General features: G+C 41.2%; 124 protein-coding genes (2 of these 124 cut by a window edge). 18 read left to right on the top strand and 106 right to left on the bottom strand.

The genetic code is table 11. The annotated features are described in order from the left end of the window. The 3 genes in view from MKY19_RS13670 to MKY19_RS13660 are tightly spaced (at most 30 nt apart) and all read right to left on the bottom strand, a layout consistent with a single transcriptional unit that may run on beyond the window. On the bottom strand, positions 1-970 hold the 5' portion of the coding sequence (locus MKY19_RS13670; protein WP_339803564.1) for a Gfo/Idh/MocA family oxidoreductase. 119 nt of this gene lie to the left of the window's left edge; 970 of the gene's 1,089 nt are visible here — the first part of the coding sequence; the start codon lies at positions 968-970; its stop codon lies beyond the left edge, outside the window. 30 nt (positions 971-1,000) lie between these two features. Then, entirely contained in the window at positions 1,001-1,762 is a 762-nt protein-coding gene (locus MKY19_RS13665; protein ID WP_339803562.1) for a sugar phosphate isomerase/epimerase, read from the bottom strand. 24 nt (positions 1,763-1,786) lie between these two features. Beyond that, positions 1,787-2,950, bottom strand: a complete 1,164-nt coding sequence (locus MKY19_RS13660; protein ID WP_339271052.1) for a Gfo/Idh/MocA family oxidoreductase — start codon at positions 2,948-2,950, stop codon at positions 1,787-1,789. Between the two features lie 155 nt (positions 2,951-3,105). Here MKY19_RS13660 and MKY19_RS13655 point away from each other — a divergent pair, with 155 nt between their 5' ends. From MKY19_RS13655 to MKY19_RS13640, 4 genes are all read left to right on the top strand, one after another. After that, positions 3,106-3,942 carry an AraC family transcriptional regulator gene (locus MKY19_RS13655; protein WP_339803559.1) on the top strand — a complete coding sequence of 279 codons (837 nt, stop codon included), beginning with the start codon at positions 3,106-3,108 and terminating at the stop codon, positions 3,940-3,942. Positions 3,943-4,020: 78 nt separating this feature from the next. Beyond that, a complete protein-coding gene (locus MKY19_RS13650; RefSeq protein ID WP_339247880.1) occupies positions 4,021-4,452 on the top strand; it encodes a GNAT family N-acetyltransferase in 432 nt (143 codons plus the stop codon). Between the two features lie 30 nt (positions 4,453-4,482). Beyond that, positions 4,483-5,373: a LysR family transcriptional regulator gene (locus MKY19_RS13645; RefSeq protein ID WP_076285838.1), complete on the top strand. Its 891-nt coding sequence runs from the start codon at positions 4,483-4,485 to the stop codon at positions 5,371-5,373. A 318-nt stretch (positions 5,374-5,691) separates the two neighbouring features. Further along, entirely contained in the window at positions 5,692-6,852 is a 1,161-nt protein-coding gene (locus MKY19_RS13640; RefSeq protein WP_076286350.1) for an asparaginase, read from the top strand. 73 nt (positions 6,853-6,925) lie between these two features. Here MKY19_RS13640 and MKY19_RS13635 read toward each other — a convergent pair whose 3' ends face one another. The 4 genes from MKY19_RS13635 to MKY19_RS13620 form a co-directional block, all read right to left on the bottom strand. Then, positions 6,926-7,618 (bottom strand): ABC transporter ATP-binding protein, encoded by a 693-nt coding sequence (locus MKY19_RS13635; protein ID WP_042187892.1) that lies wholly within the window; start codon positions 7,616-7,618, stop codon positions 6,926-6,928. Then, positions 7,615-8,712, bottom strand: coding sequence for an ABC transporter permease (locus tag MKY19_RS13630; protein WP_339803555.1), 1,098 nt, complete (start codon positions 8,710-8,712; stop codon positions 7,615-7,617). Before MKY19_RS13630 ends, MKY19_RS13635 begins: the two co-directional genes overlap by 4 nt. Positions 8,713-8,802: 90 nt before the next feature. Further along, positions 8,803-10,179 (bottom strand): HAMP domain-containing sensor histidine kinase, encoded by a 1,377-nt coding sequence (locus MKY19_RS13625; protein ID WP_339803552.1) that lies wholly within the window; start codon positions 10,177-10,179, stop codon positions 8,803-8,805. After that, a complete protein-coding gene (locus MKY19_RS13620; RefSeq protein ID WP_339803549.1) occupies positions 10,176-10,853 on the bottom strand; it encodes a response regulator transcription factor in 678 nt (225 codons plus the stop codon). The genes MKY19_RS13625 and MKY19_RS13620 overlap by 4 nt, the downstream gene beginning before the upstream one ends. 144 nt (positions 10,854-10,997) lie before the next feature. Between MKY19_RS13620 and MKY19_RS13615 the strand changes: the two genes are divergently transcribed. After that, on the top strand, positions 10,998-11,471 hold the full coding sequence (locus MKY19_RS13615; protein ID WP_076286353.1) for a ferritin-like domain-containing protein: 474 nt from the start codon (positions 10,998-11,000) through the stop codon (positions 11,469-11,471). 22 nt (positions 11,472-11,493) lie between these two features. Here the strand turns inward: MKY19_RS13615 and MKY19_RS13610 are convergent, their stop codons facing one another. The 5 genes from MKY19_RS13610 to MKY19_RS13590 all read right to left on the bottom strand — a co-directional run bounded on the left by MKY19_RS13610 (position 11,494) and on the right by MKY19_RS13590 (position 15,755). Continuing rightward, on the bottom strand, positions 11,494-12,330 hold the full coding sequence (locus MKY19_RS13610; RefSeq protein ID WP_339803545.1) for an SDR family oxidoreductase: 837 nt from the start codon (positions 12,328-12,330) through the stop codon (positions 11,494-11,496). Between the two features lie 28 nt (positions 12,331-12,358). Further along, on the bottom strand, positions 12,359-12,805 hold the full coding sequence (locus MKY19_RS13605) for a MarR family transcriptional regulator (protein WP_339803542.1): 447 nt from the start codon (positions 12,803-12,805) through the stop codon (positions 12,359-12,361). A 146-nt stretch (positions 12,806-12,951) separates the two neighbouring features. After that, positions 12,952-14,145, bottom strand: coding sequence for a metallophosphoesterase (locus MKY19_RS13600; protein ID WP_339247864.1), 1,194 nt, complete (start codon positions 14,143-14,145; stop codon positions 12,952-12,954). Positions 14,146-14,332: 187 nt separating this feature from the next. Further along, a complete protein-coding gene (locus MKY19_RS13595) occupies positions 14,333-14,743 on the bottom strand; it encodes a bacteriohemerythrin (RefSeq protein ID WP_081382799.1) in 411 nt (136 codons plus the stop codon). Positions 14,744-14,885: 142 nt separating this feature from the next. Continuing rightward, a complete protein-coding gene (locus tag MKY19_RS13590; protein WP_339803538.1) occupies positions 14,886-15,755 on the bottom strand; it encodes a cation diffusion facilitator family transporter in 870 nt (289 codons plus the stop codon). Between the two features lie 331 nt (positions 15,756-16,086). Here MKY19_RS13590 and MKY19_RS13585 point away from each other — a divergent pair, with 331 nt between their 5' ends. Then, positions 16,087-17,421, top strand: coding sequence for a PQQ-binding-like beta-propeller repeat protein (locus tag MKY19_RS13585; protein ID WP_339803534.1), 1,335 nt, complete (start codon positions 16,087-16,089; stop codon positions 17,419-17,421). A 43-nt stretch (positions 17,422-17,464) separates the two neighbouring features. On the opposite strand, the gene MKY19_RS13580 is transcribed toward MKY19_RS13585, so the two are convergent. Then, a complete protein-coding gene (locus MKY19_RS13580) occupies positions 17,465-17,968 on the bottom strand; it encodes a ferritin (RefSeq protein ID WP_042127399.1) in 504 nt (167 codons plus the stop codon). Positions 17,969-18,064: 96 nt separating this feature from the next. After that, on the bottom strand, positions 18,065-18,274 hold the full coding sequence (locus MKY19_RS13575; protein WP_339803530.1) for a hypothetical protein: 210 nt from the start codon (positions 18,272-18,274) through the stop codon (positions 18,065-18,067). Positions 18,275-18,323: 49 nt separating this feature from the next. Between MKY19_RS13575 and nagZ the strand changes: the two genes are divergently transcribed. Continuing rightward, a complete protein-coding gene (nagZ, locus tag MKY19_RS13570; protein WP_339803528.1) occupies positions 18,324-19,394 on the top strand; it encodes a beta-N-acetylhexosaminidase in 1,071 nt (356 codons plus the stop codon). 18 nt (positions 19,395-19,412) lie between these two features. On the opposite strand, the gene MKY19_RS13565 is transcribed toward nagZ, so the two are convergent. The 11 genes from MKY19_RS13565 to MKY19_RS13515 form a co-directional block, all read right to left on the bottom strand. Further along, positions 19,413-20,501 carry an efflux RND transporter periplasmic adaptor subunit gene (locus MKY19_RS13565; protein ID WP_042187874.1) on the bottom strand — a complete coding sequence of 363 codons (1,089 nt, stop codon included), beginning with the start codon at positions 20,499-20,501 and terminating at the stop codon, positions 19,413-19,415. Positions 20,502-20,531: 30 nt separating this feature from the next. After that, positions 20,532-21,911 carry an ABC transporter permease gene (locus MKY19_RS13560; protein ID WP_339803525.1) on the bottom strand — a complete coding sequence of 460 codons (1,380 nt, stop codon included), beginning with the start codon at positions 21,909-21,911 and terminating at the stop codon, positions 20,532-20,534. Further along, positions 21,901-22,620 carry an ABC transporter ATP-binding protein gene (locus MKY19_RS13555; RefSeq protein ID WP_283911819.1) on the bottom strand — a complete coding sequence of 240 codons (720 nt, stop codon included), beginning with the start codon at positions 22,618-22,620 and terminating at the stop codon, positions 21,901-21,903. The genes MKY19_RS13560 and MKY19_RS13555 overlap by 11 nt, the downstream gene beginning before the upstream one ends. A 39-nt stretch (positions 22,621-22,659) precedes the next feature. Further along, positions 22,660-25,245: a hypothetical protein gene (locus MKY19_RS13550; protein ID WP_339803522.1), complete on the bottom strand. Its 2,586-nt coding sequence runs from the start codon at positions 25,243-25,245 to the stop codon at positions 22,660-22,662. A 136-nt stretch (positions 25,246-25,381) separates the two neighbouring features. Next, on the bottom strand, positions 25,382-26,716 hold the full coding sequence (locus tag MKY19_RS13545; protein WP_339803519.1) for an OadG family protein: 1,335 nt from the start codon (positions 26,714-26,716) through the stop codon (positions 25,382-25,384). After that, a complete protein-coding gene (locus tag MKY19_RS13540; protein ID WP_339803516.1) occupies positions 26,713-27,801 on the bottom strand; it encodes a DUF58 domain-containing protein in 1,089 nt (362 codons plus the stop codon). The genes MKY19_RS13545 and MKY19_RS13540 overlap by 4 nt, the downstream gene beginning before the upstream one ends. 3 nt (positions 27,802-27,804) lie before the next feature. Beyond that, positions 27,805-28,782: a MoxR family ATPase gene (locus tag MKY19_RS13535; protein WP_042187864.1), complete on the bottom strand. Its 978-nt coding sequence runs from the start codon at positions 28,780-28,782 to the stop codon at positions 27,805-27,807. A 139-nt stretch (positions 28,783-28,921) separates the two neighbouring features. Then, on the bottom strand, positions 28,922-30,010 hold the full coding sequence (locus MKY19_RS13530) for a GerAB/ArcD/ProY family transporter (protein ID WP_339247842.1): 1,089 nt from the start codon (positions 30,008-30,010) through the stop codon (positions 28,922-28,924). Between the two features lie 20 nt (positions 30,011-30,030). Then, positions 30,031-31,185: a Ger(x)C family spore germination protein gene (locus MKY19_RS13525; protein ID WP_339803512.1), complete on the bottom strand. Its 1,155-nt coding sequence runs from the start codon at positions 31,183-31,185 to the stop codon at positions 30,031-30,033. Continuing rightward, the gene (locus tag MKY19_RS13520; RefSeq protein WP_339803509.1) at positions 31,182-32,624 is read right to left on the bottom strand and encodes a spore germination protein; all 1,443 of its coding nucleotides are present in this window, start codon (positions 32,622-32,624) and stop codon (positions 31,182-31,184) included. Before MKY19_RS13520 ends, MKY19_RS13525 begins: the two co-directional genes overlap by 4 nt. 157 nt (positions 32,625-32,781) lie before the next feature. After that, positions 32,782-33,642: a DUF421 domain-containing protein gene (locus tag MKY19_RS13515; RefSeq protein WP_042187856.1), complete on the bottom strand. Its 861-nt coding sequence runs from the start codon at positions 33,640-33,642 to the stop codon at positions 32,782-32,784. Positions 33,643-33,849: 207 nt separating this feature from the next. Between MKY19_RS13515 and MKY19_RS13510 the strand changes: the two genes are divergently transcribed. Then, positions 33,850-34,056 carry a DUF1657 domain-containing protein gene (locus tag MKY19_RS13510; protein ID WP_036678243.1) on the top strand — a complete coding sequence of 69 codons (207 nt, stop codon included), beginning with the start codon at positions 33,850-33,852 and terminating at the stop codon, positions 34,054-34,056. Positions 34,057-34,141: 85 nt separating this feature from the next. Here the strand turns inward: MKY19_RS13510 and MKY19_RS13505 are convergent, their stop codons facing one another. The 10 genes from MKY19_RS13505 to MKY19_RS13460 all read right to left on the bottom strand — a co-directional run bounded on the left by MKY19_RS13505 (position 34,142) and on the right by MKY19_RS13460 (position 44,444). Continuing rightward, entirely contained in the window at positions 34,142-35,890 is a 1,749-nt protein-coding gene (locus MKY19_RS13505; protein WP_339803505.1) for a sensor histidine kinase, read from the bottom strand. Between the two features lie 16 nt (positions 35,891-35,906). Next, complete coding sequence (locus MKY19_RS13500; protein ID WP_042187852.1) at positions 35,907-37,493, bottom strand: response regulator; 1,587 nt, start codon at positions 37,491-37,493, stop codon at positions 35,907-35,909. Positions 37,494-37,661: 168 nt separating this feature from the next. Continuing rightward, on the bottom strand, positions 37,662-39,347 hold the full coding sequence (locus MKY19_RS13495; protein WP_052404491.1) for an extracellular solute-binding protein: 1,686 nt from the start codon (positions 39,345-39,347) through the stop codon (positions 37,662-37,664). 72 nt (positions 39,348-39,419) lie between these two features. Continuing rightward, a complete protein-coding gene (locus tag MKY19_RS13490; RefSeq protein ID WP_042127373.1) occupies positions 39,420-40,316 on the bottom strand; it encodes a carbohydrate ABC transporter permease in 897 nt (298 codons plus the stop codon). A 29-nt stretch (positions 40,317-40,345) separates the two neighbouring features. Then, on the bottom strand, positions 40,346-41,314 hold the full coding sequence (locus tag MKY19_RS13485; protein ID WP_042127372.1) for an ABC transporter permease subunit: 969 nt from the start codon (positions 41,312-41,314) through the stop codon (positions 40,346-40,348). A 263-nt stretch (positions 41,315-41,577) separates the two neighbouring features. Beyond that, positions 41,578-42,798 (bottom strand): FAD-dependent oxidoreductase, encoded by a 1,221-nt coding sequence (locus MKY19_RS13480; RefSeq protein WP_339271012.1) that lies wholly within the window; start codon positions 42,796-42,798, stop codon positions 41,578-41,580. Positions 42,799-42,880: 82 nt separating this feature from the next. Further along, complete coding sequence (locus tag MKY19_RS13475; RefSeq protein WP_339803502.1) at positions 42,881-43,171, bottom strand: YeeE/YedE thiosulfate transporter family protein; 291 nt, start codon at positions 43,169-43,171, stop codon at positions 42,881-42,883. After that, complete coding sequence (locus MKY19_RS13470; RefSeq protein WP_339803499.1) at positions 43,164-43,427, bottom strand: hypothetical protein; 264 nt, start codon at positions 43,425-43,427, stop codon at positions 43,164-43,166. Before MKY19_RS13470 ends, MKY19_RS13475 begins: the two co-directional genes overlap by 8 nt. A 34-nt stretch (positions 43,428-43,461) precedes the next feature. Beyond that, the gene (locus MKY19_RS13465; RefSeq protein ID WP_036678256.1) at positions 43,462-43,689 is read right to left on the bottom strand and encodes a sulfurtransferase TusA family protein; all 228 of its coding nucleotides are present in this window, start codon (positions 43,687-43,689) and stop codon (positions 43,462-43,464) included. A gap of 65 nt (positions 43,690-43,754) precedes the next feature. Beyond that, entirely contained in the window at positions 43,755-44,444 is a 690-nt protein-coding gene (locus tag MKY19_RS13460) for a YeeE/YedE thiosulfate transporter family protein (protein WP_042187846.1), read from the bottom strand. A 174-nt stretch (positions 44,445-44,618) separates the two neighbouring features. Here MKY19_RS13460 and MKY19_RS13455 point away from each other — a divergent pair, with 174 nt between their 5' ends. Continuing rightward, the gene (locus tag MKY19_RS13455) at positions 44,619-45,503 is read left to right on the top strand and encodes a LysR family transcriptional regulator (RefSeq protein ID WP_339803495.1); all 885 of its coding nucleotides are present in this window, start codon (positions 44,619-44,621) and stop codon (positions 45,501-45,503) included. A 2-nt stretch (positions 45,504-45,505) separates the two neighbouring features. Here the strand turns inward: MKY19_RS13455 and MKY19_RS13450 are convergent, their stop codons facing one another. The 13 genes from MKY19_RS13450 to MKY19_RS13390 all read right to left on the bottom strand — a co-directional run bounded on the left by MKY19_RS13450 (position 45,506) and on the right by MKY19_RS13390 (position 54,086). Beyond that, complete coding sequence (locus MKY19_RS13450) at positions 45,506-45,721, bottom strand: sulfurtransferase TusA family protein (RefSeq protein ID WP_042187842.1); 216 nt, start codon at positions 45,719-45,721, stop codon at positions 45,506-45,508. Between the two features lie 33 nt (positions 45,722-45,754). Then, the gene (locus MKY19_RS13445; RefSeq protein WP_339803492.1) at positions 45,755-46,189 is read right to left on the bottom strand and encodes an NUDIX hydrolase; all 435 of its coding nucleotides are present in this window, start codon (positions 46,187-46,189) and stop codon (positions 45,755-45,757) included. Continuing rightward, positions 46,180-47,073: a PhzF family phenazine biosynthesis isomerase gene (locus MKY19_RS13440; RefSeq protein WP_339803489.1), complete on the bottom strand. Its 894-nt coding sequence runs from the start codon at positions 47,071-47,073 to the stop codon at positions 46,180-46,182. The genes MKY19_RS13445 and MKY19_RS13440 overlap by 10 nt, the downstream gene beginning before the upstream one ends. A gap of 43 nt (positions 47,074-47,116) precedes the next feature. Further along, positions 47,117-47,887 carry a DUF5071 domain-containing protein gene (locus MKY19_RS13435; protein WP_339803486.1) on the bottom strand — a complete coding sequence of 257 codons (771 nt, stop codon included), beginning with the start codon at positions 47,885-47,887 and terminating at the stop codon, positions 47,117-47,119. Then, positions 47,884-48,291, bottom strand: a complete 408-nt coding sequence (locus MKY19_RS13430) for a hypothetical protein (RefSeq protein WP_339803483.1) — start codon at positions 48,289-48,291, stop codon at positions 47,884-47,886. The genes MKY19_RS13435 and MKY19_RS13430 overlap by 4 nt, the downstream gene beginning before the upstream one ends. 108 nt (positions 48,292-48,399) lie before the next feature. Beyond that, positions 48,400-48,840 carry a hypothetical protein gene (locus tag MKY19_RS13425; protein WP_339803480.1) on the bottom strand — a complete coding sequence of 147 codons (441 nt, stop codon included), beginning with the start codon at positions 48,838-48,840 and terminating at the stop codon, positions 48,400-48,402. 9 nt (positions 48,841-48,849) lie between these two features. After that, a complete protein-coding gene (locus MKY19_RS13420) occupies positions 48,850-49,440 on the bottom strand; it encodes a hypothetical protein (protein WP_339803477.1) in 591 nt (196 codons plus the stop codon). A gap of 130 nt (positions 49,441-49,570) precedes the next feature. After that, positions 49,571-50,116 (bottom strand): TlpA disulfide reductase family protein, encoded by a 546-nt coding sequence (locus MKY19_RS13415; RefSeq protein ID WP_339803474.1) that lies wholly within the window; start codon positions 50,114-50,116, stop codon positions 49,571-49,573. Between the two features lie 104 nt (positions 50,117-50,220). After that, a complete protein-coding gene (locus tag MKY19_RS13410; RefSeq protein ID WP_339804293.1) occupies positions 50,221-50,748 on the bottom strand; it encodes a ClbS/DfsB family four-helix bundle protein in 528 nt (175 codons plus the stop codon). 69 nt (positions 50,749-50,817) lie between these two features. Continuing rightward, entirely contained in the window at positions 50,818-51,693 is an 876-nt protein-coding gene (locus MKY19_RS13405) for a S66 peptidase family protein (RefSeq protein WP_339803471.1), read from the bottom strand. A gap of 2 nt (positions 51,694-51,695) precedes the next feature. Continuing rightward, a complete protein-coding gene (locus MKY19_RS13400) occupies positions 51,696-52,331 on the bottom strand; it encodes a pyridoxamine 5'-phosphate oxidase family protein (RefSeq protein WP_042187839.1) in 636 nt (211 codons plus the stop codon). A gap of 10 nt (positions 52,332-52,341) precedes the next feature. Further along, positions 52,342-53,103, bottom strand: a complete 762-nt coding sequence (locus tag MKY19_RS13395) for a class I SAM-dependent methyltransferase (protein ID WP_339803469.1) — start codon at positions 53,101-53,103, stop codon at positions 52,342-52,344. Then, a complete protein-coding gene (locus MKY19_RS13390; protein WP_339803466.1) occupies positions 53,100-54,086 on the bottom strand; it encodes a phosphotransferase in 987 nt (328 codons plus the stop codon). Before MKY19_RS13390 ends, MKY19_RS13395 begins: the two co-directional genes overlap by 4 nt. A gap of 147 nt (positions 54,087-54,233) precedes the next feature. Between MKY19_RS13390 and MKY19_RS13385 the strand changes: the two genes are divergently transcribed. Further along, complete coding sequence (locus MKY19_RS13385) at positions 54,234-54,728, top strand: hypothetical protein (RefSeq protein WP_042187835.1); 495 nt, start codon at positions 54,234-54,236, stop codon at positions 54,726-54,728. Positions 54,729-54,825: 97 nt separating this feature from the next. Then, entirely contained in the window at positions 54,826-55,584 is a 759-nt protein-coding gene (locus MKY19_RS13380; RefSeq protein WP_339803463.1) for a hypothetical protein, read from the top strand. A 70-nt stretch (positions 55,585-55,654) separates the two neighbouring features. On the opposite strand, the gene MKY19_RS13375 is transcribed toward MKY19_RS13380, so the two are convergent. The 4 genes from MKY19_RS13375 to MKY19_RS13360 all read right to left on the bottom strand — a co-directional run bounded on the left by MKY19_RS13375 (position 55,655) and on the right by MKY19_RS13360 (position 58,879). Next, a complete protein-coding gene (locus MKY19_RS13375; protein WP_339803460.1) occupies positions 55,655-56,128 on the bottom strand; it encodes a GNAT family N-acetyltransferase in 474 nt (157 codons plus the stop codon). Between the two features lie 24 nt (positions 56,129-56,152). Beyond that, a complete protein-coding gene (locus MKY19_RS13370) occupies positions 56,153-56,848 on the bottom strand; it encodes an HAD-IA family hydrolase (protein ID WP_339803457.1) in 696 nt (231 codons plus the stop codon). 78 nt (positions 56,849-56,926) lie between these two features. After that, complete coding sequence (locus MKY19_RS13365; RefSeq protein WP_042187827.1) at positions 56,927-57,973, bottom strand: Gfo/Idh/MocA family oxidoreductase; 1,047 nt, start codon at positions 57,971-57,973, stop codon at positions 56,927-56,929. An 18-nt stretch (positions 57,974-57,991) separates the two neighbouring features. Further along, the gene (locus MKY19_RS13360; protein ID WP_339270987.1) at positions 57,992-58,879 is read right to left on the bottom strand and encodes a sugar phosphate isomerase/epimerase; all 888 of its coding nucleotides are present in this window, start codon (positions 58,877-58,879) and stop codon (positions 57,992-57,994) included. Positions 58,880-59,002: 123 nt separating this feature from the next. Between MKY19_RS13360 and MKY19_RS13355 the strand changes: the two genes are divergently transcribed. Then, on the top strand, positions 59,003-59,887 hold the full coding sequence (locus MKY19_RS13355; RefSeq protein ID WP_339803453.1) for an AraC family transcriptional regulator: 885 nt from the start codon (positions 59,003-59,005) through the stop codon (positions 59,885-59,887). A gap of 66 nt (positions 59,888-59,953) precedes the next feature. Here the strand turns inward: MKY19_RS13355 and MKY19_RS13350 are convergent, their stop codons facing one another. From MKY19_RS13350 to MKY19_RS13325, 6 genes are all read right to left on the bottom strand, one after another. Beyond that, complete coding sequence (locus tag MKY19_RS13350) at positions 59,954-60,781, bottom strand: hypothetical protein (protein ID WP_339803450.1); 828 nt, start codon at positions 60,779-60,781, stop codon at positions 59,954-59,956. Between the two features lie 75 nt (positions 60,782-60,856). Next, positions 60,857-61,960, bottom strand: a complete 1,104-nt coding sequence (locus tag MKY19_RS13345) for a Gfo/Idh/MocA family oxidoreductase (RefSeq protein ID WP_339803447.1) — start codon at positions 61,958-61,960, stop codon at positions 60,857-60,859. Between the two features lie 20 nt (positions 61,961-61,980). Beyond that, entirely contained in the window at positions 61,981-62,703 is a 723-nt protein-coding gene (locus tag MKY19_RS13340) for a ThuA domain-containing protein (RefSeq protein WP_339803444.1), read from the bottom strand. Positions 62,704-62,752: 49 nt separating this feature from the next. After that, a complete protein-coding gene (locus MKY19_RS13335) occupies positions 62,753-63,913 on the bottom strand; it encodes a Gfo/Idh/MocA family oxidoreductase (RefSeq protein WP_339803441.1) in 1,161 nt (386 codons plus the stop codon). 1 nt (position 63,914) lies between these two features. Further along, positions 63,915-65,015, bottom strand: a complete 1,101-nt coding sequence (locus MKY19_RS13330) for a LacI family DNA-binding transcriptional regulator (protein WP_339803438.1) — start codon at positions 65,013-65,015, stop codon at positions 63,915-63,917. 109 nt (positions 65,016-65,124) lie between these two features. Beyond that, positions 65,125-66,000 carry a LysR substrate-binding domain-containing protein gene (locus tag MKY19_RS13325; protein WP_060624019.1) on the bottom strand — a complete coding sequence of 292 codons (876 nt, stop codon included), beginning with the start codon at positions 65,998-66,000 and terminating at the stop codon, positions 65,125-65,127. A 129-nt stretch (positions 66,001-66,129) separates the two neighbouring features. Here MKY19_RS13325 and MKY19_RS13320 point away from each other — a divergent pair, with 129 nt between their 5' ends. Then, a complete protein-coding gene (locus tag MKY19_RS13320; RefSeq protein WP_042187811.1) occupies positions 66,130-67,023 on the top strand; it encodes a DMT family transporter in 894 nt (297 codons plus the stop codon). Positions 67,024-67,107: 84 nt separating this feature from the next. Here the strand turns inward: MKY19_RS13320 and MKY19_RS13315 are convergent, their stop codons facing one another. The 4 genes from MKY19_RS13315 to MKY19_RS13300 form a co-directional block, all read right to left on the bottom strand. After that, entirely contained in the window at positions 67,108-68,607 is a 1,500-nt protein-coding gene (locus MKY19_RS13315) for a DHA2 family efflux MFS transporter permease subunit (RefSeq protein WP_042187809.1), read from the bottom strand. 253 nt (positions 68,608-68,860) lie between these two features. Further along, positions 68,861-69,610 carry a DUF3887 domain-containing protein gene (locus MKY19_RS13310; protein ID WP_339803435.1) on the bottom strand — a complete coding sequence of 250 codons (750 nt, stop codon included), beginning with the start codon at positions 69,608-69,610 and terminating at the stop codon, positions 68,861-68,863. Between the two features lie 126 nt (positions 69,611-69,736). Further along, positions 69,737-70,501, bottom strand: a complete 765-nt coding sequence (locus MKY19_RS13305; protein ID WP_339803432.1) for a M15 family metallopeptidase — start codon at positions 70,499-70,501, stop codon at positions 69,737-69,739. A 45-nt stretch (positions 70,502-70,546) separates the two neighbouring features. Further along, complete coding sequence (locus tag MKY19_RS13300) at positions 70,547-71,452, bottom strand: hypothetical protein (RefSeq protein WP_339803429.1); 906 nt, start codon at positions 71,450-71,452, stop codon at positions 70,547-70,549. 235 nt (positions 71,453-71,687) lie between these two features. Here MKY19_RS13300 and MKY19_RS13295 point away from each other — a divergent pair, with 235 nt between their 5' ends. Beyond that, positions 71,688-72,221: a PadR family transcriptional regulator gene (locus MKY19_RS13295; RefSeq protein WP_052404270.1), complete on the top strand. Its 534-nt coding sequence runs from the start codon at positions 71,688-71,690 to the stop codon at positions 72,219-72,221. 58 nt (positions 72,222-72,279) lie between these two features. Further along, a complete protein-coding gene (locus tag MKY19_RS13290) occupies positions 72,280-73,098 on the top strand; it encodes an SDR family oxidoreductase (RefSeq protein WP_339803425.1) in 819 nt (272 codons plus the stop codon). Between the two features lie 158 nt (positions 73,099-73,256). Here MKY19_RS13290 and MKY19_RS13285 read toward each other — a convergent pair whose 3' ends face one another. Together MKY19_RS13285 and MKY19_RS13280 are read right to left on the bottom strand one after the other, a co-directional pair. Next, entirely contained in the window at positions 73,257-74,711 is a 1,455-nt protein-coding gene (locus MKY19_RS13285) for a DHA2 family efflux MFS transporter permease subunit (RefSeq protein ID WP_042193817.1), read from the bottom strand. 49 nt (positions 74,712-74,760) lie between these two features. Beyond that, entirely contained in the window at positions 74,761-75,330 is a 570-nt protein-coding gene (locus tag MKY19_RS13280; RefSeq protein WP_042187803.1) for a TetR/AcrR family transcriptional regulator, read from the bottom strand. 162 nt (positions 75,331-75,492) lie between these two features. Here MKY19_RS13280 and MKY19_RS13275 point away from each other — a divergent pair, with 162 nt between their 5' ends. Further along, positions 75,493-75,927: a DUF4395 domain-containing protein gene (locus MKY19_RS13275; protein ID WP_076298904.1), complete on the top strand. Its 435-nt coding sequence runs from the start codon at positions 75,493-75,495 to the stop codon at positions 75,925-75,927. A gap of 3 nt (positions 75,928-75,930) precedes the next feature. Here MKY19_RS13275 and MKY19_RS13270 read toward each other — a convergent pair whose 3' ends face one another. The 18 genes from MKY19_RS13270 to MKY19_RS13185 form a co-directional block, all read right to left on the bottom strand. Beyond that, on the bottom strand, positions 75,931-76,464 hold the full coding sequence (locus MKY19_RS13270; RefSeq protein ID WP_339803422.1) for a hypothetical protein: 534 nt from the start codon (positions 76,462-76,464) through the stop codon (positions 75,931-75,933). A 103-nt stretch (positions 76,465-76,567) separates the two neighbouring features. After that, a complete protein-coding gene (locus MKY19_RS13265; RefSeq protein ID WP_339803420.1) occupies positions 76,568-77,443 on the bottom strand; it encodes a serine/threonine protein kinase in 876 nt (291 codons plus the stop codon). A 369-nt stretch (positions 77,444-77,812) separates the two neighbouring features. Continuing rightward, the gene (locus MKY19_RS13260) at positions 77,813-78,082 is read right to left on the bottom strand and encodes a PQ-loop domain-containing transporter (protein WP_076286400.1); all 270 of its coding nucleotides are present in this window, start codon (positions 78,080-78,082) and stop codon (positions 77,813-77,815) included. A gap of 87 nt (positions 78,083-78,169) precedes the next feature. After that, on the bottom strand, positions 78,170-79,144 hold the full coding sequence (locus tag MKY19_RS13255; RefSeq protein WP_339803417.1) for an ROK family protein: 975 nt from the start codon (positions 79,142-79,144) through the stop codon (positions 78,170-78,172). A gap of 106 nt (positions 79,145-79,250) precedes the next feature. Then, positions 79,251-80,759: a PLP-dependent aminotransferase family protein gene (locus tag MKY19_RS13250; RefSeq protein WP_339803414.1), complete on the bottom strand. Its 1,509-nt coding sequence runs from the start codon at positions 80,757-80,759 to the stop codon at positions 79,251-79,253. 33 nt (positions 80,760-80,792) lie between these two features. Next, entirely contained in the window at positions 80,793-81,104 is a 312-nt protein-coding gene (locus tag MKY19_RS13245) for an AzlD domain-containing protein (protein ID WP_042187788.1), read from the bottom strand. Further along, positions 81,101-81,949: an AzlC family ABC transporter permease gene (locus MKY19_RS13240; RefSeq protein WP_339803411.1), complete on the bottom strand. Its 849-nt coding sequence runs from the start codon at positions 81,947-81,949 to the stop codon at positions 81,101-81,103. Before MKY19_RS13240 ends, MKY19_RS13245 begins: the two co-directional genes overlap by 4 nt. A 41-nt stretch (positions 81,950-81,990) precedes the next feature. Continuing rightward, the gene (locus tag MKY19_RS13235) at positions 81,991-83,094 is read right to left on the bottom strand and encodes a PRK06851 family protein (RefSeq protein WP_339803408.1); all 1,104 of its coding nucleotides are present in this window, start codon (positions 83,092-83,094) and stop codon (positions 81,991-81,993) included. Positions 83,095-83,185: 91 nt separating this feature from the next. After that, complete coding sequence (locus MKY19_RS13230) at positions 83,186-83,641, bottom strand: NUDIX hydrolase (RefSeq protein WP_339803405.1); 456 nt, start codon at positions 83,639-83,641, stop codon at positions 83,186-83,188. A 150-nt stretch (positions 83,642-83,791) separates the two neighbouring features. Beyond that, positions 83,792-84,412: a thermonuclease family protein gene (locus MKY19_RS13225; protein ID WP_339803402.1), complete on the bottom strand. Its 621-nt coding sequence runs from the start codon at positions 84,410-84,412 to the stop codon at positions 83,792-83,794. Positions 84,413-84,583: 171 nt separating this feature from the next. Next, a complete protein-coding gene (locus MKY19_RS13220) occupies positions 84,584-85,762 on the bottom strand; it encodes an MFS transporter (protein WP_339803398.1) in 1,179 nt (392 codons plus the stop codon). An 82-nt stretch (positions 85,763-85,844) separates the two neighbouring features. Then, positions 85,845-86,156: an ArsR family transcriptional regulator gene (locus tag MKY19_RS13215; protein ID WP_339271626.1), complete on the bottom strand. Its 312-nt coding sequence runs from the start codon at positions 86,154-86,156 to the stop codon at positions 85,845-85,847. 47 nt (positions 86,157-86,203) lie between these two features. Beyond that, positions 86,204-87,157, bottom strand: a complete 954-nt coding sequence (mraY, locus tag MKY19_RS13210; RefSeq protein WP_339803395.1) for a phospho-N-acetylmuramoyl-pentapeptide-transferase — start codon at positions 87,155-87,157, stop codon at positions 86,204-86,206. Between the two features lie 424 nt (positions 87,158-87,581). Beyond that, positions 87,582-88,109, bottom strand: a complete 528-nt coding sequence (locus MKY19_RS13205) for a hypothetical protein (protein WP_339803393.1) — start codon at positions 88,107-88,109, stop codon at positions 87,582-87,584. Positions 88,110-88,223: 114 nt separating this feature from the next. Continuing rightward, the gene (locus tag MKY19_RS13200; protein WP_179085851.1) at positions 88,224-88,967 is read right to left on the bottom strand and encodes an ABC-2 family transporter protein; all 744 of its coding nucleotides are present in this window, start codon (positions 88,965-88,967) and stop codon (positions 88,224-88,226) included. Positions 88,968-89,015: 48 nt separating this feature from the next. Continuing rightward, the gene (locus MKY19_RS13195; protein ID WP_042193809.1) at positions 89,016-89,765 is read right to left on the bottom strand and encodes an ABC-2 family transporter protein; all 750 of its coding nucleotides are present in this window, start codon (positions 89,763-89,765) and stop codon (positions 89,016-89,018) included. Between the two features lie 127 nt (positions 89,766-89,892). Continuing rightward, positions 89,893-90,948: an ABC transporter ATP-binding protein gene (locus tag MKY19_RS13190; protein ID WP_042187774.1), complete on the bottom strand. Its 1,056-nt coding sequence runs from the start codon at positions 90,946-90,948 to the stop codon at positions 89,893-89,895. A 78-nt stretch (positions 90,949-91,026) separates the two neighbouring features. Next, positions 91,027-91,806: a GTP cyclohydrolase II gene (locus MKY19_RS13185; protein WP_042187772.1), complete on the bottom strand. Its 780-nt coding sequence runs from the start codon at positions 91,804-91,806 to the stop codon at positions 91,027-91,029. Between the two features lie 193 nt (positions 91,807-91,999). Between MKY19_RS13185 and MKY19_RS13180 the strand changes: the two genes are divergently transcribed. Beyond that, on the top strand, positions 92,000-92,326 hold the full coding sequence (locus MKY19_RS13180) for a helix-turn-helix domain-containing protein (protein WP_042127276.1): 327 nt from the start codon (positions 92,000-92,002) through the stop codon (positions 92,324-92,326). A 91-nt stretch (positions 92,327-92,417) separates the two neighbouring features. Here MKY19_RS13180 and MKY19_RS13175 read toward each other — a convergent pair whose 3' ends face one another. From MKY19_RS13175 to MKY19_RS13090, 18 genes are all read right to left on the bottom strand, one after another. Then, the gene (locus tag MKY19_RS13175) at positions 92,418-93,302 is read right to left on the bottom strand and encodes an ABC transporter permease subunit (protein WP_042187770.1); all 885 of its coding nucleotides are present in this window, start codon (positions 93,300-93,302) and stop codon (positions 92,418-92,420) included. Next, positions 93,299-94,261, bottom strand: a complete 963-nt coding sequence (locus MKY19_RS13170; protein ID WP_042187768.1) for an ABC transporter ATP-binding protein — start codon at positions 94,259-94,261, stop codon at positions 93,299-93,301. Before MKY19_RS13170 ends, MKY19_RS13175 begins: the two co-directional genes overlap by 4 nt. Continuing rightward, positions 94,258-95,379 (bottom strand): hypothetical protein, encoded by a 1,122-nt coding sequence (locus tag MKY19_RS13165; RefSeq protein ID WP_339803389.1) that lies wholly within the window; start codon positions 95,377-95,379, stop codon positions 94,258-94,260. The genes MKY19_RS13170 and MKY19_RS13165 overlap by 4 nt, the downstream gene beginning before the upstream one ends. Positions 95,380-95,432: 53 nt before the next feature. Next, entirely contained in the window at positions 95,433-95,951 is a 519-nt protein-coding gene (locus MKY19_RS13160) for a sigma-70 family RNA polymerase sigma factor (RefSeq protein WP_076286416.1), read from the bottom strand. A 173-nt stretch (positions 95,952-96,124) separates the two neighbouring features. Further along, positions 96,125-96,442, bottom strand: a complete 318-nt coding sequence (locus tag MKY19_RS13155; protein WP_339247744.1) for a hypothetical protein — start codon at positions 96,440-96,442, stop codon at positions 96,125-96,127. Positions 96,443-96,589: 147 nt separating this feature from the next. Continuing rightward, on the bottom strand, positions 96,590-98,044 hold the full coding sequence (nagE, locus tag MKY19_RS13150; RefSeq protein ID WP_339803386.1) for an N-acetylglucosamine-specific PTS transporter subunit IIBC: 1,455 nt from the start codon (positions 98,042-98,044) through the stop codon (positions 96,590-96,592). A 47-nt stretch (positions 98,045-98,091) separates the two neighbouring features. Next, positions 98,092-98,598, bottom strand: coding sequence for a PTS glucose transporter subunit IIA (locus tag MKY19_RS13145; protein ID WP_339803383.1), 507 nt, complete (start codon positions 98,596-98,598; stop codon positions 98,092-98,094). Positions 98,599-98,620: 22 nt separating this feature from the next. After that, entirely contained in the window at positions 98,621-99,493 is an 873-nt protein-coding gene (locus MKY19_RS13140) for a PRD domain-containing protein (protein WP_042187757.1), read from the bottom strand. 215 nt (positions 99,494-99,708) lie between these two features. Next, complete coding sequence (locus MKY19_RS13135; protein WP_042187755.1) at positions 99,709-100,095, bottom strand: DivIVA domain-containing protein; 387 nt, start codon at positions 100,093-100,095, stop codon at positions 99,709-99,711. A gap of 93 nt (positions 100,096-100,188) precedes the next feature. Continuing rightward, complete coding sequence (locus MKY19_RS13130; RefSeq protein WP_042187753.1) at positions 100,189-100,548, bottom strand: helix-turn-helix transcriptional regulator; 360 nt, start codon at positions 100,546-100,548, stop codon at positions 100,189-100,191. A 308-nt stretch (positions 100,549-100,856) separates the two neighbouring features. Further along, positions 100,857-101,873, bottom strand: coding sequence for an extracellular solute-binding protein (locus MKY19_RS13125; RefSeq protein WP_042187750.1), 1,017 nt, complete (start codon positions 101,871-101,873; stop codon positions 100,857-100,859). Positions 101,874-101,982: 109 nt separating this feature from the next. Continuing rightward, a complete protein-coding gene (locus MKY19_RS13120) occupies positions 101,983-103,065 on the bottom strand; it encodes an ABC transporter ATP-binding protein (protein ID WP_042187748.1) in 1,083 nt (360 codons plus the stop codon). A gap of 23 nt (positions 103,066-103,088) precedes the next feature. Next, complete coding sequence (locus tag MKY19_RS13115) at positions 103,089-104,744, bottom strand: iron ABC transporter permease (protein WP_042187746.1); 1,656 nt, start codon at positions 104,742-104,744, stop codon at positions 103,089-103,091. Positions 104,745-104,835: 91 nt separating this feature from the next. Beyond that, complete coding sequence (locus MKY19_RS13110) at positions 104,836-105,873, bottom strand: ABC transporter substrate-binding protein (RefSeq protein ID WP_339247730.1); 1,038 nt, start codon at positions 105,871-105,873, stop codon at positions 104,836-104,838. Positions 105,874-105,895: 22 nt separating this feature from the next. Then, positions 105,896-106,684 carry a DUF3919 family protein gene (locus tag MKY19_RS13105; RefSeq protein WP_042187743.1) on the bottom strand — a complete coding sequence of 263 codons (789 nt, stop codon included), beginning with the start codon at positions 106,682-106,684 and terminating at the stop codon, positions 105,896-105,898. Between the two features lie 70 nt (positions 106,685-106,754). Continuing rightward, entirely contained in the window at positions 106,755-108,161 is a 1,407-nt protein-coding gene (locus MKY19_RS13100) for a HAMP domain-containing sensor histidine kinase (RefSeq protein WP_042187741.1), read from the bottom strand. 3 nt (positions 108,162-108,164) lie between these two features. After that, positions 108,165-108,830 (bottom strand): response regulator transcription factor, encoded by a 666-nt coding sequence (locus tag MKY19_RS13095; RefSeq protein ID WP_042187739.1) that lies wholly within the window; start codon positions 108,828-108,830, stop codon positions 108,165-108,167. Between the two features lie 276 nt (positions 108,831-109,106). Continuing rightward, positions 109,107-109,682 carry a GNAT family protein gene (locus MKY19_RS13090; protein ID WP_042187737.1) on the bottom strand — a complete coding sequence of 192 codons (576 nt, stop codon included), beginning with the start codon at positions 109,680-109,682 and terminating at the stop codon, positions 109,107-109,109. A 121-nt stretch (positions 109,683-109,803) separates the two neighbouring features. On the opposite strand from MKY19_RS13090, the gene MKY19_RS13085 reads away from it, so the two are divergent. Further along, positions 109,804-110,694: a GNAT family N-acetyltransferase gene (locus MKY19_RS13085; protein WP_339803375.1), complete on the top strand. Its 891-nt coding sequence runs from the start codon at positions 109,804-109,806 to the stop codon at positions 110,692-110,694. 112 nt (positions 110,695-110,806) lie between these two features. On the opposite strand, the gene MKY19_RS13080 is transcribed toward MKY19_RS13085, so the two are convergent. From MKY19_RS13080 to hrpB, 6 genes are all read right to left on the bottom strand, one after another. Beyond that, positions 110,807-111,751 carry a GNAT family N-acetyltransferase gene (locus tag MKY19_RS13080; RefSeq protein ID WP_339803372.1) on the bottom strand — a complete coding sequence of 315 codons (945 nt, stop codon included), beginning with the start codon at positions 111,749-111,751 and terminating at the stop codon, positions 110,807-110,809. 188 nt (positions 111,752-111,939) lie between these two features. Further along, positions 111,940-112,134, bottom strand: coding sequence for a hypothetical protein (locus tag MKY19_RS13075; RefSeq protein ID WP_076286428.1), 195 nt, complete (start codon positions 112,132-112,134; stop codon positions 111,940-111,942). A gap of 24 nt (positions 112,135-112,158) precedes the next feature. Further along, positions 112,159-112,287, bottom strand: coding sequence for a hypothetical protein (locus tag MKY19_RS13070; RefSeq protein WP_256716254.1), 129 nt, complete (start codon positions 112,285-112,287; stop codon positions 112,159-112,161). A 26-nt stretch (positions 112,288-112,313) separates the two neighbouring features. Continuing rightward, a complete protein-coding gene (locus tag MKY19_RS13065) occupies positions 112,314-113,180 on the bottom strand; it encodes an NAD(P)-dependent oxidoreductase (RefSeq protein WP_339803369.1) in 867 nt (288 codons plus the stop codon). Between the two features lie 185 nt (positions 113,181-113,365). Beyond that, positions 113,366-113,950: a general stress protein gene (locus tag MKY19_RS13060; protein WP_042187728.1), complete on the bottom strand. Its 585-nt coding sequence runs from the start codon at positions 113,948-113,950 to the stop codon at positions 113,366-113,368. A 96-nt stretch (positions 113,951-114,046) separates the two neighbouring features. Further along, positions 114,047-115,343: the 3' portion of an ATP-dependent helicase HrpB gene (hrpB, locus tag MKY19_RS13055; RefSeq protein ID WP_339803366.1), read on the bottom strand. The gene runs 1,196 nt beyond the window's last position; the window shows 1,297 of its 2,493 coding nt (coding positions 1,197-2,493); its start codon lies beyond the right edge, outside the window; its stop codon occupies positions 114,047-114,049.

Below are 115,343 nucleotides of genomic sequence, written 5' to 3'. Positions count from 1 at the left end.
GGATAAGTTCACCAAAGAACGGAAATCCAACCTTTCCAGCTACATGTTCGTAATGCTCCCCTTCCCCGTTCACCCAGTACACATGATCCGGTGTATTTGAACGCCCGATATCGCTGTATTTGCGCAGTTCAATGTACCCTTCAGTTCCCATGATCATTGTACGTCCATCTCCCCAGGTTCCGAGTCCGTCTGGCGTAAACCAATCTACACGAAAGTATTGGGTTGCCCCATTGTCCCCAACAAGCGTCGCATCACCGAAGTCCTCTAATTCAGGGTAAGACGAATGATTATAATTAGCTACCTTACTGTGAACAACTGAAGCATCCTGACAATCTGTATAATACAAAAATTGTTCAATTTGGTGGCTGCCAATATCGCATAGAATTCCGCCATATTTCTCCCGCTCAAAAAACCATTCTGGACGGCTAGATGCATTTAAACGATGCGGCCCTAATCCAATGACTTGAAGAACACGACCAATAGCCCCCTGACGGATCAACTGTCCCGCATAGATTGCGCTTTCAACATGAAGACGCTCACTATAGTAAACCATATACTTCTGATTGGTTGCTGCGACCATAGCTCTAGCATCATCCAGTTGTTCAAGTGTTGTAAAAGGGGTTTTATCCGTAAAATAATCCTTCCCGTGAGCCATAACCTTATTTCCTAAGGGGCCTCGTTCTGAAGGAATAGCTGCCGCTGCAACTAAGCGAACCTCTGGATCTTCCAATATTTCATCCATAGACTCAGCAGCCCTAACTCCAGGATATTTGGCTATGAATGCTCTAACTTTCTCTTCATCCGGATCATATACCCATTTCAGCTCTGCACCAGCCTCAACCAGCCCATTACACATCCCGTAAATATGACCGTGATCGAGTGCAATAGCTGCGATGATGAATTCACCTGGCTTCACTACAGGTTTAGCTTCATATGTGGGTGCATAGGTCATCCCATCTTTTCTATTCATCAGAATCCTCCTAATGGCTTCCAAGTGATATTATAAAAGATTAAGCAGATAGCGCAGACTAATCTCCAGACTCTCAAAAGGATCACGACGGCAAACATCTTGCTCTACTACATACCATTCAACACCTGTTCTACGGCAAGCTGTAATAATCTCACCGTAGTTCATATTTCCTTCACCGATCTCAGCAAAGACTTGCTGTCTGTCTATAATCGCCATATCCTTTAAATGGACAACCTGCATTCTGCCTTCAACTTTACGTATCCATTCTTCCGGACTCGCGCCACCTGCCTGCACCCAATATAAATCAAGTATGAAACCAACTGATGGATCAGTCTCATTGAGCAATACTTCCATTCCAGTAGTACCTTCAAAGCGTTCAAATTCAAAATCATGATTATGATAAACAAATTGCAGACCGTGTTGTTCTTTTAATGTTATTGCAATTTCAGATATCAATTTCGCAAAGTTCCGGTAGCTTTCAAGTCCCGTACGAAATTCTTCTGGTAAACTTCCAAGTCCAATATATTTGCAATTCCACAGCTTATGCTCTGCGGCAAGCGCATCCAGATCATTCACTAACCGATCCCAGGACACATGGGTCGCACATATAGCCAGCCCCGCTTCATCCGCATATTCTTTAACGAGCATCGGATTAATCGGTCCAATGGATGAAATCTGAATGCTCTCATAACCCATTGCCGATACCTTTTGAAAAGTTGATCTTAAATCCTCCGCAGTTTGAGTATAATCACGTAACGTGTACATTTGAGCCGCTATCGTCGAACGTTTCATAGGATTTAACCTCTCTCTTTCGATTTAATGAGTTCCTTTAACATTCAATGTTTTAGTTTCTGAGGTTTCCTTTTGGAAAGTCGAGTTTTTTACTTTTTCCATCAGCTTATCGTAGAATAAATCCGAATCCATCGGAAGCTCCACCCAATTGTCCGTCCAAGCCGATAAATACATGGCATTTGAAAGGGTTAGCCCCTTAATCCCTTCCTCCCCGGGAGCAAGTAATGCCTCATCATGCAAAATGGCATTCGTAAAGTTCCGTAGAATTCCTTTATGCTGCTCCCCTCCGCCATCTTGTACAGGTATCTCACATTTCCAACATTCCGGACTACCGAAACCTCCCGTAAACTCTGCGTTGAACTGCGGCTCCGGTGTACGCAAACGCCAAAAGGTTAGCTTCCCGTCTTCCACTACGATTTTTCCATTATCGCCATTGATTTCAAAACGATTAGTTCCCGGTGCCTCTCCAGTTGTAGTAATAAACAGACCTGTAGCGCCATTCTCGTATTCCACATAAGCGGTTACATCATCTTCAACCTCAATGTTGCGATATTTTCCAAAGTGGCAAAATGCTCTTATCCGCTTCGGCATCATGCCTGTCGTCCATTGCCATAAATCTAGCTGATGAGGATCTTGATTAAGCAATACCCCGCCACCTTCACCCGCCCATGTCGCCCGCCAGCCACCAGAATTATAGTAGTTCTGCGATCTATACCAGTCGGTAATAATCCAATTCGTCCGGCGGATCTCACCTAACTCACCAGACTGAATAAGATCTCTCAGCTTCTGATACAAAGGATTTGTACGCTGATTATACATGATTCCAAATTTGCGGTCAGACTGTGCTGCAGCATCATTCATCTGTTGAACAGCTTTCGTATAAACACCTGCCGGCTTCTCCACTAGTACATGATAACCATGCTGAAAAGCTTCGATTGCAAGTGTAGGGTGATCATAATGCGGAGTACAGATTAATACCGCATCCATGATACGTGACTCGAATAATTCCTTCGGCGTAGAATACTTCCTAACATTCTCAGGTAACTGCTCTTCAGCCCATTTCAAACGTTCTTCTCTTATATCACATACGGCTGTAAGTTCAGCCCCCTTAATCTCACTCAGCAGACTTTGCGCATGTGCGGTTCCCATATTTCCAATACCAATAATCCCATAACGAACTGTACCCATCTCTGATCACTTCCTTATTAATGGTTATGGTTAGAGGATATACTTTATTTAAGGACATGAACATGATCGAAATTAAGAACTATTTGTATTTGAGTAAGATGTTTTAGTTAAATGAAACCGTTATAATGAGGATACAAAAGATTTAAAGGAGTTAAATGATGAACAATTCAGGGAACTTATCAGGACGTCTCCTGCAGAATCTCAAGGTTACTGTGACCCATGCCCAACTTAGTAATAGATATCCCGGATGGAACCGCACGCTGGAAACCCCCGCTTTTAATCGGCTTTATTTTATTGATGGGGGTGAGGGGAAAGTAATTATAAACGGGATTACCTACTACCCGAAGCCAGGTCAGCTAATGATCATGCCTGCGGGGAGCACACAAACTACCGAAACTTCTATCGATGATCCATATATCCGTTATTACTGCCACTTTGATGCTGACATTGGAGAATGGCCCTTATTCCATGCGGAGAAAAAATTATACATCTGTGATTCGTCTAATCCAGATTCAATAAGGGCAACTTTCGTGGAGATGATCGAACAATTTCAAAAAGACGATGTCTTATCTATCCTTCGCACACAGGCTTGTTTGCTTAATCTCATTGCCACTTGTCTTGAATCGAGCGACAGTAGTCACACAGACTTTATGACGCAATTCATACACACCGGAGACCATGGTAAGCTGGCTCATGTGCTCCATTACATCGATAATTGTCTAAATAAGCCCATAGAGATTAATGAACTAGCAGAGCTTGTCCACCTGCACCCGAACTATTTTATACCTTATTTCAAAAGATTCATGGGGGTGACTCCAATGGCCTATGTTCAATTGAAACGTATGGAGCACGCTAAAAGACAGCTTTCTTACACAGATTACAGCATTTCAGATATTGCGGAACAAGTCGGGATGGAATTGGCTCATTTCTCTAAATATTTCAAAAAGACGATGGGTCTATCCCCATCCACTTATCGAAATAGTACGAAGTAATTCACATAGAGATGTTCCTCTGAATGAGATGAACTATAATAAAAAACAGCATGAAACAACATTTTTTTAAGGTGGCGGATGATCATACATATTAGGACAGCTTCATTTAGCGACACACAAGATATTGCAAAACTATCCAGTGAGCTCGGATATCCTTTAAATATCGAACAGCTAGCAGATAGACTTCAAGATATCAGAAATCGTAAAGATCATGTTATTTATGTAGCAGAGTCGGATAGGCAATTAATAGGATGGATTCATGCCAGTGTGCGAATGTTAATTGAATCTCCACCCTTTGTTGAGATTGGTGGTTTAGTGGTCGATCAGCAACATCGCGGAGTAGGAACCGGTAAACAACTTGTTGAAGCCTGTGAACGCTGGGCAGCACAAATTGGAGTGAACAAATTAAGAGTTCGTACAAACCAAACTAGAGAAGATGCCGTACGGTTCTACACACGAATTGGATTCTCACAGAAGAAGGCTCAGTTCGTACTTGATAAGATAATTTAATACATTCGGGACTTTCAGAGAGGGATTTTTATGATTGTTGATACATTACGGGTATTCGTTACTGTAGCTGAGCAAAGCCATTTCTCTAAAGCAGGAGAATTACTGAATCTATCTCAACCCGGTGTCAGTCTACATATCCGGAATCTTGAGAATGAACTAGGCGCAAAGCTTCTACACCGATCTCCGAAACAAGTAAAATTAACCGAAGCAGGTACAATACTTTATAACCACGCCAAACAAATATTGGCCCACTTCGAAGAAGCTCATCAGGAAATACAAATGCTACAGGATGAGGTTACTGGCAGTATACATATTGGTGCGAGCTTTACGATTGGAGAGTATATATTACCCTCAAGACTTGCGGAATTTGCAAATCAATACCCACAAGTCAAGCTTCAGGTGACGATCGGTAATACTGAAGAAATTATTGGTGGGGTAAGAGCCAATGAATTGGATATTGGGTTTATCGAAGGAGAAGCCCATGAGAATGATCTGATCGTTACACCTTACATGAAGGACGAGATGATTATCGTCTCCCCGGCCAACCACCCTTTGTCAAAAATAGTCTCTGTGGAGCAAGGGATGCTACAAAATCAGGTTTGGGTTCTGCGAGAGCTTGGCTCTGGAACGCGTGCTTTCAGTGATCATTTCATTCAAGCAGAAGAGATTTCTGTCAAAAGATCCTATGTCTTCAACAGTAGTCAAGGAGTTAAGGAAGCTGTTGCCTCCGGTTTGGGAATCGCGATGCTCTCCAGATGGATTGTGCGCAAAGAATTAGCAAGTGGTGAAATCTGTGAGCTTCCCATCAGACAACATCATCTTGAAAGACAATTCTCCATCATTCGCCATAAAGAAAGCTCCTCCTCCATGGCTACCCATGTCTTTATTCAAAAACTACTTGTCTCTAGAAAAGATAAGTAGTCAGGTATTTCTAATAACTATGCCGGTCAATCTCATAAAGATTGTCCGGCATTATGTTATTTATTCATCTCTATTATTATGTGATAAAATATAACATTAATATTATATTTCACTTTAAAAATAATATAATAAAATTCATAGCATACACAAGAAATCAATAGATATTCCTTATTAATAGTGTATTTAAGCGTTTTATTAATATGTTAGTAAACTTGTCATTATAATATATTCATAGATATAATCCAATCATGAATCACGTTTATGTAATATAAAATAACATGAATGTGAGAATACATAATCAAATGGGAGGTTACATCTATGAATGGATTACAATCAATGCTCGCCAAAACTACTGTTGCCGCAGGACTCTCTTTCACTCTACTCTTCTCTGCTACAACAATGCTTCCCGTTTCTACCACTTACGCCGCTGAGGTTACCCAAACGATTGAAGGAACGGTTAAGCTTCCAAAGGTCCAAGTCATAGCAACCGGTGGAACTATTGCCGGTAAATCTGTGGATGAGACCAGCTTCCAGAATTATAAAGCCGGGACTTTGTTAATGGAAGATATGGTTAAAGCACTGCCTAACCTTAAAAAGTTCGCCGATGTAACTAGCTATCAATTTGGGAATGCAGGCTCTGGCTCGTATACCATGCAACAACTATACGATCTCTCTTTAAAAGTAGATAAAGCACTAGAAACCCAAGATGGCATCGTTGTTACTACAGGTACGGATACGATGGAGGAAATTGCATATTTCCTTGATCTTACAGTGCGTAGCTCCAAACCTGTCGTAGTAACTGGCTCTATGCGTCCATGGACAGTTATCGGAAGTGACGCTCAGGCCAATCTATTTAACGCTATTAAACTAGCAGCTAGCGGAAAGACGAAATATTACGGTACTGTGCTCATGCTAAATGACGAGATTCATACGGCTAGAGAGGTTACCAAGACGAATGCCTATCGTACAGACACTTTTGAATCTCCACAACTAGGAATCCTCGGATATATCGATGAGAATAATATAAGAATTTATCGGGCGAATTCCAGAGCACTATTGACCGCTGACAAATGGGCAACGCCATTCGATCTAACGAAGATTAAGAGCAGTGATATGCCTAAGGTAGAAATTGCTTATGCTTATCAAGATGCCGGTTCTGGGGCAATTACAGGTTTTGTTCAAGATGGAGCAAAAGGTATTGTAACTTCAGGCACAGGGGCTGGCGGCGTATCTAAAGCTATGGGAGAAGCTCGTACGAAAGCTATTAAGGAAAATGGAGTTATCTTCGTGTCTACCACGCGTACGGGTTCCGGTTCCAACTATGCTTCAAGTGATGGCATAATTGCCGGAGATAATCTGAACGCAGCTCATGCCCGAATTCTATTAGAGCTGGCATTGTCATTCAGCAGTGATTTCAACACGATTAAAGGCTGGTTTGACACATATGGCTCAGGCCAAGTCACCATAGCTGACAAATAAGAACAAACCATTGTTCACACACCAAAAAAAAAAAAAACGATTCATGCCATAAATAGCATGAATCGTTTTTTTACTAAATTTTGCTTAACTCATGTTCAACTAAATGTCCATCTTCCAGATGCAACACTCGATCACACCATTCGAGCATCCGTTCATCATGAGTGACCATTACAGCAGCTTTACCCTCATTCTTTACTTCGTCAGCAATCATTTGCACAACTTCTCTGCCTCGTTTGAAATCTAAGCTTGCTGTTGGTTCATCTGCAAACAAGATTGCAGGTTTATTCATCCAAGCTCTTGCGATAGCTACACGTTGCTTCTCCCCGCCTGATAGTTGCTCAGGATAATGGTTTCGACGTTTCCAGATATCCAGACGCTTCATCAAATCAGCTGCCCGTTCCTTAGCTTCTTTAGAACTCATCTTCCCCTGTTTAGCTACAAAGAGAAGCTGCTCTTCTACCTTCAAGTAAGGCAATAGCTGTGCGCTTTGGAACATAAAGCCTATCTTCTCTAATCGCAGCTCAGTCAGCTCACTTTTACTTTTATCTGTAAGAGATTCTCCGTCTATAAAAATTTCACCACTGGTTGGCGTAAGAAGCGCACCCGCTGCTGATAGGAATGTACTCTTCCCTGTTCCAGAAGGTCCAAGGACAGCAACGAATTCCCCTTCATTGACTATAAGATTCAAATTGTTCAGAACAGATACCGTTGTATCGCCGTCTCCGTAGGTTTTGGTTACTTGCTTCATCAATAATTTCGCACTCATGCTCCAGCCCTCCCAATTGCTTCTAATGCATCTACTTTTGCCACTTTAGCGACAGAAATAAGTGATCCTAAAAGAGACATCCCCACGAACAAGCCGCTGGTTAATAGAATCGTAGAAGGTTCCAGTTGGAACGGCATAGTGTCTGGTAGTACCTGATTCATTCCAAAGGTTAGCAGCAAGCTAATGCTTAGACTTGCAATAGCCAATATCATGACCTGCCCTACAACGCTCCAAGCCAAGTAAGACATTTTTGTACCCATGGCTTTCAGAATGCCAAACTGGCTTGTTTTCTGAATTGTAATGACATAGAAGAATACAGCCAGAACAAAACCAGCGATTACGAACAGGAAGGCAATCATCATAAGCAGTGAACCTTGTTCTGATGAATAACCCGGAATATTAGAGATCGCTTCTTTTTGCTTAATAACTTCCACATTTTTCGTACTAGCAGAGATCTTATCCACTTGCCCTGCGTTTGCATTAAGCGCAATTACATTAAAAGGTGCTCCAGATGTAGCCCCACTACCTTGATTAACACCTTGTCTCATTTCCTGCCAATCTTTATTGTTAATATAGACTACTGGGGTATGGCTGTATGAGCTATTCTCAACATATCCTGTAACTTTAAATTCCTTCCCAGTTGCCTGATCTTGGATCGTGCTACCAATCTTAATGCCCGACTGTTCCAAGTCACGATCAACGATGACACTTCCCTGCGTATCATTCGTAATCTTGTCACCTTCAATCACTTTTGGAGCCAGTAAACCGTTCATATCAACTGCGAAAAAAGTTACGTCTGCTTTAGTATCCGTATCGTTCGTAGTCACTGTACTCATCTGTAGAGCGAGTGAAGAGGCATTATTATCTCCTACTACTGCTCGAACACTATTAAGCTCCGTATCCGTTAACTGAGAACGTCTAAACGTCTGATCCGCATCCTTCTGCACCACGTAATAGTTTGCCGGCATATTCTCTATTGCTGAGATATTAGCATACGCTAATCCTCTGGCCAGCCCCGTTACGAAAAGTACAAGAAAGGAAACCAATAACATGATTACCATTATTAACAGGTATCTGGCTTTAGAATGTCGCATTTCTCTTAAGGCTAGAAACATATTACCACTCCTTCTAATCTGTATAGTCACAGTTTAGAAGATGAAAATGAACGGAGTATGAATAACGAGTTACAAAAGCGGAAGAGTTACAGTAAAGGTCGTGCCTTTGCCAACTGTACTGGATACTTCTATGGTTCCGTTATGTGTCTCTACAATTTTTTGCGTAATCGCCAGCCCAAGACCGCTACTATGCGTTTCTCGTGTACGTGCCCGGTCGACTTTATAAAAACGGTCAAAGATGAGTGGTAATTCCTCAGCAGGAATACCATCCCCAGTATCCGAAAAGGTTACTACACAGTTCCCTTCGTCAAGCTTTGCGGAAATCATAATAGATCCCTCAGCGGGTGTATATTTGATAGCATTAGTAATGAGGTTCATCCACACCTGATACAATAGATTGGAATCGCCATGTACGCTAATATCCGCAAGACTTAAACGAACCGCTAATTGCTTCTCTGTTAATCTCCACTCCATGATTTGTACAACCTGTCGAAGCTGTGCACGCAAATCTATAGGTTTCTTCTGCAAGGAATTCGGATCATAATCGAGGGAAGATAACGTTAGCAGCTGTTTACTAAGCATCGATAGACGATGGCTTTCTTGATCAATAATATTGAGGTACTCTATCCGTTCATCCTCTGGTAATGTAGGATCTTTAAGGGTTTGGGCAAATCCTTGAATAGAAGTTAATGGCGATTCGATTTCATGAGACACATTCGCAACAAACTCTTGACGCGCACGATTGGTCCGTTCCAGCTCACGACTCATAATCATAAAGTGTGAGGCTAACTGGCCAATCTCATCCCGGCGCCAAGTATTTAATTTAATATCATATCTACCTTTTGAAATCCGTTTAGTTGCCGTTGTCAAACGTGTAATGGGTCTGACCACATGCAGTACGCTGATCATGACGAATCCTAGACTGAATAACACGGTAAAACCGATGATGACAGCAAAAAACACGCGCAGTTCACCGAACTGAACCTCTGCATCCGGCCGCATGAATAACGCAAAAGTCTCATTATTGACTTCAATAGGTACGCCTATCGTATTGCGTAATTGATTGTCAAAAAAACCTGTAATAAATGCGCTGTCAGGAAACTCAGCAACACCGTGATACACTTGTCCATTCAGGACCTTCTCTAATTGTTGCGGATCTAAGTCCTCTTTCCGAAATGGCTTGCCGTAAAATCGGGATTTGCCCTCTACATTGGTTAAATAGATCTTATATCCCAGTACAGCTACACTTCGCAGGTAATCCTCCATAGATTCCGGGTGAGATTCTGCAAACTGCTGGATATCAATGGCCATCCCCGTAAGCTTCGCATCGTTCTGCGATTTAATCTGAGCTTGATAATAAATATTAGATACCAAGAAGCCGAGAAGGCTGCTCACCACAATGGCCGAGCAAAAGAGAATGCACATTCTCACATACAAAGACTTCACGAGCTCACCATCTCCAATTTATATCCAATTCCCCGTACCGTCCGAATCACAAAATCATTCTGATAATCCAAAAACCGTTGACGCAATCGCTTGATATGTACATCCACCGTGCGTTCATCACCTTCATAATCCATTCCCCATACTAGTTCAATCAACTCACTGCGTGAATACAGTCTTCCTGGATATTGTGCCAGTTGCGCGAGCAGTTCAAATTCCTTTACCGGCAACAGTAGTACTTCATCACCATCAGTGATCTCATAATTTTTACGATCAATAACTAGTGAATTTAAACGAATCCGATCATCCGAAGCGATGGAATAACGCCGAAATAAAGCTTTGATCCGAAACAACAATTCTTCCGGCTCAAAAGGTTTCGTTACATAATCATCTGTCCCCCGCAAATAGCCTTGTTCTTTATCACTTAGCTGTTGCCGGGCTGTTAACAAAATGATCGGTATATCATACGTTTCTCTTATATGCTGGCATAGCTCTAACCCATCCACATGTGGCATCATCACATCCACAACGGCTAAGTCCGCAATGTTTTCTTTCAGTTTATGTATCGCGTCCCGGCCATCGCTTGCCTCCATTACTTGGTAACCTTCTCTGGTCAATACATGCTTTAATAATGTACGAATATTACTATCGTCATCTGCTACTAAAATCTTTTTCATCGTTTACACTCCCTGAATAACGGATGAACCCATAGTATCAACTTTAAAGGGTTAGAACAACTAAAGAACCGAAAGAGACCATTTTGGGCATTCGTACATATACTACTCTAATAATAACGAACGAATCAGGAGGTAATAAGAACTATGAATTGGACTCCTTTATCTCAGAATAGATCTGATTTCAAACCTATCTGGGCAACCTCTCTTCCTCAAGCATTAAATTTAATCAAAGAAGCTGTGCAAGGTGAACGAAATGATGAGCTTTTCTATGATGAACTTATCAAACTGGCCCCAAATTCCGAGCAAGCCTCCATCATCACCTCAATACGAGATGACGAACGGGGTCACAACTCCATGTTCCGCGGGATGTTCAAAGAAATTACGGGTCAAGATATCACTGGAATTAGTAGTGAACAATATCAACGGATCAGTTCCTATGAAGAAGGTTTAGAAAAAGCACTCCAAGGTGAACTGGCTGCAGTCGAAAAGTATCGCAAAATATGGTTTGGTCTGCCTGTTGGAGTATACCGCGATACTGTTTATGGGATTATATTAGATGAATTAAAACATGCCAGTAAATATAATTATTTACTTACTTTAGATCGAACCACTATATAGTTGAATTAGTCAGAGTCATTATTTAAACCTGAAGGAAAGTGATTATGCTTTCCTTCAAAGAGGTAACAGGCCGTCCCATTAGTCTCTCCATATCTTTTGAAGTAGAAGCTGTATCTATCTTCCCGAGGAATGAATAAATCCAGTGCTGAATGCTTGAATCCTGCCGATGAACGATTCTTTTTCCTGTCAGCTCGGATAATACCTCCGTTAGTTCGCTGAAGTCCCAAGAGCGCGGTGCGGTTAATTCATAAATCTGATTAATATGACCAGTAGTTGTAAGCAAGACCGCCGTAGCTAAAGCGAGATCCTTTCGTGTCACCGAATTAAATAGCCAGTTTCCCGGATAGGTGATTAACTCACCGCTTTGGATCGCCTCTTTCAGACCTAGTACATCCACAAAATCCATATATAAAGCGTTGCGTAGAAACGTATAGTCAATACCTGATTTAAGAATCATCTGCTCTGTAAGTAAGTGAACATGATTAGCTGGAATTTGTCCTTTAGGTGGAAATGCGAAGCTTGTATACAGCAAATGCTTCACCCCTGCCTTTGATGCTGCATGAATAACCTCAGAATGTTGAGTTAATCTGACGTTATCATCGGGATGTGAACTAGAGATGAATAATAGCTCTGCTACACCTGTAAAAGCTTGAATTAGAGTATCAGGCTGATCATAATCGCCAAAGCGAATCTCAACCCCTTTTTCCAAAAGATCATTTGCTTTCTCCGGATCACGAACACATGTGATAATCTTACCTGCCGGCACAAACTGAAGAAGATTGTCTATAATCAAACTTCCTAATTGACCAGTAGCCCCAGTAACCATAATTGACATTACACCCCAACCTTTCTGTTCCATGTTTTCAAGACCACAACATTATTTATATTTAGCCATTGCTAAGCTTTTCTAATAAAACGATGAGTTGCCGAAGCTCTCGTTCATCTAGACCCTGCATACGTTCAGCGACCGCTTGACGATTTCCGGGAAGATGCTCCAAAAGTAATCGTTGTCCTTCAACCGTAATTGTAATAACGCTTTTTCTACCATCCTGAGTATGGTTCGAGCGGGTAATCCAACCATCTTTCTCTAGGGGTATCAGCAACAGACTAATATTAGCTTTGGTAACCCCAATATTGTGAGCCAATGTAGAAGGTAAAATCGTTCCGCCCTGTTTAGATATTTCTACTAGGATACGAATTCTTGCGCCATTTAATCCTTTCGACTGCCAATATTTATCAGAGACAGAAACTAAGCTTGCAGTAGTGTCAACTAAAGTGAAAAATGCCTGAGTATGTAGGGGCTGATTCAATACCAACGGTTGTAAATGATCCATCTTAGATTTTTCAACTCCAATTTAGTTAAGTGCTTAACTTTTTTAAACCATACTACAAGCTCTACTAATTGTCAAAAAAAGAAGCTGCCTCAGCTCGCAGAAAAATTCTACGAATTCGGGCAGCCTCATATCATTAAAGATTTCTTTTAGATTAACACCGTCTTTGTAGACACGGCTTCTTCACTGTATTGTTTAGTCCCTTCTAACACCACTTCAAGCTTAATGATCTCCGAACGGCTGGCTAAACGGATTGGAGGTCCCCAGGTCCCATATCCAGAGGAAACAACGACATGCAATTTATCCTTGCGGAGGTAGCCCCAGTCCAGTTCGAACAACCGCTTGGTGATCCAGTGATTAGGAGCAATCTGTCCACGGTGCGTATGACCTGAGAGTAGAATATCTACGCCTTCTTGGGCAGCGACATCAAATCCGGTAGGCTGATGATCCATCATGATCACAGGACGCGTCAGATCGAGGCCATTCAATAAGGAGTTTACGCTTAATCTACCTCCGGCTTCCATCGTCTCGGCAGTCTTATCTTTTCGACCTACAATATAAGTTCCCGCAACTTCTTCAACCTCATCCTGTAGGACTTTAATGCCTATGCTACTCATTAAATCTGTATATTCCTTAATCGAACCACCGTAATATTCGTGATTGCCCAGTACCGCGTAGACCCCATGGCGTGCTTTTAGCTGCTTTAGCTGTTCACTCATACCATTGCGAATAAAAGGCTCAATACTATCGTCAAGTACATCCCCAGCCAGCAAAATCACATCAGGCTTCATAGCATTCATTTGAGCAACCATTTTTTTGAGATGCCGATTGCCGACGATATTTCCTAAATGCAGATCGGATGCAACCGCGATGGTAAGTGGCGTACTAGTTCCGATAGATTTATCAATGGGAATAGGATGGGTACGAACTACTGTACTCCAAGCGTTGATCGAACCCCAGACTAGAAAAACAACCAGTAATATTAGCAATGTACCACCCGCTTCTGAGACGTAGTGCGTTCGATCGACACCCATCCAGCCCAGCAGCACATATAACAGATCAGCTAATGGCAACATGATAATAGCGAATTCCATGCAAGCTAGATAATACGACCCAATCACCTTAAAGAATCTGGCTAACGGCTTCACTATTGTAGGCCACGGTATCATTCCAACGACATACGCAAAGGCAACAAGCAGGAATAATGTCCAGAACAGAACAGAGGAAGCACCTGAGAACCATTCATGGACAAGCAGCCAACCGTGATACCCAATGTAAAAATTAACAAGGCCCAGAATAAGCAGCATTGCAAACCCTGAAGCTAACATTCGTAATGTTTTCATCGTTCCACTCCCCTTTACCATACTAACTCTATACGTCTTATCTCAAATCATAACACAAACCGTTAACCCAGTATAAATTACGATGCTGTCTTCGGAAAATGGATCAAATAACGTACTATAATTCTTTATCACATTCCCCGTCAAAAAAAAGAAAATGCCCGTCGGCATCTTCGTTGGAGGTCTTCAATTATACTGCTCTATCCCGCGTGGCCATACATTCGCCAATTAGCTTATCGCATTTATTAATGTGATTCAGAAGCCAATCGGTTAACGTACGGTTAAGCTTAATCGTCGAGAGAACGGAGACTCCCTTGGTTTTAATCGTTTCTTCTAATTCAAGAACGGCTTTCACAAAATTAGCGTGCGTCTTACGATGTTCCGCCAATTCAGGAAAATCGATCTCTTCCATCAATTGCTCTTCATTGCTAAAATGCTCGATGGTATATTCCTTCAAGAATTTGAGCGTTTCTTCGATCTTCTCTTTCCCCTGCTGCTTACTGCAAGCATCAAAAAATTCATTCAATTTCGCCAGCAACTGTCTGTGCTGACAGTCTATTTTCTCAACACCGATATCATAAGAATCCTTCCATTCAATCACGAAATCACCATTCCATTTCCTGAAATTAACATATCGATAAATACAACTAATTCTCCACCTTTCCGCACAAAAGATCTATTAACAACATCACAGGAAAAATCCCATATCCATCCAAGGGAAAGTCACAATTCATTGTCCGTTTCTACTTCATTACAGGTTCTATGTGGACAAGCACATTTGAAACTTGGTGCCGATCTTTCAATTGTTCTTCGATTTCTTCCGTAATATCATGGCTCTGCACCACACTAAGCTCGGAATCTACTAATACAGTTGTATCTACTAGTACGTTATTTCCGTGGATGCGAGCTTTAATATCTTTAATGGATTGCACACCGTCAATTTCAGCAACGGTTTCTTTCATGAGTTCAAGCTCTTCCGCATCAAAACCATCCGTTAAATCATGTGTAGCTTTACTAAAGATATCCCATGCCGTCTTGCAGATAATCAGGCCGACAATAATCGCTGTAAGCGGATCAAGCCATGGAATTCCAAATCCAGAAGCCACAATTCCGACAAAAGCACCTATGCTAACTAAAGCATCTGATCGATTATCTAGTGCTACTGCTCGCATAGCGTTACTATTAATAGAGCGGGCCAGTCTAATGTTATACATATATACGCCCATCATTATCACAGCACAAAAAACTGCCGTCCAGGCTGCTATAAGATCTGGACTTTCCAGTTCGGGTTGAATAAATTTGTTCACGCCCTGGTACAGCACTTGAAGCCCTACAACGATCATAATAAATGAAGCAATTAAGGATGCCACGGTCTCTGCTCTGAAATGCCCGTAGCTATGATTGGAATCCGGCGGTCTCCTGGAGATCTTAAGACCGATTAGTATGGCGATAGAAGCGATAATATCAGTACTGTTGTTCAGGCCATCTGCAAGCAGCGCTTGAGATCCCGCGACCGTACCAATAAACAGTTTGATGGCGGACAGGAATATGTAGGCAACTATGCTTAGCCATGCTCCTTTTTCACCTTGTTTGATGTCGTTGTAATTTCCCAAAAAAAAGAACCCCCAAAGAATAGTATTGTTCTATACTACACTCCGAGATTCGGGTGGGTCTAGAGAAACAGTGTTGCTAAGAGGCGTAATAGTTCCCTCCGTCAAATAGAGTTGCTAGGTCATAACTGTTTTGCGGAGCGTAACATAGTTTGCCTTAGTTCAACTTTAAGTATTATATTTCTCGCTTAAACGCTTCCCGTCCTTAAAAAAAGCCGTAGGTGTTTATGCTTGTTCTACAGAAGTAGTAACTTTTTGCCATTTATAATGTCTAATTATAGTAATAACTATTTTTGAGGAGCGTGAAACGATGATTCAGTCTTTGCACAAGACAATGATTAAAGTTTTAGCTGTTACATGCATTGCATCCCCAATAGCTTACAACGGATCGTTATCCGACATTTCCGCGGAACAAGCAGTTATAAGTACAAGCAATCCCTATTACAATGAAGTCAAAGCACCTATTCTTGTACCTGTATGGTCATCACCGCTTGCCATCTTAAAAGAAGATAGAATCACTGGGCAGAACGTTACAGCGCTTGCCGAGAATGGGAAAGTCTTTGCCTTGCAGCGGAATGAAAAACTAGTCGCATTGAATGCTACAACAGGTAAAAAAATGTGGGAATTCGGAAGTGCATTAGCCCCGTTGTTCACGTACGGTAATGGATTTATCTATGGTTTGACTAAGAGTGGCTCTCTGTATGCCGTTAATGAAGCAGGTAAAAAAGCGTGGTCAGCTTCATTATCACTACCTAAAGCCACCAGTATACAACGGTTAGGCTCCACCATCTATGTAACACAAGATAGTCAACTGGCCGCTGTCGATGCGGTCAGCGGGAAGATCAAATGGAAGGCTACGGAGGAGAGCAATAACTTTACAGGCTTATCGGAACTTATGGAAACGGATGGGGTTGTTATTCGAAGTTATCTCTCACAGGGAGCATTAACAACTGGCGCACTTGCTGCTTATGACAGTCTGACAGGAAAAAAACTATGGGACCATACCCGTCAATGGTGGCCACTAGCAGTAAAGGACGGCCTCCTCTACTCCATTACCAATACGTTAATGATGGATGATGACGCTGTGAATCGTAATGTTAAAGTTTCTGTATTCAACGTAAAAACGGGTGAACTTAAAGGAGAACGTTTATATAAATGGACAGATACCGAGAATAAAGATGGAGCATTCACATTTGGTGGTGTAAATGGGACCGCATTCTTGGACGGAAATGACTTCTATATTTTTCAGGGCAAAAAGCTTGTGAAATATGATTTCTGGAATTACTCAGCGGAAGGTAAGCCAGTTCAAACCTGGACTTCTATGGCAAAAGAGAAAGATTATCCTCTAAACCAAATCCATCAGCAAAGAATGTTATATTCCAATAATGATACAGGTACGTTATCCGCACTCAAACTTGGAAATGGTCAAGCGGTAGTCCTCAATAATGGTGAGAATCCTGTAGTTCAGACGGATCTTTTTGGAAATGTGGTTTATAGCGGACAATCAGATGGCCTATTTCACGCTTATGACATGTTGACGTTGAAGCCTATTTTTACCGTGAAGACAGGATCTCGTAACTTTGCCCCTTCTCTTAAAACAGGAGGCATGCTGATCATCCGAACGGATAATAAGCTGCTGGCTATTAAACTGCCTTCATCAATTAAATAAAAAAAGCCTGATTTCTCAGGCTTCTGATCTTAAGTAACTTTACTTACTCAGCAGGAGCTGTAAAAGTACGTGCAGCAAATTCAGCATCCAGCATGTAGAAGGCGTTGCTATCTTTATCAATTCGTTTCAGTTTACTAATGATGTTGCTAAAGAGCGCTTCCTCTTCTACTTGCTCGTCAATAAACCATTTCAAGAAATAGATCGTTGCATGTTCACGCTCATCCAGCGCCAAGTCAGCTAAATGATAGAAGCGTTTCGTGTTTTGTTGCTCATGCGCGAATGCATGTTCAAAAGCATCCAGCATCGAAGAGTATTCGTTCTTTGGCTCTGGTAGAGCTTCAAGTGTCGCCCGATTATCGCGATCATTAAGGAACTTATAGATTTTCATGGCATGGAATCGTTCTTCTTCTGCTTGAATTAAGAAAAAGTTTGCGAATCCATCGAGACTTTCACCGGAACAATAGGCTGCCATAGCTAGATAAACATGAGCGGAATAAAACTCGAAATTCATCTGTTCATTAAGTGCGTTTACTAATCCATCTTTCATTTGACCGTCACCTCATAATTCAATTTTAATATGTAAAGATTTAAGTTCATCTTATCACCGTGTATCTAAGTCAGCAAGGACTCATCCTTCTGACATCTAAATAAGCAACGAAGGGACGACTATTCTAATGACCAGTTTTACACGCAACATCCTTAAACCTACATCCTCTGCTAGCTTTTTAATGGCTTCTGCTATGGTATCTATGCTTCTGTTAACTAGCTGCTCCAATAGCAGTAACAGCTCCCAAGCTGCCGCTACAAATCCGCCGACTGCCGAATCCACATCTTCACCTGTTGACAGTTCCACAGCAGCTCCCTCCTCAGAGAGTGATCCAATTGCTGTTCAGGTTTCCAGTATGAGCCTTGAAGAGAAAATTGGACAAATGCTCCTTGTTGGCATCGACGGAACCGTTCTGGATGATCAAGCAAAAAGGATGATTGCCGAAGACAAAGTCGGTGGAATCATCCTTTATAAGAACAATATTCAAGATCTGAAGAGTATGGTCAGTCTTGTTAATTCCATGAAAGAGAGCAACAGCGGCAACCCTGCCCCTTTATTTATGAGTATCGATCAGGAGGGCGGAAAAGTCAGCCGGATGCCTAAGGAGTATGCTTCCTTCCCCTCTAATGGAAAGGTCGGTACCCATAAGGATGCTAACGCTGCCGAAATGATGGGCAAGCTGCTCGCTAGAGAAGTATTGTCAGCAGGATTTAATATGAACTTCGCTCCCGTCCTTGATATCAATAGCAATCCAGATAATCCTGTAATTGGAGATCGTTCCTTCGGTAACTCCGCTGAACTAGTCAGTACGCTAGGGATTGCCGAAATGAAAGGAATTGAGAGCGAAGGTGTTGTTCCTGTCGTCAAACATTTCCCTGGTCACGGAGATACTTCCGTCGACTCCCACCTTGAGCTGCCGATTGTGAATAAGACTGCTGAAGAACTCGCTAAATTAGAATGGCTCCCGTTTCAAGCTGCAATAAAAGAAGGAACCGATGCTGTAATGGTCGCTCATATTTTGTTCCCGAAACTTGATCCTGATAAACCCGCATCTTTATCCAGTAAAATAATTGGTGATCTGCTTCGTGGAGACATGAAATATCAAGGACTTGTAATCACAGATGACCTGACTATGGGTGCTATCATGAAGAATTATGACCTTACCACAGCAGCGGTAGATACTATAAATGCAGGCAGTGATATCTTACTTATCGCTCACGGCTATGATAATGAGAAACGGGTATTAGAATCGCTTCTGGACCATGTAAAAAAAGGTAAGATACAGGAATCACGGATTGATGAGAGCGTCTATCGGATTTTAGCATTGAAAGCTAAATATAATCTATCCGACGAGCCAATTCCGGTTCCTGACCTTACCGAGCTAAATAAAGATATTAAATCTTGGCGACTCACGATTGAGAAATAGGCTTAGGTCTATTTCAATCTATTGAAGCACAACAACATCTCCAACCTTTAACCCTGAGACGGCCTCTGTTTTGTCAGCCGTCTCCATGCCCACTTTGATATCTCTTCGTTCATATTCCCCATTGCCTTTATCCACCATCACGTAGGAGAGATCTCCTTCATGCATTACTGCGATGCTGGATACAACGATGGCATTTTCCTTGCGAACCGTCTCGATTTCTCCGCTCAAGCTTAGTCCACCAATTAAGCGCTCATTAGGTTGCAGTGAGATTACCACTTCAAATTGTGGAACCGAAGTAGCAGTAGTATTTTGACCCGAAGCAGTCTTAGCAAATTTAGATACCTTAGTCACTTCTCCAGACAGCTTTAAATCTTTTAAAGCTGTCATTTTAACATCGACCTTCATTCCCGTCTTAATACGGAAGACATCTTGTTCACCTACAAGAGCTATGAATTCAAGCTTGTTCATATCTACAATTTTGCCGATGTATTGATTATCTGTTACCGTTTGCGGAATTTCACTCGCACTGTCAAATAGAAAAACACCTGTTGCAGGAGCATGGTAGAGGGCTGTATTTAGCTTAGCCTTCTTTTCTTTTAATTCACGAGCCTGTATTTCAGCATTTACTTGGTTAAGCTCATCCCCTATTCTTGCTGATTCTTGGGCTGTAAGTGCTTTTATACGTTCGGCTTCTGTTGCACCAAGGGCTGCGTTCTCCTGGTCCTGCTGACTAACAAATTCATTTAATTCCGCTTCTAGCTGTGCCTTTCGAATGGTTGCCTCTTGTGTAGCAATTTCATTCTTTAAGGCTTCCTGATCGAGGGTAAACAGTAAATCCCCCTTCTTAACTTGCCCACCATTCTCAACCTTCCACTTTGTTACCTTTGAAGCATATGGTGCATATACAAGCGTTTCCTGCTCATAATGTGAATTCCCTTTGACCTGAACAGAATTGGTGATGGTTTCCTGTGTCACTTCAAAAGTTATCGCCTGTGGTGGTTCAACAGGTTCTAGCTGTGCCTCGGGTTTATACATCTTGTTGTATACAAAATAACCCGCTGCAATAATAATCAATACCAATACAATCCACTTGATTCTCCTCTTCATCACTTCTGCTTCCTTTCAACTTAAAAATAGCTAATCCCGTTTTATCGCCGTGAGCGCATTCGTTCTGGACGCGCTTATCGCTGGATAAATTCCCGATAGTACGCCAGTCATTACCGCAAATGCGATCCCTATTGGAAGGGTCATCAGAGGAATAGTGATTACTAAGGGCTCACCCATCCCCATTCCTCCTGTGGAACCAATCAGCTTATTTATGCCAAACACAATCAAGTATGAAAAGCCTATACCGAGCAACCCACCAAGCATCCCGAGCAATGCCGCCTCTGTAATGAACATATTTCGGATTTGCCCCATATTGGCGCCTAGCACCTTCATAATACCGATCTGGCGACGACGCTGATGGGTGGACATGGTCATCGCAACGATGATCGAGATCGAAGCAATAATTAGAATAAATATACCAATACCAAGCGCTGCTTTCTTGAACATACTGAATGTAGAAGCCATCGCCTCTTTTTGATACAAATTCGTACTAGTATTTAGTGTAAGTTTCTGGATAAGCTTCTCCACTTGTACGATGTTGTCCGTACTGTCAACTTTTACAATGGCTGAGTTGTAAACATCCTTTTGCCCAGCAGTTCCATTCATTAGTTTCAGTTGTTCCACCAGACGCTCACCAGTCTCTAGCGAAACATAAATCTTCTTGTCGTACATCGCCATTTCAGGGTTCCCAGTACTATCCAATATCCCAACAATTTGAATGGGTGAGCTGATTAGAGACTGTCCAGTTTGAGAAGCAGGGTCATATGATTGTAATTGAACCTGTTGTTTGAACATATCTGACGGAAGCATGCTTAAACTGTTGTACTGTTCCATTATTTTATTATTGTAAGGATCAGTACTCAGTTGTTCAAAAAGACGCTGCCGAGTCTCGACATCAATCAATCCTACAGTTGCTCCATAGTTTAGTACTGCCATACCAACCGAATCAGAAGGACCACCCTGCTTAAATTTATGGTCATATTTCGTTAATAGTCGAAGATCCGTTCCGATTAACTGTACGTCCGTAATTTTATTATCGATAGTAGTCATTTGTATGTAGCCAAGCTCTTGAAAAGGTGCTGCTGCGGTAACATGCCGCAGGCCTTGAACAATTTTCAGCTTCTGGCCCGTTAGCCTGCCGGGGTCGAGCTTTGCATCAGAGGCAGAGGCTCCTTTTCCTTCTCCGCCCCCTTGTGAAGGGATGCCGCTGTTCGGAGTCACCGTAATTTCATCCATTTTGAAATTCCGGCTAATTTCCCGCTCCGTATAGCTTTGCGCGGAATCTCCTATACTTAAAGCAACAATAATAGCAGCACAGCCAATCGATATACCTGCCATACAAAGACCTGTGACAACTTTCCGTCGTTTGACTTGCTCCCAAGCCAAACGTGAAATATCACTAATCCTCAATGAGTTTACCCCCTTCGAGTTCTGTATCCGAAGAAGTTTGTTTCTCAGTAATCATATATCCGTCCTGAAGCGTGAAAATACGTTGCATTTGTTCTGCTACTTTGAGCTCGTGTGTTACAACGATGAAGGTGGTCTTCATCTTCTTGTTCAGGTTAAGCAGGATATTGATAATTTCCTCTTCTGTCTTCGAGTCCAGATTTCCGGTCGGTTCATCTGCGAAAATAACGGACGGTTCTGTGATCAAGGAACGTGCAATACTGACCCGCTGCTGCTGTCCGCCAGACAACTGTGAAGGGAACAGGTCGGCTTTATCCGGAATGCCGACCCCTTCCAGCAAGGCCAGAGCTTTTTGCTTACGTATTGATGGTGAAACGGATTGGAACACAAGCGGCAACTCAACATTTTCACGGACAGTCAAGCTAGTAATCAGTTCATAAGCTTGAAAGATAAACCCGATATGCTTCCTACGAAATTCAGATAGCTTGTTTTCGCTCATCTTCACAATATCTTGGTCAGCAATGTAAATGTGGCCTTCCGTAGGCTTCATCAGACCTGCCATCAGGTTGAGCATGGTTGACTTACCGGAACCCGAGCTCCCCAGTAATGCAACCATCTCCCCCTCTTTCACAGAAAAATCTATTTGATGAAGGACTGCCGTCGTTTCATTACCATTCTTAAAAGAATGCGTTACATTTTCCACTCGCAACATTGGAGCTGCTCCTTCTCGTACATTAATAGATATGAATTCCTACTTCTCAGTTACTGTTCTATCAATCTTTATGCTATATGCCTGGCTGGCCAGCTCGATCCGTTCTCCTTGGAACTCATCATACAGTGTGATTCTGTAGGCGCCACCTGACAAGTTTTTATACATATTATTGGTAAATGTTGCAGTATAGGAGTTGTAATTCCCTTCAAGTAGTTCAGTACCGATGTTCAAGCTTCGTTCCTGTGATAGACCATATGGATCTGTCATTTTGAGCACCAGCTTATGAGTGAAGGTTCCCATGTCATAGGTACTGTCACGAAGTAGGTTGTAATTCATTACGATATCTATAGTGGTACTACCTTGCATCGATCGCCCTTCCGAACTCAGAACAGACATCGTGTACGGATATAGCGCAACCTTCGTCAAGTTATTCTCCGGTGGAGTAGAAACTGGATTTAGACTCAATGAAGCAATGTTAATGAATCCTGTTGGTTCCTGACCTGGTTCAGACAGCTTATTCCCAGTAATTCCTGGACCTAGATACATACTTACATCTGATGGAATAACGGATTTAGGCAATTTTGCCCAGTACGTTATTAATTGCTTACCACCAGGTGTAGCTGAAGTATCTGGCTGATTCACTGTAGCTTCGAATAGCTGGCCATCTCCCGTTTTAAAGTAACCCTGAAGGCGAGCCATTTTGCTTTGTCTTTTTTCCTCACTGCTAAGCAGTAGCTCTGTATATACGATATTAGAATTGAGACCTTCATAAATAATTGTTTTGTTCTCTTGGACACTAGCGTTCTTGCCTTTACCGGTGATTGCATAACTTCCCCCACGTTCAATAGTCGCTACAGCATTCATCGTACTGTTCGTGCTAAGCGACAGGAACGAGCTCTTCTCTTCTTTTACCGTTGTAAAGAGGTTCACTTTTAATTTATCAAACTCTTGCGTGTAAGGGATTTTGGCAAATACATAGATTTCCGCATTTTTTCCTGGCGCAATCGTCGAGGTTTCCTTGTCCATAAACAGTTCTGTAGAAGAAGACACATCGTCATTGTCTACTTGCACAGATCCTTTTAATTCTGGAAGTGTTAATGCCACCGATTGCGAATTCTTAATATTTATTCTAGCAACAACGATGTCATCATCTTTCCAAGGAAAGCGCTGTAAAGACAGCAAGTTATAAGTGAAAGAACCATATTCATTGGATGCACTATACTCCACGCCTTTTTGAATCTCAGGTCGTAATGTATAGGAAATTGTGTAGTAAGCAATAGGTACTGTCAGCTTGGCTGTATTGCCCGTACTTACATTATTCCCTTCAGATCCTGTTCCCTCGCCTGTACTGCTCGTATCTGGATTAACTGGAGCTGAAACAGCCTCTATCATTTGCAATTGCAGCGAACTCTGCTCAACCTCAAGCGGAATTTGTGCGGTAAGTGGAATGATTTTTTCTTCCAAAGGTTTTATGGTTAGGCCGCTCAATCCCTTCGCATTGATCGGAAAGGTTGTCCCTGTTGAAGATTTGACGGCAAGCTCATACGTTGGCAACGTAACGGCCGTCTTCCCAACATTTTTCACTCGAAGCTGGAAGGTCCAAATCCCTTTATTATTCTCAGCGTATACGTTTGCGTTGTTTAACTGAGTTTCTATCGGATTATTATTAATGGTGATTTTCTTGGTCACACCTTTACCTACCACCAAATTAGGTGTTGTAGCTGCCGGTAGCTTGTACGAGGATTTAGCGATCTCAAGCTTCAGTGCTTCATCTTTTTGCGTAAATTGCAGCTTCATATTATCCGTCTTCATATAAGGAGGAATCTCGGCAAGATAATAGATAGTCTTCTTCTCCTGCGGCTGAATCTTGTAACTAATCTGAGAACGATCAAGTGCTAATTCATACGAACTGCCACCTGCAGAAAGTAAATAAGCCGCATAACCAGGATCACTGAGTACCTTACTGCCCTTATTGGTCAGGCTTATACCCACCTTGGCATAAACTTTCCCATTATATTTATAGAGCTCTAAGGACTCACTTTTGGCGATGACAGGAATGTCATTCATTGTGGTGCTAACATTTTTTCCATTTACAGCAGTTGGGGAATAATTAGCTGGCACAGTAAAACTTCCTGCATGCTTTAAGTAACCTTTGGTTTTGGAATCCCATACATACATGGGAATCTTAATCCCTTTTAACGAATTGGTCTTGCCTATGTTGACGTAATATGTAACCCGCAAGCTTTCTTTAGCACCAATCTTCTTCTTAGTCGCGTCAGCGCTCAGTGGGTTACCCGGAATAACAGAACCCCCTGGCGTCGTCACTCTCGAAAAATAATACATTAGGTTTGCGTTTTTACTGCTCCCATTTGAATAATTCAGGGTATAGGTTAAAATATTTCCACCAGGTTGTGACCAAATATTGACATCTTCTAATGTAGCTTTGATATTTGCTCCTAAAGAAACGGAACCCAGATTGCTGGGGGGTGTTACTGTCGCCGCAGCTACAGCTGGATTGGTACGAACAGCATTAGCGGATGCCGCTGAAGCGGTATGGCCAGTCAGTTGACTGATGACAAAGGTACTTAATAGTAAAACAACATATGTACTGCTATGCTTTCTCATTTACTTCCCTCCACGAGTATTTTGCTAGAATTATTATAGTGGTAAGTACAAAACCAATTGTATCCATGTTGTAACACTTTTGAAGCGTTTGTAACCTATTTGTTCCTATTTGCATGAATTTGAAGAATATTCTATTCTATAATTTCAATTCATCTTTCAATGCAGCCACATCTTTAGCAGAAGGATTTTCTTCTCCATATCTAACTTTTTCATATAATTCAATCAATGAATTCGACGTATTAACCGTATGTTCTTCGCCCTTATGTTTAACCTTGTTAAGAGCAGTCCATTTAATAATATCGTCTTCTGTTTCCTTCGGCGTAAGATAACTCTTAACTTCATAACCATGATCGTGCTTCAAATGAAGCCAACGCCGATATAACCAGCGAACACGCTCCGTTTCACTATTCATCTGCTCCCAGCGGTCTTTTCGATGTCTTGGCGTAAGGCGAGTACTCCAGAAATCCTTTAGACCTTGAAGCGTTTGTTCCCATGTAAATACACTTTTTTCCTCATCAAGATAAGTTGTATTGTCCTTTGGCGTATGTTCCCTGCGCAGCATGGATAGCAAGGCATCCATGGCTCTCTTTAATTTCCCACCGGCATTTCTATACAACCACCGAAGTCCATAATAAGCTGCAACGCCCAATAACACAGCTCCAGCAACATATAAAGCAACATCTAATATAGCAGCTAGTAGACCAGGCTCTTCATCTCCAACAAAAGGTAGTTCCGGACTCGCTTGAGGCTGTTCTACTGGCGGGGGTAGCGGCTCACTTGACCCAGAGAATAAATTACTAATCCATCCAAAGAACGAGCGTACCATATTCCATAGCAGTGTCCCTATAGCTTTTCCGACTCCTGCCGCTAATACGGCCGCAACAATTCCTATTCCAATGACATAAATACGGTTATTCCTTTGTAATCCTTTTGGCAAAGCTTTGCCCTCTTGAGAAAGCGAACTATACTGTAAATAGCTACTATTAGAAATAAATAGTGTGAGCAATAGACACAAACTACCGCACCAGGTCAGTAGTGTAACACTTCCCTCCAAATCGGGAATTCTACCAAATGCAATGGTCGCAACAAAATAGATTACAATACCTATCCAATACTTCTTACTGGACTGATCTCGAGAGTCAGCAGTCATTCCGAGAAAAGCGCATATAAAACCTGCGACACCTAAAGGCAGACTCTCGATAGACAGACTTCCTGCTGACAAAGCCCCAACCACCGTCCCAAGGATTAGAGCAGCCAGCAGTTGCTTCCATCTAACACTACACTGTTTTCGTAACAGAATACCTATTAATGATATTAGTGGTATGGCAGTCAGCCACATAGGTTCAACTTGCTTGGGCAGTACATAAACCTGAAACAGAATCCATACAGGTAAAACTAATAATAGTTCTAAGATAGAGTATATCCAGAGTTTGACCGTATTCCATACGTAACCAGATAACGGAAGTTTCATGCGCTCTCTCCTCCCTGTTCCGGAATATCCAGCCATTCTATACCATTGCCCAACACCAATAGGAGGTCAGCAGCCTCTTGTAATTCTGCTCCTCTATGACAGCTAATGATCAGAAAGTCTGTATCACTTATTCTGCTCTCGGCCTGCAGGGCTAGCAATCGACTCATAGGAAGCGTTCTGTCTAGCTCCAGCTTTGCTAACAGCTCTAGCAAGTCTTCCAGCTCAGCCATAGGTTTTGCTTCAACAGGATCTCTTTCGCCCCCGTTATCCAATCTGCCGTTACAGATAAATCCCGTCTCAATTCCATGGCGCATGGCGTATTCGGCGATAGTGGCTGCATATCTTATCCCTTGCTCGATACGCTCCACATCCGTTACCGCTCTCCACATGGAATCACTGTCCTCTATATTCAAGCAAATGACGAGTCTAGAATCCGCAGTGTAGTCTTTCTTATGTACCTGCATAGTCCCTGTGCGCGCTGTAGCCTTCCAGTTTATAAGTCCCATAGAATCTCCTGAGCTATACTCGCGAATACCTGCAGTCAGGAAAGGATCTTCTACGATCCATCTTTTCACTGGAAGTTCACCCAGCCAGCTATGTATCGGTAGCGGAAGATCGTCTAGATTCAGCAAATTAGGATAGACTAATAACTCTAATTGGAGAGGATACGTTTTATTTTTCCGGATCAATCCAAAGGGATCTCCAGTGGTCATGGTGACTGACTCCAAACGGTATATCCCACGCCGTTCGCAAGTTACTTGATGACGCCGTTTAATATGACGGTAAGGTTTAAGAAAGAACAAGCTGATATGATTTTGGTAGATTTCACCCGTGCTAATACCGAGATTATCTTGACTTCCAAATTCCAAGCCTCTTGCAATACTAGATTCCAGTCGAAGCCATGGTAATGGCAGAAGTTTCGCATTAACGATCTCCTCGATCATCTCAAGGTTATCCCCTTCATAAGCGACCTTCGTTGAAAAATACCGAGTATAACTAAGCGCTTTCAGACCATTCCGTTCATAGATAACGGCAAGAAGGAACAGGAGAGCTATTGTAATGAAAATGAACCAAGGCAAAGCCATAGCTCATTCCACCTTTCCGCCTCTTAAGGATGCAACGAGTTCTGTCGGCACCTCTACCTCACGAAGCACTTGTAACACAATTTCCGCGGCCTGTCCCTCTTTTGAACCCAATCCACGATGAAGAAGTAGACGATGAGCAAGCACCGGAACAGCTACGGCTTTAATATCATCTGGTGTAACGAAAGATCTGCCTTGGATTAGAGCATATCCTTGAGATGATCTGAGCAATGCTCCACTCGCACGTGGACTCGCCCCTAGTTTTACTGCCGCAGATTTGCGAGTAGCTTCCGTAATCCGAACGATATAGGCTAGCAAATCATCACTTATACTCACGGAAGCAGCCAAACGCTGCGCAGCTTGTATATCTTGAGCGGCAGCCACAGCAAAAGTCTCTTCAAGTGGATTATTCTCACGGAAACGCTGCAAAATATGAATCCCTTCGTCAAATGAAGGATACCCCGTAGTAATCCGCATTAGAAATCTATCTAATTGAGCTTCAGGCAACGGAAAAGTGCCTTGGTTATCAATCGGATTCTGAGTAGCAATAACGAGAAAAGGTGCTTCTAGGCCATGAGTCACACCATCGATCGTGATTTGCCGCTCCTCCATACATTCCAGCAGACTGGATTGAGTTCTTGGTGTTGCACGGTTAATTTCATCAGCCAACAAAATATTCGCAAATACTGGACCTGGTCTAAACTGAAATTCACCTGACTTTTGATTATAAAAATTAATGCCGCTTAAATCAGAAGGCAGCAAGTCTGGTGTAAATTGAATACGTTTAAATGTACAATCTAAAGACTTTGCAAGGACTTTGGCTAACAAGGTTTTACCTGTACCCGGAACATCCTCCAGTAGAACATGACCATTGGCAAGTAATGCGGTTAATAGCAGGTCTACTCCATCTTCTTTACCTACAATGACTTTAGCTAGATTGGTTCTAATAGATTTGATGAGTTCAGTAACTTCTTGAAGATTCATGTAAATACACCATCCAATCTGAGGAAATTATTGTAATAAGTCCTTTAATCATAACAGAAAGTGTACCCAATATATAATTCACAAGAAAAGGCCCTGCCTATTAAAAAGGCAGAACCTAAATTTCCCCTCCTGTTTTCATTTACTTCGCAGTTTTATACCGATATCGAAAGAAAGCCGTGATGGCATAATAGATCGGTATGCTTTCAACGATTAGCCAAATGACAACAATAGCATAACTATTATAGTGTTTATAATAACTGCCTATGTGTCGTGAATATAAAAAAGCTATCGTTATTGAAGCTATTGTTAAAAAGGGAATGTACATTTTTCTAGCTTTTGTATTAAACAAGCCGGATACACATCTAGAGGCTACATAGATAAGAAAAGAGCTGTGAATGAACATAGAAGACGACCATATTCCAATTAAGAGCGGATCCGAATTACCTAGCAGATTATCTTGTTTGGCGCTGCGCACCAATTCAAGGAAAGGATATTGCAGTTCCTGACCCAAATGTGGACCAAAACTCATCATCGTCAGTGACCAACCAATTAAGACAGTTACTAAGACAAATATCCCCGTAAGAACTAATCTTTTCAGCATCTTCGCTTCAAGCTTCAGATCGGGCACAACAAACAAGAGGACAATCCATTCCCCAAACCATGACATGACTACAATAGAGTCCTTCAGGGCAATCCCGGGATCATGATAATGAATGAAGGCTGGCAGCATATTGAAGTCCGCATTTGGGAGAAATAAATTAAATAAAATGATCATCGTGATGAAAAAAATAAGAAAAAGTCCATCCGCCATATACGCAATCGTTGTAAAGCCTAAACTTGCAGTATACATAATCACTAGCCCAATCACACATTGAATAAACAGAGGTGGAGTTCCCCTCAAATAATTAGAACCAAAGAATAGCACAAAGTTCTCAATATCAAAGGATGCATAATAAACACACCAGCATAAAAGCATAAGAAGCATGAACTTGTGTGGCCATTTACCTATGATATCTTTTCCAAAGCTAACCCACGCTTGATTTGGCCGCAGCATACCGACGTGAAAAGTAAACCACAATAATATTAACCCTAATAAAGATCCCACTATTAAACCAATCCAGCCTTGATAGGATGAAGTAGCAATTAGAGTCGGAATCAAAAAAATAGTGGTTTGGGAGCTGAAGAAAATAATAAAAAAACGGAACAGCTGCCATTTCGATGTTTGCATAACTTCTCCCTCTAAACGTCTTATTTTGCTGTTCCAAAATCCACAATGCTAAAATCTGTCTTCACTTTAATATCAGCCTCTTGAGCATAATAATTATCCCACCGCTCTCTAAGCTGCTTCCATTGCTTTGGATCGTTCCATTCCAGTAACAATCCGAGTTGCAGAACATCGGCACCTGCTTTTTGGGTATTACGAATAGCTTCGTTAAGATTATCAGAGACTTTCTCTTTAAGCTTCGCAATGATAATTTGGCCGAGTTCCTCTGCATCCCTATTCTTAGGATCCCTTAAATAAATTACACTAGCTTTCCCCTTTAAATTCACTGTGAACACAGGACCCTTATCCGTTTTATTTAACTTCTTTGATGATTTTGTGCTTACAAATACAACACTTGCGGCGCTTTTTCCCTCATCCCAATCGACGGAGTAAACTGCCAGCTTAAGACTGCCTGCCGCCCAAGCTAATGCCCTTCCCTCTTTAAGCTTAAGAACTCCTTTCATCTTATCTTTTTGAAACAGCATTGCCCCTTGGATTCCTGCCCAGAATTCCGGTTTTCCATCTTTAGATGTTTCTTCTTTTTTACCAAATGAAAGATTGTTTATAGCAAATCCAACACCGGATGCCTCTGCATACAGGCAATCCTTAATCGTAGTAGAAAACAAATATCTCTCTGATCCAAAGTTCCTTAGTACATCCGAGGGTATTTGCTCGTAAATAGGTGTTAAAGTATTCATCTCTTTTGCACTTCCCGAACTAGCCATAACAAAAGCACCCAGAGGAAGACTTGGTTCTCTTTCAATCCATAATAGTAGTTCGCTGATTCCTTGTTCAGCAAAGGTCTTCCCTAAGACAATTACTTTTAATTGAGCAAGACTAAGCTGACGTGTTAAGTCTTTTTGAATTAACAGCATGGCATCTGCAATCGTTTCTGCGGTCTTAGAGACGGTAGAATAAGTATTACCGTCTCCTCCACCGCCATTTGAAGGTTGTCCAGCTGCGTTAAGACGATTGGGCAAGGGTGAGTTAATCGTAATTTCAACAGTATTTGGTTCTTTGCCTTCATCGATAAACATTCCATATACAAATGTTAGTTCATCCAACTCAACCTTCGACGACCAACAACCTGTTATATTTAGGAGCAGGATTACAATAACTCCTATCTTCAGGATTCTCATTTCTCTTTCTGTCTCCTTTTATTCCTATCAGTATAGAGATTGCTGCGTTTCGTCATAAAGTTCGAGGGAAAACGAGCCAATGTATCCTTCCAGTCCCGTAACACAAGTGGGGCAACGGGTTGCAAATATGGAGCACCTAACGGTCTTAAATTAGCTAAATGACCGTAAATCAAAAAAGCTGTAATATATACCCCGAGCAGCCCCATTGTTCCACCCATAACGAGTAACGGGAAACGAAGTAGCCGGAAAGTCAGACCTAGCTCATAATGAGGAATGATGTAGGTGGCAATTCCAGTAATAGAAACAACAATAACCATTGGAGCAGATACAATTCCTGCTTGGACCGCAGCCTGACCAATAACGATACCCCCAATAATTGAAACCGTCTGTCCTACAGGTTTCGGAATTCTAGTCCCGGCTTCTCTAAGCGCTTCAAAGGTAAGCTCCATAATTAAAGCCTCGGTAAGCGCTGAGAAAGGAATGTTCTCTCTCGCAGAAGCAATTGTAATTAACAGGTTTGGTGGAATGATTTGAGGATGAAAGGTTGTAATCGCTACATAAAGTGATGGAAGAATCATGGATATGATTGAGAACAGAAATCTAACAACACGAATCCAGCTTGCTGCATAAAAGCTTTGGTAATAATCCTCAGAGGATTGCAGCATGGTGAAAAAAGATGTTGGAGCGAGCATTGCAGTAGGTGTGCCATCTTGTAAGATTCCGATTCGGCCTTCCATTAAAGAAGCAGCCACCGAATCAGGACGTTCTGTATATTGAAATAACGGAAATGGCGTGAGGTTACCATCCCTTAAATATTCTGATATATAACTAATCCCTAGTATCCCGTCGATATCTATTTCATTTAGTTTCTGTTTTATCTCTTCAAGAACTTCTTTTTTGTAAAGTCCTTCAATGTAGACCACATACACATCAGTTTTTGTATATTTACCAATCGAATAATGAATGGTTTTTAGATCCGGATGTTTAATTTTATGTCGAATCAAAGAGAGATTCGTTTCAATATCTTCAATGAAAGCCTCTTGGGGACCAATCACAACAAGTTCGTTTTGTGATTCGGTCACTGATCTTTTTTGATATTGGGTAATTTCAAAATAATAAACATAAGGAAGATCCTCTATATAAAGCACTACTTTTCCAGCAACGATCATATCTACGATCTTCTGTAAGTCAAATGCCTTGAGATATTGGATAGGAAAAACAATTCCTTGATCTAACCGTTCTAAAAAATTCGCCCATTCGAGCTTTGCTTCTGCTTCTGTTTTTAGCGGTAAAGCAATACTTTCATGAAGTGTCTTAGAATCGATGATGGAAGGGATATAGATCAAAAGACATGTGTGCCCATGAACAGAAATGGACTGATACACCGCATCACTGCATCCCTCCAGTTGATCTTTAATGGTTTCTAGAATTCCTGACATAGGCTGTATACCTCCTTGGTTGTGACTTGCGAATCTGGCTTAGTTTGCCAATTGTTTACGAGGTTTATACTTCGTACTCCATTCAGCTGTATACGAAAAAAAGAACCGATGGAAAAATCGGTTCTTTCTTGCTTTTGGGTATGAGCTTTGTAGAACATCAACTTTGGATTAAAGGCTTTAGTACTTTCAAAGATGCTTGCAATTGCTCTGAGCATTGTTCGTACATTTTTTTAGCTTTTTCATTTTCTGTCGACAAACTGAACATTTCCAGATCCGCTTCACATTTTTTTAGCAAAGCATATAATTGTGGTTTATCTTGTGGCTGTGGAACTTTAAAGTTGTCGGCATACAAATCGACTGTCAGCTCTCCATAAGAATCAACTTGAGCGAGAAATACATTCTCGACGGTTAGCCCCATTTTCTCTAGCGCTCCATCAAGCCAGCTGCGAGTCAGATTTAAGGTATCTAACGGTTTATCTAATACTTTCCCATCCATAATGACGGCTTGTGACTCTTTCTGTGGGGCAACCTTCACACCCAGGTCTTTTGCCGATAGAGGGAGATACTCCTTCTTAAGCAGAACATTAATCGCTCCATCAGACTCCATAATCGCAAATTCCACTTCAGATATATTGAATACATCCTTTTTACGTAGCTCTTCCAATAATTCATCTGTTGTTAAACGTTCCTTTTTCATATGATCTTCAAGTATTTTCCCGTCTTTTATAAGAACGGTGGACTTAAAGTCAATGAAGTCTCTTGCTTTTTTACTCTTCATCTGAAGCCATTCAATTCCTAAAGAACAAGCGACCCATACAATCAGTGCAATGAGTCCTAAATGCCAATACTTATCCGTATCCAAAGAAATATAGGCGGCTAAGCTGCCGACGGTTATCCCCGTAATATACTCGAAGAACGAAAGCTGCGATACTTGTCTCTTCCCCAGTAATTTAGTTAAAAAGAAAAGCACAACCACAGCAAAGAGTGTTCGTACTACAACCTCCAACCACTCCGGCATCACAATTTTCCTCCTTTTTAAATCAACACTTGTTTATTAACACTCATTATTTGTCAAAAAAGGTCCATTCAATCCTGAATTAGACTACTTATTTATGGAAATCGGTTAACGCGTAAAACTTCTATTTTTTTCCTGCATAACTAAAGTAACGGTTGAGGACAATAGGAAACGTCATGCTAGAAACTTAAAACAGAGGAGAGAAACCTAATGACAGTAGCCTCACAAGTTAAAACATGTTTATCTTCTTTAAAAGGTGCTCAAGCGAGCTTGGAGCAATTTGCACTTGAAACACAAAACGAAAGTGCAAAAACTTTATTCACAAATGCAGCTGAGCAAACGCAACAAATCGTTACACAGGTTGAAAATCGGGTAACCGAATTAGAGTCAGAAGAACCTCAATACAAAGGTTTCTAACGATCACTTGAACAATCAAAGGGGTCATTAAGCTAGCGATAACTAGCTTAATGACCCCTTCTCTACATCATCACTGCAATACCGCTTACTTTCTTTTTTTGGCAGGAATCAGGATCTGAACTGATGTTCCAATTCCCACACGACTAAAAATACTTACGCCATACTCAGGTCCATATTGCAGCTTAATCCGTTGATCCACATTACGGACGCCATAACCTGTATTTGTGTGTCCCTTCGAATCGAAAATTTGATCAATACGCTCTTGTCTGATGCCAATACCATCGTCAATAATACGGAAGAGAATATTATCGCCTTCCTTACGTCCTACAATCCGTAAATGAATGTGATCGCCGCACCAAGCATGCTTCAGGACGTTCTCGATAAAGGGTTGTAGAATCAGTTTAATGGTCTCATAAGGCCAGATCTCAGTATCAAAATCAAACAGAACCTCTAAGCGGTCACCGTATTTAATTTTCTGGATTTCTAAATAGGCGTTTGCTTGCTCAATTTCAGTTGGAACCGGGATCATCGTACGGCCCTCATTAAGCGTTAAGCGGTAAAACTTCGCTAATTCCATCACCATCTTCTGCAGCTTCTCATTTTGACCAAATTTGGCTAATTGAATAATAGACGACAAAGTATTGTACAGAAAATGTGGGTTGATTTGCGATTGTAGGATTTCAAGCTCCGCTTCCTTCTTCTGGAGCTGCGTCAGATATACCTCTTTAATCAACATATCAATATTCTCACCCATATCATTCAGTGCGGTTGCTATCTGAGAGAATTCATCCTTCCCTCGATATTTAATACGCTTGTGAAGATCACCTTCCCGATAGGCATTAAGCACATATACGAACTTATTAATACGAATCGAAAAATAACGGGATATAAATATACCTACAAAGCTAAAAACCACACAGCATATGAGACACATTAAAATAATAAACAAACGTACCTTCATTGCATCCTTTTCAAGGATTGTAATCGGAACAAGCGCGATTAATTGCCATGCTTGGTTAGCAACCATAATCGTTTCTTTAATCGTCAGGTAATCCTTATTTAGCTCGGCTTCATTAGTATAGTTCTCCGGTAGTTCACCCGATTGATACATCGTTCTTCCAAACTCATTCTTTATAATTAAATTACTTCCTTTTCCTATCTTCGTATAATTGACACTGTCAAATAGATCTGGAATCCTTACATTAATCCGCAGGAATCCTATCTCTTTAGGCTTAAGAGGCTCGTATGTATCAATTAGTCTACGGAGCAACGAGATGCGATTATTCTCTACATCACTCTCGATCTGCCACCATTTCATAGTTTCAGCGTATTTTTCAGTTGGAAAATCATAATACCAGGACTTACCTTCAATCCGTTTCATGTGGTAGAGATGATAAAAGCTACTATTATCCAAATAGCCCTCAAGTGAATTCGAATAGATCTCAGGGATCGATTCATTCTTTAAGAATAGCGACATCCCTATCTTCACACCAGTAGATTGAATAGCTACGTCAAGCTTTGGCAGCACCTTCTTAGACATCCGATCGTAATTTTCCCAGCCTTCCTCATAACTCCGAAGATTCCGATAAAAATCAAAATCACTGTATAATTGCGTTGATATTCGAGTAACTTCGTCCATTTTATAATCAATATTGTCACGTATCTGCAATAACGTTCCTTTAATATTCGTATTGATATGTTCGCGTAATGAATCATTATACATGGAATGAGAGACGAACCCTATCAAGGATATAGGAATAATTATAAAAAACATATACGTCAGCATTAACTTATACCCAATCGGCACATACTTATGTCTTCTTCGTAATTTCATAGAACATCATCCCCCATCACTTGTCGCGCTTACGATACTCCATAGGTGTCATACCATAAGCCTCTTTGAACTGTCTGCTGAAATAAGGGAGATACCGATAGCCTACCTTGCTAGCGATTTCATAGATTTTGCAGGTCGGATCTTTTAAAAGCTTGCCTGCTTGATCCATTCGAAGCTGTGTAAGTACTTCACTGAACGTTTTCCCAGTTTCCTCTTTGAATAGATAGCCCAAATAGTTAGGGGAGAAAGAGAACTGCTGCGCAATATCTTTAAGCGTAAAGTTATCGCTCATTCTGTCCTGCATCGTTTGGATGATTTCTCTAATCAATTTATGGTTCACTGAATCTGATTTACTACGCAGGTACTCAGAGATCTCAAACGTTTTGAGTACGAGCCACGAGCGAATATCACTGATCGTATCGAATTGGTGTAAAACATCTAAACTATGTATCTCCATACCTAAAATTTCAAATAAATCCTCGCTAACATCCTTTAACTGCTGATCCAGCTTCCAAATGATATACATTGCCAGATTATGAATAGTGAATTTGGATCTCAAACTACTTACAGAGCGGAATAACTTGTCGATCTCATCATAAATAAGAACTAGCTCATACTCTTTCACCGCTTTAAACAGCGTATCCATACGGGTATCTAACATACGAGCATCGATCATCCCTGGTTCACTGCTAACGGTCTCATACATTATAAGATTGCCTTTGCCAATAAACATTTTTCCGTCCACAGCTTCCATAGCTTGTCGATAGGAGATATGAATCTGTTCCATAGAAAATGTTGGTTTGCCTACACCTACAGTCATTGTGACTGGAAACTTCGCACGAATCGAGGCGTAAATATCCTCAGTGAACTTTTCCATTTCCTGCTCGTTAATCAATAATGCAATCCGATAGGACGATACCTTGTAGCAATGTGGCATTCCGTGCTTCTGACCTATTCTATTCACTTCATAAAGGAAGTCCTTAGCCATTTGATGTTTAGATAGATTATCCTGTCCTTGAAGCCAGTTGAAGTAGTCAAGCTCCAAGACAGCTACACGAACAGGCCAATTCAGCTTATCCAGACCGTATGACTTCACAAGCGACAACATTCCGGCCTGGCTACCCTCTTCCCCTTCCCATTCCCCTTCGAATAAGCGTATCAACAAATCATTTTTGGCCATTGGAATCATATGCTGATAGGCTTCTTCAACATCACGTCGTTTACGTTCATCGTCTAAATCCTGCCTTACTTTCTGAAGTGCAGCAATGAGTTCGCTATCATCCATTGGCTTAAGGACGTAGCTATACGCCTTTAGTGACAGTGCTTGCTTAACATAGCTAAAATCTTGGTAACCGCTTACAAATATCACGCGTATATCCTTTTTTTTCTCTATAGCAATTCGAGCCAGCTCAAGGCCCGACATATTCGGCATATTCACATCGCTTACGATAATATCAATAACATGCTGATCTAAAATATCGCACGCGGTAAACGCGTTATTTGCTGCCTCTACAACTTCCATACCAAGCTCATTCCAAGGAATAAATTGTCTCATACCTTCTAGATCCAGCATCTCATCGTCTACTAATAATACGTTGTACATCAACAAGTCCCCCTTTGAAATGCATAAATCTGTCCCTGTAAATTCTACCATTACTCTTTCCCAGTATACCATTCATAAATTTGTCTACCAGCCTATAAACAATGAGTCATCGGAATACAACGTAAAAACGAAGGCTTGCCTAGTAGCAAACCTTCGTATTACTAATTATTATTTTCCTAAAGCTTTCTTGTTTTCTGTCCATACTTTTGTAACATAATCAAGGAATTTCTCATAACCAACCTTCATGGAATCATCATGTGCTTTGTCAAGAATGGCTAATGCTTCTGCATCGGTCTTCGCATACATTGATTTCGCTCTAGCAGTTAGCCAGATATCTCTAACGCTTTGTCTGATAATACCTTCTTCACTGTCTGGAGCCGGATCCCAGTTTAGGAACTCCGTAAAGTCGCCTTGTGAAGCCCACGTTACTTCCATCTGCCAACGGTTACTAAAGTCGATCTTATCAGCTGGAAGGGTTTGCAACATCATTTTCTTCGTATTATCCAAGAAAACCGTGTTTCCTACCCAAACCAAGTCACCAGCCTTACCGCTGATTTCAGACAATGCTTCTGGCTCATTTAGATATTTATCTTTATTAAATTTAGGAGTAAGTCCATCTGCTTCAAAGCCATCCCAGTAAGCGTCTGGTCCTGGAGGGCCCCAGTTCAGAACCATAGAACCTTCTGCACCTGTCATCCAATCAAGCATTGCGAATACAGCTTCTGGATTTTTAGCGTTTTTAGTGATTGTAGCCACGTTCCAGCCTAACTGATTGTACGTTCCCGGAGTGATTTTACTTTGATCTAAGCCCGGTTTGTAGATTGGTTTAATAAACATATAACCATCTTCCGGATTTTTCTTCTTCATCTCTTCATCAGCAGTAGCGAGCAACTTCATCGGATCGAATGTCGCAATCACAGCGAACTTGCCGTTCATCGCTTTCTCTCTGATTTGGTCTTCTGTTTGGGTATTCGCATCCTGTGTCATAAGCTTCTCACGCATTAATTTAGCACCAAAGACAACGGACTCACGGAACCCTTCATCTTTGTAAATGGAAGCCATTTTGTCGCCATCAGGTACAGCATATATTCTAGTATACGAAAGGTTATTCTCTTTAAAAGAGGAGAACAACTGGTCAATACCGTTACCATCTTTCGCTAAGCCAGTCTCAAACGGAATAACATCTGGGAACTTCGCTTTAACAGCATTTAAGTAAGCATACAAATCATCCGTAGTCTCTAGCTTAGGAGAACCGAGTTCTTTGTAAATTTTCTTATTGATCGCATAACCGGCATTACCGTTTGGCTGTGTTGTATAATAATTCGGCAGCTGATAGATTTTACCATCAGGAGAACGAAGCAATTCCAAATGTCCAGCTGTTAAGTACTTTTTAAAGTTTGGATATTTATCAATGTATTCATCCAAAGGAACTAGCATATCCGCTTGACGAAGACGCTCTACGTCAGCACCTTTCTCAGTCCATACAATATCCGGTAGCTCATTACCAACGATCATCGTTTGCAGCTTCTGAGCATTATTACCACCAGAGCTAATTCCAGTGACATTGATTTTCAAATTATCTAAAATCCATTTAGAAGCAGCATCTTTGCCCCATTTCGGCATTTGATACCAGCCGTAGTTTCCGTAGAATGATACTTCAAGCGGTTCTTTCCCTAACTCATACAAATCAGCCGCTGGAGCTTCAGTTGCTGTGTTAACCGCTGTTCCTCCTTCTTTCACTGGTTCAGCAGTTGCAGCTGGAGCGCTTGAATTGTTGCCACCACAACCCGCCACCACAGTCGACAATAGCAAGGTAGACAACGTTCCGAGAAGCATCTTTCTCTTAGTCTTCAATGTATTTTCCCCTTTCAATTTGTAATCTATGTTCAAAGCAATACGCTCTAAACCCCATCTCATTCTATCATCCTACTCTTTCAATGATCCGACCAAGACACCTTTAACGAAGAATCTTTGTAGGAATGGGTATACACATACAATCGGAATGGTTGCAACCATGATCGTAGCCATCGTTAATGACTTCGACGTTATTTTCTTGGCTGAGTTAATATGAGCAATGGAACTTGCATCTACATTAGACAGCTGTTCTGAAGCAATATTAGAGAACAATATCTGTCTCAAGATGGTCTGAATCGGCATTAACTCCTCTTTCGTAATGTAAATACTCGCTACGAACCACTCATTCCAGTGATTGACTGCTGTGAACAATGATAATGTTGCGATGACTGGCCCTGACAAGGGAAGTACGATTCGGAGAAAAGTTCCCCAGTATCCGCAGCCATCAATCTTTGCTGACTCCTCTAAACCTTGCGGAAGACCTTGGAAAAAGGTCCGGAATATGATCATATTCCATACGCTGACAAGTGCAGGAATAATAAACACCCAAAATGAGTTGAAGAGGCCTAAACTTCTGATAAGCATGTATGACGGAATGAGTCCCCCGCCGAAATACATTGTAATGATACACATAATCATGTAGTATTTGCGACCCATTAGTTCGCGCTTCGACATCCCATAAGCAAATATCGAAGTGGCCAATATCGCTGTTACTGTACCAATTACCGTCCGCAATGTTGCAATGACGAATCCACCCATTAAACGAGAATCTTCAAATACGATCTTATAATTCTCAAGCGTGAACTCACGGACCCAGAAAGTAATTCCGCCTTTGGAAGTATCCATCCCCTCATTAAAAGAAATCACAAGTGAATTCCAAAATGGATAAAACGCGGAGAATGCCAGTAAGGTCAAGAATACATATATGAAGCCAATAAACAATCGGTCTCCTATGTTAGTACGTTTCATAATTCAGTCCCCCTATATTGAGTAATTCATTACCACAAGCTGTTTCCCGCTCTTCTGGCAATGAAATTTGCAAAGGTAAGTAATGTCACACTGATAACGGCCTTGAACAATCCGATAGCAGTCGCATAGGAGTACCTGAAGTTATCTATACCGACACGTACAACATATACATCAACTGAATCTGATACCTCTCGTAGAGCCGGATTGGAAGCAAGGATCAAAATATCTTCAAATCCTGCATTCACCAGATTACCGATTGCCAGAATCATAAAGATGATCACAACTGGCATAATGGAAGGCAACGTAATCAAATATATCTGTTTAAAGCGACTCGCACCATCCATCGAAGCAGCTTCGTATAAGTGCGGATCAATACCAGCAATGGCAGCTAAGTAAACGATCGAGGCAAATCCAATTTCCTTCCACACATTGGTTGTAACTAAAATGCCCCAGAAATATTCGGTCATAGACAGGAAGTTAATCGGTTCATCGATAAATCTCAATTTCTCAAGCAGCATATTTATACTGCCATTATCTACGGATAGCATCGAGGTAACCATCGAGCCGATAACCACCCACGATAAGAAGTGAGGCAAGTATGTAACGGTCTGAATAACCCGTTTAAAGAACATCTTACGAACTTCGTTCAGCATTAACGCCAAAATAATCGGTGCAGGAAATCCAAAACAGAACTTCAGTAAGCTGATTATGATTGTATTTTTCATAACCACTTCAAATTCAGGAGCATTAAAGAAGTAAATAAAGTGCTTTAATCCAACCCAATCACTGCTAATAAAGCTATTACCTAACTTGTAATCTTGAAAAGCGATTAGAATACCGTACATGGGGATATAGGCAAAAATAAAAACTAAAACAAGTGCTGGCAATACCATAAGCTGCAGATCTATTTGCTTAAAAAAGCGTCTTATCCCGCTGGTCCGATGCTTGCCGAGATTCGGTCTTGATGTCTTGTCTGGTGCGACGCTTGCGTTCGCCATATGTAAGTCCTCCTAAACCTAGATTCTTATAAATAAAGCATCTTTCATGGCTTTCTCTCTTTTTGCAGCCTTGGTTCTCCTCTACTCTCCCTCCGTTGATTTGCTATCTTATGAATTAATCTTAATATCTAAGCGCTTTCAAAGGTATATGACAAAACAACTATTATTGATACTTTGACACTTTCTTGAAATAGCTCGTCCAATTTAATAAAAGCATAATTTAAAAAAGCCCTATGCAGAGATATCTGCATAGGGCTTTTTCATCAATTCGTTAGAGCATTCAATATGTTATCACTTATCTTGTCTGTAATTACTCTTTGGATCTTTCCATCATCTAGATAAACAATAGAAGGAACTGAATCTATTCCTAGCTTGGCAGCAAGTCCGGGTGACTTATATACATCTACCTTTGTGACCCTGATCTCAGTATGGGATTGTTCAAACGCCTCAAAGAGTGGTAATAGCTCCCGGCAAGAAGGATCAGTTGCATTCCATAAATAAACAACGGATGGTTTTCCTTGATTTAGAATTTGATGCTCATAGGTCTCACATTCAGAGATATACTTCTCTGCACCATACCCTGCAATGGCACCATCACCGACAGCTGTAGCCACTTGCTTAAGGAACTTATCACATACATCGCCTGCTGCGAACACACCAGGTATATTTGTTTCCATTTTTTCATTGACTAGGATATATCCATTTCGATTCAACTCAACTACACCTGATAAAATTTCTGTGTTCGGGGTATATCCAATAAATAAGAAACATGAATCAACCTTTACGTTTTGCAGTTCATTAGATTTTAAATTTTTCAGGACGACGGAATTCAAACGTTCCTCACCTTCGAAAGAACTTACCACCGTATTCCACATGAATTCCATTTTAGGGTTTTCTAGTGCCTGCGTTTTGGCAATTTCATTACAATCCATTTTCCCATGATCATGCATAACAGAAACGATTACTTTATCTGCAAACTTGGTCAGAAACATTCCTTCTTCAATAGCTGCATCACCACTGCCAACAACCATAACCGTCTTTCCCGTATTTGCTGCAGCGTCACAGGTTGCACAGAAAGAAATTCCTTTATCATATAAGAACATATCTTCATTAGCTGCCCCGGTAATTCTTGGTTTTCCCCCACTGGCTATAATAATGACCTTGCACTCATAACGAACCCGAAAGGTCTCCACTACCTTAATATCTTCCGCTACCGATACAGATTTTACATCTGTCATTTTAAAATCCACACCAAATTTCTTAGCTTGTTTATGAAATAATTCCATAAGGTCTGTACCGGTCGTTCCTTCAGGAAAACCAGGATAATTTTCTATTTCATTAGTATAAGTGGCAAGACCACCTACCAGTGATTTTTCCAAGAGGAGAGTCTTTAATTTTGCACGTCCACAATAGATTCCCGCTGTTAAACCAGCAGCCCCGCCACCGATAATGACGACATCATACTGTTCTGTCTTCTTTTCCATTCCGTTTGTCCCTCCTGTGAGTCTGTGCCTTAATAAAATAGGCTGACTCTCGTCAGCGCAACAAGCTCAGCCTATTTCACTTTTACATAAAGAATTTGGCTAATAATTTACTGCCTATAAATGCGCCAACCAGCAGGAACAATCCAAATATCCATCCTGAAAGCGATAAAGAAGCTATAGCCGTAAACAATGCACCAATATTACATCCATTAGCCAGTCTAGCTCCGTACCCCATGAGTAATCCACCAAGTACCGCTGCTACAACCTGCTTTTTGGACTTAATTTTCTTCAACTTGAATTCGGAAGCAAACAAAGTCGCTGCTAAAGCACCTAATATTATCCCTAGATTTCGAATCGAACCACCATCATTCAAAAATCCGGAAGATAATGTTTTGTGCTTTTTCCGAACTAAAATATGCCCATTGATCTACATTTCCGCCTGCTAATCGATACAACCAAGCTCCCCAATCTGCAAAAGCGCTAGTTACTCCCCATCCTTTAGAGAAAACAGCCAGATGTGCTGTAGCGAATACAGCGAGAAGTACAGCTCCAGTTACATAAGTAAACGGTTCTTTGAGCAAGCGCTTGTAAAAGCGGTTAGACGATATCTTCAACCAGAATTCGTTCACCGTTTCATTCACCGTCCTTTCCTACTCAGCGATCCTATTTTACCTTCTCAATAACAACTTCCCACTCGCCATCATCAACCTCTTCGATTTCCACATTATGTCCCTGTTTTCTCGCCCATTCTGGAACGTTCTTCATTGCGCAGCTATGATCAATAGCTACTACTAGTACATCACCTACATTGAGTTCAGTCATTTTCTTTTCTGTTCTCATTAACGGAACCGGACAAGCTTCTCCCATGCAATCAAGTGTAAATTCAGCCATTTTAAAAACCACCTTTATATTTTTTTGGAATAACAATAGTGAAAATATTCACGTAATAATCTAAACTAATCTGCGCTTCCCATCTTTTTCTCTTGCCATTTAACAGCTGCAATGTATAACAGAAGAATAATCAGGAACTGAACAACCAGTGCTCCAAGCCAACCAAAGACGTCTGGTAAAAATACAGTTGGTGCATCCTTTATAACGTTAGCTCTCCACCACCCCATATCATGTGATCCCCAAAGTGAACCAATGACAAAAAACACAAGTGAAAGCATCTGCATCGTGAATCCTTCACCTACACGCATCAATGTACCCGAAGCGCATCCACCCGCGATAACCATGCCAATTCCGAATAATACAGCACCAATGATCAAAGCTAAGCTGATCTGACCCACATTGTCCATCCCAGGAATCGGTTTACCTTCCAGGAATGCTGGATACTTAATGGCTGTAAATCCGATCGTAGCGAGAGAAAATGCAATAAGAACCGCTCTTGTAACTGATGTGCTGCCTGTAATACAGGGATCTCTAAGTGATGCAGTAAAGCAGAAACGTGATCTTTGTAAAATAACGCCAAACGAAATACCGAAAAGCAGGTAGACAACCATTTTATCGTGGGAATGGTCTAGGAAAAAACCAAACCCAATAATGAGAGCTGTGACCAGCAACGCGATGGGCAACTGACTCTTTTTAGGTTTTCTAGGAGCTCTGGTTCGGGTTGATCTCGTTTCGGGACTTACGGTTTGCCCCATAGTCTAACACCTCCATCGTTTTTATGTAATTGACTATGTGAAAATAGTAACATACTTATTTGTGCTGTGGTTATCTGCTTTCTTTATGCTGTATAAGTGTTACTAATGGCACAGATGGAGCGTAATCAAGTATGCTATAGTGTGCACTAACAGCGGGCAACAGGAGGAATAGGTATGAATATGGAAACGCTTAAATTATTTTTAGATATCGCATCGTTAAAAAGTATATCTAAAGCCGCTCAGAAATCTCATATCACCCAATCCGCACTTAGTCAGCAGTTGAAATCATGGGAGAATACCCTAGGTTCTGAACTTTTTGTGAGAAGTAATAAAGGCGCTAGCCTAACCGAAGCAGGGATTATTGCGGAGAAGTACGTGGAGCAAATCTGTAAATTGTATGATGATATGATCACAGAAATCAATCATTTACAGCCAACACAACAAGAGCTGTCTATTTATGCAATTCCGGAGGTCTGTAATTATGCTCTCCCTTGTACCTTGTATGAGGTAAAAAAACATTTTCCCAATTGCCATATCACTTTAAATGAAGGGGCATCGTCCTTAGTAGAAGAACGTTTACTTCTTGAAGAAGGTGATATCGGGTTTATTTCCGGTCCCTCTCCAAAATCCGAATTAAGGTCACATATGGTATTTTCAGATCAAGTTATGTTGGTGGCAAGCAATACGACCGTTTGCCCTGATAAAATCACATTGACTGAGCTCCCGAATTATCCTTTAATCTGGTCCTCACAGCTTCATTGTGTGCAAAGAGCTTTGAATGCAGTGTCAGTGGGCGAGCTTAAATTAAATATACTCTTTAATCTAGACTCTCTTGAGGCGGTAAAGCTTGCTGCCATTAGAGGACATGGTCTCGCCTTTCTCCCTTATATGTCCATAAAAAAAGAGTTGTATAGTAAACAACTCAAGATCATTCCTATTGATCAGTTCCAGGTCAATAACGATGTCTACATGATAAAGAAACAAAATCAGCGCTGTGACAACGATACGAAACAATTAGTTCGATATATTGAAAAGACTTTAATAGATACTTTGTGTTGAGCCTAAACCTCAATCGTAATTTCCCATACTCCATTAATCACTTCTTGAATGGAACATTTTAGATTTGAACCACGACAGTAATCCGTGATAGAAACTTTTGCGCAGCTATGATCAGTAACTAGCATTACCTTTTCACCCTTCTGAATGGCTTTTTGATGTTTTTTTAACATCATTACTGGTACTGGGCAGATTTCACCCAGACAATCAATTTCAATCATGAAGCTGCCTCCATTCCTTAGATCATTAAAGTTCTAATAATGACCCAGCATTATTTTCTTCACAATAGGGGTTAAAGCAAGGTTGTTTAGTTGTTTGATTTCTATCCACTGTGCCCCATCAGAGTCTTGTCCGTCTCCATCAGTCTTAAGCTCAAAGTTCACATCTAATAATGAAACATTATATATGATCCCTATATGATGTAACTCTTCTAACTGGGTATCACTGTATGGATAAATTAACGTATAGGAAATGGAATCATGAAGCAATCCTTTTAAACTTGTAATTCCGGTCTCTTCCCGAAACTCCCTCTTAAGGGCCTCATACGGCTCCTCTCCAAACTCAACAGAACCCCCTGGAAAATCCCACTTCCCCGTATGAGGCCCTCTTGCTTTCTTAATTAGTAATACTTTATCGTTCTTCACTAAGACTCCATACACTCCAAGCTGAGTATATTTTATCATCTCCATAAATCTACCTCCCTCACAAACACCGCAGTTCCAGAAATAAACACATCCATTTCACCGGATTCATTTCGATATACTTCTACGTTCACCTTGCCGTCCCTACCCATTTCCAATCCCTGTTCCACATCAAATTGTATCGAGTCCAAATGCGGATTAATATATTTTAAATAAAAAGCCCCCATGACTCCCGATGCTGTACCTGTTACTGGATCTTCAACGGTTCCCGAAAAAGGCGATGAGAAATGTCTGGCATGCATTAAAGCGTGCGGATCAAGCGTTTGGAGTGAAAATGGGTGTACAGATGCTTTTGGAACCTGCGTTAAAATCTCCGGAAACAACGAGTTTGTCGGTTTCATTTTATTAAAGCTATCTATTCTCTTAATCGGGACTAATAGAGTCCATGCGCCAGTACAGCCATAAACAATAGGCAGATCCTCTTCTATCTCGTCAAGGGTTAAACCTATGGCGTGTGCAAGCTTCGCTCTATCGCCGTTAAATTCAATAAACTTCGGTTGATCTTGCTTCATTTTTATTAGTAAGTGATTATTGTTGTCCATACTGAATTGGATGGGTAGCACACCCACGTTTGTTTCGATCTTTATCGAGCTAGCCTCTCCAAGAATACCCTTTGTTTTTAAAGCAAATAAAGATGCCATTGTAGCATGTCCACAAAGATTGATCTCATGGCCTGGCGTAAAATACTTAAGCCTTAAATCAGCTACATCTGATGGGACTACAAAAACTGTTTCGTTAAATCCGACCTTATGAGCTATTGATTGCATTTCACTTTCGCTTAAATGATCAGCTTCTAACACGACTCCCGCAGGATTCCCTTTGTTCGGATAAGGCGAAAAAGCATCATAATGAAGCACTTTGATGTTGTTCACTGGTAAGTCTCCTTTCAATTTATTTCAGTAAAGCTTGATAACTTCACGTAGTGAGAAACTCAGCAGTAAAAATTTCTATTTCTCTTAAAACTTCTTGGGGGTTAGATATCGCATTACATATATAAAAACGTTCTTTATTGTGCTCATAAAATGATTTAATCAAATTAGGCTGCTTGATGATTATTTCATTGAATTCTTTTTTAAGAGCTTCACAATCAATTTCAGGATGAGTATCATGAAGTTCCTTGAGTTCAAAAGCAATGACATCTTTTTTACACTGGATTATTTCACAGACCACATCTTTTGCATATATACCGTGAGTTAATAAGATTCTCAATGCCGAAAGGTCATTGGCTTTTTCCTGTGAAATCTTAATTAATTCTGCTTGTATCTGTACGACTTGTACCGTATTCCAATGATTAATTAATACTTCAAAAATCCAGTACACCCATTCTTGATCATCGCTGTGTTGATTTAGTACATCTTTTACATATGGAATCATCGGATCCCCTATTTCAAGTAAAAAAACAGCTATTTCCCCCGCACCTGGCCAATTCCTATCTTGTATCCATTCAAGTAAACCCGGCAATATGCTTTTCACACGTGGATATCCTAAACGTATGACTGTTTCAGCCGCTCCATCCCAATAGTCTTTTGATATAGGTTGTACTAATAAATGCAAATCTTCATCCTTTATGTATTGTAGCTTATTAATTGCATCTTTCTTTTCTTCTTCGGGTGTGTCCCATGATAATTTTTTGATTAGACTAGATACTTCTTCCACTAGATTCACCCTTCGAACTTGAAATTTCACCTATTAAAATCAGTGCTGTTCACTCTATTGTATTCTTCTACTAACTTGATATATCGATCTTTATCCTCGTTTAACATCCATTCGAATAATCCCTGTATATCTTTAAAAATATATGGTTTTACTTTATATGGAATAGCCTGCAAGGTACTTTCATCTTCAACTAAATGTTCATAAAAGCCAACACAAATAGCATGATGCATATAAGGACTTCGCTTATATTGGTTAAAACACCACTCCGCATAATTATAAATTTTCTCCTGTTCTGACAAATCATTATTTCTATGCGCTTCTATAATTCTATCTCGCAGAAATACCAATAAAGAATAGATAGAATCATCTTTATGATTAAAATGAAACCTGAGATCATAAAACAATTCTTGGGCAATTCTTCTCAATGCACTCATAGTTATCGCTTATTCCTTTCTCTCTACGTAAACCCAAAGAAAAGCAAAAATAATTACACAAACAAAAAATCAAGTACAGAGTTATCTCATTTCACCACGCCGTTCTAGCTACAACACTGCTTTCTTTCGCTTCATTATCCAAGTTATTAATAAGACGATAATCGATGTCCCCAATAAGAAATACATCCAAATCGTTTTTTTAACCAATTCATCATTGGGATAATGGCCTTTATTATAAGCTTTTACAAAGATATCCTCTTGGGTTTTAATAGCAATGTAATCTTTTGGATCGGTATTGATAATTGAGTAGTAGGGCGTACCTTTAGGATAAATATTCGAGAAATTCCCCCTGTACGTGCCTTCCTCATCGGAAAATTTAGTTACATGCCCTATCTTCTTATCGATTTCTTCCGAGGGGATGAGTTCATCGTCTGATATTTCGTAGATGTCACCTGAATAAACAACAAACGAACCGGCCCAATCCGCGGAGACCGCATGCAATGGCAATAAAGCAATTATGGCTAGAATTACAATAATGAATTTCTTCATCTCAACCTCCTAGCTTTGGGATTCGATTGATTTATAGATTGTTTTGAACTCTTCTCCATTATTTAATCCATCAATAAGCCCCACTAAACCTGACTTTCCAACGATTCCAAACCATCTATTAATTTCTGAATGGGCGATCTCATAATTTTCTTTTACATGTGAGGGTTCATAAAAGTCATCTCTACTACTTAGCTCATTTATCTTGTCAAAACTTATAAACTTATCGCTGTTATATCTATAGTCAACTAAGGTAGCCAAACCTTCATCAAACCACACAGGAACCTTATCCTTATTCTTCAACCTCTTTCTTAACTCACTATGCATCAATTCATGGGCGATCACATCCGCGTTAAATCCGTCTGGACCAATAACAATGTAATTTCCCCAACAAGTATAATAAGTCTGGCCCGTTCGATTCTTCTGAGCATACTTCTCAAGAGCGTGTGGAGATTGAACAAAAAGAAGGGTTGGATTGTCTTTCAAATCTTCGAAGAACCCAGAAACTCTCTCTCTCGATTGTTCGAAATCGTTCAAAAGTATCGTTGTTGTGACCTCTGAAATATCTGGTTCTACATAAACATGCTTACCTTGCTTCTCCATACTAGAAAATTCTACCATCATTGCATTAACAGGTTGAGGATTTATCATATAGACTACAATTAGCATCAGAAGTAAAAAGGTAAGAAATGCGGTGATGATTATGGGTTTCTTTGATTTCATATCTCTCACACTAATCATAGTTTTTAATGAAAATCTTAAACGAGCTCTCAATAGCGTCAAAATCAGTCGAGCCAATAATTTGATCCATAACCTTGCCATCAGAGTTCATAAAAAACAACGCAGGAAAAGCTTGTTCACCAAAATGTTTATGGAGATCGCCTGTTTCATCTAGGAGAACGGGATAATTAATGTTGTGATCCTCCACATATTGTTTTACTTCAGAAAGATCATCTTGATAAAGCAAATTGATTCCGTATATGTTCACTCTATTTTTATATTTCTCATACAATGAGACAATCTTAGGAGCGTCGTCATTACAATAGGGACACCATGAGGTAAAAAATACGAATACAGTGGCTTTCTCCGAGAAGTTCACTTGTATTTTGTTACCGTTCGACAACTCTTTTAGTTCAATGTTCTCAGGACTCCTGATGGATTTGGAAGAGTTGTTTACCACGACAAATATAATCGAGCTTAATGCAATCAATAATATAAATGCGCTTACAATAATAGATGTTTTCTTCAAAAATAATCCGTCCTTTACTAATCTATTCATCCACTGCTATACATTCTCTTCCACTAATCCTATATCCTCCATATTGATCTTGACAGCTCAAAACAGCCCCTGCTTCAGAGATTTCTCTTAGATGGGGGCTTTATTTATACTTCCTTAGTTACATTGAGCTTTTTCCATTTACGAATCTTCGAACGAAAAGTCTTGAACGGTGCAACGGAATTGATATGAATCCATTTGATCATAGGCCATCTCGGATTGTTTCCTGTCCATTTCCGCACGCCTTGCGTAAAAAGTTCTTCATCACTTAAAGAATCAATCCAGCTCTGCCACTGATGTTCTGTCTCTTGAAATAAAGATCTTAACTCGTCTAATGAGTAGGCAGCATATGTATGATAAAACGATTGATATAATCCGCCAAGCTGATTCCATTTATAATCCGGTGAAGGTGTAATAACGGTTATTCCTGCTTTTTCATCCTTATCCCATTTCATAACAAGATTCAACCAGCCCAATTGATAGGCAAGGATTTCTGCTGGAGTACGATCGACGCCTTCCATACGAGTGTCTTTTTGAGCATTCTCAATGCCCTCAAATTCTAGATCGAGAGATAGATAGGCAGTATGTATAGCATTTTTCAATACTTCTTTAGATGGGTAGTCGTGTGTAGACATCATAATTCTCTCTGACTCCTCTCTTATCAACATAAATCACCTTAAAAACCAATCATCCACCTTTAGCTCTTATAAAGTTATATTCTCACCCACAACAATACACTTACTGTCACTACCATGCCCGATCTCGTTCGTCTTCACGATAGGAATCCCGCTGATTTCCTTCAAGTACGCTTCTACGATTGAAAATTCATTATAGCTCTCAAGCTCAGTAAACGACCCAAGAATCACTCCAGCACATTTATCAAAAGTTCTAACTTGCTGAAGCTGAGCAAGTAAGGAGACGATTTTGTTAGCTCTGCCACTTAAACTCTCTAAGAATAAAATCTTGTTCGAAGGGTCTGGAAAATAACTTGTTCCTGCCAGCTTCATAAAACATCGAATATTGCCGCCAATTACAATCCCACTCATCTGGTTCCCACGGACCCAATGAAAGTCGAAATCGTAAAGATCGTTATGTCCTTCGAAAAATGTTCGATAAAAAGCAGCTTGCTGCTCCGCCCCATCAGAAGATACGAGATTCATCAACTGATAGTGATAGGATTTCGAATTACTTTGTGTATGTAAAGCGTTTAAAATAACGGACAAGTCACTCATTCCGAAAAAAGGCTTCGAATGCAATCGAATATTATCGTAGTCGATATATTCCAAGATCTGGTTCGCGGAATCCCCACCTGAAATATCAAAAATCGCAAAAATTTCATCATTATTAAATAGACAATTCAACTCCGTTGCTCTTTCCTTAGGATTGCCACTGAAATAACCATCTCTTCTAAACAAGGTGTTAGACATCACTACCTCTAGACCAACCGAGTTCAGAATTCTAATTAATTCTTCTACTTTAGGCAGGTTCTCCACTCTCACACCATCAGAACAAGCGATAAGTCCTACTTTATTCCCTGAAGTGAGTTTTAAAGCTTTGCTCATCTTAGTTAATCCTTTCATTTCTAATATAACCGATTCTCATAGCTATCCTTTAATCCCTTTGATACATCCTCTTGAGAAATCCCAAGCTCTTTTGCATGTTCTGCTATGATAACCGAAGGTTTAGGCAGCTCTGCTTTCAATGGCCAATACGTATCATCCCATAGATGTGATCTTTTAAAAGCTTTAGCACAATGCATATAACACTCTTCCACTTCAACGGCAATGCCCAATTTCGGCAGTTTACCTTGAGCCTCCATATGAACCATTATTTCTTGATCTTTGATAATCCTTGCATGTCCATTTATTCTTAAGGTTTCTTCAAGACCGGGAATAATAAATATCAAACCCACTTTTGAATTTAAAAGGATGTTACGCAAAGAATCAAACCGTCGATTACCAGGTCGCTCAGGAATCACTAAATGTTTGTCGTCTAACACATATACAAAACCTGCAGCATCCCCACGCGGAGATACATCACAATTGCCAGCTGAATCACTTGTTGCTATAAAGAGTAACGGTGATTTGGATATATAATCTCGGCAATGATGATCGATGAAGGTTATACTCTTGTTGTTTACCAATTCACTGGGATACCCATACATTGACCTTAACTCTTCTTCAGAGTCTATAACTTCTTTGAAAATATTATGGTTCATCTTTCTCCCCCTACTTACGCAGTTTAAAAACCAAAAAATCGCTGCAGCGAAAATCCTCCTCAAAAGTCGGATACTTCTCAAGCATTTCAGCAGATGGCTTCGGCTCGATCATTTCATTAATTTGAAAGCCAGCCCGTACAATCGTATTTACATAACTGGATAACGTCCTATGAAAAATCAGAAACTTTTCCTCTTGATCAATTGGGAAGTTCTGATTATAAGTGCCCTCGTAAAAATAATTATCTACTTTCCAAAAAAGCTTCTCTCCAGTATCCGACTTCACCCATCCGCTACCAGGGGTTACAAAACAAGGATGTGGAATTGAGAATATAAACGTCCCACCATCAACTAACAACCGATACATTTCATGAATCGCTGTCTCATAATCAGATAAGTCATGAATCACCATGTTAGAAACAATGAGATCATAACTCTCATTCTGGAGAAAGCTGAGATCTTCACAATTGCCATGATGGAAGTTTATCTTTAATTCCTCTGGTGATTTACTCTTAGCTATCGTTATCATGTTCTGCGAGTAATCAACGCCAGTGACTGAGGCACCTGCCCTAGCTAACATTCTGCTTAAATATCCTTCACCACAGCCTGCATCTAGCACCTTCTTATTTTCAACAGAACCCATGAGACTGAATAAAGCTGGATTCAAAAAAATTTCTCGATGGATATCCCCATTTTCGCCGTACGAAGTTGAGATTAGTTCTGCGTATTTATCCCATCTTTTTATGGCTTCTTTACTGCCCAATTCATCATTCATTTGATCACCTCTAAATTTCTGAAATAATCCATTTTACTGTCGATAAATCCATTGTCAAAGTCAGCTGCACCGATAAGCTCACCTTCACTGAAACATAAAGCAAATAACCAAAGCTGTCTAAGCGCAACGAACATAGGAACAGCACTAATATCATTGTCACTGAGATTTCTTAAACTTTTATATCCATTTAAAAATGCTGCCCATAACCGTTCTACTTCATCTTTATCGTGGCCACTATGAATCTCTCTTGCCAATCTAAACTCTGCGATATCATAGGCTCTCCATCCGTAACCACAAATATCGAAATCATAATGAGTTAATTTCCCTTCGTCCGTGAAAGTCACATTCGTATTCCCATGCAAATCGCCATGGCAGATGCCCCAGTCGAGCCCCGCTTCCAGATGTACTTCAATCTGCGCTTTTAATTGTATGGCCAGGTCATACAGGAATTGATAATCCTCTTGTCGATGGCTCATGTGCAGTTTGATCGTATGAAGCGGTTCCTCAATTAAATGTTCAAAATCAAGCTTACCTCTTACATGTTCACTCTTAAAGTTGTCCGTAGCTGTGTGGATTTGTGCAACTGACTGACCAAATGAATAGCTGTCTTCTACAGCATGAATAGGCTTTTCATTTCCTACAGCAAAACTAAACATAACGCCATACTTCACACCCTCAGGCACCAAAAATTCATTAAATATGATCCCATCTTTTCGAGGAATAGGAATGGAGACGTTTACACCTTTTTCGTGCAAATCGTTCAACAATTCTAATTCAAAATCAATCTCCGATCTACTCCGTCTATCCGCACGATAAACACGAAAGATGTATTTTTCCAATGCCGTTTCTAAAATGTATGTATCGTTCATGCCTCTAAGAAAATACTGCAGCTGTACTGGTTCTGGAATCTCATAATGCTCTTTAATATGTAATAATAATGCGTCTGTTGCCAACAGTGAGTATGTAATAGGAAAAAAACTCAAGTGTATCCCATCCCTTTAGGTTATTGATAGTAATACTTACACCATACCATATTTAGGGAATTGAATCATTTCCTTCTTGAAGCTGTGAAACTAATGTATGGTAATATAAGTATAATAATACAGAATCAATTACATGGAGGTGTTCGAATGCGTAAATCACCGTTGATATTGAGTATGATTTTATTATCCCTAACGTTAATTATGGGCTGTAGTTCAGAAGTGGATGATGCCACTAAAGCCGCTGAGAAGTACAAAAATGTTGAATATACCATTAAGGTTTCTGATGACTTATTTTCTGAGGAATCCATTCTAGCCCGAAATGAAGAAATGAAACCGTACTTTACTGAATACTATACCGAAAAAGCTATAGGAAGCCGAATCACAACTATCCCTTTTCAAATCGCTAATAAACAAAAGCTTTCTTTAAAACCAGATAATCTAAAGTTCACCCTTTCCGAACAAAAGAAAAATATTGTTGAGTTAAAATATACTTGTGATCTTGTTATGTTGGATAAGGATGACAAAGAAAGTAAACGTGTCCCTTTGGAGGGAATACTGACTATGTTTGATGTGGATGGTCAATGGTTAGTGCAAGGAGATCGTTTTGACTCGGAGGCTTTAATGAAATTGATTTATGACTAATCACCCTTCATATACCATATTATTACTGGAACATATTGTCTAACAATAGTAATATTAATTTCCAGTACATAGTAATATGATAAGGAGCTAATGAGTCATGAAACGAACTGCATGGATCATAGTAACATTACTTTTATTATTGGGGAGTATTCCAATTACTGCGTCAGCAAAAGCAGCAACTGCAAAATCATGGAAGACACTTTACTCTGAGTATATCAAGAAAACGTTAATGGATGCTACTAGAGATAGTTCTTATGACGGTGACTTCAATTATTTCACTTTAGTAGATTTGAACTTTGATGGTACTCCTGAACTTATACAGGGGTATTCTTTACGATTCATTCAGCCCATCAACATTGCTCTAACCGTCCAAAATGGAAAAGTCATTCCATTCAATTATCAAGGAAAACTGAAGGATAATTCAGAGGGTATATTTAATGTAGGTATGGGTGGATTTCTACCGCGCGATGAAAATCGTGGCCTGCATCTCTATAAGAACAAAAAAGATGGAACATTACGTTATATCGCTTTTGTAGATGGCAGTGGTTCGTACAATTCTAATTTGCAGGTTTATGAGATTAGTATCCAAGGAACCAAATTTAATGACAAAGAGATATTCTTGGCCGACATTCCAGATCAAGAAAAAACGGATGATTTGCCAAGCTATTATGTAAATCAAAAAGAAGTGAATAAATCCGCTTATGATAAGGCGTATAAGCAATATTTTTCAAACTTGACGTTAGTACCAAGTAAAGTTATCACTGCAAACTATACAGACCTGTTTAATAATGAAGTTAACAAATTCGTTCCAAATGGAATCGCTAATTTTATTAATCGTTATTCTTCATCCAAATAAAGCTTGTTGATTGATCCTCCTTCATTAGATAAAAAAGCAGACTGCTCACCATAGCAATCTGCTTTTTTGATTAAATTAGCTTTTTACTCATCCGATAATTAACTAACAGTACTCCTTTTCGTTCTACATTTTGTTTCATCATAAGCTGGTATCCCTGTCGTTCAAAAAAGGGTCTAGCTGTAATACTTGCTTCGGTATCCATTTCATGAAGACCAAGCTCTCTCGCCTTCATTTCAAGCTTGTTCACGAGAGCAGAGGCTACGCCTTGGCCTTGGAAATCTTTGTGGACATAAAGACGATCCAAATGTCCTTCCAACGTCATATCCGAAAAGCCAACTATGTACCCGTTAATTTCGGCTACATAAGTAATATTTTGACGTAAAGAAGTGCTCCAAGCATCAAGTTTGAGGGTCTTTTCCTCTTTAGGTGCCCAAGCATTAAGCTGTTCTTGTGAATAATGTTGTTTGTTTACGAAATGAACTGTCTCATAGAACAATGAGATAAGCTGACTAATATCCGATTCTTGATAAGCTCTAATTTCCATTGTGTGTTCTCCTTGATCGCATTGCTACAACCCCACTACATCTTTAAGCTCCAGAAGAGAACTAATCATATAGTTAGGCTTGAGGTCTTTAGGAACCTCTATATTCTGGCGATTGTAATAGCAGAAGTCAATGTCAGAATTCACAGCACCATGGTAATCATCTTGTAAAGAATCCCCAACGAACAGCACTTCATGATTGCTTAGCTGTAGATCTATTAAAGACATTTCAAAAATCCTTTTATCAGGTTTTCGGATGCCTACCTCATCAGAGATCATTATGGATTTGAATATTTCATAGATCTTACCGGCTTGCAGTCTTTTTCTTTGTGCCTCACTGATCCCATTGGTGATAATCCCCAGAGCATACTTATATTTAAATGAAGTTAAGATCTGTTCCGCTCCTTCTTCAAAATAACAGGAATTGCAAAAATAATCCCAATAAGTATCTGACAGTTTGCTATGAAAAAGTTCCTCCTGTTTAAGAGTGTCTCTAAAAGAATACCTCAATACCTCTCCTATAGTCTTCACCTCACCACCACCCACAAAGTTCATCCAATGGCGAAAATTATGACCTGAAAACTCTCCATAAAATAAAGACCACGCCTCAATATCTTCTACGAAGAGATTATGATCGTTACAGGTTCTTTTCATCGCTTCGATTTCACAAGTACTATAATTTATTAATGTATTATCTAGATCAAATATAATGGCTTTGTACATAATATCCTCCCCGAATAATGTTCTTATCTATCATAACATGAACATTAAAGTTTGGATAAAATTAACAAAAAGTTTTGATCACTCTGAGGTACTCATGAACTCTACTAGATCAATTTTCTGACCTGTTTTAGCACTTTCCAGCGCTCCAAATACCATTGCCATACTATACCGATTATCTCTACAATTCGTCTCTGCTGAACGCTCTTCTGCTAGGGACAGGAACATTTCCTCCAAACATCCTTGATGGAAGGTTTTGTCCATATCAACAGCTTCTCCATTTACACGCTCAACATCACGAATAAATTTATCACTCTGATCTCCTGCTACGACTACCTCTGCATACGGCATGTCATGACCATCCCAAATCGCAGTTCCTTTTTCCCCATTTAGACGCCAAGCTGCTTCCCAAGAGGTAGAGGCACCTTCTGCACACCAAGACCCCTGATAAGTAAATACAGATCCGTCCGACATCTCAAAGATACACACTGCCGACGCATTCCCCTTATACCATGATCCGGGAGGATTAAACTCCTGACAGTAAACGGAAATCGGATTGGCTCCACTAATAAATCGGGCCTGATCAAAGGTATGAATCGCCATATCCAGCAGCAGAGGACTTTCCATGACATCACGGAACCCTCCGAAATGAGCGCCGAGGAAAAAGCTAGAACTGATGTATCCTACTCTACCAATGGTGTCAGACTCGATTAAGTTGCGTAAAGAACGAATACGCGGATCATATCGGCGATTTTGCATCACAGCATGAGCTTTTCCGGTTCTTTCTGAGATCTCAACAATCTTAGTGCACTCTTCCATAGTCTCGGCCAGTGGTTTCTCACTAAACACATTACATCCGAGTTCTAATGCAGTGCTAGAAATGCTGTAATGGCTTCCCGGAACTGTAACGTCAAACACAAGATTAGCTCCAGTCGCCTGAATCGCTTCTTTAATGTCAGTAAACGTTAGACAGGAAATCTCATGCTTTGCCGCCATCGCTTGTGCTGACTCCAATCGTATATCTACAAGAGCAACAATCTGAGTATCTGAACGTGATAAAGCGTATTCAATCCAGGCGTTAGCCATTCCTCCGCAACCTGCAACCGCTACACGATACTGAGCTGTCATCATTCTCCCCCTCTATGGTTACAGCGGATTAGGTACAAAGCTACCGCCCCGGCATTGTTTCAAATAATTTAAAGCATGTACTTGTCCCATCATTTCCAGCTCATCCCGATAAACAGGATCATGCCAGCCTTCAATATCAATCGTACCTTTATAACCTGCCTGACGCAAAATAGAAATAACATCAGTCCAGTTCGTATCTCCAAAGCCGGGAGTACGGTGCCATACATAAGGATTGGGGCCATGAATTCCATATTCTTTTACGATATCCCAAGCGATGGTGGCATCCTTACCATGTACATGGAAGATCTTATCTGTCCATTTACGAAGCTGCGGAATCGGATCAATTAATTGGACCATCTGATGACATGGCTCCCATTCGAGTCCTATATTATCAGCAGTCACAGCATTGAACATCTTCTCCCAAGCTAATGGATTGTGAGCAATATTCCAGTCACCTGATCCCCAGTCTCCACCCATGGAACAGTTCTCGAAAGCAATTCGCAAACCGCGATCCGCTGCTCTTTTGGACAACTCTCCAAACACCTCGGTGAACTTCGGAATTGATTCATCAATGGATACCCCTGGTAACCTTCCTGTAAAACCTGATACCATATCCGTTCCGAACAAATGAGCATGATCAATCAGTCGCTCCCAGCTCGCGATTACATCGGAATTATCACCAGTATTCGTCAAAGGATTGCCGAAGATCCCAACAGATGAGATCACGAAGTCATGTTCTGCTGCAAGCTCTTGCACACGCTTTCCAGTTTCCACGAGATCTGTTTCCCCTGTTGTTTGCCAGAAGGTTAAGCTAAAAGATTCAAATCCATGTCCTACAATTTGTGGAATCACTCTTACAGCGTCGCCGCCGCCTACTAATGTTCCAATTCGCATTGTATCCTTCATCTTGTGACCACTCCAATATTGGTTTATAGTATGTGCTATAACCCGAGTATATACTGCTTCTGAGCTTAAAACTCTTATTATCTTGTGTTTATATAGTCGTATCTTGTGGGAGTTGAGTGATTTATGAGTTACCCTAATGATCTTAAAGAATATCCTCAATTAGAAGAAAAAACGTATCCATTCCGATTATTTTTTAATGAATGCAAGAACGCAAAGATCGGTCAGAATATCCTGTATTTACACTGGCACGAGCATTTCGAAATCATCATTATGCAAGAAGGCAGCGCCATTTTTCACATAGACAGCAAGCCCTATGAACTGCATGCCGGAGAGGTATTGTTTGTTCCCTCTGGAGGATTGCATGTTGGGTACAGTCTGCGGGATGATCATGTTCGTTTTATCTCTGTCGTATTCCATAGTTCTTTGTTTAAGGATTGGAAGCAGGATCCTCAGCATGAGCAGTTTGTAATCCCTTATTTAGAGAATCGTTATCAGCTGCCGGTCAAACCTGCAGAGCTTGTTCCGACCTGCTCCACATATTTTTCTCTTCTGGATACCATCGTTGATGAAGTACTGAAGAAGGGACCTGCTTTTCAACTGGTCATCAAGAATCAACTGCATTTACTCTTTGTGCTGCTCTCTCGCACCTTTCTACCTGAACAAGTATCCGGTAGAACGAATGAGCGGCACTCCTTTAATCGCGAACGTTTTAAGCCACTTCTAGAGTACATGGAGAATCATTTCGATGACAAAATGACCGTAGAAAGCGCCGCAAGATCCGTAAATCTAAATCCATATCATTTCTGCAAAACCTTTAAGAAGCTAACAGGTCGAACCTTCATCGATTATGTTAATCTTTGCCGAGTAAATGAAGCAGAGCGATTGCTTCTCGAGACCAATTTTACAGTGACTGAGATTGCAGGAAGAGTCGGCTGCGACAATCCCAATTATTTTACCAAGCTGTACAAGCAGTATAAAGGGATTACCCCTTCAGGGGTTCGAAAATAGGAGATTCGGTCTCTATTCACGAAAAATAGCACCGTTTGCCTCTCCCAAACGGTGCTGGCTATTGGATTATTCCGTAGTAGTAAGCTGTAACCTCCGCACACTTGCAAGCGCGGGAAAAGATTCATCCACCATACCGGTACTCCATAGCTCAACCTGCTGGCCAACCTTCAAATCCTTAAAGCTAATCGATTCTCCAGCTTCGTTAAACATTGTTGACTTCTGATTGAATGAGAACCAGTAAGAGGGATCTTCCATGCCAGGCTCAAGGATGAGAATCCGCTTCGCCTGTTTGGTATCGATATCTACGATTTGACCTATTACATGTGGTTCGCCTAGCTCTGAAATGTCGTAGGTCAACATATCCGGAGCGATCCATTTTTCTATCTCAAGTATGGCCGTGTCAGCATAATCAGATGGAATTGTGATCGTTACTTTATTACCAATCGTGTCCACACCGGAACCGTATAGATTAATCTTCTGATAGAGTTCTTGTTTATGCAAAAGCTCTTGTGCAGCTAATAACTCTTGCATCGAATATTTAACATCATGGAGCTCATAAGTACCTGCCGCGAAAGTCTGAGCAAACCGCTGCTCAATCTGCGAGTTCAAACCCACTATATTGATATGAATCTTATTATCCTGTAGATAGATATCTCCGTTAGGAATCTTCTGAGCGGATAGGAAAGCTTTAATCGCTTCAGGATCACTGGAGTAAAGTACTTTTTCAGCTTTAGGATCTTCTATTCCAGCGCTCGCAGTAGGCAAGATATCTGGAGTTGCAGTAATTGCAGCAGCTGGAGCCGGCTCCTTATTCGATTGTTGATCTTCTGAACATCCACTTATGAATAGTATAATAACAGAAATCCATATCCAGCCACCATGCCACTTATGCATCCTTGTCACTCCCTCACTCTTTATCTTCTCAAACGGAGATTGGAAGTGATAGGTTGCAGATACAGAATGAATTCTCTAATCTAGTGTATAAGGAGCGAGTCCAATCGGAAGAGCTTCAGGACGGGTGCAGGTACTCTTCATTTCGTAGAATGAATGAGCATCTGAAGAATCATGGAATGCCCACATCGCTTCTAGTACATGATAAGCCAATTCTCCACTGGCACGGTGCTTTCTTCCCGTCCGAATGGCATAAGCCATATCCGCTGGACCAATTCCGCGCGTATTTTGATCATATCCAGATAACAGCGTTTGCTCTGTCCATTCATTCTCACCCATGAGCCGGAATTTCACCGGACCGCCAAAGTTATTAGGATCCGGCACTTGAATCGTTCCAAGTGTTCCGTAGATTTCTATATGCGGCAGGTTACTGCCGCCAAAGATATCAAAACTTGTAATCAGGGTTGCAATGGATCCATTCTCAAATCTTAATGTTCCGGCAACGTGAGTTGGAATTTGAACAGGAATTTTATTACCCGATTTCTTCTCACTTGTTATCGTGCGTTCAACTAGCGCTTTACCAGTCATCCCGCTAACCGTACGAATTGGACCCAATAACTGCACCAATGCTGTCAAATAGTATGGTCCCATATCGAACATTGGACCTCCACCAGCGGCATAGTAGAATTCTGGATCTGGATGCCAATGCTCATGTCCACGCCCCATCATAAATGAGGTAGCTGCAACGGGCTCGCCAATTACCCCCTCCTCGATCAGTTTCAATACGGTTTGGATGCCCGATCCAAAGAATGTTTCCGGTGCGCTGCCTACTAGTACGCCCTTTTCTCGAGCCGCTGACAGAACTTGGCGTCCTTCTTCTCTCGTCACAGCAAGTGGCTTCTCAACATACACATGTTTACCCGCTTCGATAGCTTTCAGGCATACATCCGCATGAACAGCTGGAATCGTCAGGTTGATAACGATCTCTATCTCCGGATCATTCAGTAATTGCTCTGTGGTGTAAACGCTTGGAATATTGTATTTATCGGCTTGTTCCTTCGCTCTCTCCAAGTCCAAGTCCGCACATGCAACTAGATCAAGAATCTCGAACTTCTGACAGTTCTCCATATATATGCTACTGATTTTACCGCATCCGATAATTCCTACTTTGACTTTATCCATTCGTTGATCGCTCCCAGAGATTATTGACTGTCTGCCATTCCGCTATAGCTACTACTAACCGCTGAAATTTGGGATTGTGCGCGAACTTTACCCTCGGCAGCCCATAGCAGTCCTCTGCGCATCATTTCCTTTACCTGTGGCATAGCTACAATATCGGCATGATGTCCGAGTGAATTATAATACACTCTTCCATGACCCCACCGTTTGGTCCAAGCTACTGGCATATCCACGGCTTTGTTGAAAGAATGTGGGCCTTCAACAACTGGAAAACGAGTCGTTGCAAGTACTTCTACAGCTGGATCTACATGCAGATAATATTGCTCTGAACAAACGGTGAAGTCTTCTAATCCTTCTACGAGAGGACTTGAGCTTTGGCAAATCTCTACGGTGTAGTTCACACCATCATTGCCGGGATGAGCTACCCATTGCCCCCCGGTCATAAACTGCCAATCCACATTATTTCGGAAAGAATCACACATCCCGCCATGGCAACCCGCAAGACCCGTTCCGTTCTGAACAGCTGCCGAGACATTATTAACAAGATTCTGTTCGATTGTCCCCATCGTCCATACCGGAACGATCAAATCTAGTTCAAGAAGCTTCTCCGCATCGGCAAAAGCCTCAACTGTATTCGATACCTCAACTTCAAACTGTTCCTCTTGCAGTACCTTAGCGAATATATCAGCTACCTGTTCAGGCTCATGACCGTCCCAACCGCCCCATACTATCAATGCTTTTCTCATCTTCAGCACTCCTTCTAATAGAGGTTGTTCAAACACGCATTTTTGTTGATTACATCTCAGAGATTTCGACCCACCGGCGCTGTTCAATAGAGCGTTCTACCGCTTCTAACACAGCTTGGCATTTCACTCCATCATGGAAATTAGGTACAGGCTGACGTCCTTCTTCAATCGCGTTAGAAAGCTCCAACATTTCGTGAATAAACGTATGTTCAAAACCAATCGTATGACCCGGCGGCCACCAAGCCTCCGCATATTCATGAGCAGGGTCCGTTGCCAGCACACGCCGAAAGCCCTGTACATCCTCAGCATCTGAGGTTAAATAAACCTCGAGTTCATTCATTCGCTCGAAATCAAATTTCACACTGCCAAGGCTTCCATTGATCTCAAAAGAATTGGTAGAGCGATGACCTGCTGCGAATCTTGTAGCTTCAAAGCTACCTAAGGCACCGTTATCAAAACGGGCTAAAAACAATGTGGCATCATCTACAGTTACCTTGCCCTTAGGAGCATCCTTATCCCCTTTGGCACTTAATCCGGTCATTTCAGCAGCAAGTGGACGTTCTTTAATGAAGGTCTCACTCATACCGATTACTTCCTTCACATCACCTACTAAGAAATGTGCCAGATCAATGAGATGCGCACCCAAATCACCATGTGAGCCTGAACCCGCAATCTCCTTCTGCAATCTCCACACTAACGGGAACTCCGGATCAATAATCCAGTCTTGTAGAAACCAAGCCCGAAAATGATAGATCTTCCCAAGCCGCCCGCTCTCTACTAGCTTCTTAGCAAGTCTAACCGCCGGTGAAAAGCGATAATTAAAACCAACCATATGTGTAACCCCTGCATCTTCAGCGGCTTGCAGCATTTCACGGGAATCCGCCAAGGTCAGTGCGAGTGGTTTTTCACAAAAAATATGTTTACCAGCTTTGGCTGCTGCCAGAGCAATCTCCTTATGTGCATTACTAGGGGCATTTATATCAATAAGATCGACATCCTCACGAGCGATTAGATCTTTCCAATCCGTAACACAATCCGACCATCCTAATTGAGTGCCAGCCTCTGCAAGCGCTTCAGCATTCCGTCCACAAATCACAGACATCTCAGGTTTAAGCGCTTTCGGGAAAAACATTGGCAAACTGCGGTAAGCATTACTGTGCGCCTTACCCATAAATTTATAACCGATCATTCCAATGCGAAGCTGTTTCATCTTATTCCTCCTCAGATTTCTTAGATTTAGATGAAGCTCGTATTACTAGTTCAGTCGGTAATTTAATCTGGATGATTTGGGAGGGGGGTGATATTTCTGAGCGACTATTCCCGTGCAATTCTAATACCTTAGATACAGCAATTTCTCCTAGCTCATAAAAGGGAACACGCACACTGCTTAAGGCTGGTGTAGTAAGCTCAGCAGCATCTGAATCATCATAACCCACCATGGCTGGGATGCGATCTCTTGGAATGCCTAGTTCCTGTAGACCTTGCTGCAATCCAATGGCCATTCGATCATTGGCCGCTACAATGGCATCAATCTCATTCAGCAGAGGCAACATCTTCTTGGCAGCAATAGCACCGCTTTTACGACTGAAGTTACCTTCGAATAGAAGTGATTCATCTAAAGGAAGGTTAGACTCCTCCAAAGCGCGCAAATAACCAGTTAAACGATCTCGGCTGTTCGAATAAGATGCTGGCCCGTTTAGAAAGGCAATCCTCGTAAAGCCCTGATCCAGTAAGTGCCTGACCGCTTGCCAGCTTCCTTCGACATGATCAGCATCCACCTCGTGAAAAGCCTCTCCTTCAAAATGCTGATTAATCAGGCAAAACGGATGACCTTCCTCCTTCAAACGTCGAAGTGAGGCTAGCTCACCTGGATCCTCTTTGGCACCGAGTACAATACAAGCATCAATCTTCCGCATCTTAAACAATTCGTTATAGTCCACTCTCTCTTCGGCATTTCGAAACAGCATTAACAGATCATAACCCTCTTCTCGCGCCTTACTCCCAATTCCACTTAATATTTCTGAAAAATAATAAGTGGAGAACAAGCGTGCATTTGGCAAATAAGGCATTACTACACCAAGGTGCCCACTTCTTCTACGAGCAAAGCTCTGCGCGAGTGAACTAGGGGTATATCTCAGCTTGAGCGCAGCTGCCAACACACGTTCCTTCGTTTCTTCCTTGAGCGGGCCTACGTTGTTTAACACGCGAGAGACTGTGGCTTCTGAGACTCCGGCAAGCTCGGCAACCTCTTTACGGCTGACGATAGAAATCCCTCCTACGAAAGCGCATTCAATAAATGTACGCGCGTACATTCTCTCATGAACAAAGTCCCTCGTCAACCCTTATTTTGGATATTTATTCATAATAAAACCCCTGAATTAATCAGGGGTTTTGCTCATTCTAAACGGTGTATTCTTGGGTTCAGGGATTCCCCATCAACCACGCTTGTACATGCTTTAGGAACTTTTTAGTGGCGGGAGAGGCGTATTTCATAGAATGTACAGCGATTCCAAGTGATCTGAAACTACGTTCTTCCAATTCAAGCATCGTTACATTATAATTCTGACGGGTTAATACAAGCTCTGGCAAAATACTAATTCCAAGTCCCTTCTCCACCATGGCCATAATGGCATAATCATCACCTGCTGAGAACTTAATATTCGGTTTGATGCCCGCCTTATCCAGTACACGCCTAACATCATAATCTGAACCTGCCTTCGGGATGATGAAATCCTCTTTAGCAATTTGGGATAAGGAGAGAAAAGGTTCTGCACTAAGCGGATTTTCTTTGGATACGATTCCTAACATCCGGTCCTTTTTTAAGGGAATCACTTCGAACTTCTCACGCGTAGGCAGAGAAATAAAACCACAGTCAACGACTCCAGCCTCGATCCATTGTTCAACCTCTAAATAACCACCTTCCATCAACCTGATTTCGATATAGGGGTATTCACTGCGAAATTGCTTAATCATTCCTGGCAGCCAATGCACGGATACACTGGTGAATGTACCGATGGTAATGGTCCCGACCTCTAGCCCATGTATATCTGCTACTTCCTGCTTCAATTTTTCATTCCACTTCAGAATTTCACGGATAGGCTGTAGTACTTGCTCCCCGTTTACCGTCAATTTAACGCCAGATCTATTTCTAATTAATAACGTGAAACCAAACTCCATCTCCAAGCTACTAATCGTGTGGCTAATTCCAGATTGCGTAAAGCCCAGTACATCTGCTGCTTTTGTTAAGCTACCTAGCTCTACAACTTTTAGAAAAATCTCATACTTATTGATGCTCAACCTCTATCCCTCACCTTTTTAATTTACATAAGTTTTACTCATGTATCCTATGATAAACATTCAGTTACCTTATGTATAGAGCCGTATTATACTAAATTGAGTTGAAAATGAAGAAGGATGGATGACGAGATGAAACCGCTCAAAGCTGAGCTGATGCTGTTAGTTGTAACATTATTTTGGGGTTCCTCCTACATATTTATGAAAATGGGGTTAGGCACGTTAGGCGAATTCAATCTGATTGCACTCCGCTTCGGACTTGCTTTTATATTAGCCACAGTGATCTTCCACAAACGTTTACGAAAAGTTGACATCAAAACATTGAAATATGGTGCTCTACTCGGATTCTTACTCCTCGGCGTGTTCACATGTATAACGTTCGGACTGAAGACTACGACAACCTCCAACGCTGGATTTTTAGTAGCCTTGACGGTCATATTTGTACCGATAATAGATCGTATACTTTTCAAAAAAAGAGTTGCACCTCCGCAAGTCTTTGGCTCCGTACTCGCTATAGCTGGCATTGGACTTCTTACATTAAATGCTACCTTAAAAATTGGACCAGGTGACTTCCTCTGTATTCTTTCGGCGGTGTTCTATGCGGTACAGATCTTATTTACAGGCAAGGCTGTAAAAGAGTGTGATTCACTGAATATTGGAATCTTACAGTTGGGTTTTGCCGGAGGGTTTGCTCTAGTGTTATCTGCGCTATTCGAGACACCTTCGCTTCCTTCGACCTTACCAGCATGGATTGCGATCCTCGCACTTGGGATTCTCTGTAGTGCCTGTGGCTTCATCCTACAACCCATTGCTCAAAAATATACTTCACCTACACGCACCGGACTGATCTTCTCCCTTGAGCCGGTATTCGCCGCGTTGTTTGGCTATTGGTTCGCCGCTGAAAAGCTATCGATACAAGGATATGCTGGTGCAGCTCTTGTTCTACTAGGCATTGTAGCATCGGAGCTACTCGGTAAAGTTACATTCAGCCCTAGGTGGGCTCAGAAGAAACCAGAACATCTATAGGATGATTTTCTCATACAAAAAAAGCGTTGTTAGCTATACAAGCTGAACGACGCCTTTTTTTATTATCTAAGATTATCGTATAAATTAATGTCCCATCATCATTGCTGCATCTGCTTTCTGACTCTCTTCGGAGGAGGAATCATTCGAGGAAAGCTTTGGTTTGCGCAGGATAATACTCATAAGTACACCGACTACAGCTATACAACCAGATAGAAAAAATACATCATCAAAACCTAGAACTGCTGCCGATAAAGGATTACTTCCTGCTTTCAATGCTCCCATATGCACAGTGATTTGACTTGTCAGATAACCCGTCAAGCCTGCTACGGCAAAGGCCACAACCACCTGCTGTGCCGCTGCTGTAAGCGATGTGACCCGGCTCACCAATTCACGCGGTGCTGCATTTAGAACATGTGTATTGAGTGGCATCATCGCTATACCCATCCCAAATCCTAATAAAGCAAGATACATCATAATGGTGTTTAGACTTGTAGTCATCGAAATCCCAGACAGTAGGAATAGGGTAACTGTAATGATGCTCAGACCCACAAAAGCCAGCGGTCGTGCCCCTATCTTATCAAACAATTTACCACCAAGCGGCATACCGATTACACAAGCTAAAGCTTGCGGAAGCAGAATCAGCCCCGTCTCTAGTGGTGTATAAGCCCGAATCTGCTGTAAGTATAGCGGCACGAACAGCATGGAACCAAACAATGCGGCTTGCATGACCCATGTTAAAATAATGCCGCGGGTGAAATCTGAGGAGCGAAAGACGCGCAGATCCAGCAAAGGCTGTTTATGCCGCAGCTCAACGATTATAAATAGAATCAGTGCAACGCCCCCAACAGATAATCCAAGGATTGCTGGAGTCGATGACCAACTATTCGACCCGCCTTCATTTACTCCATAAGCTAGCATGGAAAACGCAATCGGTGCCAGTATAATGCCAAGTATGTCGAGGTTGCCTTTACCGATCTTCTCTGTCTTGGGCAAATACTTAACACCAAGAATAATACCAACAATCCCAATCGGCACGTTAATCAGGAAGATCCAATGCCAGCTAACATATTCAACAAGCCATCCGGACAATATCGGGCCAAGTGCAGGTGCAAGCAGCATGGGAATCCCAAGCATGCCCATAATCGATCCTCTTCGTTCTGCTGGAGCTAACTTAAACACCATAGCCATCCCAATAGGAGCTACCATCCCCCCACCAAGTCCTTGGATCACACGAAAAATAACAAGCTGCGAAGAAGTTTGAGCCACAGAACATAACATGGAGCCAAGAATGAACAACGTGAGCGTCACCAGAAACACTTGTTTAGAACCGAAGCGATCTGTCATCCAGCCTGCGAGCGGTATTACAGCAGCTAAAGCTAACGTGTAACCTGTAATCGCCCACTGAATCGTTTTTAAATCTGAAGAAAAATAGTCCACCAGTTTGGGTATAGCCACATTCACGACGGTTCCATCCAGAATAACCATAATCATTCCGACGATAATAGCAAGAAGCGGGGGGAGGATCGCTCTTAGCGAGAAGGGCCGTTCTTCTGTCGGGCTACTCTGAGTAATTGATTTTGTCATCCAGTACTCCACTCTTTTCTCTAATTTAGTTAAATGCTTTAACAATTATTTCAAATTTTAATTTACCTTCGATGAATGTGAAAGTCAACAAATAAAACCCTTTTTTACAATAAAAATACATTGCATTTACGTTAATCTCAGAATGTTTATTGAAACACAAAAAAGGCTATGCATGGTCCCAAGAAGAAATTTCTTCTTAAGGAACGCACGCATAGCCTGTTGTTCTAAACCTAAATCATTATTATTCTCAAGATTAAATGGAAGGAAGGTTTCCTTTTAATTCAACAATCTTACCAGACTTATTGAGAACAAACTCAAGGGACGCATCCGTTACAGCAAAGCCAAGTACACATTGTATTGACATTTGATCTTCTTTTTGAATACTTTCAGTAGACTTTATCCCATGGTAAGTACCAGCTCGTGCAGTAAAATCAGCCCAATATTTCTGTAAACCCGTAGTGGAAAGCGAACGCTTCATTTCATCACTAAAGAATCGATTCTCTAACTCTTGAAATTGTCCAGTGCTCAGCAGTCCCGCTATCACACTTGCTGTAACCTCGGGCGCATAAACTTCCACTAGATTAGCTTCAGCATTATAAGAGGTTACCAGTCCTACACTAGTGAAAAAAGAGAGCGGAACATATAAGTGTTCCTTCCTAAACACAACATTATCCTTAAAGTCTCTTTTCTCTTTATCATTAATGGTAATATAGTCGTTTCCTACTTTATATTCAATCTTTTGTTTGACTCCGTTTAATGTAATGGTGTCCGTACTTTTTTGATAAGTGGTTTGATATTTCAAGACGCTTGATGCCTCTCTAAGGGGTAGCATGACCGTAGAACCGTTAGGATACGCTGAATATTGATCTGATTTCAGAACCTGACCATTCAAAACCACCTTTACTTCACTAGCATCTGCCCAAGCCGTAGAAGAGGTATTTCCTCCAAATCCATTTACCAATAACAGTACACTTAACACTACAACAACCGCGATTTTGTTCATCCGTTCGAAACCTCCCTTTTTTTGACTATTAGTATTATGTGCGTTTCCAGCATCTGCTAATCCTAATGGTAGTAAAGCTCAACAAAAAAAGTGAATCGCTTCTTACATGGACATTCAAGTTCTAGGTTATTCCACCTTGAAGTCAAAATATTGTTTAGGATAAGGTTCCTTGATCAGCGTAAAATGCCACCATTCTTTACTGTAAGGTTTAAATCCCTGTTTTACCATCGCCTCTTTGAGGATTGCCCGATTTGCTTTCTGAGTCTTGTTGATTAAGGACGTATCGTAATAGGAGATGTCTCCGAAAAAATCAAACGGGCTGCCCATATCTACTTCAGCTCCCGTTTCTTTATTTACAATCGTTAAATCGACGGTGCTACCTCTGGAATGTCCTGATTTTTTAGCTATAAAACCAAGTTTAAATAGATTACGTTTATCCAGTCGCGGATAATATTGCTGTTTCATTTTAGTATCTACGGCATGCTGTGACCATCTTACAAAATGATTCACCGCCGTCTGCGGACGATAAGCATCATAAATTTTAAGAATATACCCTTTGTCCGCTAAATCCTCACTTACAGCCTTTAAAGCTGTTGCCGCTGTCCGCGAGAATATCGCTAAAGGCGCCTTGTAGCCATCAATCCGCTTCCCCACAAAATTATTATCTCCGTAATATCGAATCTCATATTGTGCCGTTGGAATCACTTCATCCAGATAGACAAAACCTTGCGGTAAATGGTTCTTCTTCTCCATATGCATTTGCTGCAGCACAGAGTCTGTTGAAGAGCCGACATAAGCAGCTTCTGCGCTACCCATAAACATACTGTTTGTCCACAACAACAGCACAACTGCGAAAACTGGAATTCTTATTCCTTTTGATCCAATTCTCAATTAATCCAGCCTCTTCTCAGATGTTGTCTTTACATACTCTAATAATTACGAGTTTACGATTTCAACTAGAAATTTTTCTATTACAGGAGTGAATTTATTATTCGTAGAATTAAGTAATTGTAGTAGCTTTTCTAAAATCGAAAGAATTCTAGTATCAACTTTGCTATTTTTTAGTGCATTCTCATACGCCTTTTTTACTTCTGTTTTGATAACTTGCTCATCATAGTCATATGCAGGTGTATTACTTGTTCCATATAATAAGCGAGACGTTGCAATGAGAAGTTCTTTCTGAAGAGCGGTTGAACGGTTAGAAGCAGGATATTTCGTCACAAAATCCTCTATTGCAAGCGCTCTATTCGTTAACTCGGTCCAACTGATTACAATCGCTGCATCAGATACACTCGGTTGATTAGATTCGGTAGCCATGATGTCAATATAAGCTGCGATGTCCTTCGTAATATACGGCTTAAAGATCTTAAATCCCTCATAATGCATCACCGGATAGTACATGCCCTCACTGGTCTCCAGCTTATATCCCTTATCCCGGCCTTCAATTAACACTTTCCGTACGTTGGCATCTTTGATCGTATTAAGGAGTGAGGTATAGGTTAGATTTTTGCTTTTGGAAAAAGCACTGTTTATCTCTTTCTGCATCTTGTCCGGAAAAACCTTTTCTGAGTATACAGATAAATGTGCCTTCTGTGCATTCTCGAGCTGAAGTGTCATCTGAGTCGCTGTCCAGGTATCCACTTCTTTGATATGGTTAATTAAATAATTACGTGCGTTAGCAAGAGATGTCGGCTTCTGTACATACTGCTGGAATTGATTATAAACGCCTGCAGATTCCGTTGCCGTTGCGGCAGATACTGGCTCTATACCCAAAGTACTGAATCCTGTCACTGAACCAAGGGCTATAGCAATACTTAACAAGCCGGATTTTTTCCAGTTCAATAGATGACCTCCCCTTTGCCATATATGTAATTGTACTTAATATTTAGACATACGGGAATGACCTGAAACTAATTGGTTCATAGTACCCATTCCAAACAATCCTCAAGGAACAAGTGATTTATGATTTCGATAAAGTTACCTGTATCAAAATAATATATATTGACACAATATATATCTAACCGATATATTATAAGCGTGATATACAAATATTTCTAAACAACAAGGAGGTTCTATTTTGAACAGTCAGGATGTTATTTTAGGCATGCTTATGAAAGAATCGAAGACTGGTTACGAAATAAAACAGTTATTGGAGGATGTATTCTCTAATTTCTATAGTTCTAGTTATGGAACGATTTATCCCACACTTGCTCGCATGGAAAAGGAGGGTTTGATAACTAAGGAAAATGTGCAGCAGGCAGGTAAGCCTAATAAGAATCTTTTAAACATCACGGATAAAGGAAGAGATAGTTTTAACGCCTATTTGCTAGCCCCACTAGAGGCTGACAGTATTAAGAAATCTGATTTTATGATGAGGCTATACTTTGGTGAATTTGTTGGGTATGACAAGGTGATTCTTTGGTTGAAGCAGGTACAGGAGGAATCACAACATAAGTTAGATCAGTTACTTGCGCAGTATTCACTTTATAAAGATGAAATGCATCCAGCACAGATCATCTGTATCCAAATTGGCATTGAAGAATATAAAGCAAAACTCAAAATCATTGCCGAAGGGTTGTCAAACATGGAGCAGTTAGTGCTTACGAAGTAAGTTTTGTACGTACCAAGTGAAGATGTAATGCTCAGAAAACTTTTAGGAGGAATTGTTAATGAAAACAATTTTTATAACGGGTGCTTCGTCTGGCATTGGGAGAACTACAGCAAAACATTTTGCTGAAAGAGGATGGAACGTCGTAGCCACGATGCGTTCACCTGAACAAGAAAGTGAACTTATTACACTTGATAATGTATTGGTTTTAAAGCTTGATGTTGAGAAATCAGATACAATTCAACCTGCGTTAGCGGAAGCGATTAAGCGGTTCGGTAAAATTGACGTTCTTCTCAATAATGCTGGTTATGGAACAATGGGTCTTCTAGAAGTAGCTACAGATGAGCAGATCAGAAGACAGTTTGAAGTGAACGTATTTGGTCTTATCAGTATGACTAAAGCCATATTGCCACATTTTAGATCTAATCAAGATGGCTTACTGATCAATATCTCTTCTATGGGAGGGAAAGTAACCTTTCCTACGATGTCTCTGTATCATTCAACGAAATTCGCCGTAGAAGGTTTTTCTGAATCCGTATCTTATGAATTAGCATCACAGAACATTAAAGTTAAGTTAATTGAACCAGGTGCTATTCAAACGGACTTTGGTGGAAGATCGATGGAGTTCTTTTTTAATGATGCATTAACGGATTATAAACCCTTTACTACTGCTTTTTTGGGTAAATTGGGTGAGATGGAAAAACAACCTACCTATGCTTCGCCTCCAGAAATTGTTGCGGAAACAATATATCAAGCCGCCACTGATGGGACAAGTCAATTCCGGTACATTGTTGGAGAAGATGCAAAAATGCTCATTCATATGAAAGAAAATACAGATGAAGAAGAGTATCTGACTAATATAGCCCAGCATTTTTCTTAAAAAGAAGTTAGGTGGCGGACGCTTCTCGGTATTCTACCGGGGAGAGGTCCCTCTTTCTCGTTATGATTTAAAAAATCCCCTCCGATTAACAGTGGTATGTTCATACGTACATGAACCTTCTCCACTATCTACCGTAAGGGGATTTTACAAATTAATGATTAATGCATTGGTGTATTCATTTTATGATTAACGACTACTCTTTTCACGAAGAATGCAAGGATTAGACCTACAATCGCCATACTCATTCCGAAAATAAATGCATTTTGTACACCTTGCGTGAATGCAGGCAACATATTAGCTGGATCGGCAGGATCGGCCACAGTCTTCAAATAACTCTTAGAACCTGCGGACATAATGCTGACAGCTAATGCAGTACCGATCGCACCAGCAACCTGCTGCAAAGTATTCATGATCGCTGTACCATCTGGATATAATTCTAACGGCAGCTGGTTAATTCCGTTGGTTTGTGCAGGCATAAATACCATCGACACACCAATCATAAGCGTACTGTGAAGTACGATTACGAATACAACCGTAGAAGCAACAGTAATACTGGAGAAGAACCACAAAGCAGTAGCTGCAATAATTAGACCCGGAATAACGAGCCATTTGGGACCGTATTTGTCGAACAGACGACCCATGATTGGGGACATCAATCCGTTAATAATCCCCCCTGGAAGTAGCAGCAAGCCTGCCTTGAACGCTGTATACCCTTGACCCTGTTGAAGATACATTGGAAGAATCAACATGGATGACAGGATAACCATCATACAAATAAATACCATAGCCACACCAATAGAGAACATTGGATATTTAAAAGCTCGCAGATTAATCATAGGCTGCTTCATCTTCATTTGGCGCAAACCAAACAATAAGAGTGATACCACACCTACTACGATAGCAATGATTACTTTTGGACTTCCCCAACCAGCTTCTTCACCGGCGCTACTGAAACCAAACACGATTCCACCAAACCCGATTGATGATAACACTATGGAGAGGATGTCGATCTTCGGCTTCGTAACCTTCGTTACATTCTGCATGAAGAGGATCCCGAATATCAATGCGATCACCAGGAATGGCAGTGACAGCCAGAAGATCCAGTGCCAGCTAAGGCTTTCAATTAGAAGACCGGCAATAGTAGGACCGATCGCTGGTGCTACCATGATAACCAATCCTATCATCCCCATCGCGGCACCACGTTTTTCAGGAGCAATGATAATAAGGATCGTATTGAACATAAGTGGTAAAAGAAGCGCTGTACCCATTGCTTGTACCACACGCGCTGTTAATAGGAACTCAAAACTAGGTGATACTGCAGCTAAAAACGTTCCAAGTATTGAAAAACATAAAGCAGCAACAAACAACTGTCTAGTCGAGAACCACTGAAGCAGCATACCCGAAATCGGTACTAGAATTCCCAGTGTAAGCAGATAAGCCGTCGTCAACCATTGTGCTGTTGCTGGAGTAATTTGAAGGACATTCATAAGATCACTTAAAGCTACATTCAGTGCGGTTTCACTGAACATTCCGATAAATCCTGCAAGTAGTAAAGAGACTAGAATCGGAATGGTTTTAAACTTCTTTACTTCCTTTTGTTGCTTTCCTTGCATAGTTGCTTCCACTCTTAATCCCCCTGATGTTCTTATCTATTGTCTATCTCTAACCAAGTATTGCTGGGATAATCTTCGCCGCCGCGAGAAGCGGCTGTTCATCCCGTAAAGTCAGCGTCTGAAGAAGCGCTCCTTCAAATAATGAGACTATTACTGAAGCCTTATCGGCTGCAGTGTTGCTCTCCACACCTTCTTCCAGAAGGCGTTTCTTGATCACATCCTGCAAGTCCATAAACACAGATTTACATGCAGTCCGCAGCTCCTCACTAATACAAGAGGTCTCCGCCGCTAACCAAAAACTAAATGGAACAATCCCCTCAAATGAAGATTCCACTGCATCCATAGCCATGCCTAGAATAAAATCCTCCATTGCTTCAGCTGCACTATTGCTGCTCTCCATATGACAGTTCAGTTTCTGAGCGACTGTTAGACTAGTCCGGTTAATGCATGTTAAAGCCAGCTCTTCTTTACCGTGGGGGAAGTAATAATAAAGAGATCCCTTCGGTGAATCGCTGTCTTTAATAATCTGATTTAGTCCTGTTGCATGATATCCCTGAGAAAAAAATAATTTCGAAGCGGTGTCCAGAATCGCCTCACGCGTATTCGGCTTGTTCGACAAGCTGACACTTCCTTTGCATTATAACAATTGGTCTACATAATAAAACCATATTTTTAAGAGATATGTCAACATATAAATTACTTAAATTCAAAGTAATCTACTTCCCATTCCCTCAACCTCAGCGTATACTATAATTATTCCAATAAGAAAGGTGTGAATAAAATGCAAGACGTGCCAAAAGGAATTCCACGACCATTAGTAAAGACTAATCAGGCGTTTATCGTCATTTCTGTAATATTGACATGGCTAACAGGACAGCACTGGATTCTTGCGCTGCCCTTGTTTGCCGGATTGCTCGGACTCTTGTTCGGCTATAATCCCATTATTAAACTGGCTGCTAAGTTTCTGACAAAAGAACGTTCGCACTATGTACTCGAAGACTGGTCACAGCAACAGTTTAACCAAACGATTGCTGTCTTCTGCCTCACAGGTGGTCTGATCAGCTTCATCGCGGGGTGGACGATTGCTGCCTATATTTTCACAGCGCTAGTTGCAGTGGCAGCCACTGTTGCGATACTTGGATTTTGCATCGGATGTTTTATCCATTATCAGTGGAGAATGTACAATTACAGACGTAAACAGAGCAGCACACATTAAATCTTAATCTTTCCCTTCTCCAACAACATCCCAGCGATGGCGAAATTTTAGTAGCCTTGGATGAAGTGATGAAGGTGCAGATGGTAACAATAAGCGGATCTTTACAATCCATTCTTCAAAAGAGGAGTAAGACGCAAACTGATTCGCCACCTCAGGTGTTAAATACAAAAAAATCGGCGAAGGATAGATTTCTGCAAGATGTCGAAGCGCAGAATCAAGCGGAGTATATTTCTTTCGCTTTCCCTCCAAACTCTCTACCGTGATGAAGCTAAGTCCTTGCTCCCTCTTCCATTCATGCAGCCGGTCCTCACGCTTATAATAAGCGCTCACCGGCTCTTTGGTCATCCGTCTCACCGTTTCTTCATGAAGCGGATATAGCACTAGCTTAGTGAAACGCCGATCGGTGGCCGTTTTTGCCGCGATTACAAGTTCCTGATCTGTTATATGTTCAAAAGAATCGTAAAACACTAACGTCCCTTTACGTTGTTCAACCGGTGGCTCATAGCCGTAGGGAACATGCTGAATGTCTCTTTTCATTGAAATCCCTCCTGCTTGTTCTATTTATAAATCATATCATGTGACAATAGCAGGGCTATCATTCTTATCTTACAGCTTAAGCAGTTCTCATTTCCCACCTACCTCAAACAATTCCTGCTCTATCCCAAGCTAATTTAAATTCCACCACACTCTGATACCGCTGCTCACGCTCCAGGCTAACCGCCCGTAAAGCAATACCGTAGTGCGCTTGGCTGGCTTCCCATTTTTCAAACGACCGGTCGGAGGCTCCACCTAAAAGAACAAATGCTGTTGAGCCCATATTGAATACATTGGTAACTTCATCAATCAGTGCACCCAAGATAAACTCTTCCGGTGACTTGAATCTCGATGAGCCCCAGAAGTTCTCTCCCAGGTCATTTACAGTTGGCTTAGCTCTATAAAAATCAATATCACAAATCCTTGTTTCATCGTTCGCGAAATTATAAAGAATACTTCCATCGTAAAAATCGACAGCGACATACCCCTGCAACTCAACATGTTCATGAAATGCAAAGATTACGTCTAAGGACGCTAAACGTTTTTCAATAGATAGTTGCTTATAGCGGTAAAAAGGCGATTCCGGATGGTTCAATTTAGCTTCTCCCGCAAACAGCCAATGCGAATGCAAACATTCCCCTTCAAACCATTCAAACACCGCTACATATCCCACTCCAACTTCAAAATGTGACACCAGATAGATCAGCACTTCAGATTCAAGCTCTTTATATACCGGAATAGCTTTCATCAAATTATCAACAGCATCCGAGGGGTTTCCATCGTAAGTCAAAGGCTTTGCACCAGCAAATTTCACAAAATACCTCTGACCTTCCTTCTCCACACCAAAAGAAAGATTGCCCGAATCCTGCTGATCGAACACTTTGAACACCCTGCCAAGTTTAGATAACCAAGCAAAATCACAAGGCTCTTGCAATTGAAAAGTTACTGCATCGATTTCGTATGTAAAATATTTTTCGCTCAAATGTACCTCCGCATTTACTAACCTAAGTTAGCTCTATTTTCATAAAGATTCCGGCGATGATTGTTTCATGAGGACCTATTCTTTTGACAATTTCATACGGCTTAAACCCTAACCTGGAGTATAATAACATCCCTTTAGTATTCACATTATGACAAACTAAATGTAACTCTTGAAGCTGTAAGTCCTCTTTTGCAGCAGCAAGCATGGTACGAATCAAATACTCCGCGGCTCCCTTACCTCTATAATCGGGTGAAACAATAACATTTCCTAGCCAGTACAAATCTTGTTCTTGTCATATTGCGGCATAATCCGTAGATGCGGCTTTTCGGTAACTGTACGTCATTCCTTTTCCTACCTTCTTAACTTCAATCATGATCTTGCTCGATATTTAAGCACTAGAATAATAACCAGCAACACAACACATAAGGACATCGTATTCGTAATCAAAAAAGCTAAACCTACTCCCGTAACCGCCAAACTTATCGCGTATGCTTCCATTAGACTAATCCCGAGCAGCATAAGTAAATACGACTTCAAATTTAAATCGGCTACGGATTTTGATTTAAGGATTTGAATAATTTGAGGAATCCATCCCAAAGACAGGATCACCCCACCTATTAATTGCATGATTGCAAACATATGAGCACCTCCAGGGATTTTATTACTGTTGTATTCCGGGCGGCTCCATCTGGTTCCAGTTCATACTAAATTAACAATCATTTTTAGCTACTCTGCTTCTTTAAGCTTACTATATGCATAAGAGGCAGCACCAATAGTTCCGGCCCGACTCCCTAGCGAAGCTTGAACAATTTCACACTTACTGCCAGATAGCTTCAACGCATGCTGACTTACAGTTTCTCTTACAGGTTGGAGCAACTTATCACCCGCTGCTGCCATCCCCCCACCTACAATAATAAGATCAGGGTTCAGCATATTCACTACATTCGCTAATCCAAAGCCAAGTATAGTCCCCGTCTCCTGCATGACCTCCATAGAGATAGCGTCTCCGAGTTCGTAGGCTTCAGATATCATTAGCGCGGTAATTTGCTCTTCTTGATCATTAGTCCAGGTCTGAATTATGCTGGTTCGGCCTTCCTTCAGCTTCTCTTTAAAAGTGTTCACCATGCCAAGCGCGGAGACATATCGTCCCAAGCAGCCCGAGCTCCCACATTTACAAGGTCGTCCGTTCCTGTACATATTCATGTGCCCAATTTCACCAGCGCTATAAGACGTGCCGTAGATTACTTTCCCGTTGTTCACAATACCCGATCCTAAACCCGTTCCCAAAGTAATCAGAACTAGATTGTTATAACCTCTGCCTGCACCTTGCTGCCATTCTCCATACAGATTAACCCTTACATCGTTATCAATGAAAATAGGAAAATCATAAAATATCTTCATCTCGTCAACAACATGTACTTGCTCCCACCCCGGAAAATTAGGTGAGAAAAAAGAAATACCCGCTACCGGATCAAGTAATCCGGGCACTCCGATTCCCATACCTTCTACTAAATCTAACGAAATATCCGCTTCAACCATAATCAAACGTACAGCTTCTCTAATCCGTTCCAGCACATGTAACGGGCCTTTAGCTGCCTCTGTAGGTGTAGATATTTCTTTTACAGCTATAAAATCGAAATCGTAAATTCCTGCTTTGATATTCGTTCCACCGAGATCAATTCCTATAATGTAGCGTTTCATAAGAACCTCCAGAATTAGAAATAACTTCACCTTTCATTATGAATGTCTGAAGGCTGAAACTATAGAGGGAACATACAAGTTATATGATAAAGTTCCAACATTTCTACTACAAATGACTACTACTAACTGTCGCTTCTACTTCGGCTAACATCAATCTGTTCACACCCATCTTAATCTGATTCTCAGTAAGATTAGAATAGCCTAGTAGAAACACAGGTCCCTTAGGTTTACTCTCCAGAAAATAAGAGGATGCAGGATATACACGAACTCCGTAACGGAGCGCCACTTCAGCTATACGATTCTCTTCGGCATCCGACTCCAGCTCAATCAGTAAGTGCAGCCCCGCTTCCTCGCCATAATATCGCACTCGACTCCCAAATTCAGTATTCAAGCTATTTACGAGACAGGCTCTACGAGAGGCATACAGCTTACCCATCTGTGTAACATGCCTTGCATAGTGACCATTCTGAATAAATTCAGCTAACGCTTCCTGATCCAAAGCAGAAGACATGCGATCTGTAATCCATTTAACGGCCAAAAAAGGTTGAAGCAAAGCCGGAGGCAGCACAACATAACCTATCCGCAGAGAAGGAAATAATACTTTACTAAAGCTGCCTACATAAATGACTCGACCCTCAACATCTAGACCAGCAAGCGCGGATAATTTCGGACCCTCGTACCTATATTCACTGTCATAATCGTCTTCAATAATAAAAGCATGATTAGCTTTCGCCCAATCCAACAGCTGAACCCTTCGTTTCAAGGACAGTGTCGTCCCAAAAGGAAACTGGTGAGAAGGCGTAACATAGACTAGCTTTGGCGATTTTTTAAGATTACCTTCTTTATCGTTATCACTGTTTGTCTGGATCTCTTCCACACAGATGCCATCTTGATCTACTTTAACAGGTATGACCTCTACCCCAGCAAAAGAAAATATTTCACGCACAACGCTATGTGAAGGATCTTCAACAATGACTTGATCACCTTTAAATAAGAAAATCCTCGATAAAATATCAAGAGCTTGGGTAGCTCCAGAAGTAATCACGATTTGTTCTGGAACAACGGGCATAGACCGCGTGGAACGTAATAAACGAGCAATTTCTCGGCGTAGTCCCAGTGAACCCTCCGCAGGGCCATAGCCTAAAGTATCCGGTGAAGCGCGGCGGCAAGCATTCATTAGAGCTTTTTGCCATTGATCCATAGGAAACGCATCCCAAGCAGGTACACCATGTCGAAAATCGCAAAATACCGGGTTCAAATGATCAACTTCTCTAGTAGAAGGAGGATTAAGCGTAAGGACATCAGGTCCCTTCGTTATAAAATTGTAAGGGCTCTCATAATCTTTTGTAACTTTCTCCTCCAACGTCAACTCCGCAATAAACGTTCCCGCCCCTTTTCTCATCTCAAGATACCCTTCTGCCTGTAGTAGCTCATAGGATTGAAGGACCACGCTTCTGGATACTCCAAGCTGATTGGCCAAAGTTCTAGACGGAGGCAGGGGGTCCCCCCCGCTTAAAGCTCCTGAATGGATAGCATTTCGAACTTGCTCGTAAATTTGACGGCTAAATGGTATTTGTCGTTCTTTATCGAGTGTGATCAGCAAATCATGCTTCATAAGAGGTCCTCCCCTTCTGTTCCGACTTTTGATTTAAAAATATAGGGTTAGCATTTTTACGAGTATTGCTGCGGAAACAGAGCCTAGAATCACGAAGAGCAGCGGAATTTTTCTAATTAATACCAGTATAACAGCGACAGTCCCTGATGCGATACCCACAAGATTAACATCTGGGTCTACCTGAATGATTCCAGGCACCGTTAACGCACTAAGAACCGCTATGGGCAAATACTCCAGTAGCGCTTGGACTTTGGAAGAACCATTTGTATGGTTCGTAAGCAGTAAAGGCACAAAACGAAATAAAAATGTAATAACAGCCATACCTATGATGATTAATATAGTCATACGGATACCCCCTTCTCCGCTTTGACTTGCCCTTTAATTAAGGAGCCCACTGCCATGCCGATCAACATAGCTATAAGAATCGAAGAGTTTCCCAGCAAAGGGTTCAGTAGCCAAGATGATCCTGCAGCTGAAATACATATAGCCATATTCCGTAAGCTGCCTTTCAATTGAGGTACAACAAGTGCAATTAGTAAGGCATATAATGACGTGTTTAGCGCCGGTAAATATAAAGCTGGGATATAGGAGGCAAGGGTGATCCCCGAAGCTGTTGCTATCAGGTTAGCGACATAGGGAGGGATTTGTAGGCCTAGCAGATAAGGAAGTCCCAATGGCTGGTTCATTTTTTCATTCTCCGTTTTACGGTTTACTCCTTCTCGAGGGATCATACTAACGGCATATACCTCTTCTGTTAAACTGAAGCCAATCCAAGTTCTCGCTAGTACACTGATGTTACGATTTAACTGCCCTCCAAAGGATAAGCTGATAAACAAATATCTTAAGTTAATGATCAGAGTAAGCAGTAAAATCACTGGAGCGGCTGCTCCTGCGGCAAGCATTTTTACACCGATAAATTGACTAGCCCCCGCAAATACGAGCGCTGACAATAAGAATACTTCCAGACTTCCTAGACCTAACCCCTTACCGACCAATCCAAACGTAAAGCAAGCTGGGATAAATCCTGCAACAATTGCGATAGCATCTTTTAGCCCTGTTCTAAACATTACTTTTTGATCATTCATAAGTTTCTCTCCCTTATCGTTGTTACTAGAGAGAGCATACTTGGATACAGTTCCAGTGAAAATAACCACATTGGTGCGTATGTACCATACCAATTTCTTTCTCACAAAAAAAGACCGCCCTCTAGAGAGCGATCTTAAATGTAGGTTTAAACCTCCAGTGGACTTTCAACAATCTCGTTGATTTCCTCTAAAATCTGCGATTTAATCTGGTCTACTCGATCAAAATTCAGGGTAGAAGTATAGATTTGCTTTAATGCAACTAGGAATACTTTTGCGTCTGTAAGATGTTGTGTGGATTGTTTCATGGTACTCGAATATCGCTCTTTAATGCCGGCTATAGCTTCGGAATATTCTTCATCTGTACCAGGCAGTATACAGCGGGAATACATATCGACGATCTCGTCGGTTGCCCGATCTGGGTAGTACTCATGTGGAGCCGTACTATCAAAAATAGCAAAGCCAAGCTCACGCACAATAATCATATCAAGGCTATTTGGATCGAAGCCACAGTGGTAAATTTCAACATCGAAACCACGTTTGATGCCTTCAGCCGCTATTTTCTTCAACAGTGTAGATTTTCCGGAGCCCGCACGTCCTTTAACCAAATATCTTTTTAGTCCTGAGGTTAGATTAGGAACAAAATCCACGGCCCCCTTAGGCGTCGCCGCACCTAAAAAACGATGATCTACCCGGCTGGATTTTTCAGATTTCTGATCACCATACAGAAGCTTAATATACTCCTGTGTCAGTTCGTCGGCTGCTTGAAAATCCATTTTCGCGATATAAATTGCTTCCCATTCGTCATGAATGCGAAGAGCTTTAGCAAAGCCAGCATAAGCCAATTCATGTTCTTGTTTAATGGCTCCGACTAAATTATCGATTTCCAACTTCTGCTGGCACAACTGGAACTGATCAGCGGCCTGCTCCAAATCTACAAATACGATGGACTCTTCAGGCAGTTCAGGGTTTATTACTCGCGGAGCTGTTCCATCCACAATTCCTATATTTAATTTGGGAATAATCACACCGTCGAATGAATCGTTATCTGATGCAGTGTGGATGAACCAGATCTCATAACCTTGTTGATTCAACTGCTCTCCAATTTCTCTAATCAGTTTGGTCTGCCCCGTACCTGGGCCTCCTTTTAAAACATATAGACGCGTTAAACTTTGCAATGACGACTCATAGAGGCTGTAAAAGCCGTGAGCCGTATTCCCGCCAGCAAAGAAATTGAGGATTGTTCCGTTCATAATCGCACACCTTTCCGGGCTAATGTCATGGTTCATATTTCATCGTATTATGGTTCCCTGGGAAAGGTGACACTTTAAGTGAGATGTGGTCTTACTTCATAAAATGATCCATAAATCTCTTAATGACTGGAACATCAGGAGGTGATAACTCGCTAGGCAATTCTCCATAATTAAAAAAACGGACTTCTTGCACTTCAATTCCATCTTCTTTAAGCGCACCGTCAAATTCTGTACATAGATAAGCGGCTACAACATTATATACTTCATCACCGTTTGGATATTTGTAATAAAGCTCTTGTCCAGAAAACATGTCGAACAATTCAAGTCCTCTGGCTTGTAAACCTGTCTCCTCAAAAAGTTCCCTTTTAGCAACCTCTTCCAAAGTCTCCCCAAGCTCCATCGAGCCACCTGGTAACCCCCAGCAACCGTTGTCCGTTCTACGTTGTAATAGTAATTGCTGTTCGCTACACAACAAAACACAGGCTCCTGCCATAATAAGCGGCCTGGTACCTACTTGTTTTCTTAGCTCCATAATATAATTACTCATTAAACAGCATCCTTTTCGTTAATGGCTTGTTTTTTTGTTCATCCCCAAATATAATCACAGGAATCATACCACAATATTACATTTATAACATTCGAAAGCAAATAAAAAAGCTACCTCATGGTAGCTCTATAAATCCCGATTACTAGATAATCATTTCGTTTTTGGAACATGAAAGCCATTGTTTTGCGCGTAATTTTCAATACTCCAGATGCCGATTCCCTGCTCTCTTGCTTTATCCTGTATAGCTCTAAATTGATCTACGTATTTCGTATTAGGTGCAAATACATATGCCACACGTGCATAACCCTGCTCTAGCAGAAGCTCATTAAACATTTTGCCATCGATATAGAGATAACAGAGTAGACGACCATATTTATCTCGTTCTGATACATCTAGTTCAATTTGTACATCTTTATTAGCAAGCATCTTTTTGGCATAATCAGAGGCTTCTATCGAAAATGGCTGTGGCTCAGGAATGTTCGGATTAACGGATTCAGGGGTATCGACTAGTAGCAAGCGTACTGTTTCTTTTTTACCGTCGATAGTCAGCTTCATGGTGTCACCATCAACTACCCGTGTTACCTTAGCATCTAGTAAACGTCTGTTATCCTCTTGTGTATTCTTTGCCGTAGCATCAGATTTAGGGCTAGGACTTGCTGTTATAGATGGAGCTTGATCTGAAGTAGACTGCTCGGCGAAAGTGCAAGCGGTAGCTGTTCCGAGTATGAGGGTGATGGCTAAGCAGATTTTTAATAGATACGTTTTACTCATGGTTAAACCTCTTTCTTATACATATGTAATAGCTTCATGGGGTCTAATTAAAATAAATCAAAATAGTAAAAAACACAAGTTTGTAATACTTAATATAGAAAACAACGACAGCTATGTATCAGAAAAATAAGATACATGGCTGTCGCTGTTTTAATAAATTCATAATCTCCGTTAATCACCCAGCTTAGCTTCTGTTACGTTTAAGTTAGAAATTTTTATTTTGATTATGATCGATAAGAAAGCAAGCAGGGAAAACATAATTCCGATCCAGATGAGCTGATGTATTCCTGCATGAGAAATAAACCAACCACCGATAGCAGTCCCTATCGTAATTCCAAGATTGGAGAATGAAATAAACAAGCTGTTACCGAATTCGGGAGCTTCTTTCGCCTCGGTCGTTAACCATGCTTGACTGACAATGAGTCCGCCGGAATGCACTGCCCCCCAAATGATTATGATAATAACCATCGGAATGAAATAAGATCCTAGATAATAAACGAAGAGGTAAGTTACCGCATATAGCAGAGGAAACATGATGACGGTCTTTGAAATGCTTTTATGCAAAAGGCCCCCAAATAAAAAATTCCCAAAAATCATGACTATACCAAAGGCCATCAACATGATACTAATCCATGATCCATTCATCTGTGTTACTTGACCAAGATACTCAGCGAAGTAACTATATACAGAAAACATAGCTGCAAAGATAAAAATAACAGTCACAATATTTAACCATAATAGGGGTTTGCGTAGTATACCAAGCTGCTTGCCATAAGACATTTTTTCTTTAACAGGCATGGAAGGAAGCCAAGCGAGTATCCCTAAAAAGGCAATTATACTTACAACAGCACCAAACAGAAAAGCAACTTCTAATGATATTTTGTCCGCGAGATAAGAAGTCAAAGGCACACCAAAAGCAAACCCGACTGTAATTCCGGCGAAAACCTTTGTAACTGCTTTAGTACTCTTTTCTGGTGGGACAAGTTGAGCAGCGGTCACAAGAGCAACTGAAAAAAAGACAGGATGAAAAATAGCAGGGATAATACGAAAAATCAGCATTACTTCAAACATAGTTGTATAAGCGTACACAACATTTGAAACTGCAAAAATAAGCACAGCCGTTAATAGAATAACTTTACGATTGATACCAGAGGCCAGTAATGTTAGAAATGGACCAGAAATGGCAACGACTAAAGCAAATATACTTACAAGCCATCCAGTCTGTGCAGTCGATATATTAAATTTTTGAGTTATCTGCGGTAGAACACCTATAATCCCCATTTCCGTAGTGATAATACCAAATACACCTAAAGCCAGAATAATAATAAGCAACGGGTTAATCTTTTTCATTTTTAAAATAATCCTCCATTTATATTCACATATACAGAATTGTAGATATGTATTATCAAAAAAAAGTCTTCCCTCCTCTCATTTATAGTTTCTGTTTAATATACTCGGAAAATTCCTGAATTGTCTTCTCGTTTCGACGATAGTACGTCCACTTCCCAATTCGCTCAGATTCCAACAAACCAGCTTTTTGCATTGTCAACAAATAACTCGAGATAACAGACTGTGCAAGTCCCGCTTTAGCTTGAATATCTCCCACGCATATTCCAGTTCGAAAACTAAGGCCTTGTTGTAAATAAGGCTTCTCATCAAAGAATTCCGCCGGAGTTTTTAACCACATCATAATCTGACTACGTGTCTCGTTAGACAAAGCTTTAAATATCACTAAAGGTTCCATGCATTTCATTATATCTACTTTTATAGATTTGTAAATGTGAAATTTATTTAGTGCATGAGATATTTCCAAATTAACCAGCAAATCAGTACGGATACCCACGAAATGAAACCGAATATCATCACGATTTTGTTTTCGCTCCATCCATATTTTAAGCTGAAATGGTAATGGATCGGAGCCATCCGGAACAGCCGCAGCTTAGTCCATTTATAGTACCAAACTTGTAATATGACCGATAACTGCTCCGCAAAATAGACGAAAAACAAAATTGGAATCAAAAGCTCGACCTTCTCAATGACAGCCAAAATGGAAAGGGAGCCACCGATCGCCAGCGATCCTGTATCGCCCATAAACGCTCTTGCCGGATAAATATTATAAAGGAAAAGCCCAAGCAGACAGCCGATCATGACAAAGGAAAATGTCTGTACTTCAGGTTTGTCCGAAATCATAAAAAAGAAAAAATACGTTGGAATGGCCACATTAATCAGTAACCCATCAAGACCGTCTGTAAAATTAATGGCATTTGCGGAGCCCACCACAAACAGCAAAATGATTCCGACATAGAGGTACAAAGGCAGTTGCAGATAGTGCCCTTGAAATAACCCAATATCGCTCGTCAGGCCGAACGAATGGAACAACACATACAAAATGGTCCCAGTAAAAATAAATTGTAACACTAGCTTTGAGCGACCGGTGATGCCGGACGGATTTTGCCAAAAAGCCTTTTTGAAATCATCGAGAAATCCGACTGAGCTGAACAACAAAAACGTGACGCATAAGAGTAACATTAGAGGTCCGGGATGAAACTGTAACGAGATCGCTATCCCGATAAGCAGGACCAACCCTGCCATAAGCGGTGTACCACGTTTGGCCTGATGATCCGCTGGTAACTCGGAGCGAATTGGCTGCGTTAGCCTCAGCCTGTGAAGTGTCCTGATCAACAGCGGCGTAAATATCGCCACTAGAAGAAAAGACAGGCCGGAAATAGCCATAATTCCAAACATATAACAAACTGCCCCCTCTTTGAAAAACAATATTTTAACACTTCCACTCCAAATACTCTACTCTGGAACCTAACTCACACTCACGAAATTGATTTGAGAGTTATTAAGATCGCTTGAATTATGTAAAGTTTTATCCCTCTCACTTGTATCTTTAGTAAAATGATATATGTAAATATAACTTTGATAAAGAGAAAGTATTCTGTTTTTATTTCCTATTTTCACTCCTCATTATGAAATACTTCCGATCAATAAATAAAGGACTGCCTATCGGCAGCCCTTCATTTATTTCGCATCCCCCTTTGTTTTCAAAATCGATAATTACCTAAGAGTCTAGCTCTGCTAACTCCTGAAGGATTTTCTCAATATCACCATCAGGATTTAACGCTTTAATCATCTCTTTCGTAATAGCTGCACCCTCATAAACTTATGCAACAACCTCTAAGGGGAGTGTGAGTTCAAAATAACCTTCGGCAAATTCCACAAAATCCTCAGCTGTGCGGAAAATAGTTCCTAGCAAAAAGTCCGAACCATCTTCTGTCCCCGCTGGAATCTCTACCTTCCCCTTTTTCCACGTCAAGTCATTATTTTCACGCCAAAAACAAAAAGTAACATCATCCTTAGTTATCGCCTCATCTTCCAGTAAAGACAATAGTGAGGTCGGGACTTCTTCATAGATTCCTGGCCAAACTTCATGTCCGTCGCGCGCATATGGACTTACTTCTGACTCATGATCAAATCCTTTAATTATCGTTCCTTGAGGTGAAAAAATAATAAACAAATGATCACCTGATCCATTGTCAATCGATGCTAAGGAAACATTCTTATCGAATTCAGAAACAAAACTATGATAGCGAAGCCATTCCTCTGGACATAGGACAATATTTAGAGAAGCAAGTATTTTCATGAGTTTTTTTAAGTTTTCGGGTGATGGTAAAATATTTAACACATTCATTTATGATTCCTCCCCATTGTAGTTATTAATGATTTTAGCATATTGATGAATTAGGAGTGAAAAAAAAGACTACCCTAAGGTAGCCTTTCCAACTTAACAAGACACTAGCTTAACTTAAGATCCCGCGCCCTTATATCTTCTAACTCCATAACTCCAAGCTAACAGACCAATCCCAAGGAATATCGCACCTACAACAGGTGTCATCAGCGCCAGGCTCGTCATTTCTTCACGCTGCAGGAAGAGCGCTGCTGGATAAACTCCGACGAATGCAAACGGGATAATCCAAGTTAGAAGTACCTGAATAGCACGATTGTAAATCGTTACCGGATAACGGCCATAGGTCTGAATATTGTACATTAGAGGAAGAATACCCGTTGGTGCATCAGAATAGAAAGATAATGAAGTCAATGTTGTATAAATCCCAGTATAGATGGCCACGGCACTTAACGTAAGAATGATCAGAGCCGGTATCGTCCACCATTCAAAGGGAAGACCCAGATTACTACCACTGATGGCCATAATAATAATACCTATGAATGAGCCCATTAGTGCTGGTGGATCAACATTTTCCAAAAAGATCTGGAACAGATTATGCGCTGGACGTGTCAAAATACGGTCCATCTCACCTTTGACGATATAACGCTCACTAAATCCCCATAGATTCACAAAACAACTAAACACCCCAAAAGGCACCATAAAGAACCCATAGACGAACACTACTTCGTTCTGATTCCAGCCGCCAAGGCTATCCGTATGCATGAAAATTACTAGTATAAAGATAAAGTTTGTAGCCTGAAAGAGCAAATCTGATATGACCTCTACCCAAAAATCGGCGCGATAGGTGAGCCGGGACTTCATATAGTTTTTAATGTATTCAATTAATAATCCAAGGTAATACACGTTTCCTCAACCTCCCTGCACGAAGAGACGCTGCCGCGCCGCATGATATAACCAGACAATTGGAATCAGTAATGCCAGGAACCAAACGATCTGTATCCCTAGTACATTCCAAATCCCAACCCCTTGCACCCGTCCTGTAAATACAGAACCTGGCAAGTAAGTAATCGCCTGAAACGGCAGCACCTTAAGTATAGAAGATAGCCAGTCAGGAAACAGACTGATCGGCACGATCAGACCAGAGAACAGATCAACAATTACCCGCTTCATACGCATCATGCCCTCATTATTCTCAACAAAGAAAGCCGAGAGCCCAGTAATAATATTGATCTGTGAATTAATCAAAAAGCTGAAAAAGAGCATTACAAGAAAACCCGCCCAAGCAGATGGTGCTGTCGGTAATTGAACCGGGAACAACAACATCGCTATAGCCATACCCGGAATCATAAACAAGAGGAAGCGGAACATTCCCTCTCCGAGTCCTTGCATCATTTTGACTAAGACATAGTTATAAGGCCTTATAAACTGGATAGCGATACTTCCGTCTCGTATATCCGTAGAGATCTCGCGATCTAGATTATTAAAATAAAACGCACGAGCCATCCAAGAAACAGCGACATAAGACGTCATTTGCGTTGCGGTAAAGCCACCAAGTGAATCCCCATTACCATAGATGGCCATCCATGTGAAATAGTTAACCCCGATATTCAGTGAATAGATAAGAATACCTGAGTAGTAGTTAATCCGATAAGCAAGCATGGTAAGGAACCGGATCCGTATAAAATCTAAGTACGCCCCAAACAGTAATCTACGACTATTCTCTGGAGGACCACCTGAAGACGAACCTCCTGAGGACGAAGACATAGCTGTTGCAGCATTAAGCTTATCAGACATGTAAAGCCTCTCTTTCATCCTTCAGAGCGGCAGCTTGTTTCTCTGGTTTATCCGCAGACCCGGATTGATAAATACTGCGAACAATATCGTCCGTATTCGTCTCAATGATTTTGATATCAGTAATGTCGGCTTTCCCTACTACCCGTCCCAAAACATCGGATACATTAATATCCAGCGGTATCCAAACCGATGCTCCAAGATCGTTGTCTGCAGACCAAGTAACCGGCATCCCTTCAGTCCAAAGCTCAAGCAATTGCCGTTTCGTTGCATTTCCGAATTGAAATTGAACTTCACGTCCGGTTCCCCAGCGCTGTTTCAGATCTTCTAGGCCGCCGTCATAAATAATTCGACCATCGTCAAGCATAATCACCCGCGAGCAAAGGGCTTCAATATCTTGCAGATCATGTGTAGTCAACAGTATGGTTGTTCCATGCTCACGGTTCATATCTTTAAGGAATTCACGGATCTCTGACTTCACCACAATATCTAAACCAATGGTTGGCTCGTCCAGAAATACAATCGAAGGGTTATGAAGTAATGCTGCGACTAATTCACAACGCATCCGCTGACCGAGACTGAGCTTACGAACAGGACGATTCAGTAGTTCTTGCAACTGCAATCGTTCGACTAATTCATCCAGCCGTTTCTTGAAGTCTTGTTCAGATACCCGGTATACCTTGCGCAGCAGCTGGAAGGATTCAATGACCCCAATGTCCCACCATAGCTGGCTGCGTTGCCCGAACACCACACCTATATTCTTCACAAATTTCTCGCGCTCCAAATAAGGAACATAACCACCCACCGTAAGATTTCCTGAAGTTGGTACGAGAATACCCGTGAGCATTTTGATCGTGGTTGATTTCCCGGCACCGTTCTCGCCGATGTAACCACAAATCTCACCTTCGGGAATGGAAAAGGAAATATCCTTCACGGCAGTTACTTCCGTATACTCCCTTTTAAACAAATCAGCGAAGGCCCCTTTGAGACCTTCGCGGTTTTTTTGTACTTTGAATGTTTTGCGTAAGTCTTGTACTTGAATAGCAGTCATATTGTACCTCACTAAGCTTAAAGTTGGGTTCCAGTAACCCATTATAATTGAAGAAGTGCAAAAGCACTACCTCAATTTTTACTTAGCCAGTCTTCCTACAATTGGATTCCCTTCTTTCACTGCCTCTAAATGTCCTGAACGAGCCACTTTGGTGCGTAAGTATTTCTCGTTAAAAGAAGATACATCTCCCCACAGCGCTACTCTTTTCACAGCATTCATACCTGCAGTCTTGAGAGCTTCCAGTTTCTTCGGATTGTTAGTAATTAACGTGACTGGTTTTTGACGTAGCTGTTGTAGAACGCTGATCGCTTCTTCATAATTTCTTGAATCATCAGAAAAACCCAGTTCTAAATTAGCCTCAACTGTATCGTATCCTTCTTCTTGTAAAAGATACGCTAAAGATTTGCTAAACAGTCCAATGCCTCTACCCTCATGGTTAGCAAGATAGAATAACGCACCTGAACCGTGTTCGACAATCATTTTCATGGACTGATGCAGTTGGAAGCCACAATCACAACGTTTGCTGCCAAAAATATCGCCGGTATGACAAATGCTGTGCATCCGAATCAATGCTTCATCTGAGCCTTCGAAATCACCATATACTAAAACACTGGATTGCTGACCATCTGCGAGGCTCATGGATGGTAACTTTGAAATCAAAGCGGCTGTTGCTTCACTATTATCACCAAGAAGCTCTGCATCCGTAGTGTTCAGCCAGTTGTACCATTTAAAAGTAACAGTCTCTCCGTCTAAATTCACGGGTAAAGTAATCGGTCCAACTAATATATTTGTACTGTTTTCTAAAGGAATCCGAGTAATTTTATTTTGTAGGATAGAAATAATATCTGGTTTTGTCATGTGTAACACCTTCCTCAATTTCATCTGGTATAGCTATAGCTATACATAAGGATCGAATATTAGTTAAAATATAAGTAACTATTTGTAAGTAAGTTTATCATTGTAATATAACTTCGTCAAGTTATAATATATCTTTAAATATTTATAATTACTTTATGTAAGTTTATGATATAATGAATGTCGAGGTGATATTATGAATGATTTCAACATGTGTCCTCGCTTTGAAAAAGCGGTAGACTTGCTAAGTAAACGTTGGGTCGCGCTGATCGTTTTCGTGCTTATGCCAGGTCCACGTCGTTTTGGCGAAATAGAAAGCTGTCTGTCCAACCTAAGTGGTAAAGTGTTATCTGACCGATTAAAAGAAATGGAAATCGAAGGTATTATTGAGCGAACCGTATATCCAGAAATGCCAGTACGCATTGAGTACTCCCTTACTCCAAAAGGAACCGCGTTGGCTCCTATACTTGGTGAAATTGGAAATTGGTCTACAGACTGGATTGAGCTTGGTGTTACAAATTAATCCGACTTATACTAACTTGAAGAGCCCTTTTTGTTCCGTAAATCCGGCAACAAAAAGGGCATTTTAAGTTCTTCGATATATTGTTAAACTGCTATAGATCCTTCCGTTGAAAACGATACAATCCGATTAAGAACGCGATTAGTGTATAGAAGATCGCATAGACGATAAATGAATTAGATGGGACTGAGGTGAAGTTATCTAACCCAAACAGACTATTGGAAGCGTTAAACATTCCGTTCATTTCGTTAATACTAAACAGTTCAGCAGTCATTCTGCGCTGTAACCCATCTACAGGCATAAGTAAGGACATTATACCCGTCATATTATTTAGAGTGCTGAGTGCTTCGGGCTTAGATAATAAAGAACTACTTACCTTGTCAATCATTCCTCCTAGCCATCCTGCTCCATAAAGCATCGTCATAAAGACTCCATTCCCAAGGGCTGAGAAGAATCCTGAACCCAGCATAGAAACAGTTATTAGCAACGGTACGATGGAAGAAAAGAGCAAAAATGATTTAAATAACGCTAATCCATCTCTTGGAATTGCGGTATGGGCTTGCGTAATTAGCAATATAGAAACAAATAAAATAAGTGCATAACCTATTCCTAGTGTTACATAACCAAGCCAGCGACCTGCGTACCATTTCCAGCGTGGAATTGGTCTTGGAAGCAAGGCTTGCATCACTCCCTGCTCTGCCTCACCTGAAATGGCGGAAAACGAACTAAAAATTGCTAAAAAAGCAATTACAAATGCTCCGAAGAAAAATCCAAACGATAAAATAAATAAACCATTTGTAAAACGAATAAGGAGTTCTTCTCCGCTAGGAAAACTCGATCCGTGAGACATAGAACTTTGCCCGATCGTACCCGCAATAAACCAAAACCCAATAAGAAAGACCACGGTCATAATTAATGTCAGCACCATTACTCTTTTGCGCATCAGTTCTTTCCAGGTCATACCCATTATAATTCTCATTCGTGTTCACCTCTGTGGCTTAGTCCTGATACAGCATTCATAAACCACTCTTCCAGACGTTCTTGCTGATGTGAAACTTCATATAAGGTCATCCCTTGTTCTATAATCAGTGTATTCAGCCAACCCACCTGCTCTTCACTTTCCAGCTCCGCTTCCAACCAAACCCTACTACTGTCTATGGATTCTTCGGTATGGGAAGACACCCGGATCTGCAAGCCTGTCTGATCTTTTAGCCACGACAATAAAATAGGCGCAAAGCCGCCTACTTTAAATCGCCAGCTCATACGCTTGTTTAACACCTCGGACACTTTACCATGCCGGAGAATAACTCCGTTATTAAGTAGCGCCATTCGGTCGCAAAGTACTTCAACATCCTCTAACAGATGAGAGTTTAGAAATATCGTAACCCCTTTTTCTTTTAGATTCTGTAATATACGCCTGACTTCCTGACGTCCGATTGGATCTAGTGCCGATGAGGGCTCATCCAAAAATACGATAGCCGGCTCATTAACAAGTGCACAAGCTAAACCCAGTCTTTGCTGCATTCCCTTAGAGTAATGCTTCACTCGGTCACGTCCGCGCTTACCAATTCCAACCTCATCAAGAAGTTGTGGAATTCTCTTATCTGCCACAGACCGCTGCATTCCGCATAGTCTTGCATGCAGCCTCACTACCTCCTCACCCGTTAGCCATTCCTGATAACGATACAATTCGGGTAAATAACCGATTAGTGATTTAGCTTCTAGCGAACCAATCTTATGCCCGAACAGAGTTCCACTGCCACTTGATGGATGAATAAGACCTACAAGCATTTTTACAAAGGTGCTTTTACCTGCACCGTTAGGGCCGAGGAAGCCAAAGGCTTCCCCTTTCCCTACAGTAATACTTACATTTCGACAACCGCGTCCGTTATCATATTCTTTAGTTAGGGACTTGGCTTCAATTGCTGCAGTACTCATGATTCAATCAGCTCCTGAACCTTGGTGATAAGCTTCTCTTTACTCGAATAGAGCTCACCTGACAAATTGAATAGCTGTCCATCCTGAATCCATGTGGCTTGATATACAGGACCGCGGCTGTATTCATAATTGTCAACTATAACTAAAGTGTCACCCACAGTTATTTGCTCCGTATTTTCACCAGCGATTAACGGCATTGGGATTTCTCCGGATAAGACCCTGCTTTGCATTAAGCTAGTCTTCAAGTAATCTGGGAGCAGTGGGAAATTCATTACAGCTTCCAAAGCCTCTTCCACTTTAATAGAAGGATCAACGTTAAGTACAGGTGCATTCATCTGCGACAGACTTGCCCAGTGTGTTTCGTCAGATGAGAGATTGTAATTCACAAATTCCGGGATATGAAGTGTAATTGGTTTACCGTCAATCGATTCGGGCAGCAGATGTTCTGCTCCAATTTTCTTCAGGGCTTTGTTCACTTCGTCCACTTTCAGATTAAGCGTGATATCTTGTGAAGCACCCACCGTAACTGAATTATGCCCTTCCACTAAAGCAGCGGTTTTCGCTGGATAGCCTAGGGTAGCCTTCAGTTGATCCGCAGGCAACTCACCAATGTAAGCCCCGCTAGCGTTTGTAAACTCACCGAATTGATTAATTGATCGATTAAGTTCACCGTCTTCAGCCACCTGTGTGAAAATATTACGCAGATCACTCTCATGAACAACCGTAACCTGTTCCATCCGGAACTGATTCAGAATGGATGCCATTGCTGTGTTTCCTATTGGGGTCGCGAGAATGACTGCAAAAACAGCTACACTCGCAGCTACAACTCCTAGTTTCCGACGACGGTTCATACGCAGTCGACGCGGACGTTGTACTTTCTTATCATGGGTAGTTATAAGTATGTCCTGTACTACCGTTGGAGTTGACTCTGATTCAAGGTTCTCTACATTTTCTACCTGACTTAAGTTAACAGAATCCTCAGTTTGGGCTTCCGTATTTTGACTCCATTTTGCCCATTGAGGATTATAAGGCTCATTCTCTAACTTACTCTGTAGCTTGGCCCAGGCTTCGTCTGTACTTTGCTTATCTTTATCTTGCTTTCCTGAATAGTTATTCATTATTGTACCTCCTGATTTTAAAGATTACTTCTTAACTTCTCCTCAAAAGAAGTCTACTTCGTCTGGGGTATCGCCTTCGTTGCATTTTGTCTTAGTTTCTCTGTCGCTCGGTGAAGCAGGGTCCCTACTACTGGAGGTCTTACTCCAAGCTCTCCCGCGATTTCCACATAACTGTACCCCGAGTAGCGAAGAAGAAGCGCTTGTCTGTCTCTTTCAGGCAATTCATTCAGCCAGATGTGTACATCTTCCTGATCTAGCTTACTAATAATGACTTCTTCACCTGAAGGGGGAGATTCACTAGCATCATAAAGCTGCTCTTGTTTATTCTGCAGTCGCCGTTCCCTTGCTTTTTTGTCCAAATAATCATATCCAATACGAGTAAGGACTCTATGAAGCCAGGCACCCAGCGCTGCTGGATCATCTGGTGGATTACGGTACAATCTCAGAAAAACTTCTTGAGCTAAATCATCAGCCGCCGATTCATCACGTACCAAAGCGGCAAGCTTACGGCGGACAACAGGGTAATGTTCATAAAATATTGTTTTAAAAATTTCAGATTCCGGAATTTCCATCGTGTAAATCCTCCTTATCAGCTGCAGCTATAAGTAAGACGACTGTCAGTACATTTTTGTATCAGAATTCTTCATAATTATCATAATCCATTATAAAACATACAAAAAGACAGCCCCTAATTAATAAGGTAACTGTCTTCATTATTGGTCTTACCTATCTGTTTTGATCCCAATTATCGAATTCGAATATATCGGTTAAGAATCTTCTTGGACAAAATACTCCGCTCCAGCTTAAGCTCCAGCAGTTGTTCTTTCCAATGTAACACTTCATCTGATTCTTCATTCTTACGCAGCTTCTCAAACAACTTCATGATCAATATGTTAACGGAATCAAACCGTGACCATAATTCTATCACACTTTCTTCTTGAACCTGAGGTTCTTCCGATACTGTGTTAAGATTCTTTAAGCTCTTTATGATGTCAGCCTGCCACTGTCCATCGTTAATTGCTTTGGCATAATTTAAAAGGTCCAGATAATCGTCGACTGACATATGTACCGACTCCTTTGCATGGTTATACCAAGTATTATACTAGGTATTGTGTATATTGCAACACTTTATCCCTGTAAGTATACAAAAAAAACAAGGGCTAGTATGCGGACTAGCCCTTGCTAATAAATTTAAACGGAGTACGTTAAGTTATAGTAACTTCTCGATTTCCTCTTTGTATTGCTCCGATTTCGGACCAAATACGATTTGTACAGCACCTTGACCAAGTCTCATTACACCGGAAGCACCGAGTTGTTTCAGTGCGGAATCTTTAACGGCTTTTTCGTCTTTAACGATCAGACGTAGGCGTGTAATACAAGCATCGATATTTTCGATGTTTGAAGGTCCGCCGATGTGCTCAAGAATTTGAGCAGCCTTGGAAGAAGCAGCTGAACCTGTTCCGTTACCTCCAGTTGGTGCTACAAGCGCATCATCATCATCTTCGCGACCAGGGGTCTTAAGCTTGAACTTCGTGATGATAAAGCGGAACAACACATAGTACAGAACGAAGAAACACAGACCTACAGGGATAAGAATCCATGCATTGGTGGATAGCTTCATGTTTATCAGATAATCGATCAAACCAGCGGAGAAACCAAAACCAAGCTTAACATCCAGAATGTACATTAACGCCATCGAGAATCCTGTAAGTAAAGCATGAACTGCGTACAAGGCTGGTGCCAAGAACATAAAGGAGAACTCAAGTGGTTCTGTGATTCCTGTTAAGAAGGAAGCAATAGCAGAACCGATGAAGATGGAAGCTACCATTTTACGTTTTTCTGGTTTAGCTGTATGAATAAATGCAAGCGCTGCACCTGGAAGCGCAAACATCATGATTGGGAAGAAGCCAGTCATAAACATCCCAGCTGTTTTGTCTCCAGCGAAGAAGCGATTTAAGTCACCGTTAACCAATTCACCCGCTGCATTCGTAAAATCACCAATTTGGAACCAAGCAATCGAATTAAGTACGTGGTGAAGACCTGTCGGAATCAACAAACGGTTAGCTGTACCGAAAATGAACGCTCCAACTGCGCCAAGTGACACTACCCAGTTTCCGAAATCACTAATTACATCTTGTACAGGGCTCCAGACCATCCCAATTAATACTGCAAGGACCATCGTGGAAGCTGCGGTAATGATTGGAACAAAACGTTTACCCGCGAAGAACCCAAGCCAATCTGGCATCTTTATATTGTGATATTTCTTATATAGAAATGCTGCCCAGGCACCGGCAAATATACCCCCAAGCACACCCATATTCAACTTTACAGCATCATCAATAAAAGAGAACTGAAGGGGTACGGCAATCAGAATCTTGTCTAGTACTAAGTATGCAATTACTGCTGACAAGGCTGCTACGGCATCCTTGGCAAATCCAATGGCAACCCCTACTGCGAAGATTAGAGCAAGATTTCCGAAGATAGCACCCGAACCGGCATTTAGAAATGGAACAAAATAATGGTTCAGGAATCCACCTATCGTTGCCCCCAGAGGTATATCTTTTTCGTAGTTAATCAGACCTAATCCTTGAAGAATAGCTGCCGCAGGCAAAGTTGCTACCGGAAGCATAAGCGACTTACCTAATTTCTGTAGAAAACCCAACATAAAATATCATCCTTTCGATTCAATAGTAGTAATGCTGTATCAGCTTATTACTTTGAAGCCACTGTAAGAATCAGATCCTGTCCTGCTGTAACCTGACCATAATGTCCGTTCACTTGAGGTGGTGTTTCCTCCGTACTAGTCACGATTACAGGTGAAATTGTGTCACAGCCTGCTGCGTGAATAACGTCCAGATCAAATTCGATTAAGGTTTGACCTGCCTTCACTTGATCTCCAGAGGCAATATGACTAACAAATCCGTTGCCCTTAAGACTGACAGTATCGATTCCGATATGTAACAGCAATTGCACACCGGAGGAATGTTCCAGAATAACTGCATGACTCGATTTCACGATATGAGCAACCGTGCCATCAAAAGGAGCCTTTAGGATCCCCTCAGAAGGTCTGATTGCAACTCCGCTACCCATATGACCACCAGCAAAGGTTTCATCCGGAACCTCTGTTAATGAAACTGCTTCTCCACTGATTGGTGCCATGATTTCGATTGTATGTCCAGTATGTTTCTCTTCTTTTTTTGATTTCCATTTGGAAAACATATGCTCCACTCCTCTAAAGATGTTAGTTTTGTTTCACTAAAGTCTGAAATAATCGGTGTAAGTGCATCGCCAGGAAACACAGCTCTTCTTCTGGGATATCTACACCAAGAGATTTTTGCATCACTTTACCGAGCTTTTGAGATAACTTGTATTCCTCTTTGTATTCCTTCTTAATATGTTTCACAAAAGGATTATCTATTAGTGATCCTTTCAAAATACGTTCCAGCGAAAACCGCAAGTGGATCATTAATCGAATATGATTCATACTGCCATGCTCAAAAGTTATATTCCGTTCTTGCTGAATCATGTCTAGAAGTTCACTCACGATATTAGATGCTTTTACTAACTGACCCACCGATACATTGTTAACTGCGGAGTACACATGATAAGTTAGAAATCCAACCTCGTCTTCGGGAATTTGCACCTGAAATTCAGCATTGATCTTCTCTGATGCCTTGTAAGCGATATCAAATTCCTTCGGAAAAGACATCTTAGTTTCTTGTAAAAAAGGATTAATAATATCCATCCCGTTGCGCAGACGGTAAATGGTGAACTGAATGTGGCTCGGGAGTGCCAAATAAATCTTGTCGTTTAATTTGTCAGGAAATTGACTTTGGATATCAGCAATTATTTCATCAGTTATTCTCATCACTTTGGGATCTATGTCTTCCAGCAATATTTGATACTGACTCCAGGATTCGCGGTCTTCTAGACGAAACAATTTCTCAATACGAGGATCGTTTCCTTCAATCACACCTGAACCTTTCACAGCAAAACCAATGCCTTTACCGATAATGACATATTCCTTGCCGTTCTTGCTTCCCTGAACCATTACAACGTTGTTCCCAATCACACGCTGTACTTGAAATTGCTCGATCTCCCGCGACAAGCTCATCACTCCTTTCCCATATTATCGTCAATTAGGAACAAAAAAAGCCAAGAAATGTCTCATCGAGATGAAGACAATCCTTGGCTCATGCCCTTAACGGTAACACGCCACTAAAATATAAATGATCATTTATGAACATATCATAAATCATGAACTGCTAACTCGTCAATGGTAAATTTATAAATGTCAAGCGCAGCTCCTGAAACTCAAAAATCCACGAGTTATAAATAGCTTTCAATTTGGGGAAGCTTTTCTTTAAGCTGACGGACATTGGTCTCTAGTTTTAAAATGACCTCTTCTAATTCCTTTGGGTCGATGCCTCTAAGTACTGGGACCTGAATAACCTCTGTGGCTTTGGTTTCTGATTTTAATTCTCGCATCTCCAGCTGCTGTTCTTGCCATTTATCCATCAGATCAGCAATTGTCGCATAAAAACGCTCATAATCCTTGATTACGCTATCTAAAAATGTATCCACTTCCTCCGCATCGTAACCACGAAGCTTCATACTGAATTCTTTTTCATGTATGGTTAGAGCATCTAGAGTGATGCCAAGTTGGCTGAATAGCTTACGTTGTTTGTCCAATCGACGTTTCATATGTTCATCCATCATTTGTTACCTCCAAGTATATACTGCAATTATCCGGCAGTAACCATTATAACAGGGTGAGAGCATCCTGAAAATATAACTATAGTTCCAGTTCTAGAAGTTATCCGCAACCGCCTTGTTCAAAATACCTAAGCAGCGATCAAGATCCGTCTTCACCTGCTTCTTATATAGCTTCGCTTTCTCTTCTCCATCAGTTGTGAAATGGTATAAGACGATTTCTTGAAAATCCACCTTCGGGTCATTCCCTTTTAGCTGTTTAGTACGATATAAAATTCCTTGCTGTACCAGCTCATGCAGCGCGCGATAAATTTCGCTCTGTGGAGGGGAATATCCATGTGCCTTGAAATCTCGACGTAAATCCTCAAGCATTTGGTATCCATACCCGCGATGTTGTTCTACCATTGTTATAAGATACACCTTGATAAAAGCCCGTTGAGCAATCATAAACGCCATATAAACCCTCCTCATGTTGTGTTTTTTTTGGTTAATCTTACCTTCTATAACTCTAGTATAAGCACTATTTTCCAACTTTCACAACCTGAAATGTGGTAGTGGGTTCACTTTTTCCGATTTGTATAGAAATTTAATAGGGATAGATGATGAATTTATTGAAAGTAACTAGATAGAGTTGTTTATTTTGTGATTTTCTATTGTGAATTTTTCATATGATGAAAGTTGGTTTTCTCGAGTAATAAATAACGGCCATTGAGAACTTAACCATAAAGTTCTCGATGGCCGTTGAATAATGAGTGAACAATCCCTTAGCGTTTATTGGCCTCATGCCATTTAGCGAGTAATTCCTCTCGGTTCGCAGCAGCGATATCGAATCGATACGTAATCATTAATTTTTCCAGTTTAACAGAAGACAATAGCGGATGGATCTTAATATTCGGCATCACAGGTAAGGAAAATGCGGAATTCATATAATCTGTCTGAGCATCTGTTGACAGTACAAAATCTACCAGCTGCTTAGCAGCAGTCACGTTGTTCCCACCTTTCAAGATCGACACTGCACCTATCTCCCATCCAGCTTGTGGAGGAATAGAAGATTGTATAGCATATCCCGAATTCTTAAATCGAAGCTGGTCGCCCATAAAGCTGATAACAGCAGCAACTTCACCTACTGCAAGCCGCTGGGCAGAACTAATTCCTGAGAATGTAGTTGATGAACTCTGCTTCTTAAGAGCACTCACCAATGCTAGAGCTTGCTCCTCCCCACGTTCTTGTGCAAGAGAGGCTAGCAATGTGTATCCTGTACCTGAGGTTTCTGGGTCCGGAATTTCAATTTTCCCCTTGAGCTCGGGACGTAATAAGTCTTCGTAGCGTTCCGGAAGAGGTAAAGCTACAAGCTGAGGATCTTGATTCCAGACCTGCTCATTTACACCAATAGCCAATGCACCCATGTATATACCTGTCCAATAGCCCATTTTATCTTTATAGATGTCGGGGATCTCATCAGCAACATGTGATGAATAGCGAATTAATTTCCCTTTGTTCTTGAGCTGCTCATGAAGATCAGCAGGCCCACCGAGAACAACATCAATGCCAGTCTTATTGATCGACATCAAATGGTAGCTTGCCTCACCGCCAGACATGCGAATAAGCTCATAAGACTGTCCCGTCTTCTTCTTATATTTCTCCAACAGAATACGCGCTTCATCCTCTTGAAAAATTACATATACTTTGAGAGGCTGATTGCTTTTCTGTCCAGGATAGAAATATATTAGAAGAAGTATTGTTACCGCAACCAATGACAGGATAATCACCTTTGTTCTCAATTAGAACGTCTCCTCCCGCTAAACTAGCCTATAGCCGCCGTTCTATAAAAAAACGATACGTCAAAAAAGGAAAACGACTGTTTTCCTTTTTTGGAACATCTACTTCAGTTTACGGACTAACCTTTTTAATAATATGAATTTTGTCTATTGCCGCACTCATCCGAACTTGACCATCGAAAGTCTTTTGACCAATATCATAAGCATCGACAATCCATTCTTTGCCCCATTGATCTGCAAGGAAATATCTTTCCTTTTCTCCTAGAAACATCGAGGATTGGACTACTCCCATGATGTTAAATCCACTAATGTCCGGATGATTTAGTCGCAATGATTCGGGGCGAACACTCAGAAGAACTTCCTCACCCTCTGTCAGCTTTTCATCTGTAGTAATAGTAACATTATCCCCTCCAAAGCCGTAGCTAACTGTTGCCGTACCCTCTTTACTTTGCATGACTACTGCCTCAATAAAATTGGTAGAACCAATAAAATCAGCTACATATTGTGTACGAGGTTTATAATATATTTCATGCGGCGTACCGTACTGATCAATAGCTCCTTTATTAAAAACAACGATCTGATCTGACATCGACAAAGCTTCCAATTGATCATGTGTTACATATATTACGGTTAGTCCAAGTTCCTGTTGAATTGTTCGCAGTTCAACGCGTACCTCTTCACGTAATTTAGCATCTAGATTACTTAGTGGCTCATCCAGGAGAATAATCGGCGAATTCATCACTAAGGCACGAGCCATAGCTACACGTTGCTGTTGTCCACCAGACATTTCATGGGGATATCGCTCTTCAAGTCCGGATAATTTGACCTGAGCCATAACAGCCATTACCCGTTCCTGTACTTCTGCTTCAGGTCTTTTCTTAATATCTAGTCCATAAGCAATATTATCAAATACCGTCATATGCGGGAACAAGGCATATTCCTGGAACACCATTGGAGTGCCCCTTTTATATGGAGGTAATTCATTAACCAAATTCCCGTCAATCCACACCTCACCATCATCGATGGTATAGAAACCCGCGATGGAACGTAATAAAGTCGTCTTCCCACAACCACTCGGACCAAGGAAGGTAATGAACTTCCCACGTTCAATCTTTAGGTTGATATTTTTCAAGACATGGTTATTGCCGAACACTTTATTCACATTTTTCAAATCTAGTAGTATGTTGGATTCCATCGTGCCCACTCCCTTCAAAATCATTAGAAATCAAATATTTTCACTTTGGAACGGAAGATCAACTTGATCACTCCCAGTGTTCCGAGCGTTGCACCCATCAAACCCACTGCCACAGCGGCTGCCCAATAATAGGTTCCCGTTTCGGCATAGTTAAAGATCGATACTGCTGCAACAACCCATTTAGGGGTAATTAGGAAGATTATCGTACTCAAAGTATTCATATTTTTCATAAACGCATAGACAAAGTTCGCTACGACGGTTTTTTGCAACATTGGAAATACAATCGTTGTTAGCGTCTTACGGCTACTCGCACCCAGATTGGTGGCTGCTTCTTCGATCGATTTATCCACTTGTTTAAAAGACGCAGTCAAGCCCCGATAACCTACAGGCATCTGTTTAAGTAACATCGCAATGACAATCAATGCTGCAGATCCCTGCAAAACAATCGGACCTTTACTAAACGCAACAATCAGTGCAAGACCAACGAATGTTCCTGGAAGCGCAATTGGAAGAACCGCGCTGAAATCTAGTAATTTTTTACCTGGAAAAGGTTTGCGAACTACTATATAGGCGAGCACTAATGCAAGAGCCACCGCCAGCAACGCACTAATTAGCGATAACACTAAGCTGTTCAAAACGGCTGGACTAGATGAACTAAAGACAACTTTCATAATATGATCCAGTGTGAACGTATTATCTCGACCAAAGTTTTTCGTAAAGGCGAAAAGAATGGTGATCGCAAACATCGAAATAATGAACAATGAGATTAAACTGTTAAAAGAGAAAAGTAATGCATCTGTCTTCTTAGATGTAGTGATCCGTTTCAAACCAGATACCGGCTTACCAGTTATCGTTGAGTAGGAGCCTTTAGATAAAATCTTATTCTGAACCCAGAATACAATCAGTGCAGGAATTACTAAGATAATCCCCATGACCGAAGCTAGTCCTGCCTCGTTATTAATGATTTCTCCGTAAATTTCAACTGCTAAAAGTGAATAGTTACCACCAATTAGCTTTGGATTTCCGAAGTCAGCGAAGCAGTTAATCGCTACCAGCAAGAATGCGTTAATAACACCTGGAAGTGCAAGTTTCAGCGTAATCGTCCTGAATAATTTGAATCCTCTAGCTCCAAGATTCTGTGCTGCTATCTCCAGATTCGGTGATATAGCGCGGAGCACACCCGTTATAGTCATGTAGGCAAGTGGAAAATAGGATATCGTCTGAACAATCCACAACCCCGGTAATCCATACAAATCAAGCTCAAAATTAAAGTTGGTATTTAACCATTGTGAGATCATTCCCCCACGTCCAAAAAGCAATAGGAATGCTAAACCACTCATAACCGAAGGAGCTAATAATGGAATAAAGGCTATAAATCGAAAGAACTTCTTTCCTCTGATGTTACTGTAGTGAATTGCATACGCGTATATAAATCCAAACACTGTTGCTGTAAAAGCGGATAATGATGAGCTAACTACCGTATTTAATAGCGCTTTTCCATAACGGGGTTTACTAAAAAACGTTGCCCAATTATCAAATCCAGATGTAAACACAACGATTACCAGCGGATAAATAACAAATAGAATGAGAAATGCAAAGCTAGTCAGTACAAGTACGAGTGACGACGGATCTTTAAAGAGCCTGTTGATCGACTCCCCAATGCCTTTTTTTTCTTTCATAGGGGGCGACTCCCACCTTTCTGCCATCCAATTTGAGGGGCATTACAGTCATCATATATGGTACAGCCCTGCAATACCCCTATTGGCTCTTTTATTTCAAATCTTTTAATGCATTTTGCAACTCTTTACGCTGCGATGCTGCTTTTAACAAATCATAAGCATCGTTGTATTTCGTTGTTTTAATATCAATGCCACCTTTAGGAATCGGTACTGATGCTTTAACGGATACTGCGTATGCAGATTGCGTATACAACTCACCCGGTTCATTGGTAAGCATATAGTCCATAAGCTTCTTCGCAGCCTCTGTATTAGGCCCACCCTTAACAATGGATAAGGCTCCAACTTCATAACCTGCTGCTTCTGGAACAACACTAACAATTGGGTTGCCTTGGTATTTAATCTTCAATTGATCGCCTAGGAAAGTCACGCCAATTGTATACTCCCCTTTAGCAGCTTTCTGAATGGGCTCAATGCCAGACTTAGGTCTTTCCTTAAGGTTAGGCAGCAACTGTTTGATATAGTTCAACATCTCATCATCACCCCATACTTGGGCTAAAGAAGCTACTGCTGTATATGCTGTACCCGATGTTGCTGGATCGGACATACCAATTTCACCTTTGAATTTAGGATCAAGCAAATCCTTAAAAGTTTCAGGGTATGGATCACTACCATATTTCTCTTTCCAACGTTCTTCATTAATACCTATAGCGATTGGATTTAGATAAAACCCTGTCCAGAAGCCATCTTTGTCTTTCATATTGTCAGCGATGTCAGAAGCATTCGGAGAAGCATAAGCTTCCAATGAACCTGCCTCTTTCAGTACTTGGTGCGAATCCGCTGGCCCTCCCATCAGAAAGTCGGCTTGTGGATTCGACATTTCATTCTGTACACGGGATACCGCTTCTCCACTTGGTAACCGTAGGATGTCATAGTCAATTCCAGTTTCAGCTTTGAATTTATCCAGAATTTTACGAGCCTCTTCCTCTTGAAAAATGGAATATACGGTGATTTTTTTCATTTCTTTACCGCCAAATACTCCTGATTTATACATGAAGAACCCCGCTACCAACACAACTACTATGACTGACAATAAAATGACTGACTTACTGTTTTTTTTCTTTCTCGCCATAGACTAAACCATCCCTTCAAGATCAGTATGAGGCATTATTTAGTTTGAAATAGACTCTTTGATTGGTCTCATCCAGAAGGTCATAGACCACGAAGTAAGCGCCGTTATAACGATCCACATGGATCCAGTGCTTTTTCACTCGATAATCATTCGTGAGCTGAATGACAAAGTGAGCATCGGGTGTACGTTGTAAGTCATCAAAATGGCTGAAATCGATAATACGCTCTGCTGCACGAATCTGCGATATCAACGCCTTCCTCTCAACCTGAGTGAGAGCTGTAAGTACTCCCTGCTGTAGTGTGAACACATCATTAATCTTGTTTTCCACAGCAGATCCAATACTCGACGTTGTTAACATCTTATCGATGAGTGTACTTTGCAGCTTGCGGATAGTTGCACTTACATTAAGCGAATTAACTGACTCTGCACCGAAGTGAAACGCATTCGTTTCCACTTGAAAAGGAATATCTTCTTGATCCAGATAGGCCATCGTTCCCGTCAACAGAAGTCTCGGAACTAACTGTTGTGGACGCTGCATTCCTGATGATAACAACCCGGAAAAAGTAGATCTCAATTTCAGCAATTCCTTCGGATCCTCAATGGATATCGTCCCTAGGCCTGGATACGTAATATCCACGCGCATCGGAACGCCAGCAATCCGGTCAAGTTGATCCTCCTGTCGAGGTACAACATGTACTTCATCAAGAGGTATTCGAAAAGTGTAAGCGCACATGCCGATTAGCAGACTGCCTATGATGACTTGTAACAAGATGAGGCGAAACCATGAAAGCCCTTTCTTATCCTCTGGCACTTACTTTAACCTCCTCATATATCAGAAAAATTTTAAATTTGTATCAGTTTTGTAACAGCGCTTACATTTGTTATGTTAAGAGGAATCTCAGCTGAATCTCTGTCCCCTTCTTCTCCGAGCTAGTAATGACGATACTCCCTCCTTGAAGTTCCATAAACTGTTTACATAGAGGTAATCCTAACCCATGTGATTCGTTTGAAATAATACGATCCTGTTTCTCTGCCGAGGGTAGAAATAATATACTTTGCAATTGTTGTGATATCCCTCTCCCGTTATCTATGATACGAACCAGCCCACAGTCCCCATGCTCCGTTAACTCGATATAGAGATTTGTACATTCACTATGCTTAATAGCGTTATCAATCACGTTAAATAGAACTTGCTGAGTTCTCTTGGGATCTAAATTCACTTCACAAGATGAGATCTTTAGCGTGGTAACAATCGCGGATTTTTGAAGGGTCGGCTCTAAGATACGTAGACTATCCATAATGACAGCCCCTAAATCAGTACACTCCAGCTTGATACGCCAAGCCTCATCACCAATCAGTGAGGTCTGTAACAAATCCTCAACCATATTTAACAACCGAGTACTCTCTTTACGGATATAGGTATTACATTCCTGTATATCATCCTTCTTATTCATTCTTTCAATTAAATCCGAAAACCCGATAATCGAAGTTAATGGTGTTTTTAATTCATGAGTTATGTTGTCGTAGAAAGCTTTCTGCTTTCCCTGTTCATACTTTAACATTTTGATATGATGTTGCAGCGCATCCGACATATGATTGAAATCCTTGGCTAATTCTCCTACCTCATCCTGACTACTCGCCTGTATCTTTCTGCTAAAATCGCCAATGGATACAAGCTTAAGCGCCTGCTGCAAGGCATGTAGAGGCCTCACCAACAAAGATGAGAATGAATAGCTGACCATAAGCGAAAAAATTAAACATCCTACAGCTGCAGCGATGAACCATGTGCGCATCTGGTTTAATGTCTGCAAATTCTCATGGAGGTCCAATAAATATCGAAATCCACCCACAATTTCTCCTTCATACCAGAAGGGAACTGAGTAAATTAGATATTGTGTACCTTCACCTGCAGTTATGACTGTGGCAGCATTACCAGTAAGCGCTTTCTGAATATCGTTACGTTTAAGTAAGTTTTCTTTATCGCTGCTGCTCCCAACAATCGTCTCATCTAGTGCGAATAGTTGTACTTGAAAATTGCTGTTTGACGCCAAATGCGACGCAATAAAGGGGGCGTACTTACCTGAAAATAATTGTTCTATATTAATTTTCTGATCACTGACAATCTTCAATGCCTCAATACGATGCAAGCCAAAATACTGACTTAACGTCTGAGTATCCCTTTTAATCATACTTTGGTTAAGCGTATAATTAACGATAAAAAACATCGCTGTGAGCAGCATAACAATCGTAACGGCATGCTGAATAAACATTTTATTTCGCAGCCCCATCTTCTATACCTCCAGCTTATAGCCTGTCCCATGTATAGTGGCGATCAGATGCTCGTTGGGTTTCATTTTCTCCCGAAGACGGTTTACCACCATGTCCACGGATCTTGTATGCCCATAATAATCATAACCCCAGACCTGATCAAGCAAGTCTTCGCGAGTGAAAACTTTCTTAGGATGAGCACATAAGAGCCACATGAAGTCAAACTCTTTACTAGTTGTCTTAAGCCATTGTTCCCCTATCTTACAAGTACGTCCATTCTTATCAATTTCAATAGGTCCAATCTTGATCACTTCAGGAGGCGCTACCATCTTCATTCGTCTCATAACTGCCTTAATGCGCTCGATAAGTTCCCTTGTCTCAAAAGGTTTCGTTAGATAATCGTCTGCTCCCAACTGAAAGCCAAGGATTTTATCATTCATTTCATTCTTAGCGGTGAGCACGATTACCGGGACTGACTTATACTGTTGTTGAAGCATTTGAAGAAGCTCGAACCCGGAACGGTCAGGTAACATAAGATCTAACAGTATTAAATCGGTAGACCATGTTGCAAGTTCATCCCATGCCTTAGTCACCGTTCCTACAGCTTTCGTCTGATACCCTTCCACCTCTAAGCTCAATTTTAGCAGCATTTGAATGCTGGGATCGTCTTCAATAATTAAAATATTCATATGTAGCCCTCTTTTCCTTAGATGCTATATTACACTGAACGTTCATATTTTTAGTTACCCTCTTATAATAGCGGATATCATTAAATACGAAAACGCTTTCCATTTATCTACAATTAGAAATACAAATCAAATAATTGACTATAAACTTACAATTTATATGTCTAGTACAGTAAGAAAAAACCACAAAAAAGCCCCCATATAATGGGAGCTTTACGGATTCAGGATTTTGTAGAACGGACTATACCACTCGAAAATCTCTTAATCCAGCGATTGTGTTCATGATTGCTCATCTCCGTTTTTTTCCATAAATTCATCCTTCGTCAATCCAAACAATATCAAATCATAATATCTTCCATTCGTGTAAATGACTTTCCGCCGCACGCCCTCTTGCACGCATCCGACTTTCTTTAACATCCCTATAGAACCTTCATTACCTTCAAGCGCACATTCATTGAATTTATTTAGCCGTCGCTCGAAAAAAGCATATTTTAAGAGGATGGTTATAGCTCTCGTTCCATACCCTTTACCTCGATGATCTTTATCCACCTGCACACCTATGCTGAACGTACCATTTTTCTCGTCAATGCTATTGAGATTTACGCCGCCAACATTTTCACCATGCAAATCTTCGATCGTAAACATTAGTCTATCGGATGAGAATTCAGCGTAAGTCTCCGCAAAATTTTTGGCTTCGGCAATGGTAGGTGGTAGTTCAACTGCACATTGTAAGAGTCGCCGCGCTGGAGTATCGAATCGGTTCGTATAATAACCTTCCCAATCCCCTTCTTGTATTGAACGCAATCTAATTTGGTCATCTTTCCAGTAATAATTGCTATAATCTATCTCTCTCATTTTCTAGCCTCCAAATAATATTGGGATTGTTTTTTTATAATAAACATTACTTTATAACCATGTAGTAAGATATAACCATTAAACGTGACTATGAAAAACACTTTGGAAAAGAGGCATACTTATGAGTGATTACCAATTGGTCAGTGATTATAAGCATATCGAAAAATATAAAGAAAGCTTTAATTCCTTAGCTAAATCAATCTTCGGGATTGATTTTTCCCCATGGTATGAACAAGGAGGCTGGAGTGACAAGTATATTTGTTATTCCTACATCGATAGGGACCATGTGATCGCTAATGCGTCCATAAACAAAATGACGATTCTCATAAATCAAAAAGAGTATAACGCCATTCAAATTGGCACTGTAATGACACATCCTGATTATCGCATGCAAGGATTATCCAGGAAATTAATAGATCATATTATCGCGAAATACGAACATGAATTTGACTTCATTTACTTATTTGCAAACGACAGTGCTTTGGACTTTTATCCTAAATTCGGATTTGAACGTATGCAAGAAAGCAGCTTTTCGATTAACGCTTCTAATCTTAGAAATCAAACGTCTAAAATCTTCTCTGTGCGTCCCTTATCTATGAATAACTCCGTTGATTTCACCATGATAAAAAAATTCGCTGAAGAAAAAGTTCCGGTGTCCTCTATACTCAGCGTTGTAAACAATGAACATCAGCTGCTGTTTTATTTTATCCTTCCTTTCCATGATTCTTTTTACTATATTGAAGAAGCTGACGTCGTAGTGATCTTTAGACATGAGGAGCATCAGCTTCATATTTTTGATATTATCAGTACTTCACACATAGATATCAACGTGATATTGAATAGCATTATTTCACCTGAAACGGAGGTTATTCATTTTCATTTCACACCAGATTTCAATATAGATCACATGGAGACCGAATTTATTCCCGAGAGTGAGGATGTGTTATTTGTACGTCCACTTTTAAAAGAACTACCTAAACATTTCATTTTTCCCATAACCTCACATGCCTAGATAGGATGAAGAAGGCTGCCCTCCGGCAGCCCTTTTATTAATTTTAGAAATTATAAATTCCCCGCCTATACTCACTTAAACGCTTACCGCCCATAGAAGAACGCAGAAACGTTTATGCTTGATCGTTCACTGGAATATACATGCTCTGTATCTCTTGTACTCCTGGAACAAATCCTAGATTCGTATAAACAGACTCCGCATCATTACCTTCCATGACATATAATCTAAGGAAAGGATACTTATCTTTAAGGAGACTTAGTCCTCTTTTCAACATCAGTGTCGCTATCCCTTTGCCTCTATAACCGGGCATTACACCAATACTATAAACTGCTGCGTAATCTCCTTGTAAGCCCAAGAGACAATTCGCAATTAACTGTCCCGATTTCCTATCATACACAAGCGTTGACGCGGTAAGTAATGCTTCATTCGTATAATTCGGTTCTTCACTTGGAATAAAATCTTCATAGGAAAATTGCTTTCTTCTGGTCGCTTCGAGACTTCCGGCAAAGCTAGCGTAGCTACATTCGGCGATCTGATCTTCAAGAATAAAGCGTTTAGCTCCTTTTCCATCCTCTTCGATCTGTGGACTTTCAATTCTAAATTCTTCGTTCCATTCCACCTCAAAATGATCTGTAGGACGCTGCATCCAGCGACATCTGAATTCATCAGGCCAAAATCCTGCCCGCGCAAATAAATGAACTTGATCCGGTAGAACCTCAAATGTTTTTATAGGCTCCGTTCGGTCAGACCAATATATCAAAAGCTTTTTTAGAAGTTTAAGCACCACAAATGTATCGTTAAAAGGTGGAATAACAAATAAATGATAGATCCGATTAGGTGACATCCTTACTCCACCTATTTTCTCCTCCCCTTTATAGATCCAAAAAGCATTCTTTTGGGTAGAATTGAACCCATCTTCTCTAAAAAAGCCAATATATTGAATATTATAATAAATGGAGCAATACACTCCCCACTCTTCCGATTCAGCCTTACGAATTGAATAATTATTACTTAGCTCATACGATATTTCATCCTCGGACCATCCCATTAATTGCATGTACAATTCCTCCTCGCTGATACTTCACCTTCTATTTTCTATAGTATCACTTCTTAAAGTAAATGATTGGTAATAAACACTTATAATGATTATTTACTAAACTACAGCAAGTGTAATTGCATCTGGAAGTCCAATATATAAGAAGAAACCTTATAATAAAAAAAAACTGCCTATTGGCAGTCTTATCCTCAATAAATTCTAGAGCATAGCCAAATGGCGGTTCCCACAGCGATAATACCTGCTAACGTTACAAATAGGACGTACCCTCTTTTTGTTCTAGTAACCGTGTGATTATCATAAAATTCAGGTTTTCGTACGATTCCAAACCATAGATCCGCGATTAAATTCACGACCACTAGAGAGAAATTTTTTATTACCCCCACGTCATCACTCCTTTTCAACTTTAGCTAGCCAAGTTTATTATTAATTTCACTTAGTGACTCATTCATTTCGTCCATTTTCTTGATCATCGCATATTGATTGCTAATCATCATGATTAAACCAATAAAGAACAAAATCACAAGAAGTAAACTCATACTGCACTTCCTTTCAGTAGCTGAATTCATTCACTCTGGACATTCAAGCTCCGAGCAAATCCTGACCTCCATGACGGGTACAGTGGACTCCATTCGTAATCCATTCGAGCTTTCGTATTAGAGGCTCCCCGTTCCCATCCTGCTCTGCCTTCTTGAACATTAGGAGCAGGAGCACCTATGGTATCTGAATAAGCTGATAACCAATCCAATCCTTTAGCAGGCTCGTCGTCTACGATGTTCACAGGGCCTGAAGGCCAGTTCAGAGCAAGCACCGCTGCGTTAGCTGCGTCCTCCACATGTAGGAATGATACAACGGCATCTGTCGCTGTCATTCGTTCTTGACGAATTTCCGCTGCCATATAGCCATTAGTGTCATACCATGTTCCTTGGCCGTACAACATTCCATACCGCAAGATCACATGATTGGGGATCTCGGCAACTGCTTTCTCTAGTGAGTATATACCTTCAATCGTTCTTCTCCGAGGCTCTAAAGCCTTAAGATCTAAAGGAGTTTCCTCCGTAGCTGGCACATCTCCAGCTTCATAAGCCCATGAAATACTTTGTGCAATGATTTGTTCCACGCCAGCTGCAAGAGATGCATCCACAATATTTCGTGTTCCTTCTATTCTTATCCTGGAATTATCTGAGAAATTCCGCTGACTTAGTGAAGTTAGCTGATGGATAATCACTTCTGGCTGTGCTTTGTGAATGGACGCAAATATGGCCTCTCGATCGAAGACATCCGCGATTACCGCCTGTGCTCCACACTTCTCAATAAATGCTCTATTTTCTTCCTTATGGGTCATTCCGACAACCTCATGCCCCGCTTCTAATAACTTAGGTAGCAATAGCCGTCCAATCACGCCCGCCGCACCGGCTACAAATATCTTCATCTACGCCCTCCTTAAGAACAGCCTCTAAGTATAAGATTGCTAGTTACTTCTCAAATTCTCAATTAGAATTTGGATTATTATCCATATCATACCACATGTATAATAAAGACTGCACCTCACAGCTTATCGCTAGGAGGTGCAGTCTTTAATGGATTGTTTATAGTAAAAGTAGGTCGATTAACATTTTAGATTTTATCGCGGTTGTAAACTTCAGCCGTTCGGTCTGCTCTGTTAGCCATCGAATTACCCAGTCGAGTGTCTTCGTTATAGACGCCTTCGTAACGCTGAGCATTTAGTGAGCGATTGTCTCGGAACACATCATGCGCTTGATACCCTCGTCCATTATCCTCAACAAGCACAAGGATCTTGCCACTTTCAACGTATCCTTCGTACTCTTTTGCCTCATCCTCAGGAATGCCAAGACCGATCAAGCCACCAACTAAGCCACCTGCACCTGCACCCACGGCTACACCTGTTAACGTTGCCACAATAGGTCCCGCTGCCAGAATCGGACCAATCCCCGGAATTGCGAGCGCTCCGATACCTGCTAGCAGTCCGGTAACACCACCCAATACGCCGCCTGTAGCTGCACCTGTTGCAACACCCTCGGGAGCTTTTGTGCCTGTATCATCCGAAATATGTCTTAGCTCATCACGATCACGTGTGATTACTGATATTTCATCATTACTGAACCCTTGATTGTGAAGTCCTTCAATTGCTCTGGTTGCTTCTTGTTCTGTATCAAAGATACCTACGATTTTTTTAGTCACTTGAAGCCCTCCTTAGTAATTGTCTTCGCTAGTTAATTACCCTGTAAGCTGAAGACAAAACATCTAATTAAAATTTCAAGTGCACGAAGGACCCTATTATTTCTGGGGACGTGCTCGATTGGTCGGAATTGCTTGCAAGGGGTCGTCTGGCCAATAGTGCTTCGGATAACGTCCTTTTAGATCCTTTTTAACCTCAAAATAAGTGCCACGCCAAAAGCTTGCAAGGTCAGAAGTCACCTGCATCGGCCTTCTTGCCGGTGACAAAAGATGAAGTAAAACAGGTACCTTTCCCCCACCAATTCTAGGGGTGTCTATCTGTCCAAACATCTCTTGTAATCGTACCGCCAGTACGGGAGCAGCTGGATTAGCATAGTCCACGGGCACACGCGAACCACTAGGAACTGTTATATGTGTCGGCGCTTCCTGTTCAAGAAGCTGTCGCTGATTCCAGTCCAGCACCCCCTCAAGCGCACGGGATAACGGGATTCGCTGAAGGTCGCGCAAGTTACGCATACCGTGAATGTAAGGTAATAGCCATTCATCAAGCGTCTCAATCAATGCTTCATCAGAGACATCCGGCCAATCTGAACGTAAGGCGTGCATAAACATTAGCCGCTCACGAAGCTGCAGAGGTCCCTTTTCCCACGGTAAGATATCAATCCCATCCTCTGCGATTACACTTAGCAGTACTTTCGCTGTTTCTTCTGCGGAGGGTCTTTCATGTGACGTTTCTTTTAAGACAAGAGCGCCAAGCATCGTTCGGCGGCGTTTCTTCACACTTCCACTTTCTTTATCCCAATGCACGTCAGAATCCTCTGTGATGTGATCTATATGATATTTAAGCAGTTGTCCTTCTTCAAGCTCAGCTGCCAGCAAGATTGCACCTTGTGTGGCTCGATCGTCAACAGACGCAGCCACAATATAAGCGGATCGAGCCAGCGGTTGCCCTTCCCGCATGGCCACGCCACGACCGACGGAGAGCAGAAACGCGCCATCACCGCGTTTCTGCCCGATCCGGTCGGGATAGGCGAACGACAGAAGCAGCCCGCAGAGGCTGATGTCATTCACGGTCCCGCCCGGCGCTGCTTGCAGCTGCGCCAGGAAATTGCGGCTCTCGCGCACCACCGCGCGCAGAGCCGCAGAGTCCGCTCCGCCCGTGTCGGCGGAGCGTTCGAACCGGAGCAGCGCCTCTACGCGGAGCGTGAGGTCGCAATCTAGTGCCGCGGGACCCTTGAACAGGTCCCGCTCTTGCAGCAGCGCCGCCAGCCGGCAGGCGAGCGGTGCTGCGTCAAGCTCTGCCGCGCGCAGCAGCATATGCGCGGCTCGCGGATGCGCGCCAAGCGCGGCCATGCTGCGGCCGTGCGGCGTAATGGCGCCGCCGGCGTCCAGCGCG

Source organism: Paenibacillus sp. FSL R5-0744 (genome assembly GCF_037972555.1).
Taxonomy (GTDB): Bacteria; Bacillota; Bacilli; order Paenibacillales; family Paenibacillaceae; genus Paenibacillus_AQ.
This window is presented reverse-complemented; position numbering and strand designations above follow the sequence as displayed.

Excerpts from the sequence above, each read along its gene's own strand:
- MKY19_RS13395 (WP_339803469.1), bottom strand. The coding sequence starts at position 53,103 with ATGAATGATGAATTGGGCAGTAAAGAAGCCATAAAAAGATGGGATAAA.
- MKY19_RS13410 (WP_339804293.1), bottom strand. The coding sequence starts at position 50,748 with ATGTCTACACACGACTACCCATCTAAAGAAGTATTGAAAAATGCTATA.
- MKY19_RS13365 (WP_042187827.1), bottom strand. The coding sequence starts at position 57,973 with ATGACAGCTCAGTATCGTGTAGCGGTTGCAGGTTGCGGAGGAATGGCT.
- MKY19_RS13195 (WP_042193809.1), bottom strand. The coding sequence starts at position 89,765 with ATGCTTGCTTATCGGATTAACTACTACTCAGGTATTCTTATCTATTCA.
- MKY19_RS13205 (WP_339803393.1), bottom strand. The coding sequence starts at position 88,109 with ATGAATGTGTTAAATATTTTACCATCACCCGAAAACTTAAAAAAACTC.
- MKY19_RS13450 (WP_042187842.1), bottom strand. The coding sequence starts at position 45,721 with ATGATTGAAATTGATTGTCTGGGTGAAATCTGCCCAGTACCAGTAATG.
- MKY19_RS13650 (WP_339247880.1), top strand. The coding sequence starts at position 4,021 with ATGATCATACATATTAGGACAGCTTCATTTAGCGACACACAAGATATT.
- MKY19_RS13170 (WP_042187768.1), bottom strand. The coding sequence starts at position 94,261 with ATGAGTACTGCAGCAATTGAAGCCAAGTCCCTAACTAAAGAATATGAT.
- MKY19_RS13120 (WP_042187748.1), bottom strand. The coding sequence starts at position 103,065 with ATGGAATCCAACATACTACTAGATTTGAAAAATGTGAATAAAGTGTTC.
- MKY19_RS13320 (WP_042187811.1), top strand. The coding sequence starts at position 66,130 with ATGAAACCGCTCAAAGCTGAGCTGATGCTGTTAGTTGTAACATTATTT.
- MKY19_RS13115 (WP_042187746.1), bottom strand. The coding sequence starts at position 104,744 with ATGAAAGAAAAAAAAGGCATTGGGGAGTCGATCAACAGGCTCTTTAAA.
- MKY19_RS13355 (WP_339803453.1), top strand. The coding sequence starts at position 59,003 with ATGAGTTACCCTAATGATCTTAAAGAATATCCTCAATTAGAAGAAAAA.
- MKY19_RS13605 (WP_339803542.1), bottom strand. The coding sequence starts at position 12,805 with ATGGATCATTTACAACCGTTGGTATTGAATCAGCCCCTACATACTCAG.
- mraY (WP_339803395.1), bottom strand. The coding sequence starts at position 87,157 with ATGTTTGGAATTATGGCTATTTCCGGCCTGTCTTTTCTTCTAGTGGCG.
- MKY19_RS13080 (WP_339803372.1), bottom strand. The coding sequence starts at position 111,751 with ATGCAATTAATGGGATGGTCCGAGGATGAAATATCGTATGAGCTAAGT.
- MKY19_RS13505 (WP_339803505.1), bottom strand. The coding sequence starts at position 35,890 with ATGAAATTACGAAGAAGACATAAGTATGTGCCGATTGGGTATAAGTTA.
- MKY19_RS13340 (WP_339803444.1), bottom strand. The coding sequence starts at position 62,703 with ATGAGAAAAGCATTGATAGTATGGGGCGGTTGGGACGGTCATGAGCCT.
- MKY19_RS13190 (WP_042187774.1), bottom strand. The coding sequence starts at position 90,948 with ATGACTGCTATTCAAGTACAAGACTTACGCAAAACATTCAAAGTACAA.
- MKY19_RS13635 (WP_042187892.1), bottom strand. The coding sequence starts at position 7,618 with ATGAGTGCGAAATTATTGATGAAGCAAGTAACCAAAACCTACGGAGAC.
- MKY19_RS13255 (WP_339803417.1), bottom strand. The coding sequence starts at position 79,144 with ATGAAACGCTACATTATAGGAATTGATCTCGGTGGAACGAATATCAAA.
- MKY19_RS13400 (WP_042187839.1), bottom strand. The coding sequence starts at position 52,331 with ATGAACCATAATATTTTCAAAGAAGTTATAGACTCTGAAGAAGAGTTA.
- MKY19_RS13185 (WP_042187772.1), bottom strand. The coding sequence starts at position 91,806 with ATGACAAAACCAGATATTATTTCTATCCTACAAAATAAAATTACTCGG.
- MKY19_RS13220 (WP_339803398.1), bottom strand. The coding sequence starts at position 85,762 with ATGAAAAAGATTAACCCGTTGCTTATTATTATTCTGGCTTTAGGTGTA.
- MKY19_RS13085 (WP_339803375.1), top strand. The coding sequence starts at position 109,804 with ATGAGTGATTACCAATTGGTCAGTGATTATAAGCATATCGAAAAATAT.
- MKY19_RS13425 (WP_339803480.1), bottom strand. The coding sequence starts at position 48,840 with ATGAAGAAATTCATTATTGTAATTCTAGCCATAATTGCTTTATTGCCA.
- MKY19_RS13550 (WP_339803522.1), bottom strand. The coding sequence starts at position 25,245 with ATGAGAAAGCATAGCAGTACATATGTTGTTTTACTATTAAGTACCTTT.
- MKY19_RS13480 (WP_339271012.1), bottom strand. The coding sequence starts at position 42,798 with ATGGAAAAGAAGACAGAACAGTATGATGTCGTCATTATCGGTGGCGGG.
- MKY19_RS13585 (WP_339803534.1), top strand. The coding sequence starts at position 16,087 with ATGATTAAAGTTTTAGCTGTTACATGCATTGCATCCCCAATAGCTTAC.
- MKY19_RS13215 (WP_339271626.1), bottom strand. The coding sequence starts at position 86,156 with ATGGAACCTTTAGTGATATTTAAAGCTTTGTCTAACGAGACACGTAGT.
- MKY19_RS13515 (WP_042187856.1), bottom strand. The coding sequence starts at position 33,642 with ATGCCGGAGTGGTTGGAGGTTGTAGTACGAACACTCTTTGCTGTGGTT.
- MKY19_RS13145 (WP_339803383.1), bottom strand. The coding sequence starts at position 98,598 with ATGTTTTCCAAATGGAAATCAAAAAAAGAAGAGAAACATACTGGACAT.
- MKY19_RS13225 (WP_339803402.1), bottom strand. The coding sequence starts at position 84,412 with ATGAGTAAAACGTATCTATTAAAAATCTGCTTAGCCATCACCCTCATA.
- MKY19_RS13155 (WP_339247744.1), bottom strand. The coding sequence starts at position 96,442 with ATGTCAGTCGACGATTATCTGGACCTTTTAAATTATGCCAAAGCAATT.
- MKY19_RS13200 (WP_179085851.1), bottom strand. The coding sequence starts at position 88,967 with ATGAAGTCCCGGCTCACCTATCGCGCCGATTTTTGGGTAGAGGTCATA.
- MKY19_RS13245 (WP_042187788.1), bottom strand. The coding sequence starts at position 81,104 with ATGACTATATTAATCATCATAGGTATGGCTGTTATTACATTTTTATTT.
- MKY19_RS13610 (WP_339803545.1), bottom strand. The coding sequence starts at position 12,330 with ATGGAACAGAAAGGTTGGGGTGTAATGTCAATTATGGTTACTGGGGCT.
- MKY19_RS13360 (WP_339270987.1), bottom strand. The coding sequence starts at position 58,879 with ATGAAGGATACAATGCGAATTGGAACATTAGTAGGCGGCGGCGACGCT.
- MKY19_RS13110 (WP_339247730.1), bottom strand. The coding sequence starts at position 105,873 with ATGGCGAGAAAGAAAAAAAACAGTAAGTCAGTCATTTTATTGTCAGTC.
- MKY19_RS13375 (WP_339803460.1), bottom strand. The coding sequence starts at position 56,128 with ATGGAAATTAGAGCTTATCAAGAATCGGATATTAGTCAGCTTATCTCA.
- MKY19_RS13350 (WP_339803450.1), bottom strand. The coding sequence starts at position 60,781 with ATGCATAAGTGGCATGGTGGCTGGATATGGATTTCTGTTATTATACTA.
- MKY19_RS13510 (WP_036678243.1), top strand. The coding sequence starts at position 33,850 with ATGACAGTAGCCTCACAAGTTAAAACATGTTTATCTTCTTTAAAAGGT.
- MKY19_RS13380 (WP_339803463.1), top strand. The coding sequence starts at position 54,826 with ATGAAACGAACTGCATGGATCATAGTAACATTACTTTTATTATTGGGG.
- MKY19_RS13640 (WP_076286350.1), top strand. The coding sequence starts at position 5,692 with ATGAATGGATTACAATCAATGCTCGCCAAAACTACTGTTGCCGCAGGA.
- MKY19_RS13540 (WP_339803516.1), bottom strand. The coding sequence starts at position 27,801 with ATGGCTTTGCCTTGGTTCATTTTCATTACAATAGCTCTCCTGTTCCTT.
- MKY19_RS13655 (WP_339803559.1), top strand. The coding sequence starts at position 3,106 with ATGATGAACAATTCAGGGAACTTATCAGGACGTCTCCTGCAGAATCTC.
- MKY19_RS13520 (WP_339803509.1), bottom strand. The coding sequence starts at position 32,624 with ATGTCAGGAATTCTAGAAACCATTAAAGATCAACTGGAGGGATGCAGT.
- MKY19_RS13165 (WP_339803389.1), bottom strand. The coding sequence starts at position 95,379 with ATGAATAACTATTCAGGAAAGCAAGATAAAGATAAGCAAAGTACAGAC.
- MKY19_RS13140 (WP_042187757.1), bottom strand. The coding sequence starts at position 99,493 with ATGAGCTTGTCGCGGGAGATCGAGCAATTTCAAGTACAGCGTGTGATT.
- MKY19_RS13270 (WP_339803422.1), bottom strand. The coding sequence starts at position 76,464 with ATGAAAAGAGACATTCAGCATGTTCCCTACGGCTATGAGCCACCGGTT.
- MKY19_RS13100 (WP_042187741.1), bottom strand. The coding sequence starts at position 108,161 with ATGGGGCTGCGAAATAAAATGTTTATTCAGCATGCCGTTACGATTGTT.
- MKY19_RS13630 (WP_339803555.1), bottom strand. The coding sequence starts at position 8,712 with ATGCGACATTCTAAAGCCAGATACCTGTTAATAATGGTAATCATGTTA.
- MKY19_RS13310 (WP_339803435.1), bottom strand. The coding sequence starts at position 69,610 with ATGAACAAAATCGCGGTTGTTGTAGTGTTAAGTGTACTGTTATTGGTA.
- MKY19_RS13455 (WP_339803495.1), top strand. The coding sequence starts at position 44,619 with ATGAATATGGAAACGCTTAAATTATTTTTAGATATCGCATCGTTAAAA.
- MKY19_RS13465 (WP_036678256.1), bottom strand. The coding sequence starts at position 43,689 with ATGGCTGAATTTACACTTGATTGCATGGGAGAAGCTTGTCCGGTTCCG.
- MKY19_RS13615 (WP_076286353.1), top strand. The coding sequence starts at position 10,998 with ATGAATTGGACTCCTTTATCTCAGAATAGATCTGATTTCAAACCTATC.
- MKY19_RS13090 (WP_042187737.1), bottom strand. The coding sequence starts at position 109,682 with ATGAGAGAGATAGATTATAGCAATTATTACTGGAAAGATGACCAAATT.
- MKY19_RS13385 (WP_042187835.1), top strand. The coding sequence starts at position 54,234 with ATGCGTAAATCACCGTTGATATTGAGTATGATTTTATTATCCCTAACG.
- MKY19_RS13335 (WP_339803441.1), bottom strand. The coding sequence starts at position 63,913 with ATGAAACAGCTTCGCATTGGAATGATCGGTTATAAATTTATGGGTAAG.
- MKY19_RS13485 (WP_042127372.1), bottom strand. The coding sequence starts at position 41,314 with ATGGCGAACGCAAGCGTCGCACCAGACAAGACATCAAGACCGAATCTC.
- MKY19_RS13565 (WP_042187874.1), bottom strand. The coding sequence starts at position 20,501 with ATGAAGAGGAGAATCAAGTGGATTGTATTGGTATTGATTATTATTGCA.
- MKY19_RS13500 (WP_042187852.1), bottom strand. The coding sequence starts at position 37,493 with ATGTACAACGTATTATTAGTAGACGATGAGATGCTGGATCTAGAAGGT.
- nagZ (WP_339803528.1), top strand. The coding sequence starts at position 18,324 with ATGAGCCTTGAAGAGAAAATTGGACAAATGCTCCTTGTTGGCATCGAC.
- MKY19_RS13580 (WP_042127399.1), bottom strand. The coding sequence starts at position 17,968 with ATGAAAGATGGATTAGTAAACGCACTTAATGAACAGATGAATTTCGAG.
- MKY19_RS13230 (WP_339803405.1), bottom strand. The coding sequence starts at position 83,641 with ATGAGTAATTATATTATGGAGCTAAGAAAACAAGTAGGTACCAGGCCG.
- MKY19_RS13070 (WP_256716254.1), bottom strand. The coding sequence starts at position 112,287 with ATGAGTTTACTTCTTGTGATTTTGTTCTTTATTGGTTTAATCATGATG.
- MKY19_RS13535 (WP_042187864.1), bottom strand. The coding sequence starts at position 28,782 with ATGAATCTTCAAGAAGTTACTGAACTCATCAAATCTATTAGAACCAAT.
- MKY19_RS13345 (WP_339803447.1), bottom strand. The coding sequence starts at position 61,960 with ATGGATAAAGTCAAAGTAGGAATTATCGGATGCGGTAAAATCAGTAGC.
- MKY19_RS13285 (WP_042193817.1), bottom strand. The coding sequence starts at position 74,711 with ATGCAAGGAAAGCAACAAAAGGAAGTAAAGAAGTTTAAAACCATTCCG.
- MKY19_RS13065 (WP_339803369.1), bottom strand. The coding sequence starts at position 113,180 with ATGAAGATATTTGTAGCCGGTGCGGCGGGCGTGATTGGACGGCTATTG.
- MKY19_RS13530 (WP_339247842.1), bottom strand. The coding sequence starts at position 30,010 with ATGCAAACATCGAAATGGCAGCTGTTCCGTTTTTTTATTATTTTCTTC.
- MKY19_RS13130 (WP_042187753.1), bottom strand. The coding sequence starts at position 100,548 with ATGGCGTTTATGATTGCTCAACGGGCTTTTATCAAGGTGTATCTTATA.
- MKY19_RS13235 (WP_339803408.1), bottom strand. The coding sequence starts at position 83,094 with ATGAACGGAACAATCCTCAATTTCTTTGCTGGCGGGAATACGGCTCAC.
- MKY19_RS13600 (WP_339247864.1), bottom strand. The coding sequence starts at position 14,145 with ATGAAAACATTACGAATGTTAGCTTCAGGGTTTGCAATGCTGCTTATT.
- MKY19_RS13175 (WP_042187770.1), bottom strand. The coding sequence starts at position 93,302 with ATGAGAATTATAATGGGTATGACCTGGAAAGAACTGATGCGCAAAAGA.
- MKY19_RS13545 (WP_339803519.1), bottom strand. The coding sequence starts at position 26,716 with ATGAAACTTCCGTTATCTGGTTACGTATGGAATACGGTCAAACTCTGG.
- MKY19_RS13370 (WP_339803457.1), bottom strand. The coding sequence starts at position 56,848 with ATGTACAAAGCCATTATATTTGATCTAGATAATACATTAATAAATTAT.
- MKY19_RS13660 (WP_339271052.1), bottom strand. The coding sequence starts at position 2,950 with ATGGGTACAGTTCGTTATGGGATTATTGGTATTGGAAATATGGGAACC.
- MKY19_RS13315 (WP_042187809.1), bottom strand. The coding sequence starts at position 68,607 with ATGACAAAATCAATTACTCAGAGTAGCCCGACAGAAGAACGGCCCTTC.
- MKY19_RS13665 (WP_339803562.1), bottom strand. The coding sequence starts at position 1,762 with ATGAAACGTTCGACGATAGCGGCTCAAATGTACACGTTACGTGATTAT.
- MKY19_RS13275 (WP_076298904.1), top strand. The coding sequence starts at position 75,493 with ATGCAAGACGTGCCAAAAGGAATTCCACGACCATTAGTAAAGACTAAT.
- MKY19_RS13555 (WP_283911819.1), bottom strand. The coding sequence starts at position 22,620 with ATGTTGCGAGTGGAAAATGTAACGCATTCTTTTAAGAATGGTAATGAA.
- MKY19_RS13290 (WP_339803425.1), top strand. The coding sequence starts at position 72,280 with ATGAAAACAATTTTTATAACGGGTGCTTCGTCTGGCATTGGGAGAACT.
- MKY19_RS13490 (WP_042127373.1), bottom strand. The coding sequence starts at position 40,316 with ATGAAACGTACTAACATAGGAGACCGATTGTTTATTGGCTTCATATAT.
- MKY19_RS13420 (WP_339803477.1), bottom strand. The coding sequence starts at position 49,440 with ATGGAGAAGCAAGGTAAGCATGTTTATGTAGAACCAGATATTTCAGAG.
- MKY19_RS13250 (WP_339803414.1), bottom strand. The coding sequence starts at position 80,759 with ATGAAGCATGATTTGCTGATCACACTCGATAAAGAACGACAAATACCA.
- MKY19_RS13330 (WP_339803438.1), bottom strand. The coding sequence starts at position 65,015 with ATGTACGCGCGTACATTTATTGAATGCGCTTTCGTAGGAGGGATTTCT.
- MKY19_RS13135 (WP_042187755.1), bottom strand. The coding sequence starts at position 100,095 with ATGGATGAACATATGAAACGTCGATTGGACAAACAACGTAAGCTATTC.
- MKY19_RS13415 (WP_339803474.1), bottom strand. The coding sequence starts at position 50,116 with ATGAATAGATTAGTAAAGGACGGATTATTTTTGAAGAAAACATCTATT.
- MKY19_RS13445 (WP_339803492.1), bottom strand. The coding sequence starts at position 46,189 with ATGGAGATGATAAAATATACTCAGCTTGGAGTGTATGGAGTCTTAGTG.
- MKY19_RS13620 (WP_339803549.1), bottom strand. The coding sequence starts at position 10,853 with ATGAAAAAGATTTTAGTAGCAGATGACGATAGTAATATTCGTACATTA.
- MKY19_RS13525 (WP_339803512.1), bottom strand. The coding sequence starts at position 31,185 with ATGAGAATCCTGAAGATAGGAGTTATTGTAATCCTGCTCCTAAATATA.
- MKY19_RS13260 (WP_076286400.1), bottom strand. The coding sequence starts at position 78,082 with ATGTTTGCAATCATGCAATTAATAGGTGGGGTGATCCTGTCTTTGGGA.
- MKY19_RS13095 (WP_042187739.1), bottom strand. The coding sequence starts at position 108,830 with ATGAATATTTTAATTATTGAAGACGATCCCAGCATTCAAATGCTGCTA.
- MKY19_RS13160 (WP_076286416.1), bottom strand. The coding sequence starts at position 95,951 with ATGGAAATTCCGGAATCTGAAATTTTTAAAACAATATTTTATGAACAT.
- MKY19_RS13645 (WP_076285838.1), top strand. The coding sequence starts at position 4,483 with ATGATTGTTGATACATTACGGGTATTCGTTACTGTAGCTGAGCAAAGC.
- MKY19_RS13430 (WP_339803483.1), bottom strand. The coding sequence starts at position 48,291 with ATGAGTGCATTGAGAAGAATTGCCCAAGAATTGTTTTATGATCTCAGG.
- nagE (WP_339803386.1), bottom strand. The coding sequence starts at position 98,044 with ATGTTGGGTTTTCTACAGAAATTAGGTAAGTCGCTTATGCTTCCGGTA.
- MKY19_RS13180 (WP_042127276.1), top strand. The coding sequence starts at position 92,000 with ATGAATGATTTCAACATGTGTCCTCGCTTTGAAAAAGCGGTAGACTTG.
- MKY19_RS13460 (WP_042187846.1), bottom strand. The coding sequence starts at position 44,444 with ATGGGGCAAACCGTAAGTCCCGAAACGAGATCAACCCGAACCAGAGCT.
- MKY19_RS13405 (WP_339803471.1), bottom strand. The coding sequence starts at position 51,693 with ATGAAAGGATTAACTAAGATGAGCAAAGCTTTAAAACTCACTTCAGGG.